105 protein-coding genes, 2 tRNA genes and 1 riboswitch (1 of these 108 running past the window's edge) are annotated in these 115343 nt (G+C 58.4%); of the genes, 61 read left to right on the top strand and 46 right to left on the bottom strand.

Annotation, left to right across the window (positions count from 1 at the left end):
* The 3 genes from ACR0ID_RS13625 to ACR0ID_RS13615 all read right to left on the bottom strand — a co-directional run.
* Nucleotides 1-920 carry the 5' portion of a DMT family transporter gene (locus ACR0ID_RS13625; protein WP_480555150.1) on the bottom strand. It extends 19 nt beyond the left edge of the window, so 920 of the gene's 939 nt are visible here — the first part of the coding sequence; its start codon is at nt 918-920; its stop codon lies off the left edge, out of view.
* Nucleotides 921-1073: 153 nt separating this feature from the next.
* Entirely contained in the window at nt 1074-1487 is a 414-nt protein-coding gene (locus tag ACR0ID_RS13620; RefSeq protein WP_480519544.1) for a group III truncated hemoglobin, read from the bottom strand.
* 48 nt (nt 1488-1535) lie between these two features.
* A complete protein-coding gene (locus ACR0ID_RS13615) occupies nt 1536-4454 on the bottom strand; it encodes an error-prone DNA polymerase (RefSeq protein ID WP_480606171.1) in 2919 nt (972 codons plus the stop codon).
* A gap of 110 nt (nt 4455-4564) precedes the next feature.
* Here ACR0ID_RS13615 and ACR0ID_RS13610 point away from each other — a divergent pair, with 110 nt between their 5' ends.
* On the top strand, nt 4565-5029 hold the full coding sequence (locus ACR0ID_RS13610) for a DUF1203 domain-containing protein (protein WP_480606168.1): 465 nt from the start codon (nt 4565-4567) through the stop codon (nt 5027-5029).
* On the opposite strand, the gene ACR0ID_RS13605 is transcribed toward ACR0ID_RS13610, so the two are convergent.
* Nucleotides 5026-6018 carry an ABC transporter ATP-binding protein gene (locus ACR0ID_RS13605; protein WP_480606205.1) on the bottom strand — a complete coding sequence of 331 codons (993 nt, stop codon included), beginning with the start codon at nt 6016-6018 and terminating at the stop codon, nt 5026-5028. The two genes, ACR0ID_RS13610 and ACR0ID_RS13605, sit on opposite strands and share 4 nt — an antisense overlap.
* Before the next feature lie 87 nt (nt 6019-6105).
* On the opposite strand from ACR0ID_RS13605, the gene ACR0ID_RS13600 reads away from it, so the two are divergent.
* Both ACR0ID_RS13600 and polA read left to right on the top strand, forming a co-directional pair.
* Nucleotides 6106-6285, top strand: a complete 180-nt coding sequence (locus tag ACR0ID_RS13600; RefSeq protein ID WP_480476870.1) for a zinc-finger domain-containing protein — start codon at nt 6106-6108, stop codon at nt 6283-6285.
* A gap of 126 nt (nt 6286-6411) precedes the next feature.
* Nucleotides 6412-9213, top strand: a complete 2802-nt coding sequence (polA, locus tag ACR0ID_RS13595; RefSeq protein WP_480606164.1) for a DNA polymerase I — start codon at nt 6412-6414, stop codon at nt 9211-9213.
* Between the two features lie 43 nt (nt 9214-9256).
* Here polA and ACR0ID_RS13590 read toward each other — a convergent pair whose 3' ends face one another.
* Both ACR0ID_RS13590 and ACR0ID_RS13585 read right to left on the bottom strand, forming a co-directional pair.
* A complete protein-coding gene (locus ACR0ID_RS13590) occupies nt 9257-9487 on the bottom strand; it encodes a DUF2798 domain-containing protein (RefSeq protein ID WP_480474477.1) in 231 nt (76 codons plus the stop codon).
* A 62-nt stretch (nt 9488-9549) separates the two neighbouring features.
* Nucleotides 9550-10305, bottom strand: coding sequence for a hydroxypyruvate isomerase family protein (locus tag ACR0ID_RS13585; RefSeq protein ID WP_480606161.1), 756 nt, complete (start codon nt 10303-10305; stop codon nt 9550-9552).
* A gap of 268 nt (nt 10306-10573) precedes the next feature.
* Between ACR0ID_RS13585 and ACR0ID_RS13580 the strand changes: the two genes are divergently transcribed.
* On the top strand, nt 10574-11428 hold the full coding sequence (locus tag ACR0ID_RS13580) for a DMT family transporter (protein ID WP_480606159.1): 855 nt from the start codon (nt 10574-10576) through the stop codon (nt 11426-11428).
* On the opposite strand, the gene ACR0ID_RS13575 is transcribed toward ACR0ID_RS13580, so the two are convergent.
* Complete coding sequence (locus ACR0ID_RS13575) at nt 11411-11986, bottom strand: DUF1285 domain-containing protein (protein WP_480606156.1); 576 nt, start codon at nt 11984-11986, stop codon at nt 11411-11413. The two genes, ACR0ID_RS13580 and ACR0ID_RS13575, sit on opposite strands and share 18 nt — an antisense overlap.
* Before the next feature lie 64 nt (nt 11987-12050).
* Here ACR0ID_RS13575 and ACR0ID_RS13570 point away from each other — a divergent pair, with 64 nt between their 5' ends.
* From ACR0ID_RS13570 to ACR0ID_RS13555, 4 genes are read left to right on the top strand one after another with little or no spacing between them, the layout of a single operon-like run.
* On the top strand, nt 12051-13058 hold the full coding sequence (locus ACR0ID_RS13570) for an AAA family ATPase (protein WP_480519558.1): 1008 nt from the start codon (nt 12051-12053) through the stop codon (nt 13056-13058).
* Nucleotides 13055-13930 carry a DUF58 domain-containing protein gene (locus ACR0ID_RS13565; RefSeq protein WP_480606153.1) on the top strand — a complete coding sequence of 292 codons (876 nt, stop codon included), beginning with the start codon at nt 13055-13057 and terminating at the stop codon, nt 13928-13930. The genes ACR0ID_RS13570 and ACR0ID_RS13565 overlap by 4 nt, the downstream gene beginning before the upstream one ends.
* The gene (locus tag ACR0ID_RS13560; protein ID WP_480519562.1) at nt 13927-16689 is read left to right on the top strand and encodes a DUF4159 domain-containing protein; all 2763 of its coding nucleotides are present in this window, start codon (nt 13927-13929) and stop codon (nt 16687-16689) included. Before ACR0ID_RS13565 ends, ACR0ID_RS13560 begins: the two co-directional genes overlap by 4 nt.
* The gene (locus tag ACR0ID_RS13555) at nt 16686-18728 is read left to right on the top strand and encodes a hypothetical protein (protein WP_480555140.1); all 2043 of its coding nucleotides are present in this window, start codon (nt 16686-16688) and stop codon (nt 18726-18728) included. Before ACR0ID_RS13560 ends, ACR0ID_RS13555 begins: the two co-directional genes overlap by 4 nt.
* 20 nt (nt 18729-18748) lie before the next feature.
* On the opposite strand, the gene pbpC is transcribed toward ACR0ID_RS13555, so the two are convergent.
* Together pbpC and ACR0ID_RS13545 are read right to left on the bottom strand one after the other, a co-directional pair.
* Nucleotides 18749-20806, bottom strand: coding sequence for a penicillin-binding protein 1C (pbpC, locus tag ACR0ID_RS13550; RefSeq protein ID WP_480606150.1), 2058 nt, complete (start codon nt 20804-20806; stop codon nt 18749-18751).
* Between the two features lie 36 nt (nt 20807-20842).
* Nucleotides 20843-26269 (bottom strand): alpha-2-macroglobulin family protein, encoded by a 5427-nt coding sequence (locus ACR0ID_RS13545; protein WP_480606147.1) that lies wholly within the window; start codon nt 26267-26269, stop codon nt 20843-20845.
* 115 nt (nt 26270-26384) lie between these two features.
* Between ACR0ID_RS13545 and ACR0ID_RS13540 the strand changes: the two genes are divergently transcribed.
* Entirely contained in the window at nt 26385-26672 is a 288-nt protein-coding gene (locus tag ACR0ID_RS13540) for a hypothetical protein (RefSeq protein ID WP_480606144.1), read from the top strand.
* Nucleotides 26659-28683 (top strand): response regulator, encoded by a 2025-nt coding sequence (locus ACR0ID_RS13535; RefSeq protein ID WP_480606142.1) that lies wholly within the window; start codon nt 26659-26661, stop codon nt 28681-28683. The genes ACR0ID_RS13540 and ACR0ID_RS13535 overlap by 14 nt, the downstream gene beginning before the upstream one ends.
* Nucleotides 28684-28691: 8 nt before the next feature.
* Here the strand turns inward: ACR0ID_RS13535 and yaaA are convergent, their stop codons facing one another.
* From yaaA to ACR0ID_RS13520, 3 genes are all read right to left on the bottom strand, one after another.
* A complete protein-coding gene (gene yaaA, locus ACR0ID_RS13530; RefSeq protein WP_480606139.1) occupies nt 28692-29462 on the bottom strand; it encodes a peroxide stress protein YaaA in 771 nt (256 codons plus the stop codon).
* Between the two features lie 32 nt (nt 29463-29494).
* On the bottom strand, nt 29495-31534 hold the full coding sequence (gene recQ, locus ACR0ID_RS13525; protein ID WP_480606136.1) for a DNA helicase RecQ: 2040 nt from the start codon (nt 31532-31534) through the stop codon (nt 29495-29497).
* A 78-nt stretch (nt 31535-31612) separates the two neighbouring features.
* A complete protein-coding gene (locus ACR0ID_RS13520) occupies nt 31613-31900 on the bottom strand; it encodes a YggT family protein (RefSeq protein WP_170382138.1) in 288 nt (95 codons plus the stop codon).
* A 129-nt stretch (nt 31901-32029) separates the two neighbouring features.
* On the opposite strand from ACR0ID_RS13520, the gene ACR0ID_RS13515 reads away from it, so the two are divergent.
* The 4 genes from ACR0ID_RS13515 to ACR0ID_RS13500 all read left to right on the top strand — a co-directional run bounded on the left by ACR0ID_RS13515 (nt 32030) and on the right by ACR0ID_RS13500 (nt 35850).
* The gene (locus ACR0ID_RS13515; RefSeq protein ID WP_480606133.1) at nt 32030-33397 is read left to right on the top strand and encodes an MFS transporter; all 1368 of its coding nucleotides are present in this window, start codon (nt 32030-32032) and stop codon (nt 33395-33397) included.
* Nucleotides 33394-34257 (top strand): penicillin-insensitive murein endopeptidase, encoded by an 864-nt coding sequence (gene mepA, locus ACR0ID_RS13510; protein ID WP_480474498.1) that lies wholly within the window; start codon nt 33394-33396, stop codon nt 34255-34257. Before ACR0ID_RS13515 ends, mepA begins: the two co-directional genes overlap by 4 nt.
* Nucleotides 34230-35114, top strand: coding sequence for an esterase-like activity of phytase family protein (locus ACR0ID_RS13505; protein WP_480606130.1), 885 nt, complete (start codon nt 34230-34232; stop codon nt 35112-35114). The genes mepA and ACR0ID_RS13505 overlap by 28 nt, the downstream gene beginning before the upstream one ends.
* 91 nt (nt 35115-35205) lie before the next feature.
* On the top strand, nt 35206-35850 hold the full coding sequence (locus ACR0ID_RS13500; RefSeq protein WP_480494975.1) for a queuosine precursor transporter: 645 nt from the start codon (nt 35206-35208) through the stop codon (nt 35848-35850).
* 338 nt (nt 35851-36188) lie between these two features.
* Here the strand turns inward: ACR0ID_RS13500 and ACR0ID_RS13495 are convergent, their stop codons facing one another.
* The gene (locus ACR0ID_RS13495) at nt 36189-37055 is read right to left on the bottom strand and encodes a LysR family transcriptional regulator (protein ID WP_480494973.1); all 867 of its coding nucleotides are present in this window, start codon (nt 37053-37055) and stop codon (nt 36189-36191) included.
* Nucleotides 37056-37311: 256 nt separating this feature from the next.
* Here ACR0ID_RS13495 and ACR0ID_RS13490 point away from each other — a divergent pair, with 256 nt between their 5' ends.
* Both ACR0ID_RS13490 and ACR0ID_RS13485 read left to right on the top strand, forming a co-directional pair.
* Complete coding sequence (locus tag ACR0ID_RS13490) at nt 37312-37560, top strand: EF-hand domain-containing protein (RefSeq protein ID WP_480474506.1); 249 nt, start codon at nt 37312-37314, stop codon at nt 37558-37560.
* Nucleotides 37561-37620: 60 nt separating this feature from the next.
* Nucleotides 37621-37944: an SPW repeat domain-containing protein gene (locus ACR0ID_RS13485; RefSeq protein ID WP_480519581.1), complete on the top strand. Its 324-nt coding sequence runs from the start codon at nt 37621-37623 to the stop codon at nt 37942-37944.
* Between the two features lie 49 nt (nt 37945-37993).
* Here ACR0ID_RS13485 and ACR0ID_RS13480 read toward each other — a convergent pair whose 3' ends face one another.
* From ACR0ID_RS13480 to ACR0ID_RS13465, 4 genes are read right to left on the bottom strand one after another with little or no spacing between them, the layout of a single operon-like run.
* Nucleotides 37994-39028, bottom strand: a complete 1035-nt coding sequence (locus tag ACR0ID_RS13480; RefSeq protein WP_480474510.1) for a succinylglutamate desuccinylase/aspartoacylase family protein — start codon at nt 39026-39028, stop codon at nt 37994-37996.
* 5 nt (nt 39029-39033) lie between these two features.
* Nucleotides 39034-39939 carry a 30S ribosomal protein S6--L-glutamate ligase gene (gene rimK / locus ACR0ID_RS13475; protein ID WP_480474512.1) on the bottom strand — a complete coding sequence of 302 codons (906 nt, stop codon included), beginning with the start codon at nt 39937-39939 and terminating at the stop codon, nt 39034-39036.
* Nucleotides 39936-40436: an ATP-dependent zinc protease family protein gene (locus ACR0ID_RS13470; RefSeq protein WP_480474514.1), complete on the bottom strand. Its 501-nt coding sequence runs from the start codon at nt 40434-40436 to the stop codon at nt 39936-39938. The genes rimK and ACR0ID_RS13470 overlap by 4 nt, the downstream gene beginning before the upstream one ends.
* A gap of 5 nt (nt 40437-40441) precedes the next feature.
* The gene (locus tag ACR0ID_RS13465; RefSeq protein ID WP_480474516.1) at nt 40442-40720 is read right to left on the bottom strand and encodes a hypothetical protein; all 279 of its coding nucleotides are present in this window, start codon (nt 40718-40720) and stop codon (nt 40442-40444) included.
* Nucleotides 40721-40816: 96 nt separating this feature from the next.
* On the opposite strand from ACR0ID_RS13465, the gene mgtE reads away from it, so the two are divergent.
* Together mgtE and ACR0ID_RS13455 are read left to right on the top strand one after the other, a co-directional pair.
* Nucleotides 40817-42181: a magnesium transporter gene (mgtE, locus tag ACR0ID_RS13460; RefSeq protein ID WP_480606124.1), complete on the top strand. Its 1365-nt coding sequence runs from the start codon at nt 40817-40819 to the stop codon at nt 42179-42181.
* Nucleotides 42182-42237: 56 nt separating this feature from the next.
* Entirely contained in the window at nt 42238-42687 is a 450-nt protein-coding gene (locus ACR0ID_RS13455) for a CBS domain-containing protein (RefSeq protein ID WP_480606122.1), read from the top strand.
* 40 nt (nt 42688-42727) lie between these two features.
* On the opposite strand, the gene ACR0ID_RS13450 is transcribed toward ACR0ID_RS13455, so the two are convergent.
* A complete protein-coding gene (locus tag ACR0ID_RS13450) occupies nt 42728-43099 on the bottom strand; it encodes a YybH family protein (protein ID WP_480606119.1) in 372 nt (123 codons plus the stop codon).
* 376 nt (nt 43100-43475) lie between these two features.
* Between ACR0ID_RS13450 and arfB the strand changes: the two genes are divergently transcribed.
* From arfB to smpB, 6 genes are all read left to right on the top strand, one after another.
* Nucleotides 43476-43895, top strand: coding sequence for an alternative ribosome rescue aminoacyl-tRNA hydrolase ArfB (arfB, locus tag ACR0ID_RS13445; protein WP_480474524.1), 420 nt, complete (start codon nt 43476-43478; stop codon nt 43893-43895).
* Between the two features lie 60 nt (nt 43896-43955).
* Complete coding sequence (locus ACR0ID_RS13440; protein ID WP_480487861.1) at nt 43956-44702, top strand: SDR family oxidoreductase; 747 nt, start codon at nt 43956-43958, stop codon at nt 44700-44702.
* A gap of 82 nt (nt 44703-44784) precedes the next feature.
* Nucleotides 44785-45801 (top strand): P1 family peptidase, encoded by a 1017-nt coding sequence (locus tag ACR0ID_RS13435; protein ID WP_480606202.1) that lies wholly within the window; start codon nt 44785-44787, stop codon nt 45799-45801.
* 113 nt (nt 45802-45914) lie between these two features.
* The gene (locus ACR0ID_RS13430) at nt 45915-46328 is read left to right on the top strand and encodes a c-type cytochrome (protein ID WP_480606116.1); all 414 of its coding nucleotides are present in this window, start codon (nt 45915-45917) and stop codon (nt 46326-46328) included.
* Nucleotides 46329-46528: 200 nt separating this feature from the next.
* Entirely contained in the window at nt 46529-47071 is a 543-nt protein-coding gene (idi, locus tag ACR0ID_RS13425) for an isopentenyl-diphosphate Delta-isomerase (protein WP_480606113.1), read from the top strand.
* 58 nt (nt 47072-47129) lie between these two features.
* A complete protein-coding gene (gene smpB / locus ACR0ID_RS13420; protein ID WP_267365868.1) occupies nt 47130-47606 on the top strand; it encodes an SsrA-binding protein SmpB in 477 nt (158 codons plus the stop codon).
* Here the strand turns inward: smpB and glpK are convergent.
* The 3 genes from glpK to panB form a co-directional block, all read right to left on the bottom strand.
* Complete coding sequence (gene glpK, locus ACR0ID_RS13415) at nt 47603-49081, bottom strand: glycerol kinase GlpK (protein ID WP_480606111.1); 1479 nt, start codon at nt 49079-49081, stop codon at nt 47603-47605. The two genes, smpB and glpK, sit on opposite strands and share 4 nt — an antisense overlap.
* A 69-nt stretch (nt 49082-49150) precedes the next feature.
* Nucleotides 49151-50002, bottom strand: a complete 852-nt coding sequence (panC, locus tag ACR0ID_RS13410; RefSeq protein ID WP_480519591.1) for a pantoate--beta-alanine ligase — start codon at nt 50000-50002, stop codon at nt 49151-49153.
* A complete protein-coding gene (gene panB / locus ACR0ID_RS13405; protein WP_480519593.1) occupies nt 49999-50838 on the bottom strand; it encodes a 3-methyl-2-oxobutanoate hydroxymethyltransferase in 840 nt (279 codons plus the stop codon). Before panB ends, panC begins: the two co-directional genes overlap by 4 nt.
* A 168-nt stretch (nt 50839-51006) precedes the next feature.
* Here panB and ACR0ID_RS13400 point away from each other — a divergent pair, with 168 nt between their 5' ends.
* The 6 genes from ACR0ID_RS13400 (at nt 51007) to ACR0ID_RS13375 (ending at nt 58914) form a co-directional block, all read left to right on the top strand.
* Complete coding sequence (locus tag ACR0ID_RS13400) at nt 51007-52494, top strand: ABC transporter substrate-binding protein (protein WP_480519595.1); 1488 nt, start codon at nt 51007-51009, stop codon at nt 52492-52494.
* Between the two features lie 168 nt (nt 52495-52662).
* The gene (locus ACR0ID_RS13395) at nt 52663-53622 is read left to right on the top strand and encodes a ligand-gated ion channel (protein ID WP_480606107.1); all 960 of its coding nucleotides are present in this window, start codon (nt 52663-52665) and stop codon (nt 53620-53622) included.
* Nucleotides 53623-53867: 245 nt separating this feature from the next.
* Complete coding sequence (locus ACR0ID_RS13390) at nt 53868-55118, top strand: sarcosine oxidase subunit beta family protein (RefSeq protein ID WP_480606105.1); 1251 nt, start codon at nt 53868-53870, stop codon at nt 55116-55118.
* A gap of 13 nt (nt 55119-55131) precedes the next feature.
* A complete protein-coding gene (locus ACR0ID_RS13385; RefSeq protein WP_480474536.1) occupies nt 55132-55419 on the top strand; it encodes a sarcosine oxidase subunit delta in 288 nt (95 codons plus the stop codon).
* Nucleotides 55416-58361 (top strand): sarcosine oxidase subunit alpha family protein, encoded by a 2946-nt coding sequence (locus ACR0ID_RS13380; RefSeq protein ID WP_480606102.1) that lies wholly within the window; start codon nt 55416-55418, stop codon nt 58359-58361. The genes ACR0ID_RS13385 and ACR0ID_RS13380 overlap by 4 nt, the downstream gene beginning before the upstream one ends.
* A complete protein-coding gene (locus ACR0ID_RS13375; RefSeq protein ID WP_480519603.1) occupies nt 58354-58914 on the top strand; it encodes a sarcosine oxidase subunit gamma in 561 nt (186 codons plus the stop codon). The genes ACR0ID_RS13380 and ACR0ID_RS13375 overlap by 8 nt, the downstream gene beginning before the upstream one ends.
* An 8-nt stretch (nt 58915-58922) precedes the next feature.
* Here ACR0ID_RS13375 and ACR0ID_RS13370 read toward each other — a convergent pair whose 3' ends face one another.
* Nucleotides 58923-59927: a GlxA family transcriptional regulator gene (locus ACR0ID_RS13370; protein WP_480494956.1), complete on the bottom strand. Its 1005-nt coding sequence runs from the start codon at nt 59925-59927 to the stop codon at nt 58923-58925.
* Nucleotides 59928-60190: 263 nt separating this feature from the next.
* On the opposite strand from ACR0ID_RS13370, the gene ACR0ID_RS13365 reads away from it, so the two are divergent.
* The 4 genes from ACR0ID_RS13365 to ACR0ID_RS13350 are packed head-to-tail and all read left to right on the top strand — an operon-like array spanning nt 60191 to nt 65029.
* Complete coding sequence (locus ACR0ID_RS13365; RefSeq protein ID WP_480487848.1) at nt 60191-61138, top strand: ABC transporter permease; 948 nt, start codon at nt 60191-60193, stop codon at nt 61136-61138.
* Nucleotides 61135-61950, top strand: coding sequence for an ABC transporter permease (locus tag ACR0ID_RS13360; RefSeq protein WP_480606098.1), 816 nt, complete (start codon nt 61135-61137; stop codon nt 61948-61950). Before ACR0ID_RS13365 ends, ACR0ID_RS13360 begins: the two co-directional genes overlap by 4 nt.
* A complete protein-coding gene (locus ACR0ID_RS13355) occupies nt 61947-63545 on the top strand; it encodes an ABC transporter ATP-binding protein (protein ID WP_480606095.1) in 1599 nt (532 codons plus the stop codon). Before ACR0ID_RS13360 ends, ACR0ID_RS13355 begins: the two co-directional genes overlap by 4 nt.
* A 32-nt stretch (nt 63546-63577) precedes the next feature.
* Nucleotides 63578-65029, top strand: a complete 1452-nt coding sequence (locus ACR0ID_RS13350; protein ID WP_480474544.1) for an aldehyde dehydrogenase family protein — start codon at nt 63578-63580, stop codon at nt 65027-65029.
* Between the two features lie 444 nt (nt 65030-65473).
* Here the strand turns inward: ACR0ID_RS13350 and ACR0ID_RS13345 are convergent.
* Nucleotides 65474-65549, bottom strand: a tRNA-Lys gene (locus ACR0ID_RS13345).
* A 220-nt stretch (nt 65550-65769) separates the two neighbouring features.
* Here ACR0ID_RS13345 and dapF point away from each other — a divergent pair.
* Together dapF and mtaB are read left to right on the top strand one after the other, a co-directional pair.
* Complete coding sequence (gene dapF, locus ACR0ID_RS13340; protein ID WP_480606092.1) at nt 65770-66603, top strand: diaminopimelate epimerase; 834 nt, start codon at nt 65770-65772, stop codon at nt 66601-66603.
* Nucleotides 66600-67856, top strand: a complete 1257-nt coding sequence (mtaB, locus tag ACR0ID_RS13335; protein WP_480606089.1) for a tRNA (N(6)-L-threonylcarbamoyladenosine(37)-C(2))-methylthiotransferase MtaB — start codon at nt 66600-66602, stop codon at nt 67854-67856. The genes dapF and mtaB overlap by 4 nt, the downstream gene beginning before the upstream one ends.
* Here the strand turns inward: mtaB and ACR0ID_RS13330 are convergent.
* The 6 genes from ACR0ID_RS13330 to petA all read right to left on the bottom strand — a co-directional run bounded on the left by ACR0ID_RS13330 (nt 67838) and on the right by petA (nt 72152).
* On the bottom strand, nt 67838-68383 hold the full coding sequence (locus tag ACR0ID_RS13330) for a helix-turn-helix transcriptional regulator (RefSeq protein ID WP_480519670.1): 546 nt from the start codon (nt 68381-68383) through the stop codon (nt 67838-67840). The genes mtaB and ACR0ID_RS13330 overlap by 19 nt on opposite strands.
* On the bottom strand, nt 68380-68955 hold the full coding sequence (locus ACR0ID_RS13325) for a cytochrome b/b6 domain-containing protein (protein WP_480606087.1): 576 nt from the start codon (nt 68953-68955) through the stop codon (nt 68380-68382). Before ACR0ID_RS13325 ends, ACR0ID_RS13330 begins: the two co-directional genes overlap by 4 nt.
* A 5-nt stretch (nt 68956-68960) precedes the next feature.
* Complete coding sequence (locus ACR0ID_RS13320; protein ID WP_480519674.1) at nt 68961-69212, bottom strand: PepSY domain-containing protein; 252 nt, start codon at nt 69210-69212, stop codon at nt 68961-68963.
* Nucleotides 69213-69411: 199 nt separating this feature from the next.
* Nucleotides 69412-70203, bottom strand: a complete 792-nt coding sequence (locus ACR0ID_RS13315) for a cytochrome c1 (protein WP_480474560.1) — start codon at nt 70201-70203, stop codon at nt 69412-69414.
* 17 nt (nt 70204-70220) lie between these two features.
* Nucleotides 70221-71552: a cytochrome b gene (petB, locus tag ACR0ID_RS13310; protein WP_209506969.1), complete on the bottom strand. Its 1332-nt coding sequence runs from the start codon at nt 71550-71552 to the stop codon at nt 70221-70223.
* Nucleotides 71553-71567: 15 nt separating this feature from the next.
* Entirely contained in the window at nt 71568-72152 is a 585-nt protein-coding gene (gene petA, locus ACR0ID_RS13305; protein WP_267363183.1) for a ubiquinol-cytochrome c reductase iron-sulfur subunit, read from the bottom strand.
* A gap of 460 nt (nt 72153-72612) precedes the next feature.
* On the opposite strand from petA, the gene ACR0ID_RS13300 reads away from it, so the two are divergent.
* Nucleotides 72613-73059, top strand: a complete 447-nt coding sequence (locus ACR0ID_RS13300; protein ID WP_480474561.1) for a c-type cytochrome — start codon at nt 72613-72615, stop codon at nt 73057-73059.
* 19 nt (nt 73060-73078) lie between these two features.
* Here the strand turns inward: ACR0ID_RS13300 and ACR0ID_RS13295 are convergent, their stop codons facing one another.
* Complete coding sequence (locus ACR0ID_RS13295; protein WP_480555087.1) at nt 73079-73690, bottom strand: FMN-binding negative transcriptional regulator; 612 nt, start codon at nt 73688-73690, stop codon at nt 73079-73081.
* A gap of 54 nt (nt 73691-73744) precedes the next feature.
* Nucleotides 73745-73892: riboswitch (FMN riboswitch) on the top strand.
* Nucleotides 73893-74020: 128 nt separating this feature from the next.
* On the opposite strand from ACR0ID_RS13295, the gene ACR0ID_RS13290 reads away from it, so the two are divergent.
* The 5 genes from ACR0ID_RS13290 (at nt 74021) to cobO (ending at nt 77972) form a co-directional block, all read left to right on the top strand.
* Nucleotides 74021-74461: a 6,7-dimethyl-8-ribityllumazine synthase gene (locus tag ACR0ID_RS13290; protein ID WP_480555085.1), complete on the top strand. Its 441-nt coding sequence runs from the start codon at nt 74021-74023 to the stop codon at nt 74459-74461.
* Between the two features lie 127 nt (nt 74462-74588).
* Complete coding sequence (aroC, locus tag ACR0ID_RS13285) at nt 74589-75689, top strand: chorismate synthase (protein WP_480606079.1); 1101 nt, start codon at nt 74589-74591, stop codon at nt 75687-75689.
* A complete protein-coding gene (locus ACR0ID_RS13280; protein ID WP_480606076.1) occupies nt 75673-76335 on the top strand; it encodes an HD domain-containing protein in 663 nt (220 codons plus the stop codon). The genes aroC and ACR0ID_RS13280 overlap by 17 nt, the downstream gene beginning before the upstream one ends.
* A gap of 45 nt (nt 76336-76380) precedes the next feature.
* Entirely contained in the window at nt 76381-77316 is a 936-nt protein-coding gene (locus ACR0ID_RS13275) for a DMT family transporter (protein ID WP_480482758.1), read from the top strand.
* Between the two features lie 56 nt (nt 77317-77372).
* Nucleotides 77373-77972, top strand: a complete 600-nt coding sequence (gene cobO, locus ACR0ID_RS13270) for a cob(I)yrinic acid a,c-diamide adenosyltransferase (RefSeq protein ID WP_480606073.1) — start codon at nt 77373-77375, stop codon at nt 77970-77972.
* A 34-nt stretch (nt 77973-78006) separates the two neighbouring features.
* On the opposite strand, the gene ACR0ID_RS13265 is transcribed toward cobO, so the two are convergent.
* The 4 genes from ACR0ID_RS13265 to ACR0ID_RS13250 all read right to left on the bottom strand — a co-directional run bounded on the left by ACR0ID_RS13265 (nt 78007) and on the right by ACR0ID_RS13250 (nt 80798).
* A complete protein-coding gene (locus tag ACR0ID_RS13265; protein ID WP_480474574.1) occupies nt 78007-78213 on the bottom strand; it encodes a hypothetical protein in 207 nt (68 codons plus the stop codon).
* 173 nt (nt 78214-78386) lie between these two features.
* Nucleotides 78387-78752, bottom strand: coding sequence for an SPW repeat domain-containing protein (locus tag ACR0ID_RS13260; protein ID WP_480606070.1), 366 nt, complete (start codon nt 78750-78752; stop codon nt 78387-78389).
* Nucleotides 78753-78863: 111 nt separating this feature from the next.
* On the bottom strand, nt 78864-79814 hold the full coding sequence (locus ACR0ID_RS13255) for an AraC family transcriptional regulator (protein WP_480606067.1): 951 nt from the start codon (nt 79812-79814) through the stop codon (nt 78864-78866).
* Nucleotides 79815-79931: 117 nt separating this feature from the next.
* Nucleotides 79932-80798, bottom strand: a complete 867-nt coding sequence (locus ACR0ID_RS13250; RefSeq protein ID WP_480474578.1) for a branched-chain amino acid aminotransferase — start codon at nt 80796-80798, stop codon at nt 79932-79934.
* 159 nt (nt 80799-80957) lie between these two features.
* Between ACR0ID_RS13250 and ACR0ID_RS13245 the strand changes: the two genes are divergently transcribed.
* The 6 genes from ACR0ID_RS13245 (at nt 80958) to dxs (ending at nt 86213) form a co-directional block, all read left to right on the top strand.
* Nucleotides 80958-81470 (top strand): MarR family winged helix-turn-helix transcriptional regulator, encoded by a 513-nt coding sequence (locus ACR0ID_RS13245; protein ID WP_480474579.1) that lies wholly within the window; start codon nt 80958-80960, stop codon nt 81468-81470.
* On the top strand, nt 81467-82168 hold the full coding sequence (locus tag ACR0ID_RS13240; RefSeq protein WP_480606064.1) for a response regulator: 702 nt from the start codon (nt 81467-81469) through the stop codon (nt 82166-82168). Before ACR0ID_RS13245 ends, ACR0ID_RS13240 begins: the two co-directional genes overlap by 4 nt.
* A 67-nt stretch (nt 82169-82235) precedes the next feature.
* Nucleotides 82236-83162: a histone deacetylase family protein gene (locus ACR0ID_RS13235; protein WP_480474583.1), complete on the top strand. Its 927-nt coding sequence runs from the start codon at nt 82236-82238 to the stop codon at nt 83160-83162.
* The gene (locus tag ACR0ID_RS13230) at nt 83159-83401 is read left to right on the top strand and encodes an exodeoxyribonuclease VII small subunit (RefSeq protein WP_120634800.1); all 243 of its coding nucleotides are present in this window, start codon (nt 83159-83161) and stop codon (nt 83399-83401) included. The genes ACR0ID_RS13235 and ACR0ID_RS13230 overlap by 4 nt, the downstream gene beginning before the upstream one ends.
* Nucleotides 83402-84268, top strand: coding sequence for a polyprenyl synthetase family protein (locus ACR0ID_RS13225; protein WP_480606061.1), 867 nt, complete (start codon nt 83402-83404; stop codon nt 84266-84268).
* Nucleotides 84269-84284: 16 nt separating this feature from the next.
* Complete coding sequence (gene dxs, locus ACR0ID_RS13220) at nt 84285-86213, top strand: 1-deoxy-D-xylulose-5-phosphate synthase (protein WP_480606059.1); 1929 nt, start codon at nt 84285-84287, stop codon at nt 86211-86213.
* 229 nt (nt 86214-86442) lie between these two features.
* On the opposite strand, the gene ACR0ID_RS13215 is transcribed toward dxs, so the two are convergent.
* Nucleotides 86443-86529: transfer RNA gene (locus ACR0ID_RS13215), tRNA-Leu, on the bottom strand.
* Nucleotides 86530-86730: 201 nt separating this feature from the next.
* On the opposite strand from ACR0ID_RS13215, the gene ACR0ID_RS13210 reads away from it, so the two are divergent.
* Complete coding sequence (locus ACR0ID_RS13210) at nt 86731-87714, top strand: complex I NDUFA9 subunit family protein (RefSeq protein ID WP_480606058.1); 984 nt, start codon at nt 86731-86733, stop codon at nt 87712-87714.
* Here the strand turns inward: ACR0ID_RS13210 and ACR0ID_RS13205 are convergent, their stop codons facing one another.
* On the bottom strand, nt 87715-88518 hold the full coding sequence (locus tag ACR0ID_RS13205) for an undecaprenyl-diphosphate phosphatase (protein WP_480606055.1): 804 nt from the start codon (nt 88516-88518) through the stop codon (nt 87715-87717).
* A 231-nt stretch (nt 88519-88749) separates the two neighbouring features.
* On the opposite strand from ACR0ID_RS13205, the gene ACR0ID_RS13200 reads away from it, so the two are divergent.
* From ACR0ID_RS13200 to ACR0ID_RS13165, 8 genes are all read left to right on the top strand, one after another.
* Nucleotides 88750-90183, top strand: coding sequence for an NAD(P)-dependent oxidoreductase (locus ACR0ID_RS13200; RefSeq protein WP_480519703.1), 1434 nt, complete (start codon nt 88750-88752; stop codon nt 90181-90183).
* A gap of 24 nt (nt 90184-90207) precedes the next feature.
* Nucleotides 90208-90645, top strand: coding sequence for a GFA family protein (locus ACR0ID_RS13195; RefSeq protein ID WP_480474595.1), 438 nt, complete (start codon nt 90208-90210; stop codon nt 90643-90645).
* Nucleotides 90642-95174, top strand: coding sequence for a glutamate synthase large subunit (gene gltB / locus ACR0ID_RS13190; RefSeq protein WP_480606052.1), 4533 nt, complete (start codon nt 90642-90644; stop codon nt 95172-95174). Before ACR0ID_RS13195 ends, gltB begins: the two co-directional genes overlap by 4 nt.
* 181 nt (nt 95175-95355) lie before the next feature.
* Nucleotides 95356-96270, top strand: coding sequence for a Hint domain-containing protein (locus ACR0ID_RS13185; protein WP_480606049.1), 915 nt, complete (start codon nt 95356-95358; stop codon nt 96268-96270).
* A gap of 39 nt (nt 96271-96309) precedes the next feature.
* Complete coding sequence (gene mtgA, locus ACR0ID_RS13180) at nt 96310-97044, top strand: monofunctional biosynthetic peptidoglycan transglycosylase (RefSeq protein ID WP_480474601.1); 735 nt, start codon at nt 96310-96312, stop codon at nt 97042-97044.
* 58 nt (nt 97045-97102) lie between these two features.
* On the top strand, nt 97103-97768 hold the full coding sequence (fzlA, locus tag ACR0ID_RS13175) for an FtsZ-binding protein FzlA (protein WP_480474603.1): 666 nt from the start codon (nt 97103-97105) through the stop codon (nt 97766-97768).
* 76 nt (nt 97769-97844) lie between these two features.
* Nucleotides 97845-98882 (top strand): tRNA epoxyqueuosine(34) reductase QueG, encoded by a 1038-nt coding sequence (gene queG, locus ACR0ID_RS13170; protein WP_480606046.1) that lies wholly within the window; start codon nt 97845-97847, stop codon nt 98880-98882.
* 72 nt (nt 98883-98954) lie between these two features.
* Nucleotides 98955-100958: a hydantoinase/oxoprolinase family protein gene (locus ACR0ID_RS13165; RefSeq protein WP_480606043.1), complete on the top strand. Its 2004-nt coding sequence runs from the start codon at nt 98955-98957 to the stop codon at nt 100956-100958.
* Between the two features lie 39 nt (nt 100959-100997).
* Here the strand turns inward: ACR0ID_RS13165 and msrA are convergent, their stop codons facing one another.
* From msrA to ACR0ID_RS13150, 3 genes are all read right to left on the bottom strand, one after another.
* The gene (msrA, locus tag ACR0ID_RS13160) at nt 100998-101510 is read right to left on the bottom strand and encodes a peptide-methionine (S)-S-oxide reductase MsrA (protein ID WP_480519717.1); all 513 of its coding nucleotides are present in this window, start codon (nt 101508-101510) and stop codon (nt 100998-101000) included.
* Nucleotides 101507-101956 (bottom strand): peptide-methionine (R)-S-oxide reductase MsrB, encoded by a 450-nt coding sequence (gene msrB / locus ACR0ID_RS13155; RefSeq protein WP_480606040.1) that lies wholly within the window; start codon nt 101954-101956, stop codon nt 101507-101509. The genes msrA and msrB overlap by 4 nt, the downstream gene beginning before the upstream one ends.
* Before the next feature lie 125 nt (nt 101957-102081).
* On the bottom strand, nt 102082-102966 hold the full coding sequence (locus ACR0ID_RS13150; protein WP_480606038.1) for a DMT family transporter: 885 nt from the start codon (nt 102964-102966) through the stop codon (nt 102082-102084).
* A gap of 182 nt (nt 102967-103148) precedes the next feature.
* On the opposite strand from ACR0ID_RS13150, the gene ACR0ID_RS13145 reads away from it, so the two are divergent.
* Nucleotides 103149-104345: a BCCT family transporter gene (locus tag ACR0ID_RS13145; protein ID WP_480606199.1), complete on the top strand. Its 1197-nt coding sequence runs from the start codon at nt 103149-103151 to the stop codon at nt 104343-104345.
* An 80-nt stretch (nt 104346-104425) separates the two neighbouring features.
* On the opposite strand, the gene ACR0ID_RS13140 is transcribed toward ACR0ID_RS13145, so the two are convergent.
* The 5 genes from ACR0ID_RS13140 to ACR0ID_RS13120 all read right to left on the bottom strand — a co-directional run bounded on the left by ACR0ID_RS13140 (nt 104426) and on the right by ACR0ID_RS13120 (nt 109793).
* On the bottom strand, nt 104426-104899 hold the full coding sequence (locus tag ACR0ID_RS13140; protein WP_480606035.1) for a GNAT family N-acetyltransferase: 474 nt from the start codon (nt 104897-104899) through the stop codon (nt 104426-104428).
* A 204-nt stretch (nt 104900-105103) separates the two neighbouring features.
* Nucleotides 105104-105391, bottom strand: a complete 288-nt coding sequence (locus tag ACR0ID_RS13135; protein WP_117871130.1) for an HU family DNA-binding protein — start codon at nt 105389-105391, stop codon at nt 105104-105106.
* Nucleotides 105392-105521: 130 nt separating this feature from the next.
* A complete protein-coding gene (locus ACR0ID_RS13130) occupies nt 105522-106985 on the bottom strand; it encodes an AMP nucleosidase (protein ID WP_480606033.1) in 1464 nt (487 codons plus the stop codon).
* Entirely contained in the window at nt 106982-108784 is a 1803-nt protein-coding gene (ade, locus tag ACR0ID_RS13125) for an adenine deaminase (protein WP_480606030.1), read from the bottom strand. The genes ACR0ID_RS13130 and ade overlap by 4 nt, the downstream gene beginning before the upstream one ends.
* 139 nt (nt 108785-108923) lie before the next feature.
* Nucleotides 108924-109793: a LysR family transcriptional regulator gene (locus ACR0ID_RS13120; protein WP_480606027.1), complete on the bottom strand. Its 870-nt coding sequence runs from the start codon at nt 109791-109793 to the stop codon at nt 108924-108926.
* 114 nt (nt 109794-109907) lie between these two features.
* Between ACR0ID_RS13120 and ACR0ID_RS13115 the strand changes: the two genes are divergently transcribed.
* Both ACR0ID_RS13115 and ACR0ID_RS13110 read left to right on the top strand, forming a co-directional pair.
* The gene (locus ACR0ID_RS13115; RefSeq protein ID WP_480606024.1) at nt 109908-110663 is read left to right on the top strand and encodes a class II aldolase and adducin N-terminal domain-containing protein; all 756 of its coding nucleotides are present in this window, start codon (nt 109908-109910) and stop codon (nt 110661-110663) included.
* A 20-nt stretch (nt 110664-110683) separates the two neighbouring features.
* Complete coding sequence (locus ACR0ID_RS13110; RefSeq protein ID WP_480519729.1) at nt 110684-111673, top strand: sterol desaturase family protein; 990 nt, start codon at nt 110684-110686, stop codon at nt 111671-111673.
* 22 nt (nt 111674-111695) lie between these two features.
* Here the strand turns inward: ACR0ID_RS13110 and ACR0ID_RS13105 are convergent, their stop codons facing one another.
* Nucleotides 111696-112328, bottom strand: coding sequence for a class I SAM-dependent DNA methyltransferase (locus tag ACR0ID_RS13105; protein WP_480606196.1), 633 nt, complete (start codon nt 112326-112328; stop codon nt 111696-111698).
* A gap of 87 nt (nt 112329-112415) precedes the next feature.
* On the opposite strand from ACR0ID_RS13105, the gene ACR0ID_RS13100 reads away from it, so the two are divergent.
* The gene (locus ACR0ID_RS13100; RefSeq protein ID WP_480606021.1) at nt 112416-113261 is read left to right on the top strand and encodes an SDR family oxidoreductase; all 846 of its coding nucleotides are present in this window, start codon (nt 112416-112418) and stop codon (nt 113259-113261) included.
* Nucleotides 113262-113266: 5 nt separating this feature from the next.
* On the opposite strand, the gene ACR0ID_RS13095 is transcribed toward ACR0ID_RS13100, so the two are convergent.
* Nucleotides 113267-114886 (bottom strand): GMC family oxidoreductase, encoded by a 1620-nt coding sequence (locus tag ACR0ID_RS13095; RefSeq protein ID WP_480606018.1) that lies wholly within the window; start codon nt 114884-114886, stop codon nt 113267-113269.
* Between the last annotated feature and the right edge of the window lie 457 nt (nt 114887-115343).

Below are 115343 nucleotides of genomic sequence, written 5' to 3'. Positions count from 1 at the left end.
GCCCCTGTGTCTGCCCGGGGTGAACGAACCCGCAGAACCGGGGTATTGGCCGAGGTGGTGTTGGCCCGGCTTTCTCGCCACACAACATAGACGCCGGACGCGATGATGATGCTGGCCCCGACGGCGACCCAGATGTCAGGGCGCTCGTCGAAGAAGATCATGCCAAACAGCGTTGCCCAGATGATCTGGCTGTACTGGCTGGGGGCGACGACACCGGCGGGCGCGGCGCGGTAGGCCAGAATGATCAGGTGTTGCGCGATGACCGAGAACACCCCGACCAGCGCCATCATCGCCAGATGCAGCAGGGAAGGCGGCTGATATACAGCCGGTTGGGCAAGGCTCATCACAACGATGGCCAATAGCATCGGATAGAGGATCAGCACGGCCGAGCGTTCCTCATTCCCGATCTTGCGCACCAGAACCGAGGCGAAGGCGCTGCAGAAGGCGGCCATCAGGGCGGCCATATGGCCCAATGTGATATCCGTTGCACCGGGGCGCAGAACGATCAGGACGCCAATCAGGCCGACGCCAACCGCAGCCCAGCGCTGGGCGCGGACCACTTCCCCCAAAATCGGGATTGACAGCACCGTGACGATCAGCGGGAATGAAAACAGCAGGGAATAGACCTCGGCCAGTGGCAGAACCGAAAACGCGTAAAATGCGCAGGACATGGCCGTAACCATCAGGCCCGAGCGCAGCAATACCAGCCATGGGTGATGCGGCAGAAAGTTCCCCGTCGTTCGGTCGGTCAGGATCGTGACCGCCATTGGAACGAAAGAAAACAGCGTGGCAAAAAAGATGATCTGCATCACTGAATAGGTGCCGCCCAGCACCTTGATCAGCGCATCGTGGCTGGCAAAGACGGCAAATCCCAGAAATGCATAGCCAAGCCCCCCAAGGGTGTTGTTTTGAGCGCTCATCGATCCGGCCTCGGCCTATGTTGGTGTGGTGACGATACATCGTGGCAGCGCAGGCAGGGTTCCTGGCTGTCTTTATTGCTGCTTAACCCTATTCTGAGGGCACGAATAGCCCTTATTTTACCGCTAACATGTCAAAACTACCATGATCTGGGATCATCGCAGGATCGGCGGCGCATCTTTGGGCTGTCGTGCGGATTGAACACCTGCCTTCATGCCGACACCGATGCGGCGGGCCAAGACGACCCATGGGGTGGCCGTTTCCGCGGGCAGGGTCCGGGTGGCGACCTCTTCGAACAGATCCAGCCAATGGGCAAAGAACTCCGGTTTCACATCGGGCCGTTCGATATGGACCCGTTGCGGATTACCGTCATAGCAGCGCTCATACAGGATGGCATTGCGCCAGAAGGCGGCGATCTTGTCCTCATGCGCGGGCCAGTCGGTGACGTGGTTTGCGAATACGGGCCCAAGTACCGCGTCTTGCCGGACACGGGCATAAAAGGCGCGAACTTGCGCGTTGATTTGCTCGGGCGTCGCGGGAAAGCGCGGGGGAAGGATGGGTCTGGTCATGACAGCCTGAATTTCGACTCTGTTTTCGGCAGATAGGGTGTTCCGGCGTTACGGAACAGAGGTGGTTTTGTCGCGCCCATCCGGCGTCAGCAGATGCCGCAGCAGGGCCACCGGGTGCGCCCGCAGGCTGAGGCGGGTGGCGACGTAATCTTCGACCACCTGCTCGCCCAGCGTCATCTGTGGCAGGTAAGCCTCAGGTTCATCCAGCGCCTCGCCCTCCAAGTCCTGCGAGAACAGTGGCAGAGGTTTGGCGGTGGCAATTGCCTTGGCCTGCCAGAGCGCCTCGCGCCGGGTCAGGTCGCAGGCGGCGAAGGCATCAGCCTCGGCCAGCCGTTCGATCACCGACGGCCCAAGGCCTGCGCGGCGCCAGACATCGTCGACCTGGGTGTAGCCGTTGCCGCGTGCGGCGGTCAGCCAGCTGGCGTCTTCCTCGCTCAGGCCCTTGATCTGGCGAAAGCCCAGCCGCAGCGCCAGACCGCCATGGCCATCAGGCTCCATCACATTGTCCCAAAAGCTGGCATTGATGCAGACCGGGCGCACCTGCACCCCATGTTCGCGCGCATCCCGCACAATCTGGGCCGGCGCGTAGAACCCCATCGGCTGCGAGTTCAGCAGGGCGCAGGCGAAGATGCCCGGATGGTGGCATTTGATCCAGGCAGAGGCATAGACCAGCAGCGCAAAACTGGCCGCGTGACTTTCCGGGAAACCGTACGAGCCGAAGCCTTCGATCTGGGAAAAGCAACGTTCCGCGAAATCCTGTTCATACCCGTTGCGTTTCATCCCGCGCAAAAAGAGCGCGCGGAATTCGCTGACATTGCCATGTTTCTTGAAGGTTGCCAGCGACCGCCGCAGCCGATCGGCCTGTTCCGGGGTGAAGCCCGCGCCGACAATGGCGATCTGCATCGCCTGTTCCTGAAACAACGGCACACCCAGCGTTTTGCCCAATACCTCGCCCAGCGCGTCCGAGGGGAAGCAGACCTCCTCCTCGCCATTACGGCGGCGGATATAGGGGTGGACCATGTCGCCCTGAATGGGGCCGGGGCGGATGATGGCAACCTCGATCACCAGATCATAGAAATTACGCGGCCGCATTCGCGGTAGGAAGTTCATCTGTGCACGTGATTCCACCTGAAACACGCCGATGCTGTCCGCCTTGCAGAGCATGTCATAGACCACCGGATCCTCGGGCGGCAGGGTGGCAAGGGTGTAGCTGGTCTGGTGATGCTGGCCGATCAGGTCAAACGCCTTGCGGATGCAGGTGAGCATCCCGAGGCTGAGGACATCGACCTTAAGGATGCCAAGGCTGTCGATGTCATCTTTGTCCCAGCAGATGACAGTGCGGCCCTCCATCGTGGCGTTTTCGATGGGGACAAGCTCATCCAGCCGACCCTCGGTGATGATGAACCCGCCGACATGCTGCGAGAGGTGACGAGGAAAGCCGTCGATCTCATAAACCAGCATTAAAGTCTGTTTCAGGCGCCGATCTTCGGGGTCGAGGCCAATTTCGCGCATCCGTTGTGCCTCAAGCCCCGAGGCCGAGAAAAACCCCCAAAGCTGTGAGGAAAGTGCCGAGATCGTGTCTTCGGTCAGGCCCATGGCGCGGCCAACCTCGCGGATTGCGCGTTTGCCGCGATAATGCACGACAGTGGCGCAAAGGCCTGCGCGTTCGCGGCCATAGCGGTCATAGATGTGCTGGATCACCTCTTCGCGGCGTTCATGTTCGAAATCGACGTCTATGTCTGGCGGTTCATCGCGCGCCTCGGAGACGAAGCGTTCAAACACCATGGTGCCCATCTCGGGGCTGACCTCGGTGATGCCGAGGCAAAAGCAGACGACCGAATTGGCCGCTGACCCGCGCCCCTGGCACAGGATGCTGCGCGAACGGGCGAAATGGACGATATCGCGGACGGTCAGGAAGTAGGGTTCGTATTTCAGCTTGCCGATCAGCGTCAGCTCATGCGCCAGCATTTTTTTCGCCTTTTCGGACGCCCCGGCGGGATAGCGCCATTTCAGCCCCTCATGCGCCAGACGGTGCAGGCGCTGGGTCGGGGTTTCCTGTTCGCTGCCCTCGCTGGGGTATTCATAACGCAGCTCACCCAGCGAGAATTTCAACTCTTCGCTGAGCACATGGGCGCGGGCAACGGCACCTTCATGACCCTTGAAGATGCGTAGCATCTCGGCCTCGGAGCGCAGGCGCTGTTCACCATTGGCCAAAGCGTCCCGGCCCAATGCGTCCACTTTGCGGCGCAGGCGGATGGCGGTCAGCACATCGCCCAGTTTGCGGCGGGTGCCGTGGTGCATCAGCGGTGTCGCGCTGGCGAGCGTGAGGATGCCAAGCTGTTTTGCCTCAATCTCTAATAAAGAGAAATACGAACCATCGGCGCCATCATACCGAGGGTGCATCAACAGATGCATCCGCCCGGCAAAGCGGCGCGTCAGCTGCTGCGCCTGTGTCCGCCACGCGCCCGCGCCGCCTGGAGAGCCCGCCGCCTGTGGCCACAGCAGCAGGTGGAGGCCATCGGAAAATTCGAGCAGGTCAGACAGGTGCAGGATGCAATCGCCTTTCTCGGCGCGCAGGCGACCCCTGGACAGGATGCGGCACAGGTTGGCCCAGCCCTGTCGGTTCAGGGGTAAGGCGGTGACAGTGGGCGCATCGGTGAAGATCAGCCGCGCCGCCGGGATCAGGCGGGGAACCGCGTGGATGGGATAGGAGGGCGGCTTGGGGATATGATCGGGGCAGGGTGGACCGATGGATGTGTTCTGCGCCTCCCACGCCAGCCGTTCGCGGACCTTGCGGGTGATCTCGCGTGCTTGAGCATGGGCGCGGACGATCCCGGCGACCGAGTTGTCATCGGCAATCGCAATGGCAGGCAGACCCAGGGTGACGGCACGCTCCATATACTCCTCGGGGTGCGAGGCCCCGGTGAGGAAGGTAAAATTCGACGTGATCGACAACTCGGCATACATGGCGAGTCCATATTATATTCACGTTTTGTTCTTTTTCGAGTCCTTTGCGCAGGAAACGGGTCGATTGGGTCCGGTCACACGGGCATGGTCAGCAAAAAAGGAGATCCGAGATGTTCAAAATCACCGCTTTGCCCACCAACGATGTACGCGCTCTTCAGGCAGGTGGCCCGGATGCATATGGTTCAACGCCGGAGCGCGCTGTGTCGACGGGTGCAGGTAACCCGTGCCGCCACTGCCTGCGACATATTCCAGAGGGCGATGAGATGCTGATATTGGCGCATCGGCCCTTTTCAGAGACACATCCCTATGCGGAAACCGGCCCGATCTTTTTGTGCGCAACACCGTGTGAACGGTACGAGGAAGACGCGCTGCCCGAAATTCTGACCAACTCGCCCGACTATCTGATCAAGGGCTACGGTGCGGATGACAGGATCGTCTATGGCACCGGGGCGGTCACGCCGACGGACCAGATCGGCGCAAAAGTCAGGGAAATCTTTTCCCGATCCGACGTCGCCTATATTCACGTGCGGTCTGCGCGGAATAACTGCTATCAGGCGCGAATAGACCGCGCCTAAAGCTTGACCCGGTGGATGCCCCGGCGTGGCTGATCCTGATCATCCGCCGGATGATCCTCGGTACGGGACGAGGTCAGGGCAAGGAATACATCTTCAAGATCGGCCTCTTCGGTGCGGACGTCGCGGATGCGGATATTCGCGGCGCGCACCGATTCCAGAACCTGCTCGGCGCTGGTCTGGATGTTTCGGTATTGCAGGACAAGGCTGCCATCATCGCGGAGAGCTGCCTCGACGCCTTCTGACGCAGGCAGATCAATGATCGGGCTGTCGGGCACAATCACCATAGTGCGGCTATCCATGCGGCCCAAAAGGTTGGCGGTGCTGTCCTGCGCGACCTTTTCACCGTGGTTGATAATGGCGATCTCGTCGCACATCTCTTGCGCTTCTTCCAGGTAGTGAGTGGTCAGGATGATGGTCATGCCCTGTTCGTTCAGCTTGCGCACATTGGCCCAGAGCATCTGGCGCAGTTCGATGTCCACACCTGCTGTCGGCTCATCAAGCACAAGGATTTTCGGGTGATGCACCAGTGCCTTGGCCAACAGTAACCGCCGCCGCATTCCACCCGAGAGAGTGCGGGCATAGGCCTCGGCCTTGTCGCTGAGACCGACCAATTCCAGAATCCGATCACTGCGCCGTTCGGATTTCGGAACACCATAGAGACCAGCCTGAACCTCAAGCGCGCCGCGCGGGGTGAAAAACGGGTCGAGGTTCAGCTCTTGCGGCATCACACCAATGGCCGATCGTGACTGGCGTGGATTCTGATCCTGATCGAAGCCCCAGATCGCTACGCGGCCCGCCGATTTCACCACCAGACCAGCCAGGATGTTGATCAGGGTCGATTTTCCTGCACCGTTCGGACCCAGCAGACCAAAAACCGAGCCGCGCGGGACGGTCAGGTCAATGCCCTTCAGCGCATGTTTCTCGGGCTGACCCTTGCCACCGCGATAGGTTTTGCGCAGCCCTTCGATCCTGATTGCCGCGTCATACATGTGGCACTTGCCCCCGGTTTGATCATCGCTCATAAACGCACCTAATACATGCCCGCGAGGCCGACAACCGAAGAAGGATCGCCAGCCGTGACCATCGAAGCGCCGGAAACCAAGATCGTCGAAACCGCCCGTGTTGCCTGTGATGGCGGCGAAGGTGCGTTGGGTCATCCGCGCGTGTGGCTGCAGATCCCCGAAGACACGGGCTGGGTCGAGTGCCCCTATTGCGACTGCAAATATGTTCTGGCCGGGCATCAGACTGACGCCTGAGCCCGTGTTGCCCGGTGCGGGCATTGAGTATTTATGAAAAGATGAAGATTGCGGCCGCGGTGCGGGTGGCTCTATCGTTGCGCCCGTGGCATTAGTGTTTTCGCAAGTGATCAGAGAGGGCGCGAAATGACCACGAATTTCGGAAAAGGGTGTCACCTGCATCTGATCGATGGATCGGCCTTTATTTTCCGGGCCTATCATGCGCTGCCGCCACTGACCCGCAAGTCGGATGGGTTGCCGATTGGGGCTGTTTCGGGCTTTTGCAACATGCTGCAGAAATATGTCGAGGGAAATACGGGGCCAGATGCGCCGACCCATGTGGCGGTGATCTTTGATAAGGGCTCCCATACCTTCCGGAACGATCTTTACGACCTCTACAAAGCCAACCGCGAGGCGATGCCCGAGGACCTGCGCCCACAGATGCCACTGACCCGTGAGGCGACGAAAGCGTTCAACATCGCCTGCAAGGAGATGGAGGGCTATGAGGCTGACGACATCATCGCGACCCTTGCTGTTCAGGCACGCGATGCCGGTGGCCGCGTGACCATCGTGAGTTCCGACAAGGACTTGATGCAGTTGGTCGGTGACGGCGTCGAAATGCTGGATGCGATGAAGAACAAACGCATTGACCGGGATGGCGTGGTCGAGAAGTTCGGGGTCGGACCGGAACGTGTGGTCGATGTTCAGGCGTTGGCTGGTGATAGCGTCGACAATGTTCCTGGCGCGCCGGGGATCGGGGTCAAGACGGCGGCCTTGCTGATCAATGAATTCGGCGACCTGGAAACCCTGCTGGACCGGGCAGATGAGATCAAGCAGCCCAAACGCCGCCAGACCCTGATCGAAATGCGAGACCAGATCGAGCTTTCGAAGAAACTGGTTCAACTGGATGAGAATACTCCGCTGGATTTCACCTTGGATGACCTTGAGGTGAGGGACCCCGATGCAGACACGCTGTTGGCGTTTCTGGCCGAGATGGAGTTCCGCACCCTCACCAAGCGTATCGCTGACAAGCTGGGGGTTGAGGCTCCGGTGATTGCCGACGCCCCTGCGCCAGCGGTGGAAGAGGTCGAGGCCGAGGCGATCCCGTTTGTCAGTTCGAAATACGAATGCGTGCGTGATGCAGCGGCCCTGCAAAAGTGGATTGACCAGGCCTATGAGCGTGGTTGGGTTGCTGTAGACACAGAGACCACGGGCCTGAACGAGATGATTGCCGGTCTGGTGGGTATTTCGCTGTGTGTCGAGGCCGGAGAAGCCTGTTACATCCCGTTGACCCACCGCGATGGATCAGCGGATGATCTGTTTGGGTCGGATGCTTTGGCCGAGGGGCAGATGCCATTGGAAGAAGCCCTGAGGCTTTTGAAACCGATGCTCGAGGATCCGTCGGTCCTCAAGATCGGGCAGAACATGAAGTATGATGCCAAGATCTTCAGGCGGCATGGCATCGACGTGGCACCCCTCGACGATACGATGCTGATGTCCTACGCCATGCATGGCGGTGAGCATGGGCATGGGATGGACACTCTGTCCGAACGTTATCTGAGCCACACACCGATCCCGATCAAACCGCTGCTGGGGTCGGGGAAGTCGGCAATCACCTTCGACAAGGTCGCGATTGACGAGGCCACGGCCTATGCCGCCGAAGATGCGGACATCACCCTGCGTTTGTGGCAGCTGTTCAAACCGCAATTGCATCGGGCGCAGGTGACAACGGTCTATGAGACGCTGGAACGGCCGCTTGTGCCGGTGCTGGCCGAGATGGAGATGCATGGCATCAAGGTCGACCGAGATGTCCTGAGCCGGATGTCCAACGCATTTGCCCAGAAAATGGCCGGGTTAGAGGATGAAATTCACGAGTTGGCCGGGGGAAGATTTAATGTCGGATCACCCGCTCAGCTGGGCGAAATCCTGTTCGACAAGATGGGTCTGGAAGGCGGGAAGAAAGGCAAGACCGGGAAATACTCGACCGGGGCAGATATTCTGGAAGACCTCGCAACCGAACACGAGTTGCCGCGCCGTGTTCTGGACTGGCGGCAGCTGAGCAAGCTGAAATCGACCTATACCGACGCGCTACAGACCCATATCAACCCCGACACAGGCCGGGTGCATACGTCTTATTCGATCACCGGAGCGAACACGGGGCGTCTGGCCTCGACCGATCCGAACCTGCAAAACATTCCGGTGCGGACAGAAGAAGGGCGGCGTATTCGTGAGGCATTCATCGCCGAGCCGGGCAATGTGATGGTCAGCCTCGACTACAGCCAGATCGAGTTGCGGATTCTGGCCCATATCGCTGATATTTCGGCTCTGAAACAGGCGTTTTCGGACGGGCTGGATATTCACGCCATGACTGCGTCCGAAATGTTTGATGTGCCGTTGGGTGAGATGACGCCTGATATCCGCCGTCAGGCAAAGGCAATCAACTTCGGTGTGATCTACGGCATTTCGGGTTTTGGACTGGCCCGGAACCTGCGTATTCCACGGGCCGAGGCGCAGGGCTTTATTGATCGTTATTTCGAACGTTTCCCAGGCATTCGCCGCTATATGGACGACACAGTCGAATTCGCGAAAGAGCACGGCTATGTGCAAACCCTGTTCGGGCGCAAGATCCACACGCCCGAGATCAATGCCAAGGGGCCACATGCCGGGTTCTCGCGCCGCGCGGCGATCAATGCACCAATTCAAGGTACTGCGGCGGATGTGATCCGGCGCGCGATGGTGCGAATGCCGGACGCGATCGCCGGATTGCCTGCCAGGATGCTGTTGCAGGTTCACGACGAGTTGTTGTTCGAGGTGGCCGAAGATGCGGTGGATCAGGTGATCGACGTGGCCCGTGACGTGATGGAGGGCGCCTCGGATCCTGCGGTCAAGCTGGATGTGAAGCTGGTCGTGGATGCCGGGAAGGGGGCGAACTGGGCCGAGGCGCACTAGCGGCGTTGTTCATCAGGTCTCGGCGGGCTGTGCATGCATCGGGTCAGCCCTGCGGCCTTACCATGCGGTTCACCATTCGTTGCACAGACGGGCCAAACAGCAGGATTACGGTGAAGGCGATGGGCCAGCAAAAAGCCCAGGACGCCATCCAGTCGCCAACTGTTCCAGGGTTAAACCCAATCGCTTTGACCGTCGCGATCCCTGTTACAATCAAGGACATGAGGCCGGACATGATCAGGCTGAAAACGGCACGGGCATAGCGGGCTGGTATCATGGCAGGCATCCTAATGGTCACAATGCCGCTGATGTGCGGTATTTGAATGAAAATTACCAGTGTCAGTCCCGCATCCAGTCAAGTGTGTCGCAGGTGCGTTGTGTTGTGGGTGTGTATTCCGCGCTGACCCAGCCGCTATAACCTACCGCGTCCATGGTCGAGAACAAGGCCTTGAAATCCGTTGGTCCACGACCCGGTTCCGTGCGATCCGGGGCTGCGCCAACTTGGGCATGGACCACCTGCGGATGAAAGCGGTCCCAGACAGCCAGCGCGTCGCCATGAATCATATGAGCGTGAAAGCTGTCAAATTGCAGGCCGACATTCGGGCGATCCACCTGGTTGAGCACATCTGCTGCCAGATCGTAGTCGTTCAAAAAATATCCGGGCTGTGAAACCGGGTTGAGCGGTTCGATGGTGAATTTTTGCTGGGGGGCGAAATCGGCGGCCCATTGCAGGTTTTGCACAAAACAATTCAATGCATCCGGCCCTGTGGCGTATCCGGACATGATGTGGATCAGGCCGGGGCGCAGCACCCCGGCATATCGCAGGACACGGCGGATATCCGACTGGAACCGCGATTGACCATCGGGGATCGCTGCGTAACCCGGCGCACCGCCGGTGTAGTTGGGCGGTGGCGCGTTGATCAGCACAAGCTCCAACCCGCTGGCAAGCAAAGCGCGACGGGTTTCCGTCGCGGCGATGTCGTAGGGAAACAAAACCTCGACTGCGGTGAACCCGGCATCTGCCGCCGCCTGAAACCGCTCCAGGTAAGGTATTTCGGTAAACAGAAGCGAAAGGTTGGCGGCAAATTTGGGCATAGGCGGTCAGCGGTTGTGGTTATCCGACCATAACCAAGGGATGATTTTCGGGGAAGGGATCGAAAACGACAGATTGTCGAAAATCGACCAGATCGCCTGCACCGAATCAGCAAGGGTCCGCTCAGCGCGGCGCGTCATTACGGGCGCCGCCTTAACAAAAGGTTCGAATCCAATGGCGATGAGCCCGGAACCCGTACGCGGGGCAACTACCGCTCTGCCCGGCGGTCAAAACTCTGCGTTGTCAGGGAATGGGTTGGCGGTTGCCTCCATGATTACCTGGGCAGCGGGTTTCCCGGCGGCCGAAGTTCTGCTGCAAACCTGGCCCCCTGTTGCATTGCTGACCGCGCGTCTGGTGCTGGCGGTTGCCGTTCTGATTCCGGTCTGGATTCTGCTGGACGGTCCAAGCAGAGTGTTACGCGCCAGATGGGGTCGGGCGATGGTTGTCGGCGGCTTTGGTTTTGGCTTTGCCATGTTTTTGCTGATCGTCGCGCAGAAAATGACTGATCCGGTGACTGTCGCGATCATTGCATCCTGTGCGCCCTTGCTTGCAACAGTACTGGAACTGATGGCAGGAACCCGACGGCTGAAGTGGACCTTTGCGTTGGGTGTTCTGGTGTCGGTTCTGGGTGGATTGATTGCAACCAGCACCGCCGCGCCCGAACAGCTGGGGCTGGGTGCGGTTCTGGCGATCCTTGCAACGGGCCTGTTTTGTTGGGGTAGCATGGCCACCGCGCGCGACTTCCCGGAGCTTAGTCAGATCGGGCGCTGCACGATTACCTTCGTCGGTGGGTTGCTCATGGCCGCGGTGCTGAGTTTTGGGGCGGCCCAGCTGGGCATGGATGTGCTGCCAGCCGCCGCCATTGATGGACAGCAATGGGGGATGCTTGGGATCTATGCCTTGATATCACTGGGGCTCAGCCAGGTGTTGTTCATCTCGGCTGTGGGAAAGCTGGGCGTGGCGCTGGCTTCGTTTCACATCAATATTGCCCCGTTTTACGTGATGCTGATCATGCTGATGCTGGGGGAGGACTGGAACTGGACCCGTGCGCTGGGCGCGGGCGTGGTCGCTTTGGCCGTCGTGCTGGCTCAGGACCGCGCACCGCGGTCAACCAAAATCGGCTGAAGGGATCAGCGGGAAGAACTGCCCGCCTGACCAGACACCAAACCAGCCCTCATGGTGGCTACCAATCTCGACAAGGCGATAGAAGCTTTTGCGATCTACGCGCGCTTCGAGGTTCGTGCGGATCAGTATGTAGGGTGACGGTTCTTCTGTCTCAGGATCGATAACAATCCGGATCGGATGCGCGGGCCCTGCAACAGCGATGTCGTCCACTTGTGTGCGAAAGGTCAGGTTCCGCGTGTGACCTTCGCCGGTTTGCTCGAAATCCACGGCGATAAACGGCGCGTCTTCGACAGTGATTCCCACCTTTTCAACCGGCGTGACCAGATAGTATTTCCCGTCTTCTTTCTTAAGAATTGAGGAAAAAAGCTTCACAAGCTCGAACCGATTGATAGGCGAGCCTAAATAACTCCATGTACCATCTTTTGCGACACGGATGTCCAGATCGCCACAAAACGGGGGATTCCACAGGTGAACGGGCGGTAAACCCCGGGTTTTGGCGGTTTTTACCGATGCGGCTAATCCGTCGGGCGAGGGTTTCACAGGTTTTTGTCCGCTCATTGCTTTTGCCATTTCCTCTCAGCGCGATACACTTAAATCATATTCGTCCACGGAAGGGAAAGTCATGAACGAACCTGCCGACCTCGTAGCCGAGATCGAAGCGCTGGAAAACAAGCTGCAAGAGGCCAAGGCCTCGATCACCCGCCGCTTCATCGGGCAGGAAAGGGTCGTGGACCTGACTCTGGCTGCGCTTTTGTGCGGTGGTCACGCCCTTCTGATCGGTCTGCCGGGCTTGGGTAAGACACGGTTGGTCGAGACACTGTCGACCGTGATGGGCCTGCATGGCAATCGCATTCAGTTTACGCCCGACCTGATGCCCGCTGACATTCTCGGGTCCGAGGTGTTGGATACGGCCGACGATGGCAGCCGCCATTTCCGTTTCATTCCCGGCCCGATCTTCTGTCAGCTGCTGATGGCGGACGAGATCAACCGGGCAAGCCCGCGAACGCAATCCGCGCTGCTGCAAGCGATGCAGGAGCGTACGGTGACAGTAGCCGGTGAGGACCGTTCCCTTGGTGTGCCATTCCATGTTCTGGCCACGCAAAACCCGATCGAACAGGAAGGCACCTATCCCCTCCCCGAAGCGCAGCTGGACCGGTTTCTGGTGCAGATCGATGTAGAATACCCCGACCGCCAGACCGAGCGGGATATTCTGCTGGCCACGACCGGTGTTGAAGAAGACAAAGCGTACCAGATTTTCAGCAAGGAAGAACTGCTGGCAGCGCAGGTCCTGTTGCGTCGGATGCCGGTCGGGGACTCGGTTGTGGAGCTGATCCTTGATCTGGTGCGGGCCTTCCGCCCAGAAGAAGCTGGCGTATCCGAACGGGTTGCCGAAACCGTCGCGTGGGGTCCTGGTCCACGCGCTGCGCAGGCGCTGATGATGACGGTTCGGGCACGTGCGATGTTGCAGGGGCGTCTGGCACCCAATGCCGAGGATGTGCTGGATATGGCGCGCCCGGTGCTTAGCCACCGGATGGCTCTCAACTTTGCGGCACGGGCACGCGGTGACAGTCTGGCTGACCTGATCGACTCGACCGCTGTCGGGTTGATCCGGACCGAGGCGGCGGCGTGAATGCCGCGCTGACCCTTCGCGAAAGATCCGAGGCCGAGGCATCGCGGCTGCCGCCCCTTTTGGCGCGGGCCGAACATCTGGCTGGCACCGTTCTGCTGGGAGACCATGGTCGGCGGCGCTCTGGCATGGGGGATGATTTTTGGCAATACCGCCCTGCGCAGATCGGGGACAGCCGCCGGATGATCGACCACCGTCGTTCGGCGCGTGGAGATCAGCAATATGTGCGGGAACGCGAATGGCAGATCGCGCAATCGGTAATGCTTTGGGTCGATCAGGGGGCGTCGATGCGGTTTGCGTCCGACAAATCGTTGCCGACCAAGGCGGATCGCGCCCGGCTATTGGGGCTGGCAACGTCCATCTTGCTGGTCCGCGGCGGTGAACGTGTGGGCCTGACAGGGACGACCTTGCCACCCCGGCGTGGCAATGCACAGATCATCCGGCTGGCGCAAGCCTGGTCCGAGGATGATCAATCGGATTACGCGCCACCCGAACATCGCGCCATGATCCCGCATGCCCGTGCCGTGTTCATTTCGGATTTTCTTGGTCCAATGGATGAAGTTGAACTGGCCCTGACCAAAGCTGCCGACCGTGGTGTTCGCGGCGTGATCCTTCAGGTGCTGGATCCGGGAGAAGAGACATTTCCCTATCGTGGACGTACGATTTTCGAAAGCGTCGGTGGGTCCGTCCGACACGAAACGCTCAAGGCCGCAGAGCTGCGGGATCGCTATCTGCAACGCCTCGCCCACCGTAAGGATGCGCTGACGCAGCTTTGCCGGGCGACTGGCTGGCAATTGGGCCTGCATCACACGGGCGATAGCGCACAAGCGGCTCTGTTGTGGATATACCGTGCGCTGGACGGGGGAACGCGATGACGGTTCTGGCAGGCATCGGCTTTACCGCTCCATGGGTGCTGCTGGGTCTTCTGACCCTGCCGATCCTGTGGCTGATCCTGCGCGCGGTGCCGCCCGCGCCGATCCGCCGGATGTTCCCGGCGGTGACGCTGCTGCTGGGCCTGAAGGATGACGAAAGCGTTTCGGACCGCACGCCGTGGTGGCTCTTGCTGCTGCGGATGCTGGCAGCTGCGGCGGTGATCATAGGTCTGGCCGGTCCGGTTCTGAACCCGTCGCGGGATGAGATCGGGTCCGGGCCGCTGCTGATGGTGCTGGACGCCAGTTGGGCAGGCGCGACCCGATGGTCGGCCACGCTGGATCAGATCGATGCGCAACTGACCGAGGCCGGTCGCGCAGGGCGCACGGTGGCTATCCTGCGCCTGACCGAACCGGAAACACCCGTTTTTCAGGGGGCCGAGGCTTGGCGGGGACATTTGCCGGGACTGATGCCCAACCCATGGCAGCCGACCGAACCTCAGATCGCACAGGCCATTGCGGCGTTAAATTCGATTGATGGGGGGTTTGACACCCATTGGTTCAGTGACCGGCTGGATTATGTGGATCATGCGGCGCTGGTCTCCAGCTTGCAGGCTCGTGGCGATGTCGTGGTGTATCAGGCGGCGTCCCGGCCCATGGCGATCCTGCCAGCGGCTTATCAGGATGGGCTGATCAAAGTGACAGTGCAGCGCGCAGGCCCCGGCCCCGAGGAACGTGTGACAGTATTGGCACAAGGGCGCGACCCGGCGGGAACCGCCCGAGTGCTGCATTCTGTGGAACTGACCCTTGAAGCCGGGGATTCATCGGCGCAGGTCGATCTGGCGCTGCCATCCGAACTCCGCGCCCGGATCACGCGGTTCGAAATCCAGGGCCAAAGGTCCGCCGGGACCGTGACCTTGACCGATGACAGCCTGCGTCGCCGTGAGGTCGCGCTGATTGCCGGGAGTTTGAACCGCGAAGGTCTGGAGCTGCTGTCACCCCTGCATTATCTGACTCAGGTCCTGAGCCCCACGGCGGATTTCGTCGATGGCGGTCTGACTGAGGTTCTGCCCGCCAATCCGGATGTCATTGTTCTGTCAGATGTGGCCCAGATGTCGGAACCTGAAAAGGCGGACCTGATTGAATGGGTCGAACAGGGCGGTTTGCTGCTGCGCTTTGCCGGCCCGCGTATGGCGGCCAGCGATCTTGGGCGTGACACCGAAGACACCCTGCTGCCTGCGCGGCTGCGCAGCGGTGGGCGATCTGTCGGCGGCGCGATGAGCTGGGGTGAGGCCAAGACCCTGGCACCATTCCCCGAAACCTCGCCTTTCTATGGATTGGACATCCCTGATGACGTGGTCGTTTCCACTCAGGTCATGGCGCAACCAGACCCTAACTTGGCGGATCGTGTGATTGCCTCGCTGTCTGACGGCACGCCTTTGGTGACACGTAAGGCGCTGGGATTGGGGCAGGTGGTGTTGTTCCATGTGACCGCCGATGCAGAATGGTCCAGCCTGCCACTGTCGGGCCTGTTCGTTGAAATGCTGGATCGGCTGGCCGTGGCCTCGGCCGCAAAGTCACGGCAAGAGGCTCAGTTACTGGGAACAACATGGGAGCCGGTACAGATCATGGACGGGTTTGGCACATTGTCAGATGCCGGAACCCTGGCCGGTGTCGACGGGGTTGAGCTGATATCGGGCCAGATCGGGCCGGAACTGCGCCCGGGTCTTTATGAAAGTGGCAAGCAGAAGCTGGCGTTGAACGTCGTCTCGGAAGAAACTCAGCTGCGTCCTGTTGTCTGGCCCGCAAATGTGCCGATCAAAGGGCAGGAGGTCAGCACGGAAATGCCGCTCGGCGGTCTGTTGCTCAGCCTTGCGCTGATTTTGCTGACGATCGATGTTATTGCATCGCTTGCTTTGTCGGGCAGGTTGGGTCTGGCCCGGACGACGGCCTTGGCGCTGGCCGGTTTCCTTCTGGTACCCGAAGGTCACGCACAAACGCCTGAGGACACCGAGTTTGCATTGGCTGCGACCCACGAACTGGTACTGGCGCATGTCCTGACTGGCGATGCGCAAGTAGATGATATTGCGCAAGCCGGGTTGCGGGGGCTTGGTCAAACCCTCCTCTATCGCACATCGGTTGAACCGGCAGACCCCATCGGCGTTGATCTGGAACGGGATGAACTGGCGTTCTTTCCGTTGCTTTATTGGCCGATCTCAGCGAACCAGTCGCAACCTTCGGCCGAGGCCTATGTCAAGCTGAACGCCTATCTGCGGTCCGGAGGGATGATCCTGTTTGACACGCGTGATGCGGATATCGCAGGTTTCGGTGCCTCCAGCCCAAATGGCCGCAAACTGCAACAACTGGCCGGGCCGCTGAATATACCCTCATTAGAGCCGATTCCACGCGATCATGTTCTGACACGCACGTTCTACCTTTTACAGGATTTTCCGGGCCGATATTCAGGCACCGAGGTTTGGGTCGAAGCCGCGCCGCTGGATGCAGAACAGATCGACGGGATGCCCTTCCGCAATCTGAACGACAATGTGACGCCAGTGGTCATTGGCGGCAATGACTGGGCCGGTGCTTGGGCGGTGGATCGCAACGGGCAGGCCCTGTTGCCCGTCGGGCGCGGTTATGCCGGGGAAAGGCAACGCGAGTTGGCCAATCGTTTTGGTGTCAATCTGGTGATGCATGTGCTGACGGGGAACTACAAATCCGATCAGGTTCACGTGCCCGCCCTTCTGGACAGGTTGGGACAATGACAGGAACCGTCATCTTTGATCCGCTGATCCCGTGGGCGATACTGCTTGTCGTGGGTATGATTGCCGTGGCCGGGGTCGCGCTGGCCTTGTGGCGCGGATTGTCGGGATGGGCCTTGCGTGGGTTGGCGGTGCTGGTGATCATCGCTGCGCTGTCCGGCCCGGTCTACCAGATCGAGGATCGTGCACCGCTGACAGATATCGTTCTGATGTTCGAGGATGAAAGCGCCAGCCAGACGCTTTCAGACCGGGTGGTACAAACGGCAATGGCCGCAGAAGATCTGGCCGCCGAGATCGAGGCACGCGACAATACAGAACTGCGACGCATCCGGGTCGGCGATGGTGAAGGCGATGAGGGCACGCAGATCATGGCAGCCCTGAACGAAGCCCTGGCGGAAGAGCCGCGCGCGCGCATCGCCGGTATCCTCGTGGTGTCCGACGGGATTGTGCATGATGTCGATCAGGCCCCGGATCTGCCCGCACCGATGCACCTGCTGCAAACGGGGCGGGAAAGCGACTGGGATCGCAGGCTTATTGTCCGAAACGCCCCTGCTTTCGCCATCATTGGTGAATCGGTGACGTTGACCCTGCGCGTGGAGGACAGCGGAGCAGCCCCTGCAGGTGCAACATCAGCGCCGTTGGAAATTTCGGTGGATGGGGGCGAGCCCGAGCAGTTCAGCATTCCAATCGGTCGCGATGTCGAACTGCCCGTCACTTTGCCCCATGGTGGGCGCAACGTGATCCAGTTTTCTGTCCCTCAGGCTGAAGGCGAGTTGACTGATCGCAACAACACGGCCCTGATCCAGATGAACGGCGTAAGGGACCGCCTGCGTGTGCTGCTGGTCTCGGGTGAACCGCATCCGGGTGGTCGCACGTGGCGTAACTTGTTGAAATCTGACAGTTCTGTTGATCTGGTGCATTTCACTATCCTGCGCCCGCCTGAAAAGCAGGACGGTGTGCCCGTTGACGAGCTGTCGCTGATCGCCTTTCCGACTCGCGAGTTGTTTCTGGAAAAGATCAACGATTTCGACCTGATTATCTTTGACCGCTACAAGCGGCGCGGGATTCTGCCTGCGATCTATCTGGACAATGTCACAAGCTACATCAACGAAGGCGGCGCGGTCCTGGTTGCCGCCGGTCCCGATTTCGCCGGTGCTGACAGCATCTTCCGCTCTCCCTTGGCGCCAGTTCTGCCGGCCCAGCCAACCGCGCGGGTGATCGAGGAACGATATGTGCCGATGGTCAGTGATCTGGGGCATCGTCACCCGGTCACGACCAATCTTGGAGAGTCCGAGGATTGGGGGGCGTGGTTGCGTCAGATCGACGTGAAACACCGCTCGGGCGACGTGCTGATGACCGGGGTCGAGGATCGTCCGCTGCTTGTCCTGAACCGTGTTGGCGAAGGGCGCGTTGCGATGCTTGCGTCCGACCACGCCTGGCTTTGGAGTCGCGGTTTCGAAGGAGGTGGCCCGCAGCTGGAGCTGTTGCGCAGGCTGGCCCATTGGATGATGAAAGAACCGGAACTTGAAGAAGAGGCGTTGTGGGCCGAGGCCAACGGTCAGTCCATGCGCATCATTCGTCAGACGCTTGGGACAGAGGTCGGCCCTGTAACAGTCACCTTGCCGAATGGCGAGACGTTGGAGATTACTTTGAAAGAGGTTTCTCCGGGTCGGTTTGAAGCGCAGTATTACGGCCCTGAGATCGGCCTTTATCGCTTGCAGGAAGGTGACCACATGGCTGTGATCGGCCTTGGCCCTGCTGCACCGAAAGAGTTCGAGCGTACCATCGCGACAGGTGATGTCCTCGAACCGGTGCTGGCCGGGTTGCGGGGCGGTGTGATCCGATTGGAAGATGGGCTGCCATCGATCCGCAACGTGCGCGCAGGACGCCCCGCCGCCGGTCGGGGCTGGATCGGTCTGACCCCACGCAACGCGTATGAAACGCGGGATGTCACGCAGGCCGGGTTGCTGCCACCCTGGCTTGTCTTGCTGCTGGCTGGGGGGTTCCTGCTAGGCGGTTGGCTGCGGGAAGGGCGGCGTTAACGCTGGCCCGTTGCTGTTTTTTAACGGGAACCGGGCGCGCTCTGGTCGATCCGGAACGAGGCCCGGTCGGATTGGCCCTGTGCATCCACCACAACAAGTGAGGTAAACCCGGGTCCGGGATTGGGAATTTCGAATTCTCGCTGCCGTTGCCCGGTCAATACAGGCACGCCGTTAGTCAGAACGGAAAACGGCCCGACACCACCGCGTAGTTTCACTGTCAGAGGGCTACCGAAAGTCTCTAACAGAGCGTTTTCCGGTGGAAACAACAGATCAGGTGCGGTTTGGTCCGTTTCGAAAGCCGCCGCGCGGGGCCGGAAACGTTGCAACGGTTGCGGCAATTGTGCTGCGCCAACCAACAGTGTTGATGGCGGCGGTGGGCGCAGGGGCGTGAGTTCGGGTTTCAACAGACCAAAAGCCTCGGTCAGAAGCGGCGCGGCAACGCCGCCTCCGAATGCGCCGGGAACAGGTGTGCCATCCGCGCGTCCCAGCCAGACCCCGATGACATGCTGCCCGTCAAAGCCAATGGCCCAGGCATCGCGGTGCCCATAAGAGGTTCCCGTTTTGAAGGCCAGCGCCCCTGAAGTGCTGCCCGTGGGTGCTGTGATCCCGGACAAGATATCCGCAATCTGCCATGCTGAGTTTTCGGACAAAACACGAGAGGTGAGCCGTGCATCAGCCAGGGTGTCATGGCGCAGGATCGGGCCTTGCCCACCAGCGGCCAGCGTCACGTAGATCTGTACGAGATCATGCAGGCTCAGCCCGACGCCACCCAAGGATATTGCCAATCCGGGTGTACCACTGCTCAGGCGCGGTTCTGATCCTGCTGTCCGCAGTGCCGCCATTACGCGCGCGGGTCCCAGCTCGTGCGTCAGGCGTACGACAGGGATATTCAGTGACAATTGCAGCGCGTCCCGAACCCTTACATCGCCCCGGAAAACGCCATCGAAGTTTCGCGGGGCGTAGCGCCCGAACATCACCGGGCTGTCGCTGATCAGGGTTTCCGGATGGGCCAGCCCCTGATCGAATGCCAGCCCGTAAACCAGAGGTTTCAGCGTCGATCCGGGCGACCGCACGGCTTGCGTCATATCCACGAAACCTTGTCGCGCATCCCGATACCCGGCAGACCCGACCGAGGCCAAAATCTTGCCGTCGCGATGATCTGCTGCGATCAGGGCTCCGGACACGCGCGGCCCTATGCGCGCCGCGGCCCGAGCGACCAAAGTTTCCAACCGGGCTTGCACCTCTGCATCCAGGGTCAGATCAAATACACCGTTTGCAAGGGTTTGGCCTTTCACGCGGTCGGTCAGATGGGGTGCAAGGCGCGGGAACGGGACCGTTCGATCAGGAATGGTCTCCGTCAGGGCTGCGTGCATCTCAGCCTTGGTCAATACGCCGTGGCGCTCTAACCTGCGCAAAATCCGATCTCGGGCAATTTGGGCTGCCTCGGGTCTGCGATCCGGACGTCGCGCTTCCGGGGATTGCGGCAAAGCGATCAGTAGGGCCGCCTGTGCGGCAGTCAACCGGGTCGCTTCTTTGCCGAACCATGCGCGGGCACCGGCACGGATACCTTCCAGATTGCCGCCATAGGGGGCATGGGTCAGGTAGAGGTTCAGGATCTGTGTCTTGCTCAGCTGCCGCTCCAATGCCAATGCGACCCTAATCTGGCGAAATTTGCCACTCCAGCGTCCGGTCGATCCATCTTCGATCAGCCGCGCGACCTGCATGGTCAGAGTTGAACCGCCTGAAACCGCGCGCCCATTCCAAAGGCTTTGCCCGGCTGCGCGCAGCAATGCGACAGGGTCCACGCCCGCGTGGGTCCAGAAACGCTTGTCTTCGTACCGGAGCAGCATGGCGGTGAAATTGGGATCGACCGCACCGGGTTGCAGCCTCCAGATGCCATCTGCAACCGGAAACACGCGCAGGAGGTCACCGTTACGATCCCGTATCTCGACCGAAGTTTCAGTCAGAACAGGCGGCAGCACTGTGGCGTCGACCCAGCGGTCAACGCCATCCCGCGCCAATGCCGCCAGATAGAGAGCGCCGGCCAACGCAAATAACAGGCGCGGCACCCTAGGCATGAGCGCCGCCCAAACAAGGATATGAACGATGGCCGGTCACTGCACCTCGACCCGTCCCGTCGCCGTTCGTGCGCGGTTCTGGGGGCGATACATATCTTCGACCGAGGCCGCCGGATGGTGGAACACGCCCGGTGTGACGGCACGGGCGACGTAAGCCAGCGTCACGGTCTGGCGCCCCGACAGGTCAACCGCAGCCAGGAACCTGTCCGATCGGAACTCGGTATGCGTGGCATCAGACAGATTCAACCAGTCCAGCGACCGTACATCGCCCGATCGCAGCAGGTTCGGGTTGTCAATCTCGATCCCGGCGGCAAGAGGATCGTCTACCATCAGACGCGCCCCACCGCTTTCAAACGGCGTGACCGTCAGAACCGTGACGAACCGGTCCCCCACGGCAAATCGGCCCGCGTCAATCAGATCGCCGTCCATCGAATAATACTGCCGTTCGATTGCATAGCCGGTGCCACCGGCCCCAGGCGGATCTTCGGGAATTCCGGTCACCGTCAGGGTGATATCGGTTGCCTGACCGTCGGTCGCAGTGATGTTGACCTCTTCCGCCTGCCCGGATTGCAGAACCTGAACAAAGGGGCCGGATACTGACACGCCATTGACCGTCAAACCGGAGCCGTACGGATCAGACACCAGCGCGTGCGCCGCCAGCAGGGACCATGTGGCCTCTTGCGTGGACAGGGGAGTGCGGCCCGTGCTTACCCGTTGGATCAATGCGTTGCGGTCAATCGCCTCGCTGCCCGCATCTACCGCCAGAGTCAGCAGGCCCGCCGCATCCCGCAGGCGGGTGCCGTAATCCGCGCGCCAGTGGTTTTCCTGATCGTTCGGCACCTGTTGCAGCATCCGCGCCGCACGGACGAACATCGCGTCTGCGCGGGTCTGGTCCCCGTACGAGGCCAGCGCGGCGCCCAGTTGCGCTGCAGCCAACGGCGTGTCGAAAGCATCCCCTTTGACATCCGCATAATAGCGCAGATCGCCCATCGCCGCCGCGCCTTCCCGCGCCAGAACCATCAGGGCATAAGCGATATCCTGACCACCTTCGTCAAAATCCGGCGCATAATTGACCCGATTGCGCAGGTTATCCATGGCCTGCGCAAAAGCCTGATCCGGCACCGGGTGTCCCTGCACGCGGGCGCGTGACAGGAAATCGGTCACATAGGCGTCCAGCCAGAAATCACCGCTGCCTGCGCGCCACAGGCCAAAGGCACCGTTTGCAGCCTGACGAGTCAGGATACTTCGGATCGAGTCCGTGATGCGCTGATCCACCTCCGGGCTATTGCCCAGCCCCGAGGCCTGCGCGACAGATGACAGGTAAAGCAGCGGCAGTGCCTTGCTGGTGATCTGCTCGGTGCATCCATAAGGGTAACGGTTCAACTGATCCAGCAGGCCGGGCATATCGAACTTTGCCAGCGCTCCGGCTGACAGGATGGCCTTGGCTGAGCCGGGTTGAAACCCGTCAAAAACATCCTGCGAAAACAGAAAGCTGTCACCCGCACCCAGCGAAAAGCGCCGTGTCCGGGCAATTACGGGATCGTTGGCCCGCACCGGCATCCGCAGGGTTTGCGACAGATCGCGCCCATCTGGCGTGGTGATGGAAACGCTGATCTCTGGATTGCCGATGACATGGGCCGTTACAGGGATGTCGAACACCGCTTTGCCACCATCCTCCAGCAGAAAGCGTGCCGGTACCGGGCTCAGTTCCAGCCCACCGGTGGTGGTCAGGCCAAGCGCCATGTCTCCGGATGCACCATCCGCATGGACAATCTCAAGCCGCATCCGGCTTTGATCGCCGGGGGCCAGAAACCGCGGCAAGCTGGCCGTAACCACCACCGGGTCGCGGACGATCATGTCAGCCTCGGCCTGCCCGACGGCTTTTTGTGACCACGCGACGGCCATCAGGCGGACCGTACCATTGAAGGCGGGCAGAGGGATGTCGACCTCAACCTCGCCACCCACACCGACCTGAACCGGGCCGCTGAACACTGCCATCAGATCTTGCGTCGGTGGCGGGGACTGGCGGCGCATCCCGTTGTCATTGTCGCCGCCAGAGCGAACTGTACCTATCGTTCCGTTCATGCCGTCGATCAACCGCCCGTAAACATCACGCAGGTCCACACCCAGCCGGCGTTGCCCGAAATAGTACTCTTGCGGGTTTGGGCTTTCGAACTCCGTCAGGTTAAGGATGCCCACATCCACAGCGGCAAGGGTTAGCCAGACTGGATCATCGCTTGTAACATTTTCGACCCTAACAAGGGCCTTCTGTGTATGACGGGGTGAGGTAACCTCGGGCACCTCAATGGCAACCGACAGCGTGCGATCCGCAGGATCAATGGCGGCATAGGCGACGCCCATGGCGCGTGCCGGGTTCTGACCGGCCGCAACATCCATTGGTCGGATCACTGTGGCCGTGACATAGGCACCTGCACCCCAATCTTCTGTCACCTCTATCGGGATAACTGTCTCGCCTTCCGGCACGGCAACCATTTGGCGATGGATCAGGCGGTTCGACAGCACCTCGACCTGGGCGATACCTGCCATGCGCGGAACGATGCGCAGTTGTGCGGTTTCCCCGGCCCGATAGCTGTCGCGATCCAGCGACATCTCAAGCCGGTCAGGCGTGGTCGAAGCATCTGCGGCCTGATACCAGCCTGCATGGAAATCGACAGCGGTTTCCGTAAAGGTGCCGTCTACGCGTTGAACCACCAACTCGTAACGGCCCCAGTCCACGGGCTGGGACAACGTCAAAGGGTTAGTGGCGACGTCAACGTCTCCGGTGGCAACGCGAGTGCGTCGGGTTGTCGGTTCCCAATTCCAGTTTCCGTAAAGCTGATACCATTGATACCGCGTTTCGATCTTGTTCAGCGTCCAACGCATGCGCATCGGGCTGGGGGTCAGGTCGGGTGCAAGGCCAATGATCTGAAATGCGGCCTCTGTACCTTCGGGGATTACGTCCTCGAACATGGGTTTGACACCGATCACAGGTTGCGACGGCAGGACAGGAACGCTCAGGCGACGTTCAACAGGGCGGCCCGAGCCATCGGCCAGTCGCGCAATAACCTCGGCTTCAATTGGCTGCCCTTCCGTCTCTAATGCAGGGATTTCAACAGCTATGGATGCTTTGCCGTTTGCGTCTGTGCGCGTGTCACCGAAATAGGTGCTTTTGATCGATGTCTCGGCGTCATAGCGGCCAAAGCGATACCCCTCGTAGCCTGGCACTGTGTCCGCCGGGCGTCCGATAACCTGACCGTCGATGCTCAGGTCGGACCCCGGCGCACCAAACAGATAGCGCGCGTCGATCGAAAGCGGTGGGCTGTCGCCGGTACGCAGGGGCGCGTCCGGCAGGTTCAGCTCAAAATCTATACGTTCCGGCAGGAAGTCTTCTACCAGCACTGTTTGTCGCGCCAGCGCATCGCCTTTGGGATCTGATCTGATCTCGATCCGCCAAGCGCCGCGTGGTGCATCTGCCGCAACAGGCAGACGAAAGATATGCCCCCCGGCGACGCCGCCATCCGAGACGGTTCGGCGGTATTCCACGCCGTCAGGGCGATACAGAATTGCGGTTAGGGGCAGATCCTCGATAGCCTGCGCCTCACCATCGCGCGACAGGGCGGTGAGGTGGATCATCTCTCCGGCCCGGTAAGCGCCGCGATCCGTGGCTAGAAAAACATCGACCGGCCCCGCGGGCGCACGCCCTTCAACACCGCGATCTGACAGGTCAAAAGCAGGATCGGTCAGGGATAGAAAGCTGAAATCGCTGTCCCCGGTCGACGCCATCACCAGTGCGGGCGCGCTGGCCCCCTTGCCGCGCGTCAGACCGGGGTCGAACCGGACATAACCTGATTCATCCGTCCGCGCTTGGGTGATGACCGCATTTGCGCTTGTGACCAGTGAAACCTCGACACCTTCACGGGGAGCCGCGTCGCTCAGCCCGCGCACCGTGACGTGCAGCCCATCGGTGCCAAGCACGCTGCTGATCCCAAGATCGGACAGAACAAACCATTGCGTCGCGCCCGGGTCGTCATAGGGATTGGCCCCCGGAACACGGGCGGTCAGCGCATAGATGCCAGCGGGCTGATCCGCGATCGCTTCTGCCATGGGCAGGCGCGCAGTCATGGTCTGATTCAGTTCGTTGGCCACTTCGGCGGTGCCGGTCCAGATATCCTGGGCAATTTCATCGGAAAATTCTGCTTCCTGCCATTCACTGAGCGGGCGGCCGAAGAAATCCTGCTGAACCGCGCGCAACAGGTTCCGGTCGCTGACCCTCCGCAGGATCAAATCCAGCTCGGTGACGTTGACTGTTTCAACAGGCAAAGCGGCGTCAGCGGATTTCGGCAAAACGTAGCTGCGCCCGGGAAACCGGACCGAAGGCGCCCGGTCGCGCACGTAATGGGCAAGCTCAACATTGCGGTTCAGCGCCTCGCCCGAGGCGGAGGGCAAGCCTTCGCGTAGCGTCAGGCGATAACGCTGACCATGGGCGACACCGTCAACGCAAAGCTGCCTGCCCTCAGCCTGTACCACCAACCCGTCATCATTGCGCTGGACAAACGGGTCATAGTCGACCCCTGCCTTGACCAGCGGTTCCGAAAACTCAACACAGATCCGCGGCGCGGCGGCGTCGCTTTCAACAGAACTGTCGACCACGCGAAACCCGTATTTCCCGATGGCATCATTCAGCGCGGCCAGTACATCCTCGCGTGGTTGGATTTCCTGGGCCAGCCGCAGCACGGGGATCATATCGCGCCCGCGCTCGACCTCTTCCAGGGCGCGGGCCAATGTCATCAGGGCGGCAATCTGCGTGCCGGGAGCGTCCGCGCGCAAATAGCCATTGGTTGCGGCATTCAGCGCACGGTTGTGCAGATCGCGCCCTTCACTCCGGTCCGTAGGGTTTATCGCCAATAACAAGCGCGCGTATTCCACCCATAGATCGGGCGCGTCACTGAGCGATACGGCCACACCAGTCCAAATCATTGCCAGTCGCGGGCTGCCGGCGCTGCGTGCCGCCTCCAGAACAACCTGCAGGTCGTTACCTTGCGCCATATGAACAAAGCCCAGATCGCGCGCCTGATCAACTGCTTGCTTCAGGTCGGCGGCACCAAGTGCGCTTAACGCGTTTGCACGCGCATCAGCCAATGCTTGGGTCTGATCTGGGGTAGTTACTTTCTGCGCAGATACTGCCCCCTGATAGGCCTCTTGCCGGTTTACACCGCTTTTTGGAAAACAGGCATTGGATCGGGTGTTGTAGGTGAACGCGGTGCAAAGCTTATTGGCGGAACAGGCCTGAATGCAGGACTTCAGATCGGTATCGAAAAGGGCGTCCAGATCCGAGCCGTAAAAATCTGCGTCCCGCGTCGTGACATAGCGGAAATCAGGCACTGCATCCTGCGCCTGGGTGGCGCTGGGCAAGACTAAAAGTGAAATGATGTAAGTTATTGAAATAAAAACAAAGCGGCGCATGGTACCCTCCTCTTTGGGCACAGCGTTGCATGGCGTGCGCCTGTTGTGCAACGGCTTAAACAGTTTTTCATCCTCTGCCGGGATGCTGTGCGCAGAGCGTTCTGGAATCAATCAAATGACTCTTGCACATAAATTGGCACAGGAACGGCGCGCGCGTTTGGCAGCTGAACGGATGCTGGCCCTGAAACAGGCCGAGCTTTCGGCAGCCAATCGCAAACTGGGTCAACATGCCATGGCATTGACCAAACGAATTGGCGAAACGCAGGCTGAGGTTGAAACCGTTCGGGATGAAAACGAAAAGGTCAAATCCGACCTCTGCGTGGCCAACGCCAAGATCGAGGTTGCCGAACGCCGCTTGTGGCACTCGCTTCAGACAATTCAGGACGGGTTTGCCTTTTTTTGACGGTGACAACCGGCTGATCGGCGCAAACACCGCGTATCTGAGCGTTTTTGAAGGTCTGGACGAAGTCGCGCCGGGAATATCATACCCGCGTATTCTGCATTTGCTGACGTCAGAAGGTATTGTCGATATCGGGGACGAATCCGCGGAAGACTGGCAGGACAGAATGCTGGCCCGCTGGAGCCGCGCCAACCCGCCTCCAATCGTTATGCAGCTTTGGAACGGTCACTATATCCGCCTGATCGACCAGCGCGGCAGCGGCAATGATATGGTGAGCCTTGCTCTCAACATCACAGCGTCGGTCCGGCATGAAATCGAGCTTAAGGCGGCGCGCGAGCGAGCCGAAGCGACAAACCGGGCCAAGTCGGCCTTTCTGGCCAATATGAGCCATGAAATCCGTACTCCGATGAACGGCATCGTTGGCATGTCCGAATTGCTGGACGAGACAACGCTGGACGAAGAGCAGCGGCTATACGTCAACACGATCCGAAATTCGGGCGAGGCGTTGCTGGTCATCATCAACGACGTGCTGGATTATTCCAAGATTGAGGCGGACAAGCTGGGTCTGCACCCGGAGCAGTTCGATCTTGAACGCTGCATTCTTGAGGTTGCGATGCTGCTACAGCCCAGTGCGCGCGATAAAGGCCTGACATTGCTGGTTGATTACGACTTGTTCTTGCCAACCCTTTTTGTGGGCGATCCTGGTCGGATACGGCAGGTTCTGACCAATCTGGTCGGCAACGCCGTCAAGTTCACCTCCGAAGGGTATGTGCTGGTCCGGGTGACAGGGGTGCCCAATCCGGATGCGCAGATCTGTGATATCCATGTTGCGATCGAAGATACCGGTATTGGCATCGACGCAGAAAAAACCGGCCATATTTTTGGCGAGTTCAATCAAGTCGAAGACGAGCGTAACCGCCAATTTGAAGGCACCGGGCTTGGCCTTGCCATCACCAAGCGGCTGATCACCTTGATGGGTGGCACGGTCTGGGTCGAAAGCGAGCCGGACCAGGGATCCTGTTTCGGTTTTCGCGTGACACTGCCCACGGTAGAAGGCCCGCGACCCGAACCTCCGAACCTGGCGGATTGTTTGAAACATGTCCTGCTGGTCGAAGATCTTGCCGTGAACCGGGCCATTCTTGCCAAACAGCTTGGGCGTCTGGGGGCTGAGGTGACGGTTTGCACGTCGGGGACCGAGGCGCTGTCACAGATGAATGATCAGATTGATCTGGTTCTTTGTGACCACGATCTGCCGGATATGGATGGGCTGGATCTTGCGGTCGCGCTCAGGGATCGCGGGTGGGGTGACATTCCGGTGGTCGTGATGTCTGCAAGCCCCGGTTTGATTCACGCGCATCCTGCCCGTGACCTGATCGACGGTGTCTTGCAGAAACCCATCCCTCGATCCGAGTTGTATGGCAGGCTGATGGCACTCGACGGCAAATCGTTGGAAAGGGGCGCTCTGGATGTGGACAAAACAGTCTCTAAAAAGCAAGATTCTGAATCTGTGCACCCCCGACACATGAGGGTTCTTGCCGCCGAGGACAACCGCACTAACCAATTGATCCTGAAGAAGATGGTCAAGGATCTGAATATCGATCTTCGCTTTGCCTCGAATGGGATTGAAGCGGTTGAGATCTATCAGGAGTTCGAGCCAGATCTGATCTTCATGGATATTTCCATGCCGAAGATGGACGGCAAACAGGCAACAGCGGAAATTCGCAGGCTCGAGGTTTCAACTGGTCACCACGTTCCAATCGTTGCCCTGACGGCCCATGCCATGGCGGGGGATGATCAGGGAATTCTGTCAGCCGGCTTGGACCACTACCTGACCAAACCGCTACACAAGAACCGCATTCACCAGATGATCCTGCAACACCAACCCGATTGCGTCTGCTCGGTCGCAGACACCATGCCCGGCGCCAAAGCCCGGCGTGAGCGTGGCGCAAACCCGGACCCAACCTCGCCTGGCGGACTCTTCAGGCGATTAACACCGGGTTGCAAGTTCAAGTGACCTGGGTTTCAGGCCGCATATGGTCTGACGAAAACGGGCTTATCCGCTTCCGACAGATCAGGGCGGTATTCATAGCCGCCACTGTCGAAATCCAGCAGCGCCTTAGGATCGGTCAGGCGGTGTTGGATGACATACCGCGCCATGGCACCGCGTGCCTTTTTGGCAAAAAAGCTCACAATCTTTGGGGTGCCGCCCCTATCTTCCATGAAGACCGGTGTGATGACACGCAGGTTCAGGGCATTCAAATCCACCGCACCAAAATACTCCTGACTGGCACAATTCACCAGAATGTCGCTGTTAATTTCGGCTCCTTGCGCGTTCAGTGCCTTGCTGAGCTGATCGCACCAGTATTCGTAAAGGTTCTTCCCTCTTCGGGTTTTCAGCTTGCTGCCCATCTCAAGCCGGTAGGGCTGTATCGCGTCGAGTGGCCGCAACACACCATAAAGGCCGGAAAGGATGCGCAAGTGGTCTTGCGCCCATAACAGCTCGTCTTCGTCCAGCGAAGCAGCTTCAAGCCCTTGATATGTGTCGCCAGCAAAAGCAAGCGCAGCCGGGCGTGTGACCTTGGCGTCGGGTGCATCCGAAAAAGCGCGATACCGGTCGCGGTTCAGGCGTGCCAGATCGTCGCTCAGGTCCATCAGTTTCTTCAGATCACCCAGCGTCAGGTTGCGAGCGGTTTTGGACAGCCGGATCGCATCCTCCTGAAAATCGGGCTGCGTTACCCCGACATTCCGCTCTGCCCAGTCCAGCCGTTTGGCCGGGGAAATCACGATCAGCATATCCGCCCTCTTTCTTGCCTGTTCGGGGGTATCTAGCCCGCCTCACGCAGCACGTCCAGAAAAGCGGCGCCAAACCTTTCGTGACGTCGATCACCCAGCACCTGTGCAATTCCACGGGGATCATCGGGGCGCAGTTGCGCAACTTTTGCCAACTGTGAGGCCGAGCAGGTCAGGGGCTTGTCGATCCCGGCTGGACCGCGCGACAGCAAGGACTGAACTTCCATCAAGCGGTCGTAAATCTCACCCTGATCGCGTCCAGCCAGCTTTCGCCGCGCCGGATGAACGCTTCTTGCTTCGCCCGCGATTACTTCAAGGAACGTATCGCCATAGCGTTCCAGCTTTTTGGCGCCAACACCGCCGATCCGGGCCATATCGTCCAGCGTTACAGGGCGCTTTTCAGCCATCTCGATAAGCGTGCGGTCGGGAAAGATCACATAGGCCGGAACACGTGCAGCTTCAGACAGGACACGGCGTTTGGCCTTGAGCGCGGACAGCAGCGGGGCGTCCTCTTCGGAAACCATTGCCTTGACCGCAGGCCGACGTACCGCATTGCGCAACGTATCCTTGCGTAGGTTGATTTGCGCCTCGCCTTTCAGGATCGGTCTGGCCGCCTCGGTCATGCGCAATGCGCCGTGACGGTCGGGGTCGGGGCGGACCAGATCGTGGCCCATCATCTGCCGGAAAATGGCCTGCCATTGCGGGCGCGTCCAATCCTTTCCGATGCCATAAGTGGACAAATCCTCATGGCGGCGGGCGCGGATTTTGTCGGTCTCGTTTCCCAACAGGATATCGATCAAATGGCCTGTACCGAACCGCTCCTCGGTCCGCAGGATCGCGGACAGGGCCATACGTACCGGAGTTGTGCCGTCGAAAACTTCGGGTGGGCTGTCGCACAGATCGCATTTGCCGCAGGGCCCTGTGGTCTCGCCAAAGTAACCCAACAATGTCTGACGACGGCATTTCAATGCCTCGGCCAGACCCAGCAAGGCGTTCAGGCGCGCATGATCGGCCATGCGGCGCTCGGGCGGCGCTAGACCCTCGTCAATTTGTGAACGCCGCAGGCGAATGTCATCGGGGCCGAACAGGGTCAGCGTTTCGGCCGGGCCGCCATCGCGTCCGGCGCGTCCGATTTCCTGATAATAGGCTTCGATCGATTTGGGCAGGTCCGCATGGGCGACCCAACGGATATCGGGTTTGTCGATGCCCATGCCAAAAGCCACTGTGGCGACGACGATCAACCCGTCCTCACGCGCGAAACGGGTTTCGACAATACGGCGATCTTCGGGGTCCATTCCACCGTGATAGTGGCAGGCCGAGTGTCCCTCGGCGCGCAGGGCTTGAGCAATCACCTCGGTTTTGTTTCTGGTGCCGCAATAAACGATGCCGGACTGGCCTTTGCGCGCATCTGCGAAATCAAGGATCTGCTTGCGCGGCCCGTCCTTTGCGGCAAAGGCCAGCTGAATGTTTGGCCGGTCAAATCCGCGCAGAAATTTGCGCGGCTCAATGCCATCGAACAGTTTTTCGACAATCTCATCCTGCGTTTCGGCGTCCGCCGTGGCGGTAAACGCGGCTAGCGGCACTTTCAGGGCGCGCCGCAACTCTCCGATCCGCAGGTAATCAGGGCGAAAGTCATGCCCCCATTGACTGACGCAATGGGCTTCGTCCACAGCGATCAGGCTGACGTTGATCCGACGGAGCATCCCAAGCGCAGATCCGGCAGCCAGACGTTCGGGCGCCATGTAAAGCAGCTTTAGCCGCCCGTCCTCCAGCGCATCCCAGACGGCCTCGGTTTCCTCGGGCGTGTTGCCGGATGTCAGTGCACCGGCCTCGACCCCGGCCTCTTGCAAGCCGCGTACCTGATCGCGCATCAGGGCTATGAGTGGAGATATAACCACCGTCACCCCGTCGCGGAGCAGGGCAGGCAATTGAAAACATAAGGATTTACCACCACCCGTGGGCATGATCGCCATCACGTTTTCACCTGCCTTCACGGCGTCGACAATCTCTGCCTGCCCAGGGCGGAAGGCGTCGAATCCAAAGACATCTCGCAGCAAGGGTGCGGCGTCGAACATATGCGGGGGTGCCCTGTTTTAAGGTTTATCTGCTCTTAAGACAGGACAATCACATACTAAGATTCAGTGAACAAGTGGTCAGTAGAAATAGGGCGCGTTGTTGATGAGGATAATCCGCAAGGCATAGACGCCGATCAGCACCACCAGCGGGGTCAAATCCAACCCGCCCATATTGGGTAGAACGCGGCGGATCGGACCGTAAATAGGCTCTAAAATGCGATTTAACCCGTACCAGATTTGTGCGACCAGTTGTTGGTGCAGGTTGAGCACCTGAAAGTTGATCAGCCAGCTCATGATCACATGGGCCAGAATGATGAACCAGACAATGTCCAGGATCAGCAGCAGGATTTGGATCAGCGACAGCATGGGGTCTCCGTTTTCTTGTTGGTCGAGACCTAAGCACCCTTTCAGCAAAGAGCAAGTAGGCTGAACTCTGCGCTTGCGAATTGCCCCAAAGCCCCGTTTTATGACCGCAACAAGAAAACAGGGGCAGAAATGGCAGAAATATCCAAGCGCAGGCGTATCTGGGGCTGGTGGTTCTTCGATTGGGCCAGTCAGCCCTATCACACCCTTTTGGTAACGTTCGTGTTCGGCCCTTATTTCGCAGGCGTCGCTGCGGAGTATTATCTGGCATCCGGCCTGGACGCAGGGTCTGCAGACGCACAGGCACAGGTGGTCTGGGCCAACTGCATGACCATAGTCGGTTTGATTATTGCCTTCGGTGCGCCGCTGATGGGGGCGATGGCTGATGTGTCGGGTCGGCGCATCCCCTGGATATTCGCCTTTTCCGTGATGTACGCCGTAGGTTCCGGCGCGCTTTGGTACACGATGCCCGACGGCTCGAACATGTGGTTGATGCTGTCTGCCTTCGGTCTGGGTTTCATCGGTGCGGAGTACGCCCTGATCTTCATCAATTCCCAACTGCCCGATCTGGGTGATGACAGCGAAGTGGGCGAAATCTCTGGCTCGGGCTTTGCTTTTGGCTATTTCGGTGGCCTGATCTCGCTGGCAATCATGCTTGCGCTGTTTGTGGAGCAGGCCAACGGCAAAACGCTGATCGGAATGGACCCCTTGTTTGGGCTGGATGCGTCGCAACAGCAGGGCACGCGCTTTGTTGGCCCGTTTACTGCCGGATGGTTCATTCTGTTCATGGTGCCCTACTTCCTTTGGGTCCATGACGGCGAACCGAGAAACAAAAAGGGCAGCGTTGCCGAGGCGCTGCGACTGTTGGCAAAATCAGTGTCTAACTTGCGCCATCGCACCAGTTTGGCCAGTTACCTGGGCTCATCCATGTTCTATCGGGATGCGCTGAACGGGCTTTACAGTTTTGGCGGGGTCTATGCCCGGCTGGTGTTGGAATGGGACCTGATCAAGATCGGTGTTTTCGGCATCGTCAGCGTTCTGGCCGCAGCGGCCTTTTCCTGGGTGGGCGGCAAACTGGATAAGAAATATGGCCCCAAGCCCGTGATTATCGTTGCGATCTGGGTGTTGATCCTTGTCTGCATCACCATCGTCTCAATGGACCGGTCCCAGATATTTGGTATCGCCATGTCCGAAGGGTCAGGCTTGCCGGATGTGGTTTTCTTTGGTTGCGGTATACTGATCGGAGGCATGGGCGGCATTCTACAGTCCTGTAGCCGGTCGATGATGGTCCGGCATACGGACCCGGCAACCCCCGTCGAGAGCTTTGGCCTTTATGGTCTGTCGGGTCGTGCCACCGCCTTTGCTGCGCCACTTCTGATCGGGATCGCCACCACGGTGACCGGTAGCGCTCGTCTGGGGGTGTCACCCATCGTTCTGTTGTTTATTCTGGGTCTATTCCTGATGCGCTGGGTGAGACCTGAAGGGGATCAGAGCAGATGAAAATAAAACGCTTTTTGATCGTTTTGGCTGCGCTTGCTTTTGCAGGCACTGCGGCGGCAGAACCGCTGGCAAAGCAGTTGTTCGGGGCGCAGAAACAAGCTTCCCAGCAAAAACCGGCCGCTTTCGGCAGTTATTCGCGCGGATGTGCTGCGGGGGCAATTCAACTGCCTGAAACGGGGCCTACATGGCAGGCAATGCGCTTGTCGCGCAATCGCAACTGGGGGCATCCGCAGACGATTGACTACGTTCAGGACCTCAGCAGGTTTGCAGCCAGCCAGCCGGGATGGAACGGTCTCTATATAGGGGATATCAGCCAGCCACGCGGCGGGCCGATGACCTCGGGCCATCGCAGTCATCAGTTGGGGCTGGACATCGATGTCTGGATGTTGCCCGGCGATAACATGCGCCTGAGCCGCAAGTCTCGCGAAAACATCTCGTCCATCTCTCTTCGTCGTTCCAATGGCGCTTACGTCAACGGAAACTGGACCAAGCAGCATCATGCGCTGTTGCGCGAAGCGGCAAAAGACAAGCGCGTCGCCCGGATCTTCGTGTTTCCTGGGGCCAAGGTTCAGATGTGCGACGATGAAAAGGGGAACCGCGACTATCTACGTAAGATAAGGCCCTGGTGGGGACATCACTATCATTTCCACGTGCGACTGAACTGTCCCAGAGGGTCAAAGGGCTGCGTGAATCAAGACCCACCCCCCAAGGGCGATGGCTGCGCTGAGGCCCGTCAATGGGTGCACAACATCCTGAACCCGCCGCCACCCGATCCGAATGCGCCGCCGCCGAAGAAACGCCGGGAATACGTTCTGTCCGACTTGCCGCAACAATGCTCCGCCGTTTTGCAATCCAACTGAGTGTAGCGCTGTTTCTTGCCCCGGTGGCCGCCGCGCTGGATGTGAAATCCGCAGCCCACCTGAATAGTTTCGTTTGGCGGCATCCAGCAAGTTGGTTTGGCGGGTTTTCAGCGCTTCACATCTCGGACGATGGACGCCATATGATTGCGCTTAGCGACCGGGCGCGGATCGTGACTGCGCTGATTGAGCGGCGCGAAGGCCAGATCGCGGATATTCACGTTCTTGGTCAATGGCCGGTGCTGTCCAGCAATGGGCACATCATGAAAGGCGGCGTAGGTGACTCCGAAGGGATCGCAGTGACGCCGGATAGCGGGATATTCATCTCGTTCGAAGGGGTGCACCGTGTCGCCTATTACCCTGCGCAGGGCTCCAGCGCGCGCGTATTGCCACGCCCGAATGCGTTCCGGAACCTTGCCGAAAATGGTTCTTTCGAAGCTCTGGCCATTGATGGACGCGGCTGGCTTTACACTTTGCCGGAAAAGAACCGCACCGCTAAGGGGGACATTCCGGTTTACCGTTGGAATGGCGACACATGGTCGACCCCGTTTGTTCTGCCACAGCGTGGCGGCTTTAAACCCGTTGCCGCGGATTTCGGTCCCGATGGGCGGTTTTACGTTTTGGAACGCAAGGTATCCTTGGTCGGTTTCCGATCACGACTGCGGCGATGGGTCGTGGTAAACGAGAAACCAGGCGCCGAGGAAACCCTGTTCGAAACCGGAACGGGCGCGCATGACAACCTCGAAGGATTGTCGGTCTGGCGCGACGGGCAGGGCCTGTTGCGCGCCACGATGATCTCTGATGACAACTTTCTGGCGGTGCAGCGGACCGAACTTGTGGAATACCTGCTGCCCGATTGACAGGGCGCAGGCAAAGGTCTAAAGGCACGGCTTGCCTTGGGACGGTCCCTTGGCCAAGTCGCCGCTACCTTGTCAAAACGGGCATCAAAACATGCAACGTAACTTTATTCCCGGCATTATTGCCATGGCCGCCATTGTTGTGGCCTCGAACATTCTGGTCCAGTTCCTGATCCTTGACGGGCTGCTGACTTGGGGTGCTTTCACCTATCCGCTGGCCTTTCTGGTCACTGACATCATGAACCGCGTCTATGGCGTTGGTCCGGCCCGCAAGGTCGTGTTTGCCGGATTTGTCACCGGTGTCATCTGTTCGCTGATCGGCAGCCAGATCATGTTGCAGGGTGACGGGTTCACCTATGCTGCCGTACCGCTGCGCATCGCCGTTGCATCGGGAACCGCTTTCCTGATCGCGCAACTGACGGATGTTACCGTGTTCAATTCCCTACGCGGTGGTCGCTGGTGGCGTGCGCCGCTGGTGTCGACGCTGGTAGGGTCGGCACTGGATACCGCGATCTTCTTCACGCTTGCCTTTTCGGCTTCGGTCACCTTCTTCGGCGCCAATGCCGACGCTGCAATCAACTGGGCGTGGGAACCTGTTCCTTTCATGCTGTCCGGCCCGATGGCACCGCTTTGGGTGACGCTGGCTTTTGCGGACTGGATGGTGAAGCTTTCACTGGCGCTGATCGCCCTGATCCCGTTCAAGGTGATCGTTGCGCGGCTGACTGCGCAGCCTGTGTAAAAAAACGCTTTGAGAATGGCACAACTTGTGGCACGCTTCTTTTCAACCGCAACAGATAGAAAAGGAGGTGATCCAGTGTCAAGAAAGAGATTGGAGAGAGGTGTCGGAACAACCGGGGGGATCGCCCGTTAGGGCAGCCCTTGGCGGAGCGCTCGCTCCGGCTGGTCGATTGATCTAACCGACCCGACCTCCTGAACTTTCGAAGGGCCGTCCTGCTGGGGCGGCCCTTTTTGTTCCCGTCACCTTCTGGGGGCGGTCAAAATTCACTATGCGCTGGGGCTGGCTGAGTTCGATCCAATGTTAGAACCCGATCGCGGCAAAGGCGTGAATACGTGTTGTCAAAGCTTCGGTGCCTGGCCGCGTGCACTTGATGTCTGGCAAAGCTGCCGAGCGGCCTGACCCGGATATCCTTCTTCCTCGCTTTCATCGAACACGACATAGGCGGCATAAGCGAATCTGGGTGCCGTTTCGACCAGCTTGAGCCACCCGTTGCAAAGTTCCGGTTCGACAACGCGCCTAGGGAAATATCCGGCCGAGGGAACCGACCGAAGATATTGCAGGCCGAGGGTGCCTATGCCCAGCTGAAGGCGCGGCGCATCAAGCCCTGGAAAGTTCAGCATATGATCGGCGCGAAACTCCGGGCCCCAGTCTATCAGGATATAAGCGTTGCCCAGATCAGCGGGGAGGGCTTCCGGGCCGCTGCTGACAAGAACAAACTCGTCCTCGAAAAGCTGTAGCGCGGTCAAGCCAGGTGCGTTTCGCGGCCGGTACATGATGGCAAGATCCAGGTTGCCTTCCTCGATCTCGCGCGTGAGTGTTTCCGACGGGGCCGCTGTCGCCCGGATAGCGACGTCAGGAAGTGCCGCCATCAACTCGGGAAGGGCGTTGATCAGATAGCCGTCCCAAAGGCTTGGTGTTGCGCCGATTTCCAAAGCAGCTGCCATCGAGGCAGGCAGACCGGCATCCAGCTTGGCCTGGGTCCACGTTCGCACCAGAACCTGTGCATGTTTGAGGAAATGCCGCCCGGCAATGGTCAAGGTCGCACCAGACTTGCTGCGTTCAAACACGGGCTGTCCAAGCTGTTGTTCGAGCGTTCGGATTCGCATGCTAACGGTCGATTGCGTAACATGGACCTTGTCCGCTGCATCAAGAAAAGTGCCGGTTTCAACGACCGCAAGGAAGGTTCGGGCGAGTTCAATATCCATCGTTCACCTATTTGAATATTCGATATTATTGGCGATATAAATTCGTTATTCAACGCTATGCGAATGTGCGATATACGCCTTGTAGCGCGAAAGTGCCCCCACCGGATCGGACCGCCAATCAACAGTTTTCATCGCAAAGTGGACAACCCGATCTGCGGAACAGGTGCAATCTGTCTGCCTTAGATAAGCCTCCGACACCCTAGCGCTGCACCAACCCCTTAATGGGTAAACCGCCCATTCCCTGATGGAGAACAAAATGAGTCGAGTTTCTGTTGTTGCTCTGCTCGCGTCATTCCTTGCCCTTCCGGCCGCTGCGTTGCCGGTAGGACTGGACACGGACGGTGATGGTCTGGCTTCGCTGACCGAGCTACAGACAAAGTACCCCGATATTACCAGTGAGAGCTTTGCCGAAATTGACACGGATGCCGATGGTTTCGTCAATGACGAAGAAATGGTCGCCGCGGTCGAGGCCGAGTTGCTTCCTGATCCCAAAGGTGACGAATAAGCCGGGGTTGCCAAGAACATGAGAAACCCCTCTCCACCCTACAGGTGGATGCTTGCCGGGATGGGTATCTGGTTAGTGCTGTCCCCATTTGTACTGTTCAGCCAGAAAACCCTAGCTCACGGTTCGTCTGACCGTGAGTCGCTCGCCTTCATGACGATCGGTATTGGTGTGTTGGTCATGTCAGGCGCTAGCGGCCGGGGCCACCTTCTCGCACGGGTGGCTCCGGTATTGGCGGTTGGGGCAATACTGATCGCCGCGCCGGAGGTGCTGCATTTTACCGGTCATGGTGTGGCAGTGGCAAATGCTTGGCTCACGGGATCTGCGCTGATCGCGCTCGCCGCTTGGGAGGCGCTGGCGAGCAACAGATTGCGTGCAATCCTGTAGGCTGGCGCGGGGCGGGCAACTGCCCCGCGTTTTCTTTTGGCTCCAAAATCTAAATGATCTCGTCCTCATCGAACATCGGATCGCCGTCAAGCTGGCTGGCAATCGTATCGACCCGCATTTCGACATCCGAGCCGGTCGTTTCAGCTATATGAAACAACGCGTCGCCTTCATGAACGACAGGCAGATTTGTACGCCCAACGATGATACCCGTGGTTTCGCAGATGATATCGGTCCTGAGTTCTCCGAACGGGTCGGAAATGCGTCCAAGCAGGTCACCAGCGGCGACGTATTCTCCGGCGGCTTTGAAAGTCCGCAACAGGCCACCGGCGGGCGCGCGCATCCACGAACTTGACCTGACATGGACAGGCTTTTCGCGCACAGCGGCGATGCCACGCTTGGCAACCATTCCCTTTGCGTTCATCACCCGAAGGATGCCTGCAACCCCCGCCCGCGCAGACAGTTCGTCGAAACGCAGACCCTCACCACCTTCGAACAGCAGGATATCCACACCACGCTCTTGCGCGGCCTTGCGCAGTGACCCGTCGCGCAGCTTTGAAATCAGCACAACAGGCGCACCGAACGCATCAGCGTATTTGAGGGTGACATCCGAAGCCGGAGAGACGCGGATCTGCGGCAGATTGGTGCGGTGTATCGCGGCAGAATGAAGATCAATCCCCAGGTCCGACCGCTCGACGATCTCGGTCATGAAAAGATGCGCCAGCCGACCGGCCAGCGACCCTCCTTCGCTGCCGGGGAAGGATCGGTTCAGGTCGCGCCTGTCAGGAAGGTATCGGGAATGTGTCATGAAACCAAAGGCATTCACGATCGGGATAACCAGCAAGGTACCCGCAAGCTTGTCAAGCTGTGGCGCCCGAAGCAGCCGCCGTGCGATCTCCACGCCGATCACCTCATCGCCGTGAACGGCGGCACTGACAAACAGGACCGGTCCGGGGCGGCGGCCGTGAACCACGTGTACTGACATGCTCACTGGGGTATGATCCGACAGCACGCTGACCGGCAAATCCAGAGTGGTTCGTGTACCGGGCGGTACGCGAAAACCCCCGATTTCAAAGGGACCGCGCATCGCCTCTACCCACGGCCTCGTGTCTTCGTGTTGCCTTTGGCCGCATTCTTTTCGAGAAATTCGATGATTTTGCCCGCGACATCGATGCCGGTGGCCTTTTCAACGCCTTCAAGCCCGGGTGAGGAGTTCACTTCCATAACCACGGCACCGTGATTGGCCCGCAGCATATCGACACCACAGACATTCAGGCCCATCGCTTTGGCCGCACGCACGGCTGTCGAGCGTTCCTCGGGCGAGATTCTGATGGGCTTGGCGCTGCCACCCCGATGCAGGTTTGATCTGAACTCGCCCTCGGCCCCTTTTCGTTGCATCGCCGCGATCACCTTTCCACCGACCACAAGCGCACGAATATCCGTGCCGCCTGCTTCCTTGATGAACTCCTGTACCATGATGTTGACCTTGGCACCGCGAAACGCCTCGACCACGGATTTTGCCGACCGGTTTGAATCCGCAAGCACCACGCCGATGCCCTGCGTGCCCTCCAGCAGCTTGACCACCAGCGGAGCGTCCCCTGCCAGTTTGAGAACTTCGTCGGTCTGTTTCGGGTCATGCGCGAAGGTGGTGACCGGCAATCCGATCCCGTCACGTGCCATCAGCTGCATGGACCGCAACTTGTCACGGGATCTGCCAATTGCAACCGACTCGTTGAGCGGAAAGACACCCATGATTTCGAACTGCCGCAACACGGCCAGCCCATAGAATGTGACCGAAGCGCCGATCCGTGGGATCACCGCGTCATAGCGCCCAAGCTTCTTACCGTCGTAATAAACCTCGGGTCGGCGCGACGCGATATTCATGTAACAGCGTAGCGTGTTCACGATATCCAACTGGTGCCCGCGTTGTTCAGCAGCCTCTTTCAGACGCTGGTGGGAATACAGGTTTGGATTCCGGGCAAGCATGACAAGCTTCATTGATGTCGTCCTTCTGCGTCCTTGGATCTTGTCTTGCTTTTCATCTTTTTCGGATCTTTTCGTGCATCCAGAAGATATGAGTGGCCGGGATCGACAAGGATCCCACGCCTGCGAATGGCGGTACGGCCAAGGATCAGATCAAACTCCATCCTCGCGCGATTGGCCAGCGAAACGTCGATTAGCCACCGATGCCGTCCAAGCAGAAGCTGTGTTCTGACGATCAACCGGCGTTCCGGAATGCCACCAGTGTTCTTGATTTCCCGCTCGTCTACAACCCGCGTACGCACCCGGCCCGATGACCGGCGGTTATGGACCGGGATCATGAACTCGACCCATCGTTCGCCATCAACCTCGAACACGGTCTGGTCCACGGCATGCAGGGCTGCGGTTCTGGCACCTGTGTCTATCTTTGCCGGAATATGCTCGATCCCGAAATCAGGCAGGCTGATCCGCTCGCGCCATCCTATGACTTCGGGGTATCCTGTTTGTTTGACCATGGCGACTAAGCCACGCTGTCATCATTGGCGCGCCGGTAATTCACAAACGAATTCGCGCTCATTACAACGTAAAAACTATCCATATCGATTAACACGTACCCAAGTTCAAAAAGCGCGATCGACAGGGCGCGGATATCTGTTTCATACAAACGCCTGCGCCTGGCGATCCGACGCACCAGCTTGTCCGGAATGCGATACCGTCCGCTGACCTTGCCGCCAAACTCCTGATCGTACAAGGCGGCCAGACGTTCGGCTGCGGCTGATATCCAGTCATTTTCCTGCATGCACTTTCTTACAAATCAGAAATTTTATTGTCTATAGGCAAATATTTTCTGTTATATGGGTGAAAGTAAGAAACTTTTACCCCCACAGGTCGGCGGATGAGCGATACGGACTCCTTACCAAGGGAAACAGGGACGCAGCTTCAGCTGGCGTTGGAAAATCGCGACGGGGCGGCGCTGGCAGACCTGCTTGATCCGCTTTCGCTCAGCGATGCCTTGCGGGAATTGCTCAACCTGCCCGTTGACCAGCGAAGCGCCGCGCTCTCGTTGCTGCCGCCGGAACGTGCGGCCGAACTGGTCGAAGAAGCGCCAAACGCGCTGGCGGTCGATCTTGTTGAACGCATGTTTTCCGATCAGGCCGCCGAAATTATCCTTGAGCTGGATTCCGACATTCAGGCGGATGTCATCGGGGAACTTGAAGACGCCGATGCAGAAGCGATCCTTGCCCGGATGAATCCGGAAGATGCGGCGGATGTCCGGCGACTGGTCGAGTATGACGACGATGTCGCCGGTGGTCTGATGGTGGCCGAAGCCTTTACCTTTTCCGATGGTGATACAGTCGGAAAGGTTCTGCGGCGTTTCGCTCATGAAGAGTACGACCTTGAACGTTACCGTGGCCAGCACCCTTACGTTTTGAATTCCGATGGCGTGCCTGTCGGGGTGCTTTCATTACGTAGCCTGCTGTCCACACGGCGAAGCATCAAACTCACCGATATCATGGTGCCCCCTATCACGGTTCCGGCCAGCATGCCGCTGGAAGAACTGGAGGACCTTTTCGATGAGCACCCTTTTCTTGGGTTGCCGGTTGTCGAAACGGACGGGAATCTTGTGGGTGTCGTTTCCCGCTCTGCCGTGAATGAGGCCCTGCTGAAGCGCGCGGAATCGGCAAGCCTGAAACGCCATGGTGTCTTTGGAGACGAACTGCGATCGATGCCTTTGCCGCTCAGGGCGCGGCGGCGGCTTCAATGGCTGTCGGCCAACATAGTGCTCAACGTGATCGCGGCCAGCGTGATTGCCGCCTATGAACAGACCCTTTCTGCCGTGATCGCTCTGGCTGTGTTTCTGCCGATGGTCTCGGATATGAGCGGTTGTTCCGGCAATCAGGCCGTTGCGGTCAGCATGCGCGAGCTGTCGCTTGGTCTGGTCCGGCCCATTGATGCTATGCGGGTCTGGATAAAAGAGGTTTCGGTCGGCATCATCAACGGCTGTGTCCTTGGCCTGCTGATCGGACTCGTTGCCTGGATGTGGAAAGGAAACCCGTTTCTGGGTTTGGTGATTGGCGGCGCGCTGGGTTTGAACACGATCATCGCGGTATCGATCGGTGGCGTTCTGCCTTTGCTGTTAAAGCGCATCGGTCAGGACCCGGCGGTCGCCAGTGGCCCTTTGCTGACAACGATCACGGATATGGCAGGGTTTTTCCTGGTCCTGAGCCTTGCAACAGCGATGATGCCGCTCCTGAATTAGTGTTTTTCATGCGCCCTGATCAACACAGGGGTCGGGCGCTCAACCACGAGGAAGAGATGACGATCTCAAGCATTGTCAAAACGCAGAACCTTAAAAAGCCGCCATTTTGCGACACTGACACAACGGTGTTCGACGCGGCCGTCACCATTGCGTTGCTGGATGTGAACGCGCTGGCGGTTCTCAGCGAAGGGAAGCTGGTCGGGATAATCACGGATCATGACGTGCTGCTGTGCCTGGCAGATTCCGGCTCAGCTTTCTACAAGCAGACAGTGGGTGACTGGATGACGGAAAAACCTGTCACCTGCGCGCTGGGCTCGAAGTTGTCCAATGGTCTTAATCTGATGGCCAAACACAAAATCCGAAATCTTGTCGTAACTCAGAATGGAAAAGCAATTGCCATCGTCAGTAGTAAAGAAATCCTGGCACGGGTGCATGAGGAAGACGAGTTGGAGCTGAATGTGTTGCGTGACATCGCCCGCGGTGCTCAGGGCCAATCAATAGCCTGACACCCCGGTTCCATGTCTGCTCACTCTTCATTCAGGGCCGCTATGGAAAGTCACTGTTAAAGATGGAAATGCTGACTTTCCAGGTGCCATCTGTCTGGCGTTTCAGGGCGTTCACAAACTTCCCTTTCTCCGGCGGGTCAGAATCAGCGATAGCAAAAGACCCGACCTGATAGGCAGTATCGCCATCCACACTGAAATCGATCAACTCATTTGTATGCGTTCCACCGGTGTTTTCTTTCATTCTTTCCCGATAGGCTGCGATGAACGCCTCGCGCCCGCGCAGCAGGGGTTCTCCGGGCGCCAACAACATGACGTCTTCGGTAAAGAACGCAGCGCAGCCAGCAGCATCGCCTCGGTTAAATGCCTGATTGTACGCTTCATCAAAGTCTTCGAGCACGCGCCTCATATCCATGACGATCCCTTTCACAACCAACATTCACGAAAGATCGTTGCAGCCCTTCGCGCATTCGATTCTGCATAAGTAACGCAATATGGCCACAGCGTTGGCGGCACCTGACGTTAAATGAGCTGGGCTTGGAATACCTGACGGCGAACGCAACTGATGCGAACGGACGTCCCAGCCACCGCCAGGATTCTGCATTGCGCGAACTGCCAAAGCAGGCTTGATCGCACATATGCACTGCGCTAGGCACCGAGGATGAGGAGACTTGCTGAAATGCTGTGCCGCTATGGCTTACGCCCGCCCGCCTGTTGCGGGTTTCCGACGGCTCGGGTCAGGATCGCGACTCTTCCTTTTCATTCGCCCAAGTCACCAAGCTGACACTGACATGCTGCGCATCACCGAAGATATTGCTCTGCAAGACTGGGAAATGACCGAAAGCTTTGTACGATCGTCCGGTCCCGGAGGGCAGAATGTCAACAAGGTGTCGACCGCAGTCGAGCTGCGCTTCGAAGCGGTACGCTCACCGTCCTTGCCCGATCCGGTCAAAGCCCGGCTAAAGCGACTGGCCGGGCGACGCTGGACCAAAGATGGCGCAATCATCATTCAATGTGAGGAAACACGCTCGCAGGCCCGCAACCGTGAAATCGCGCGCGCGAGGCTGGCAGAACTGATCGCCCGCGCGCTGGTCAAACCCAAACGGCGGATCGCAACGAAACCGACCTATGGTTCGGTCAAGCGTCGACTTGCCGCGAAAAAGGCGCGTGGCGACGTCAAGGCGCTGCGGGGCAAGGTGTCTGAAGATTGATCTGGCATCTTGCCGGGGCGTTGATAGTCTGGCCCGCAAAGGCTGCAAAAGGGCAACGTCATGAGGCTGGAGGGAAAAACCGCAATCGTCACCGGTGGTGCATCGGGTTTTGGCGCGGGGATCGTGCAGAAATTCCTGGCCGAAGGCGCACGCGTCATGATCGCGGACATCAATGGTGACGCAGCCGCTGATATGGCGGGGCAACTTGGGGCCGGGGTATTGGCGCACCAGGTCGACGTCGGCAATAGGGCTTCAGTTCAAAAGATGGCGGACACGGCACTCGCCGCCTTTGGGGCGCTCGATATTCTGGTAAACAACGCAGGTGTCACCCACTTGCCAACCCCTCTGGAAAATGTCACCGAGGATGATTTCGACCGGGTCTTCAAGGTGAACATGAAGTCCGTCTATCTGACCGCCCGGGCATTTGTTCCCCATATGAAGGCGCGCGGCGCGGGTGCAATTCTGAACGTAGCCTCGACGGCGGGCCTGTCTCCGCGCCCGAATCTGAACTGGTACAACGCGTCCAAAGGGTGGATGATCACGGCAACCAAGACCATGGCGGTCGAACTGGCCCCAACCGGCATACGCGTGAACGCGATCTGCCCAGTGGCGGGCGAAACACCGCTGTTGAAATCTTTCATGGGCGAAGACACGCCCGAGATCCGCGCCAAGTTCCTGGCGACCATCCCACTGGGACGGTTTTCAACACCCGAAGATATGGCCAACGCCGCCTGTTTCCTGTGTTCGGACGAGGCCAGCATGATCACCGGCACCGCGCTCGAGGTCGATGGCGGCCGATGTATCTGATCCGATCTTCATCTGGCCAAAAATATCCCCGCCGGAGGCAGCGCGCGCCCGCGCGCTTCCCCGCACCAATCCCGAGTTCAAGATGATCCCTGGACCAAGAAACCTGATTACCGATGTCCCCGGCCTGGCAGTTGGAAACGCTCAGGACGATGCGCTGAAGTCCGGGACCACGGTCCTCACGGCAGATAAACCGTTCGTTGCGTCGGTCCATGTGATGGGCGGGGCACCTGGTACGCGCGAAACCGATCTGCTTGCGCCTGATAAAACCGTCACAGGGGTGGACGCGCTGGTTCTGTCCGGCGGATCGGCCTTTGGACTGGACGCCTGCTCGGGTGTTTCAGATGCGATGTGGGCTGAAGGGCGCGGGTTTCCCGTCAGTTCAGCGAAGGTTCCGATCATTCCCGGCGCGATCCTGTTTGACCTGCTCAATGGCGGTGCAAAGGATTGGGCGGAAAACCCCTATCGTGCGCTGGGGCGGGCTGCTTATCTGGGCGCTTCAAAAGATTTTGATTTGGGGTCCGTCGGGGCGGGCACCGGGGCGTTGGCCGCAATGCAGAAGGGCGGGCTTGGCTCTGCCTCGTCCATTCTGCCTGATGGAGTCACGGTCGGGGCCCTCGTTGCGGCGAACCCGCTGGGCAGTGTCACAACACCGGGTGACCGGCATTTCTGGGCAGCCCCCTTCGAAGTTGGCGATGAATTTGGCGGGCTGGGCCCCGATATGTCGCCGGATCAAAGCCGGATCCGCCGCAGCCGCAAGGCGTTGGCCATGAGTCCAGCGGAACCCGAACAGACAAACACGACCATCGCCATTGTCGCCACCGATGCCGTTCTGACCAAACCACAATGCCAGCGCCTTGCAGTAGCGGCGCATGACGGAATCGCGCGGGCCATCCTGCCTGCCCATACCCCCAACGACGGCGATTTGGTCTTTGCCCTCAGCACAGCAGCACGTCCGTTGCAGTCAGAGGCCGATCTCACTCTGATCGGGCACGCGGCCTCGCTGTGCCTGTCCCGGGCCATTGCGCGGGCGGTCTATCTGGCGACCCCGGCGGAAGGAGACCTGTTGCCCTGCTGGACCACTGTACATGACTTAAGTTAAGGACACACCATGTGTCGCAGTGGCACTGTAGATGCGCGCGGCAATCCGCGCGTTGACACTTTTATGCGCCGGGGGTCCATTCGGTGCAGCCAATTTGTATCGGAGCACAAGCTATGAATCGTATCCTCACTATCGCAATCGCTGGCCTGCTGGCGCTGCCCGCTCATGCCGAAGGCGATGCCGAAGCCGGTGAGAAAGCTTTCAACAAATGCAAGTCCTGCCACATGATCGCTGATCCGGCCGGAGAAGTCATCGTCAAAGGCGGAAAAACTGGCCCCAACCTCTATGGCGTCGCTGGCCGCACTGCCGGAACCTACGAAGACTTCAAATATGGCGACAGCATCGTCGCAGCCGGTGAGAAGGGTTTGGTCTGGGGTGAGGCGTCCTTTGTGGAATACACGCAGGACCCTAAGGGCTTCCTGCAATCTTATCTGGACGACACTGCTGCCAAGTCGAAAATGACCTTCAAGCTGAAAAGTGGCAGTGAAGACGTCTTTGCCTATATCGTCAGTGTATCAGGCGAATAAACGCTAACATTGTGCACCCACGCACAAGGACCAAAGGCCGCAGCCCCTGCGGCCTTTGGTGCGATTGATACCAGTGTAGAACAGCGCCACTTTGGTATCTGACGGCAAACCGCAGAGTGTGCCGCAACGCCAAGCCGACCCGGCAATAGCTAAACCCAACATCAGCGCCCGTCAGGCGGATTGGCAGCAGGAGAGGACAGATGGGCATTATGATCCCGGCTTGGGTTGATGGTGAATTGACCCCGGTAGACAAACTTGAAGCTCACGAAAAGGGCCTCAAGCACAAGGCCGTGTCGGTGTTTGTCGTAAGGGGCACCGAGATTTTGTTGCAGCGCCGGGCGCTGGGCAAGTACCACACGCCCGGCCTGTGGGCGAACACTTGCTGCACGCATCCCGACTGGGACGAAAGCTCGTCAACCTGCGCCGTGCGCCGCTTGAATGAAGAGCTGGGGATCACAGGTCTTTACCCTGAATACCGTCACCGTTTGGAATACCACGCCGATGTTGGGAACGGCATGGTGGAAAACGAAGTGGTCGACGTTTTTCTGGCCCATGTGCGCGGACCGCTGAAAATAGCGCCTAATCCGGACGAAGTCATGGATATCCGCTGGATCGACTACCATGACCTGTTGGCCGAAGTGGCCCGCCACCCGGACCGGTTTACACCGTGGCTCAAGATCTACCTGCACAACCATGCGGACACGATTTTCGGCCCGGACCTGATCATTTCAGCCAAATCCTGACGCACTCCGAAAATCCCTGCCTTGCAAGGGCGGCCCAAGCCGCCTAAATCAACGCGTCATGGCCAAGCAGAAGACAGACCCGAATTACAAGGTAATCGCCGAAAACCGGCGCGCCCGCTTCGATTACGCAATCGAAGAGGACATTGAATGTGGCATCATCCTGCAAGGGTCCGAGGTCAAATCCCTGCGCGCGGGCGGCTCGAACATCGCCGAAAGCTATGCCACGGTCGATGACGGAGAGCTCTGGCTGGTCAACAGTTATATCGCGCCGTATGAGCAGGCCAAGATGTTCAAGCACGAAGAACGTCGCCGCCGCAAACTGCTGGTGTCCCGCAAGCAGATGTCGAACCTGTGGAACGCGACGCAGCGCAAGGGCATGACACTGGTGCCGCTGGTTCTGTATTTCAACCACAGAGGACTGGCCAAGGTCAAAATCGGCATCGCCAAGGGTAAGAAAACCCACGACAAGCGCGAAACTCAGGCCAAGCGTGACTGGTCAAGGCAGAAGCAGCGCTTGTTGAAAGATCACAGCTAGAACGCCATCGCCGCCTGAACCGCCCGTTGCCAGCGATCATAGGCCGCGTCGCGTTCGGCTTGTTCTTGCGTGGGCTCGAACCGGCGGTCCAGCGCCCATGTTTGGGCAAAACCGGCCTGATCCGGGTATATCCCGGCTTTCATACCTGCCAGCCATGCGGCGCCAAGGGCGGTCGTTTCCTGCATAACCGGGCGATCCACCGGGGCACCCAGACAATCTGAAAGACCTTGCATTGTCCAGTCAGATGCACTCATCCCGCCATCGACGCGCAGGATGACATCCGCCTCGGCCCCCCAGTCGCCCTGCATGGCGTGCCACAGGTCGCGGGTCTGAAAGGCGATGCTTTCCAGCGTGGCGCGGGCAATCTCGGCCCGGCCGGAATTGCGCGTCAGACCGAACATCGCACCGCGGCAATCCGGCTTCCAGTAAGGAGCCCCAAGACCCGTGAAGGCTGGCACCAGGATCACATGCTGGTTCGGGTCGGCCTGCGCCGCCAGATCGCCGCTTTGCGGGGCCGAATCGATGATCTGCAACGCATCACGCAGCCATTGCACGGCGGCCCCGGCGATAAAGATCGACCCTTCCAGCGCATAGGTGCGCTGACCGTCCAATTGGTAAGCGATTGTCGTCAGAAGACGGTTTTTCGATTCAACCGGCTGCGCACCTGTGTTCAGCAGTGCGAAACAGCCCGTGCCATAGGTTGATTTCATCATACCGGGCTGGAAACAGGCCTGACCGATGGTGGCTGCCTGCTGATCGCCTGCCACACCCAGAATGGGGATGTTCCCACCAAGCAAGGTGGTTGCGCCGAAATCCGAGGCGCAATCCTGCACGTTCGGCAACATATGAACGGGTACATCCAGCAACTCGCAAATCTCAGCACTCCAGGCGCCTTTGTGAATGTCGAACAGCAGGGTGCGGGCGGCGTTGGTGGCGTCAGTGGTATGGACACGACCTTCGGTCAGACGCCAGATCAGGAAACTGTCGATGGTGCCGAACAGCAACTCTCCGGCCTCAGCCCGCGCGCGTGCGCCTGAAACGGTGTCCAGCAGCCATTTGACCTTGGTGCCCGAGAAATAAGGGTCCAGCAGAAGGCCGGTTTGGGCGGTGACGTCATCCTCACACCCGGCTTGCTTGTAGCGGGCGCAGATTTCTGCGGTGCGGCGGTCCTGCCAGACAATCGCGTTATGGATGGCCTTGCCGGTCTGCTTGTCCCAGACCACGGTGGTTTCACGCTGGTTGGTGATGCCGATGCCGGTGATCTGGTCAGCCGAAACACCGACGCTTTTCATTACCTCGCGACACACATGCAGAACGCTGGACCAGATATCCTCGGGGTCGTGTTCAACCCAACCTTCTTGCGGGAAATGCTGGGGGAACTCCTGCTGAGCGGTGCCAACACGGTTCATCTGCCCGTCGAACAGGATCGCGCGCGAGGACGTGGTGCCCTGATCAATTGCTAAAATATAGGTCATGTCCGCTCTCCCCCGGTGTCATTTTGCGCGACTTTAGCGCAAACAACGGCGCCGGGGCCAGAGCAGAAATCAGACCGGATCGACGGGAATATTGTCGATCAGGCGGACGCCATCGGCCCAGGCCGTGACGAACAAGCGCGCGGGTTTGCAGGCATTGGGCAGGCTTTCCAGCGTCTCGGCGCAGCGCAGATCGATATATTCCACCTCGGTAAAACCAGCGTCCAATAATGCGGCTTTTGCGTCTTGCGCCAGCACCGTGAATTCCTTGCCAGCGGCAAGCTTATCCGCCACCCGCCGCATGACCTCGTTCATGCGGGACGCGACCTTTACGCCCTCGGGCGACAACAGCAGATTGCGCGACGACATCGCCAACCCCGAAGGCTCGCGCACGGTTGGGCAGCCAACAACCTCGATGGGAATGTCCAGATCGCGGGCCATGCGGCGCACCACCAGCAGCTGCTGGTAGTCTTTTTCCCCGAAATAGGCTCGATCCGCCTGCGTTTGCAGGAACAGCTTGGCCACTACAGTTGCCACGCCTTCGAAATGGCCGGGGCGGAAAGGGCCTTCCATCATGTCGGTCAAACCGGCCACGGATACCGTGGTGGAAAAGCCGTCGGGATAGATTTCCTGAAGGTCCGGCACATAGATCGCATCCACGCCATAAGGGGCCAGCTTTTGCGCGTCTTCATGTTCCGTGCGGGGATAGTTCGCCAGATCTTCGGGGTTGTTGAACTGCTTGGGGTTCACAAAGATCGTCACGATCACCCGGTCACAGTTTTCCTTTGCGGCCTGCGCCAGCGACAAATGCCCTTCGTGCAGTGCGCCCATTGTCGGTACAACGCCGATAACGTCACCTGCGCGGTGCCATTCTGTCGTCTTGGTTCGCAGTTCCGCCAGCGAGCGCAGGATCGGCGCGGTCACGTCTTTGGTCCTTTCGCCGGAGCCTGATCAGCAAAGACATGTTCGTCCGCCGGAAATGTCCGCGCACGCACTTCGGCCGCGTATTCTGCGATGGCGGCTTCGGCCAACGGGCCAAGCTCGGCATAGCGTTTGACGAATTTGGGTTTGAAGGCGGTGAAAAAGCCGACCATGTCATCGACGACCAGAATCTGACCGTCACAACCGGCGGACGCTCCGATTCCGATGGTGGGGATGGCAACCTGTTCGGTGATCCTGTCGGCCAGACCTTGCGGCACTTTCTCAAGCACCACGGAAAACGCGCCAGCCTCGGTCACGGCGCGGGCGTCTGCCATGACGGTTTCGGCCTGTTCGTCACGCCCCTGCACCTTGTAGCCGCCCAGTGTGTTGATCGATTGCGGCGTCAGACCGATATGGGCCATCACCGGGATGCCGCGCCTGACCAGAAAGCGGATGGTTTCGGCCATCTCGACACCGCCTTCCAGCTTGGCTGCCCCCGCACCTGTTTCCGCCATCAGCCGCGCCGCGTTGCGAAACGCTTGTGCCGGGCTTTCCTCATAGCTGCCAAACGGCATGTCGATAACCATCATCGCCGTGCTCAGCCCGCGTGCGACGGCCTGACCGTGCAGGATCATCATCTCCATCGTGACACCAAGGGTGGATTCCAGCCCGTGCAAAACCATCCCGACGCTGTCCCCCACAAGAACAAAGTCACAATGCGTGTCCATCAGGCGCGCCATAGGCGTCGTGTATGCGGTCAGCGAGACCAGAGGCACGCCGCCTTTTCGGGCTCGAATATCTTCGGCGTTCGGGGCCTTTTTGCGGGCGGTGGCGCTCATGGTTGGCTCCTGCAGTGCATATGTTGCAGTGCGGCATAGCAGATCAGCCGGGGCCAAAGAAACCCCGGTTGCGCGAACATTCCCTTGATTGACCTCAGGTTTAAAGGAACACTGCCGATAAAACGGCCCGGAAAACATGGGCGCAGATTTTCAGTTGGGAGAGTTCACATGACAAAACACGTGCTTCGGACATTCGCGTCGACCGTGGCGATCGGCGCCAGCCTGTTGGCAACGCAGGTTTTGGCCAAATCCGACATCACCATCGCCATGCAGCTGGAGCCCCCGCATCTAGATCCGACCAGCGCAGCAGCTCAGGCCATCGATTCGGTTGTCTACACCAACATTTTCGAAGGTCTGACCCGTTTCATGGGCGACGGTTCGGTCGTGCCCGGCCTTGCGGAAAGCTGGGAGATTTCCGAAGACGGCAAAACTTATACCTTCAAACTGCGCGATGGCGTGACCTTCCATGACGGCACGACCATGGATGCCGAGGATGTCAAATTCAGCCTTGACCGGGCCACGGCCGAGGACAGCGCCAACGCGCAGAAAGCATTGTTTGCAGGGATCGAAAGCGTCGAGGCCGTGGATCCGCTGACAGTCAGGATCACCCTGGCCGATCCGAACGGTAACTTCCTGTTCAATCTTGCCTGGGGTGACGCGGTGATCGTCGCGCCTGAAAGCATCGAGACCATCAAGACAAGCCCGGTTGGTACCGGCGCTTACACCTTTGGTGACTGGGTTCAGGGCGACAGCATAACACTTAACCGCAACCCCAATTATTGGGGCGATCAACCCGCTTTAGAGACTGCGACGTTCAAATTCATCTCAGACCCGACAGCCGCTTTTGCGGCCATGATGGCCGAAGATGTGGACGTGTTCGACAACTTCCCGGCACCGGAAAACCTGCCCCAGTTTGAAGCTGACCCGCGGTTTCAGGTTCTGGTTGGATCGACCGAGGGTGAAACGATCCTGTCCACCAACAACAAACAGCCGCCATTCAATGATATTCGTGTCCGGCAGGCGTTGGCCCATGCAATTGACCGGCAGGCCATAATCGACGGCGCCATGTTCGGATACGGCACCCCGATCGGGACACACTTCGCGCCACACAACCCCGCTTATGTCGATCTGACGGGCCAGTCTTCTTACGATCCCGAAAAGGCCAGGACTTTGCTGGCAGAGGCGGGATTTGAAAACGGGTTCGAGACAACTCTGCACTTGCCACCGCCATCTTATGCGCGCCGGGGCGGTGAAATTATCGCCGCACAGCTGGCCGAGGTCGGCATCACGGCTGAAATCATCAATGTGGAATGGGCCCAGTGGCTGGAATCGGTGTTCAAAGGCAAAGAGTTTGGCCTGACCATCGTCAGCCACACCGAACCGATGGATATCGGCATCTATGCGCGGCCCGACTATTACTTCCAGTATGACAGCATCGACTTTCAGACGCTGATGGAGACGCTGAATACCACCACCGACCCCGAGGCACGGACCCGTCTTCTGGGTGAGGCACAGCGCCTCATCTCGAACGATTATGTCAACGGGTACCTGTTCCAGCTGGCCAAGCTGGGCGTCGCCAAGGCAGGTGTTCAGGGCCTGTGGGAGAACGCTCCAACTGCGGCTATCGACCTGACTGCCATTTCCTGGTCGGAATGACACCAGTTGGCTGGGCCTGTTTGACGGGCCCAGCCTCACCATTGCGAAATGCGTTTCTTAACGATCATGAATAGCTTTGTTGCCGGAATCCTTCTTTTTCTTTTCGCGTCTGTCCTTCCCGGCGCAGGTTTTGCGCAGGGCTTGTTCCAAGGGCAGCAGGACACGCTTGTGGGAACCCCGGACAACCCGCTGCAAGTCGGGGTTGGTATCAAGATCGACCAGATTACCGGCGTCGATCAGCAGTCCGAAAACTATGGTGCCGTGGTTGTACTGCGGTTCGAATGGACAGACCCGGAACTGGCGTTTGATGCAGCAAGCCTTGGTCGTGATTTTCGGGTTTTTGAACCGCCCGCTTTCGTGAAATACGCCGCTGAGCTGGATGTGGTAACCCCGGCTTTTGTTATCCACAACCAACAGTCCAATCGATGGATTCATGAATCCGCAGTTGCCGTGCGTCATGATGGTCACGTGACTTTTGTCGAAAAATCCTCGCTAACCTTGCAGGCTCCGCATTTCAACTTTCGCAAATACCCGTTCGATACGCAGGAATTTCACTTCGAAGTCGTATCGGTGTTTCCGTCGCAATTCGTTCTCTATCACGCGCTTGATGAATACTCCGGTCTGGGTGACATGCTGGGCGAAGAGGAATGGATACTTGGCAATGCCAGGGCTCTGACGTCAACGACGACCGGTTTGTCGGGCAACGAAAGCGACCGGGTCGAACTTGTCTTCGAAGGCACCCGGCACCTGACATATTACACCATCCGCATTTTCCTGCCGATGCTGGTGCTGATCACGGTGGGATGGGCGCTTTTCTTTCTGGATGAATACCGAAAACGGATCGAGATCGCAGGCGGCAACCTGTTGGTCTTTGTGGCCTTCAACTGGGCCATTTCCGCTGACTTGCCCAAGCTTGGCTATCTGACGTTTCTGGATTTCATTCTGCAATGCATGTTCCTGATGACAGGAACGATTATCGTCTTCAGCGTGATGTTGCGTAAATTGAAAGTTTCCGGTCGGGAAGAGACGGCCAGAAAGCTCGACAATTACGCGATCAAATGGATTTACCCGTTGGGATATGCCGCCATCATCGGCTATGCCGTCGTTGTCTTTCTGATGACGTCTTAGGCGCCGAATCCCACATCTATGTGGTTCTGAAATCGCGTGTATAGCTTTGGCTACCGGCTGTTCTGACCCTTGTCGGCGCAGCAGGACGGCGTGGCGGACACCGCGCACTGCCAACAACAGTAAAAATCGCAAGATTAAGCAGGCCCTGCTGATTGTCGTGGTGTCTGATTCAACACAACAGATGTCGGATTCAAGAGTATCCAAATTCGGTTATTTCGCGGATTCTGAAAAAAAAGGTCCGATTCATGCGATACTCTGGTTTCAAGGTCATCAAAGAGGCTCTTACCGGGCACAAAGGGTGGACACCGGCCTGGCGCGAGCCAGAGCCCAAGCCACATTACGACATCGTCGTCATCGGCGGTGGCGGTCATGGCCTATCTACGGCGCATTACCTGTCCAAGGTATTTCGCCTCCGCAATGTGGCGGTGATTGAAAAAGGTTGGATTGGTGGCGGCAATGTCGGGCGCAATACAACCATCATCCGCTCCAATTACCTGCTGGACGGCAACGAACCTTTCTACGAGTTCTCGCTGAAACTGTGGGAAGGTCTTGAGCAGGACGTAAACTACAACGCGATGGTCAGCCAGCGCGGGATCATCAACCTGATCCACACAGACGCCCAGCGCGACGCCTTTACGCGACGTGGCAACGCCATGATCCTGAATGGCGCGGATGCCGAGTTGCTGGATGCCGAACAGGTGCGCAAGGAATACCCGTTCCTGAACTTCAACGATGCCCGGTTCCCGATCAAGGGCGGGCTTGCCCAGCGGCGCGGCGGCACGGTTCGGCACGACGCGGTGGCCTGGGGATATGCCCGGTCGGCAGACAGCCACGGTGTCGATATCATCCAAAACTGCGAAGTGACCGGTTTCCGTATCGAAAACGGAAAATGTCTGGGCGTTGAAACTTCGAAAGGGTTCATTGGCGCAGGCAAGGTTGGCTGTGCCGTGGCCGGGAATTCGGGACGTGTCATGGGCATGGCGGGTATGCGGCTGCCAATCGAAAGCCATGTCCTGCAAGCCTTCGTTTCAGAAGGTCTTAAGCCGGTTCTGCCCGGCGTGATCACCTTTGGCGCGGGACATTTCTATGTCAGCCAGTCCGATAAGGGCGGGCTGGTCTTTGGCGGCGATATCGACGGGTACAATTCGTACGCACAACGCGGCAACCTGCCGGTGGTCGAAGATGTCTGCGAGGGCGGCATGGCCCTGATGCCGATGATCGGTCGCGCGCGTCTTCTGCGGATGTGGGGCGGGATCATGGATATGTCCATGGATGGATCGCCCATCATCGACCGGACCGGCATCGATGGCCTCTATTTCAATGGCGGCTGGTGTTACGGCGGGTTCAAGGCAACTCCGGCGTCGGGGTATTGCTTTGCGCATCTGCTGGCAAAGGATGAACCGCACCCGACAGCCACCGCCTATCGGTTCGACCGGTTCCGCACGGGCCGCATGATCGACGAAAAAGGTATGGGCAACCAGCCCAACCTGCACTGAGGGGAGCAGCACCATGATCATCCATCATCCCTTGCTGGGCCCGCGCGACAGTTCCGAATTCGTCTATCTGGGAGACGCTTCGTTGATCAACAGGCCCGATTGGCTGGCCGAAGACGCGGCCGAAGCGTTTTATGACTACGCCTATCTGCGCGACAATCCAGCCGGCGAACACCGCGAGTTGTGGTTCCACGAGGGGGGCGACCGATCTTGGCTGGTTGTTACTCGCAACACCGCGACACATGAGATTTCCAAAGTGGAACTGGCCCGTGACGTGGCCCGGGCACAGGGGCGTTCCAAATGACTCAAGACAATAGGCTGAGTGGCGGTCAGATCGACCGCACCAAAACCCTGAATTTCAAATTCGATAATCGCAGTTACCATGCACATCCGGGCGATACGCTGGCCTCGGCCCTTCTGGCCAATGGCGTGCGCCTGATGGGCCGGTCGTTCAAATACCATCGCCCGCGTGGCGTGCTGACTGCAGGTTCGGAAGAACCCAACGCCATTGTCGAGCTGCGCACGGGCAGCCGTCAGGAACCCAACACCCGCGCCACGACCGTTGAGATGTTCGAGGGGCTTGAGGCCCATTCCCAAAACCGATGGCCCAGCCTGAGATTTGACGCTCTGGCAATCAACGACAGGTTTTCGAACTTTCTGACGGCGGGGTTCTACTACAAAACCTTCATGTGGCCTGCCGCGTTCTGGGAAAAGCTGTACGAGCCGATGATCCGCCGCGCTGCGGGACTTGGGTCGTTGTCGATGCAGGAAGACCCCGATGAGTATGACAAGGGGTTTCGACATTGCGATCAGCTGATTATCGGCGCGGGTCCAGCCGGGCTGATGGCGGCACTGACGGCGGGCCGGGCCGGTTCCGAGATCATTCTTGCGGATGAGGATTTCGCACTTGGCGGGCGGCTCAACAGCGAAACCTTTTCGCTGAACGACAGCGATGCGACCGATTGGGTTAAGCAGAGTGTCGCTGAACTGTCTGCAATGCCCAACGTCCGCCTGATGCCGCGCACGACCGTGATCGGTGCCTTTGATCACGGCATTTATGGCGCAGTTGAGCGGACGGGCGATCATCTTGCTTCTCTGCCTTCCGGTAAACCGCGCCAGATCCTCTGGCGCATCTACGCCAAACGCGCCTTGTTATGCGCTGGCGCGACCGAGCGGCCCATCGCGTTTGAAAACAACGACAGGCCCGGCATCATGCTGGCAAGTGCGTTGCGCAGCTATGCAAATCGGTTTGCAACCACGGCGGCGCAACGTGTCGCCATCTTTACGAACAATAATGACGGTCACCGCACCGCTGCGGACCTGCACGCAAAAGGTGTCAGGATTGCTGCCGTCGTCGACGTCCGTGACGACGCTCCGACCAGCCATGACTATGAAGTTCTGCGTGGTGCGCAGGTCAGGGACACCGAAGGCCGACTGGGGCTGACCTTTGTCGAGGTCGAGCTGGCAGACGGGTCGTCGCGCACGCTGGACTGCGGGGCGCTTGGCGTCTCGGGTGGCTGGAACCCCAACGTGCATTTGACCTGCCATCAACGGGGGCGTCCCGCGTGGAACGAAGATCTGGCGGCTTTCGTGCCCGGCGCGGACTTGCCGCCTGGGCTGTCCGTCGCAGGGGCGGCGAATGGTGTGATGTCCACCCATGGCGCCCTGCAATCCGGGGCAGAAGGCGCGGCGCAGGCGCTGGGCCTGAAAGGTCCGCTGCCCGATCTGCCTAAGGCCGAGGATACCCCGATCTCGCAGACACCGTTCTGGTATGTTCAGGGTTGCAGCCGCGCGTGGCTGGATCAGCAGAATGACGTGACCGTCAAGGATGTGAAGCTCAGCCATCAGGAAGGGTTCCGCTCGGTCGAGCATTTGAAACGCTATACCACGTTGGGCATGGCCACCGATCAGGGCAAGACATCGAACATGGGCGGGCTTGCGATCATGGCCGAGCTTGCGGGTAAGTCCATTCCGGAAACCGGCACAACGATCTTCCGCCCGCCCTATACGCCCGTTCCGATTGCAACCTTTGCTGGCCGGGTGAAAGGCAAGGAGTTTCATCCAACCCGCCTGACCCCGTCACATTACTGGGCCAAGGAACGCGGCGCGGTGTTTGTCGAGGTCGGCAATTGGCTGCGTGCACAGTGGTTCCCGCTGCCCGGTGAAACCCATTGGCGGGAATCCGTGGACCGTGAAGTGCGCCAGACCCGCGCCTCGGTCGGGGTGTGCGACTGCACCACGCTTGGAAAGATTGATGTTCAGGGTGCGGATGCGGCGGATTTCCTGAATAGGCTATATTGCAACGGATTTGCCAAACTGGCCGTCGGCAAAACTCGCTATGGGCTGATGTTGCGCGAGGATGGAATTGCGATGGATGACGGTACCGCCGCGCGTCTGGCCGAGGATCATTTCGTGGTCACCACCACAACCGCCAATGCGGTCAAGGTCTACCAGCATATGGAATTTGTCCGGCAATGCCTGTTCCCGGACATGGATGTACAACTGATCTCGACCACCGAAGCCTGGGCACAATATGCGGTAGCCGGGCCCAATTCGCGCAAACTTCTACAAAAGATCGTGGATCCCGAGTTCGACATCTCGAATGAAGGCTTCCCGTTCATGGCTTGCGGCAACATCACCTTATGCGGCGGGTTGCGCGCGCGGTTGTTCCGTATTTCCTTCTCGGGCGAATTGGCCTTTGAAATCGCGGTGCCATCGCGATACGGCGACGCGCTGATGCGGCGTTTGATGCAGGAAGGTGAAGAGTTCGATGTCGTACCCTACGGCACCGAAGCGCTGGGCGTCATGCGGATCGAAAAGGGTCACGCCGCAGGCAACGAGTTGAACGGAACCACCACCGCCCTGAACCTTGGAATGGGTCGGATGGTATCCAAGAAGAAAGACAGCATCGGCTCAGTCCTGTCCGAGCGTGAAGGGCTGAACGAACCAGATGCTTTGATGATGGTTGGCATCAAGCCTGTGAACGCTGGCGACAAGGTAACCGCCGGAGGGCATCTGATGAATGCCACGGGTCCCGTGGATGCTGCCCATGATCAGGGCTATGTCACATCGGCAGCATATTCGCCGTCGCTGGACAGCCATATCGGCCTTGGCTTTTTGAGAAACGGCATCACACGTCAGGGCGAAAAGATGCGCCTTGTGTCGCCAGTGACCGATCTCACGGTCGAGGTTGAAATCGTCTCGGCCCATTTCGTCGACCCCGAGGGAGAACGGCTCCGTGCATGATCTTGAAGCAATAACCGCGCTGGGTGAAACCGAACCCAAGATCGACAGGGTCGGAAGCGTGACCTGTACCGAAACTCCGGGTGTGGCGCTGGCCTCGGTCGCCGCTCGGCTGGGTCGGGAAAACAAGACCCGAAACGTCGTATCCCAATTGATCGGAGTGGAAACGCCTGGCGTTGGTAAGTTTACCGGCGGGCCGATCGTAGCCTTCTGGACCGGGCCTGATCAATGGATGATAGAAGCGCCCTTTGAGACGCATGAAGATCTGGCGCATCTGGTGAAAGAAAGCACTGGGGATAACGCATCGGTTTCCGAACAGACAGACGCATGGGTCAGGTTTGATCTGGACGGAGAGGGCGTGTTGGCAGTGCTGGAATTGCTAAGCAGTCTGGATTGCCGAAAAATGGCGGTCGGTGCCGCATCCCGCACGTCAATCCATCACCTGGGATGTTTCGTCCTGTGCCGTGCTTCTGGTTCGTTCAGTGTCTACGGGCCAAGATCGTCTGCCGGGTCACTGCATCATGCGATTGTGGCCGCAATGAAATCGGCGCTTTGAAGGCAAGGTCAGCTTGAGGGCAGCGGGGCGTTGTCTTCGACCCGAAACCGGTTGATCCGTCGCCGGTCCTCGCTGGGGCTTAAACCAAAGGCGGACCGATAGTGTGTCACCAAAGGCGTGACCGAGCTGTATCCGATGGCCGCAGCGATGTCGGCAATAGGGTCCTTGGTATAGACAACCATCTGACGGGCCGCCTTCATCCGCATGGACCGGAAATAATGGCTGGGGCTTTGCCCCGTGGCCTGTTTGAAGGCGCGCTCGACCTGGCGGGAGGTGACGCCCGTTTGATCCGCTATGTCCGCGATCGAGATCGGATTGCCGATACGGCTTGCGAACAGGTCGACACATCGCGCCACAAGCGGCGGCAGCTTTTCACCCGTGGCAGGTTTGCTTGCACTGGGCACCTGTTGCTGAACACCCTCCCCTCTCATCATCGGATGCTGGAACCAGCAGGCCACCTCATGTGCGACTTCGCCGCCCAACCGGTCCTGAATCAGATGCAGGGCCAGATCAAACGCGGCCGCCGCGCCGGCCGCAGTATACCGCGTGGCATCCGACACGATCACTTCGCGCCGCGCATCTATCTGGGGAAACTCGGCCAGAAATGCAGCCTCGTAACACCAGTGCACCGATACCGGATGGCCGGTCATGACCCCCGAGCGCACGAGCGGGAAAACGCCGCCGCTGATACCGCCCAGAATTGTCCCGTGTCGTGACAAGGCCCGCAACGCACCATTCCCCTGGGTCGGGTTTCTGAAGTCCGAGGTCGGACTGCTGAGCAGGAACAGAATATCAATCGGCTGGCAGTCTGAGAGGTTGCGTTCAGCCTCAAAACGCACATGAGCGCTGGAGCTGACCTTTCCCCCGTTTTCCGCCACAAGAGACCAGCGAAATGCCTCTTGCCCGGCGATCTCATTTGCAGCGCGCAGCGGTTCGATGACCGAGGTCAGGCAAGCCATCGGAAAGCCATCGAACAGCAGAAACCCGATCTCAATTCTATTTTCTGTCAGCATGAGCGCTACACTATCAGTAAATCCTGGTTCGGCCCGGATTGCTCCTTGGCCGCTCTGGCCTGCGGAAACGGTTCCAACAAGTGTAGCAAAACACGGAACGTGCGAAATCGAAAAAACACGCAACAAACATGGCGAAAATCGGGGTCAGGGGCCTCATTCGGATTGACAGGCTGAAAGGGACAAAGGTTTCGCAGGTCCATTTGTAGGTCTGGCGATGCCGTAGATGCTGGACCCGTGACGGCTGAGACCCTAACGTGGCCTCAATGCTTCGCTATACCCTTAAACGACTGATCTCATTGCTTGCCAGCCTTGCCGTCGCCTCGGTGGTTATCTTCGCCGTGATCGAGGTCGCACCGGGGGACCCGGCCTCGTTCATGCTGGGTGTCAACGCGCAGGAGGATACGTTGGCCGCGCTGCGGGCTGAACTGGGTCTGGATGGATCAAGGGTACAGCGGTATTTTAACTGGGTCGGGGGGATGGTGGCCGGGGATTTCGGCACCTCGTACACCTACCGCACACCGGTGTCGCAGATGATTGCGGACCGGCTGTGGGTATCGTTGCCTTTGGCGCTATATGCGCTCACGCTGTCCACACTGATCGCCTTTCCCGCCGGGATCTATGCCGCCGCGCGTCGGGGCAAGCCCGGGGATCTGGCGGTGATGGGGGCGACACAGCTTGGTATCGCTGTGCCCAATTTCTGGTTCGCGATGATGCTGGTGCTGATCTTCGCCATTAACCTGCGCTGGTTCAATGCCGGTGGGTTTGTTGGCTGGGGCGAGGGCCTTTGGGCGGGGCTGCGTTCGCTGACTTTGCCCGCCATTGCGTTAGCCCTTCCTCAGGCCGCGATCCTGGCCCGCGTCATGCGATCCGCGCTGCTGGATATTCTGGGCGAGGATTTTATGCGCACCGCGCGGGCTAAGGGATTGTCGCGTCGTCAGGCTCTGTGGCGGCATGGGGTGCGAAACGCGCTGATCCCCGTGCTGACGATCATCGGCTTGCAGTTTTCCTTCCTGCTGGCCGGGTCGATCATCATCGAACAGGTGTTCTACCTGCCGGGCCTCGGGCGGTTGGTGTTTCAGGCCATTTCGGCCCGCGATCTGATCGTGGTTGAATCGGTGGTGATGCTGCTGGTCTTTGCGGTGATCACCGTGAATTTTCTGGTGGATCTGGCCTATGCAGCCGTTGACCCAAGGCTAAGGAGCCGGTCATGAGCCGCAACCTGATTCTGGGCGCGGCGCTGTCGTCGCTGGTGGTGCTGGCGGCGCTGGCCTCGTTTGTCTGGACACCCTACGACTATGCCGCGCTGGATATCCCCAACAAACTTCAGACGCCCGATGCACGGCACTGGTTCGGGACGGATCACTTCGGCCGCGACATGCTCTCGATGATCATGGTCGGTGCACGCACGTCGATTGCGGTGGCTCTGGTGGCTGTGGGGATCGGCATGGCGCTGGGCGTACCCCTTGGCCTGACAGCCGCCGCGCGCAAAGGATCGTGGTTGGATGAGGTGATCATGCGTGGCAACGATCTGGTCTTTGCCTTTCCCTCACTGGTCATCGCCATCCTGATAACGGCTGTGTTCGGTGCCGGTGCCATCAACGCGATCATTGCGATCGGTATTTTCAACATCCCCGTCTTCGCCCGCATCACCCGCGGGGCCGCATTGTCGCTGTGGGAGCGCGAGTTCATACTTGCCGCCCGTGTGTCGGGCAAAGGCGCAGCACGGATTTCAGCCGAACATATCCTGCCCAATGTTGCCAACCTGCTGATCGTTCAGGGTACCATCCAATTTTCATTGGGCATACTGGCCGAGGCGGGTCTGTCCTATGTCGGTTTGGGTGCGCAGCCGCCGACACCCAGTTGGGGCCGTATGCTTGCGGACGCGCAGACAATGGTCAGTTTTGCCCCGCATTTGGCTCTGATTCCGGGCATGGCCATCATTGTCACCGTGCTGGGTTTGAACCTGCTGGGTGATGGTCTGCGCGACTGGTTGGATCCAAGGATCAGGGTGGCGCGGGCATGACGTTGCTGCAAGTCGAAAACCTGTCCCTATCGATCCACGGGGTGCCGATCCTGAAACGGGTGAACCTGTCTATCGATCCAGGCCAGATCGTGGCGGTGACAGGTGAAAGTGGTTCGGGCAAATCCATGACAGCACTGGCTGTGATGCAGCTTCTGCCAAACGGGGCAACGGCAGACGGCGCGATCCGACTGGACGGCACTAACCTGCTGACCCAATCCGAGGCCGAGATGTGCGCCTTGCGTGGCGCGTCTATCGGGATGGTGTTTCAGGAACCGATGACGGCACTCAACCCGGTGAAAACCATTGGCGATCAGGTGATGGAGACCATCCTGATCCACAAGGCAATGCCTCCTGCTCAGGCTCGGACCCGTGCCACAGAGGTTTTGACCCGGGTTGGCCTGCCGCCCGACAGGTTCCCTCTGTCGCGGTATCCGCATGAGCTGTCGGGCGGGCAGCGTCAGCGTGTGGTCATTGCAATGGCCATCGCATTGCGCCCTAGGCTTTTGATCGCGGATGAGCCGACGACGGCACTGGATGTCACAACGCAGGCGCAAATCCTTGATCTGCTGAAAGGGCTGGTTCGCGAATATGATATGGGCTTGCTGATGATCACCCATGATCTGGCTGTGGTCTCGGACATGGCCGAACAGATTGTCATCATGCGTCACGGCGAGGTCGTCGAAAGTGGCGCGACCCGAAACCTGTTTCGAGATATGCAGCACCCCTATACCCGCATGTTGTTCGAAGCTTCGGGTCATCAGGTCACCCTGCCTGAACCTACACAGCAACGCCCGCTTCTGGAGGTTTGGCAGGTCGTCCGGGATTACCGCCTTCCCCGCAAAGGTCTGCTGGAACCGCCGCGTCACCACCGCGCGGTGGATGGTGTCAGCTTTACCCTCAACCGAGGGGAGCGTTTGGGGCTGGTGGGCGAGTCCGGTTGCGGAAAATCGACCCTAACACGGGCTATTCTGGGATTGGAAGAGATCCAATCCGGTCAGATCCTGCTGGACAGTCAGCCGGTTTTCACCGGCCACAGGCCCAACCTTGCGGTGCGTCGCAAGATGCAGGTCGTGTTTCAGGATCCCTATGGCAGCTTCAACCCCCGCCACCGTGTCGCGCGCCTGATTACCGAACCCTTTCACCTGTTGGAAACGCCACCAAAGGGTTCCGAACGCCAGGACCGGATCGCAGAGATGCTGACGGCAGTGGGCCTCGGCCCCGATGATGCGGGCAAATACATTCACGAGTTCTCGGGCGGGCAACGCCAGCGGATCGCCATTGCCCGCGCTCTGATCATTCGGCCGGAACTGATCCTGTTCGATGAGGCGGTCTCAGCCCTCGACGTTTCGGTGCGCGCCCAAATCCTCGATCTGCTTGCCGAACTCTGCGATGCTTATGATCTGACTTACCTGTTCATCAGCCACGATCTGAGTGTGGTGCGTACCATCACCGATCATGTTCTGGTGATGCAATCCGGACGAATTGTCGAACAAGGCAAGACCAAACAGGTATTCTCGGACCCGCAGCATCCCTACACGCAAACCTTGATCGCCGCCGCGCCCCAATTGCCTGAAATCGGGAAGTTGTCGGCGTAAAACCCTTTGTTAGAGCCTGAATGGAGGCCAAAATGACCCAACCACTCTGGTTTGACCCCACCCTTTGCATGATCGGTGGAAACTGGACGCCTACGGCATCGGGCGAAACATTGCCGTTGACCAACCCGTCAGACGGGACCGAGATCTGCCGGATCGCGCGCGGCTCGGGCGCGGATATTGACGCGGCGGTCTCCGCCGCCAGATCTGCGTTAAAGGGCGACTGGGGGCGCAAGGCGGCCTTGGAGCGTGGTCGCATCTTGACCCGGCTGGGACAATTGGTGTTGGAGCGCGTGGACGATCTGGCGCGGCTTGAGGCGATGGATGTGGGTAAGCCCCTGACGCAGGCTCGCGCCGATGCCATTGCGCTGGCGCGCTATTGTGAATTCTACGGCGGTGCAGCGGATAAGGTGATGGGTGAGACCATCCCCTATCTCGATGGCTATACCGTCTATACCCTGCGCGAACCCCATGGGGTGACGGGCCACATCGTGCCGTGGAACTATCCGATGCAGATTATTGGGCGTTCGGTCGGGGCGGCGTTGGCCATGGGCAACGCCTGTGTTCTGAAACCGGCAGAGGAGGCCTGCCTGACCGCGCTGGCCTTTGCCCATCTCGCACAGCAAGCGGGTCTGCCAGCAGGTGCACTGAATGTTGTGCCCGGTCTGGGGGCCGAGGCCGGAGCCGCACTGTCCGGGCATCCGGGGGTCAACCATATCTCGTTCACTGGTTCGGTCGCCACGGGGGGCCTGGTGCAACAGGCTGCGGGGCGAAACGTTGTGCCTGTGACGCTGGAGCTGGGCGGAAAATCCCCGCAGTTGGTGTTTGACGATGCCGATCTGGATGCCGCTCTGCCATTTCTGGTGAATGCGGGCATTCAAAACGCGGGGCAGACCTGCTCGGCCTCCTCCCGCATTCTGGTACAGCGCGGTGTCTATGATCAGGTCAAATCCCGCATGACCGCGGCCTATGAACAGCTTAGCGTTGGGCCCGCGATGCAGGATCTTCGCGTTGGGCCGCTGATTTCCGAGCGGCAAAAGCATATCGTAAACAGCTTTCTGGACAAAGGCGCCGATCTGACCATTGCGGCAGAAGGGACGATCACACAGGATGCGCCAGAAACCGGGGCATATGTCCGGCCCACCTTGTTCGCGGATGTGCCACCGGATCACCCGCTCGCCCGCGATGAAATCTTCGGCCCGGTCCAGGTTCTGATCCCCTTTGACACCGAGGAACAGGCTCTAATCATTGCCAACAGCACAGACTACGGCCTTGTCGCCAGCGTCTGGACACGCGACGGTGCGCGGCAGATGCGGTTGGCGAAAGGGCTGCACGCGGGTCAAGTCTTCCTCAACAACTATGGGGCAGGTGGCGGCGTTGAACTGCCTTTTGGCGGCGTGGGCAAATCCGGCCACGGCCGCGAGAAAGGCTTTGAGGCGCTTTATGGCTTTTCACAACTCAAGACAGTGGCCGCCTATCACGGGTAACAAGCGCCCGACCTGTCAGATCATCGTTTCTTTGGCGCATGCGCGCCCCGGATTTGTTGATGAATTCGCAAGGTGTGGAACCGCTGAAGGTGGCGAGACTACGCGTAAGTTTGTAACCCGCGGTGAAATCACCAAAGCGCGGGTGACCCAGCACGAGGACAGCAATTTTGAGAAACGGTTTCGCACGGTCTGAAGGCATAGGAGATGAATCTGTAAACGGAAATCCTACCAACGAGGTACCCCCACCCCCAACACTGGATGGATCTGGTTCGCTCTGAGCATTCCAAGGAGGATTGCGCGGCCCCAACCGACACCGGAGAAAGCGGTAAGCAAAGTGATACTGGCCCGTCGCATCGGCGTCGCACGTGATTAGTTCGAAAAACCGGACGTACTTATCCGCAAAGCAATGGCATGCGCATCGCAATATATTTTTTTGTTAAAAAGTGGTGAGCCGTGCAGGATTCGAACCTGCGACCCACTGATTAAAAGTCAGTTGCTCTACCAACTGAGCTAACGGCCCACTCTTTTGTTGGATCTTCTCGATCCGTGGCGCTCTTTACGGCAATTTCCCAACCGGGTTCAAGCCCTTATTTTGCGCCTCGTTTCGCTGAAACAACCTGTGTTTCCAGCGAAACGATAGGCGGCCTAATTAGGCAGGTGGCGCAGGGGGGTCAACCCCTTTTTTCACGATTCTACGCGACAGGGTGGATTCATGTTCCGACCGACGTTATATCGCCGCCATGCAACAGAAACGCGATATCAGTTTGCCATTTGTTAAGATGCACGGGTTGGGCAATGACTTCGTCATTGTTGATGCGCGTGCGCGGGATGCTCTGATTACCCCGGCACTGGCCCGAGGAATCGGACATCGGCATTTTGGTGTGGGATTCGATCAGCTGGCCGTAATCGAAAACGGTGCGGCTGACGCGCATCTGGTGTTCTACAATTCGGATGGATCAACTTCGGCGGCGTGTGGCAACGCCACAAGATGCATCGCGCGAATGTTGATGGATGAGACGGGCAAAACCCAACTGTCGTTGACAACCGAACGTGGAACGCTTGTTGCGCAGGACGCAGGTGATGGGCTGACCTCGGTCAATATGGGTCTTCCTCAGTTGGAATGGCACGAAATTCCGTTGGCTGAAGAGATGGACACGCTGGAACTGCCAATCGAGGGCGCCCCGACAGCGACAGGTATGGGCAATCCGCACTGCACGTTCTTTGTTGAAAACGCCGCGGCGATTCCGCTGGCCGAGTTCGGCGCCCGCTATGAACACCATCCTTTGTTTCCCGAGCGCACCAATGTGCAGGTGGCTCAGGTCGTGGGTCCGGATCATATCCGCATGCGGGTGTGGGAACGTGGCGTGGGCATCACCCTTGCATCAGGGTCGTCATCCTGTGCAACTGCTGTGGCTGCGGCGCGGCGAGGGTTGGCGGGGCGAAAGGTGCAGATTGATCTTGATGGCGGAACCCTTTGGGTTGACTGGCGCGAGGATGGCGTCTGGATGACCGGGCCAACCTGCCACGTCTTCTCGGGCACGTTGTCGCCCGAGTTTCTAGGGACACTGGGATGAACCCGCCCAAATTCGCTACATTGGGTTGCCGCCTGAACGCCTATGAAACCGAGGCGATGAAAGAGCTGTCGCAACAAGCCGGACTGACGGATGCCGTGGTGATAAACACCTGTGCCGTCACGGCTGAGGCTGTGCGCAAGGCACGGCAGGAGATCCGGAAACTTCGACGTGAAAATCCGAACGCCCGGCTGATTGTTACCGGGTGCGCTGCCCAGACAGAACCCGACACCTTCGCGCAGATGGCCGAGGTCGATGCGGTGATCGGCAACACGGAAAAGATGCGGCCAGAAACCTGGAAAGGCATGGCCGCAGACTTTATCGGCGAGACCGAGGCCGTTCAGGTCGATGACATCATGTCTGTCACCGAAACGGCCGGGCACCTGATCGACGGGTTCGGCACACGCTCACGCGCCTATGTGCAGGTCCAGAACGGGTGTGACCATCGCTGCACCTTCTGCATCATTCCCTATGGCCGGGGCAATTCGCGCAGCGTGCCTGCCGGTGTTGTGGTGGATCAGATCAAGCGGCTGGTGGATCGGGGCTATCATGAGGTGGTGCTAACCGGCGTTGACCTGACCTCATGGGGGGCCGATCTGCCTGCGCAGCCGAAACCGGGCGATCTGGTGATGCGTATTCTAAAACTGGTGCCGGACTTGGCTCGCCTGAGGATCAGTTCGATCGACTCGATCGAAGTGGACGAGAATCTGATGCAGGCCATAGCAACCGAACCACGCCTGATGCCGCATCTACACCTGTCGCTTCAGCATGGCGACGACCTGATCCTGAAGCGCATGAAACGTCGCCACCTGCGCGACGATGCCATTCGGTTTACCGAAGAGGCCCGAAAACTTCGCCCCGACATGACCTTTGGTGCCGACATCATCGCAGGTTTCCCGACCGAGACCGAACAGCATTTCGAGAACTCGCTGAAGCTGGTTACCGATTGCGAACTGACCTGGCTGCATGTCTTCCCATATTCGAAACGCGAAGGCACTCCAGCAGCCCGCATCCCGCAGCAGGTGAACGGGAATGTAATTAAGGATCGCGCCGCCCGTCTGCGTGCGGCTGGGGACGTTCAGGTCAGGAAACACCTGTCAGAACAGATCGGCAAAACCCATCGGATCCTGATGGAGAACCCGCATATGGGGCGGACCGAACAATTCACCGAAGTTACGTTCAATGCACCTCAGCCCGAAGGTCAGATCGTAACCGCCCGAGCCATCGGGGCGAATGATCACAGTTTGGTTGTCTGAAGGTCTGCAGCCTCACCATCTGCGGCAAACAATTCTTCCATGAATACGCTTATCAGTTGCGCACGCCCATCAACCCCGGCTTTGGCATAGATCGAGGCGGTCTGCGCGCGCACGGTTCCTACGGCCCGCCCCCGGATGCGCGCGATGTTTTCGTTATCCAGCCCTTTCAGAACCAAAAGACCCACGTCTCGCTCGGCAGCGGTGAGCCCCCAACGGTCGAAAAACGTGTTGATGACCACGCTCATTTCACCCTGCGCGGCCTGTAGGCCAAGCTTGGTCTGTTCCACCCTTGCCAGCAGGCGTCGAAGTTCAATCATGAAAAAAACAATTCCGGCAAGCAGAACAAATGCGACAAAAGCCTCAAGACTTACATGAGAAGGTCCCTCGCCTTCCTTCAAATCCAGGGCGACGTCGCCAAGGTAAAACACCACGCAAAGTACCTGAACAACGATCATTATCGACATAAGTACAGCCCGGTGAGCGTCTGCATCGCCGGGCCGCCAATAGCTTCTGATCCATTTGATCATTTGATTGACCAGTCCTCAGGTATATTCTTCCGCCCTGTTATCATAGCCTTTGCCAAAGCGACACCTGTTCGCCACTGATCGATGACAACCCCGGCAACATGCAGCAGAACAGATAGCATCAGCCAGTTGAAGGCCAGTTCGTGCAGGTCTTCGACCCATTCGACGCCAAAGAATCGAACTGTTCCCATCATGATTCCTGTCACACACAAAGCCAGCAGCGTCGCCCAGAGGTTATAGACCATAAGGGCCCCCAGAGGGTTGTGTGAAAGGTGCACGCTTTGATCACCCCGCCCCATGTCCCGCAGGTGATTAAGGGCCGCACGGGGGCTGAAAGGAAAGGCGGTGAACCTGGCAAAAGCCGGACCCGTTAACCCCCAAAGCAACCGCAACAAGACCAAAGCCAGGACAACATAGCCCACATACTCGTGGAACGCGCCCTCGGGATTGGAAATCGCCCCATTGATCAGAACGCACAGGGCTACGATCCAGTGAACCAGCCGGACCAGTGGATCCCAAACCTGAACTTCGTGGGCGCCTGTGCGCCCACGATGCATCAATTCTGTTTCAGACATTCCGGTTACTGGTCCTCAATCTTGACGACTTTGCCGCTTGCGGGGTCGACATAAACCTCGGCCAATTGACCATCCTTGACGACATAGGCTTCGATCTTGCCATCTTCCGTCTCGATTTTGCGGACATCGAATCCCATGCCCGTCAGCGTTTGCCGAATTTCGGCCTCGGATTTTCCAAGTTCCGCATTGGGTGCAAGATCCAGCGCCAATACCGGCGTTGCAAATAGAATTGAGGCAAAAAGAATAGGAAGTTTCATTGTCGTGACTCCGTGTTTCAGACAAACGGCAATTGATCAGCCGTTGTGGCTGATGTGCGCCTGTGAAGCTGTCCAATCCATTGACCCGGCGCTTATTTCGACCAAATAAGCGCGCGCTGATGGCGACTTGGCAAAAGAAAACCCCCGCAACCTGACGGCGCGGGGGCTGATTTAGTAAAATCCGGTAGGACGGATCGGATCAATCTTCCTTGCGGAGTTTGCCCTTGTGCGGCGCCCATAGACGCTTGTTGACCAGGTACAGCAGCACCGACAGAACGGTCAGGAAGATCACACCGACAAAGCCTGCGTTCTTGCGGTCTGTCAGCTTTGGCTCGGCTGCCCACATCAGGAATGCGGCAACGTCCTCGGCCATATGCTCGACCGTGTTCGAGTGCCCGTCTGCGAACTCGACCTGCTCGTCAGCCAGCGGAGGCGCCATCGAAATCCAGCCGCCGGGGAAGGCAGTGTTTTCATAGAGCACCGCACCCGCCTCTTCTTTTTCGTGGCCGGTGTAGCCATGCAGCAAAGACGCGATGTATTCCGGTCCACCCATGCCTTTGACCAGCTGGTTGATGCCCAGGCCATAAGGCCCATGGAATCCGGCACGGGCCTTGGCCATCAGGCTCAGGTCAGGTGCGCCGACGCCGGTATTGGCCGGGAAGTGGTCGGTGGGGATCGCCGGACGGAAATCGTCCAGCTCGGGGTCGAAGACTTCGAAGTTGCCAGCCGCGTATGCGATGACTTCTTCTTCCGAGTAACCCAGCGCTTTCAGATCGCGCAGCGGCACATATTGCAGACCGTGGCAAGCCGCGCAGACCTCGGTATAGATCTGCAGGCCACGTTGCAGCTGATGCTGGTCCCAGGTGCCGAACGGGCCTTCGAACGAGAAGGCGAAATCTTCGATATGCTGCTCACCACCACCTGCTGCAATGGAAGCAGCAGGGGTCAGGGCCAGAGCAAACGCGGCGCCGATTGCAAGTTTCTTGAACATGTTTCCGGTCCCTCTTCTTACTCGGCCGGCGTGGCGTCGGCGTCAGCCTTGCCATAATGCGCGTTGAAGTCTTCTTCGATGGTCTCGGGCTGGGCCAGAGGTTTTTCGATCACGCCGAGGATCGGCAGGATCACGAAGAAATAGGCGAACCAGTAGGCCGATGCGATCAGCGAGAAGGTCGCATAGGGTTCTTCCGCAGGCATCGCACCCAGCCACATCAGGGCAAAGAAGTCGATAATCAGCAGGTAGAACCACCATTTCAACATCGGACGGTACTTGCCCGAACGCACGCTCGACGTGTCCAGCCAAGGCGCCAGCGCCATGGCCAGGATCGCACCAAACATCGCCAGAACACCAAAGAACTTGGCGTCAACGATGCCACCGGTGATGAAGCTCGCGAACTGTACAACCCAGACCTCACCGGTAAAGGCACGCAGGATCGCGTAGAACGGCAGGAAGTACCATTCAGGCACGATGTGAGCAGGCGTAACCAGCGGGTTGGCTTCGATATAGTTGTCCGGGTGACCCAGATAGTTCGGCATGAAACCGACAACAGCCCAGAACACGACCAGGATCACGGCCAGCGCGAACAGGTCCTTGATCACGAAATACGGCCAGAACGGCAGCGTGTCTTTCTTCGCCTCGTCTTTCGAGCCGCGACGCACTTCAACACCTGTGGGGTTGTTGTTGCCGGTAGTGTGGAACGCCCAGATGTGCACCACGACCAGAGCCGCGATGATGAACGGCAGCAAATAGTGCAGCGAGAAGAAGCGGTTCAGCGTGGCGTTGTCCACCGCAGGTCCGCCCAGCAGCCAGGTCTGGATGGCATCGCCCACAAACGGAATGGCGCCAAACAGGCCGGTGATCACAGTCGCACCCCAGAAAGACATCTGACCCCATGGCAGAACATAGCCCATAAAGGCCGTGCCCATCATCATCAGGTAGATCAGCATACCGACGATCCACGTGATCTCGCGCGGGGCTTTGTATGAGCCATAGAACAAGCCGCGGAAGATGTGGATGTAGACCGCAACAAAGAACAGCGATGCGCCGTTCATGTGCAGGTAACGGATGAAGTAACCGCCATTTACGTTACGCATGATGTGTTCGATGCTGGCAAACGCCAGATCAACATGCGGCGTATAGTGCATCACCAGAATGATACCGGTGACAATTTGCAGCGCCAGGCAGAACGCCAGAACGATGCCCCAGATCCACCACCAGTTCAGGTTCTTGGGGGTTGGGATCATGAGGGTGTCATACAGCAGGCCAACAATAGGCAGGCGGCTGTTCAGCCATTTCTCGCCGTTTGTCTTCGGCTCGTAATGATCGTGGGGAATTCCGGACATAAGTTTGGGTCTCCCTTAGCCGAGTTTGATTGTGCCGTTGTCCACCCACTCTGCGGGCGGAATGGGCAAGTTCTCAGGCGCGGGGCCTTTGCGGATACGACCGGCAAGGTCGTAGTGTGAACCGTGGCAGGGGCAGAACCAGCCACCAAAGTCGCCTGCATCACCCAGAGGCACACAACCGAGGTGGGTACAAACACCCATCTGGACGACCCATGCACCCGGCGCTTCGCCTTCCGGCGACGGCATCACCCGGTTTGCGTCGGTCGCAGGGGCATCGGCGCTCAGGTTAAAGTTGCGGGCCAGCGGATCGGGCAGCGCATCAACACCTTCGGCGTCCTGTTTCTGAGCTTCCTGAATCTCTGCACCGGTGCGGTGACGGACAAAGACGGGTTTTCCCAACCATTTGACGGTCAGCTGCGTACCCGGCTCAACACCGCTCACATCCACACGGATCGAGGACAGCGCCTGAACGTCTGCCGATGGGTTCATTTGGTTGATCAGGGGCCATACGGCTGCACCCGTTGCAACGACACCTGCGCCGCCAGCGACGTAGTACAGGAAATCTCTGCGGGTGCCTTCGTGGTCTTCTGCGTGGGACACGAGGTTATCTCCGATTGTCTGGCGCCCGCGGACGGGCAAATAGCTCGCGCACCGCACGAATGCGGTGTCTTAACCGCGCTTACTATCGGGGAGAATAGTGTTCGTCCAGCGTTCATAAACGCGCAATACGCCGCATGTGTCGTTTCCAGCAGCTGCGGACGGTGTTTTTTGGTGAATCTCGCGTGCGACTTTGTCGGCAACTTCGATTCATGCGCCATTGATTCGCTTACCCACCCTGTCTTCCGTCACCTGGATCAGGTATCTGGAGCCTGTCTCGTGGACCACTGATTTGCGCCCCAAAGTACATAATCAAGACCTCGGAACGGGGATTGTTTTCAGCAAAAACATACTCGCTAAATAGATGATTTAAATTATAAATTGCACGCGCCCCACCTGTTGCACTTTCCGCGCGAATAAAGGACAGCGCAAAAGGCGTGCGAACTCCCGCAAGGAGACCCCAATGTCAAAGATCGTTCTGGCCGCTGCCTTGTGCACAATGGCCCTTCCCACTCAGACTCTTGCCGCGGGCGATCCCGCAAAAGGTGAGGCGATATATAACCGTTGTTCTTCGTGTCATGCGATCATCAAGGATGGTGAAGTTCTGGTCAAAGGTGGAATCACCGGCCCGAATCTGTACGGCGTCATCGGTCGCGTGGCCGGGTCCGAAAACGATTATCGCTATGGAAGCGAGCGCCTGCCGATCGGCATGTTCACGGACGACATGATCCGTGCCGGCGAAGAAGGTCTGGTCTGGACCGAGGAAAACATCGTTGCCTATGCGCAGGATCCTATCGGCTTCATCAAGGAATTTCTGGATGACGAAACTGCCCGTCCGAACATGAGCGTCAAACTCAAGAGCGGTGCGGACGATATTGCCGCTTATCTGGCGACTTTCAGCCCCCAGTAAACCCGGCGCCTGGTGCTGGCTACGCCTTGTGCATCAAGGCGGCCAGCCGGGCGATTTCACTGCCAAAGCCAGTGGATACCTGATCAGCAGCAGCATTTCGCGCACCTTCGGGTTTGTTCTGACCAAGCTTCCAGGTGCCCTGAATATCTTCAACGCGCATGCGGCACGGTACGATCATGCGCATCATCTTGTTCAGCGCGTCAGAGGACATTTTTCCCGTGACCCATGGGGCCTTGGGCAGCAGCCGCTTTTCGTAGAACGCCGATTGGCGGTCAAGCACGTCACGTAACTCGTCCTGCGGGCGCAGCTCAAGTTTTCCGATCAGGTGCACGGCGACATAATTCCAAGTCGGAACCTGATCTTCGACACCGTACCAATCCGGCGAAATATATGCATCCGGCCCCTGCACCGCGATCTTTGCGTGCTGCGGCTCGCGCAGCGCTCGTACAATGGGGTTCGAGCGCACAAGATGCAGGTCAGCCAGTGAACCGTCTTCGGACAGCAGAAACGGGACGTGGCTTAATAGCGGGGCCTCTTCGGCAGAGAGTGCCAGAACGCCGAACGCCCGGTCGCGGGCGAATTCAACATGCCGGGCTCGATCCTCGGCGCGAAAAGCGGGGTTAGGGTGCATGAATGTCCTCCTGTCAATTCTCTTGCAGCGTCGGACAGTTCTTGGCAAGGTCCGCCTCGTTCTCAGGGCGGGGCGGAATTCCCCACCGGCGGTATGCAGGCCACGGCCCGCAAGCCCGCGAGCGGCCCCGGCTTTCGGGGTGTCAGCAGATCTGGTGAGATACCAGAGCCGACGGTTACAGTCCGGATGAAAGAGAACGTGCAAGCCGCGCCGGTGAACCGGCGCGCCTGCTCGTGATCGCCTTGGGTGACGTGTCATGCCGGGCTGGCAGCGAAATGGGATCTGGTTCTCGCGACTGCCGGCAGGCCACCAAACTGAAAGGAGATCATGATGACACACACCCGCTATGCTTTTGTCAAAGCCAACTGGCATTCCGATATTGTTGACCGCGCGCTCGACGGCTTCCTCGAACTCGTCCCCTCGGAACAAGTCGATGTCTATGACGTTCCCGGCGCGTTCGAGATGCCCCTGCTGGCCCGTGATCTGGCCCGGACCGGGCGCTATGCCGCCGTCGCCTGCGCTGCCTTTGTCGTTGATGGCGGCATCTACAGGCACGACTTCGTTGCGCAGGCCGTGGTCGATGGTCTGATGCGCGCCGGGCTTGATACAGGGGTTCCTGTCCTGTCGGTCTCGCTGACCCCGCACCAATATCAGGAAACCAAACATCACAATTCGATCTATCGCGACCATTTCGTACAAAAAGGGCGCGAAGCGGCTCAGGCCGCGCTGATGATCTCGGAAATCCGTGCGAAAATCGCGCAGGCCGCCTGATCTTCATCTTTTCGAAAATACTCAAAAATGCGCCGCCCGACGGGCGGCGTTCAAACCATCAACGGCCAAATCCGCTTGAGGCCGGGGGCCTTGCCCGCTAATCACGATCCGCAAAGGAGCACGCCCCATGTCGATGAACAGCTTTGGCCATCTTTTCCGCGTCACCACCTGGGGTGAAAGCCATGGGCCCGCCTTGGGCGCCACTGTCGACGGTTGCCCGCCGGGCGTTGCGATTGACGAGGCGATGATCCAGCACTGGCTGGACAAGCGCAAACCGGGGCAAAACAAGTTCACAACGCAGCGGCGCGAACCGGATCAGGTCAAGATCCTTTCTGGCGTGTTCGAAGGCCAAACTACAGGCACGCCCGTGCAACTGATGATCGAAAACACCGATCAGCGCTCGAAAGATTACGGCGACATCATGGACAAGTTCCGTCCGGGCCATGCCGATATCACCTACTGGCAGAAATACGGCATCCGCGATTATCGCGGGGGTGGGCGCAGTTCAGCCCGGGAAACCGCGTCGCGTGTGGCCGCGGGTGGACTGGCGCGCGAGGCCATCAAACAGATTGCGCCCAATGTGCAGATCACCGGCTACATGACCCAGATCGGTCCGCACAAGATCGACCACTCCAAATTCGACTGGGCGCAGATTGAACAGAACCCGTTCTGGACGCCTGATGAACAGGCGGCCGGGGATTGGGCCATCTATCTGGATGATCTGCGCAAATCCGGCAACTCGGTCGGTGCCGTGGTCGAGGTTGTGGCACGCGGTGTCCCGGCAGGGCTTGGGGCGCCGATATACGCCAAGTTGGACACTGATCTTGCGGCCGCGATGATGTCGATCAACGCTGTCAAAGGCGTCGAGATCGGCGAAGGCATGGCTGCCGCCGAACTGACTGGTGAAGCCAATGCCGACGAAATCTTCATGGGTCAGGATGGCCCGCAATACAGTTCAAACCACGCAGGCGGGATTCTGGGCGGCATCTCGACCGGGCAGGACATTGTCGTGCGCTTTGCGGTCAAGCCGACCTCTTCGATCCTGACCACCCGCAAGACCATTACAAAATCCGGTGAAGAGACCGAGATCATCACAAAGGGCCGTCATGACCCCTGTGTTGGCATCCGCGCTGTCCCTGTCGGTGAGGCGATGATGGCCTGTGTTATCCTAGATCACTTGCTGCTGCACCGTGGTCAGATCGGAGAAAACCGTGGACGGATCGGCTGATCTGCGCGCGCGTTTGCGTGCTGTTGTCGCGCAACGCATGGAAACTGATCCGGCCCATGACCTGGCCCATCTGGATCGTGTTTGGACCAATGCTCAGGCCATTGCAGGCGCTCAGGCGGACATCCCCGTCCTGTTGGCAGCCTGTTATCTTCATGATCTGGTCAACCTACCCAAGAATGACCCGAAACGACAGTTTGCCTCACGTCAGTCAGCGACTGAATCAGGGCCTATTCTGGCAAAACTGGGCTTTTCCGACGATCAGGTTCAGGCCGCGCAACATGCGATCGCGGCCCATAGCTTCTCGGCCAACATCCCACCCGAAACGCTGGAGGCCCGGATTCTGCGGGATGCGGATCGCCTTGACGCCTTGGGTGCCATCGGGATTGCGCGCACATTTTCTGTATCGGGTGCTTTGGGGCGTGTTCTCTATGATCCGGCTGATCCATTCGCAGAGGCGCGCCCGCTGGACGATCTGCGGTATTCGATTGATCACTGGAAGGTCAAACTGCTGACCCTGCCGGACGACATGCTGACGGATGCAGGCAAGCAGATCGCGCAAGCAAGGGCGGGCCGAATGTTTCAGTTCCTTGAGGCTTTTGCAGCGGAAATCGGCGCATCGATACCGAACTCGTGGACCATCACCTGATCCACCCCGTTGATCTTTTTTCTGCAAAGGCGCAGGGTCGCGCCGATGACAAAACCCTTAACATCGCATCGACCTTTGCTGGCTGTAGCGCTGAAGCTTGGCGCGCTGTTCCTGTTCACGTCGATGTCAGCCTTAGTCAAAGCCTTATCTGACGAATTCCCACCGGGCCAATTGGTGTTCTTCCGGTCCCTGTTTGCTATTCCGGTCATCATTCTGTGGCTGACCGCGCGCCGAGAGCTGGCGCAAGGCTTTGTCGTCAAGAAACCCATGGGGCATTTCTGGCGCGGGGTTCTGGGGACCAGCGCCATGGGGCTGACATTCACCGGCCTTAGCCTGCTGCCGCTGCCCGAAGTCACCGCAATCGGTTACGCCACGCCGATCTTCACCCTGATTTTGGCCGCCGTGATGCTGGGTGAGCGCATCCGCATGATTCGCATCGGTGCCGTGGCACTTGGGTTGCTTGGCGTGATGATCATGATCTGGCCCCGGCTTGGCAGCACTCAGATGGAAACGGCTGCAACCATCGGAGCGCTATGCGTACTGGGCGCGACCTTTGCCCGGGCCTTTGTGCAGATCCACATCCGCCAACTGGTCAAGGTCGATCACCCTGCCGCAATCGTGTTCTATTTCTCGCTGACAGCGACGCTGCTTTCGGCGCTGACAGCGATCTGGGGATGGACAATGCCTACACTGAATCAGGCTCTAATACTGATCACCATGGGGCTGATTGGCGGAGTTGCACAGATCTTGGTCACGTCCTCGTATCGGTTTGGACAGGCATCGATGCTGGCACCTTATGACTATGCAACAATGCTTTTTGCGATTGTGATCGGTTATTTCGCGTTTGATGAATTGCCCACCGTTGCGATCCTGATCGGGGCCGCATTGGTGATCGCAGGCAATGTTGTTGTGATCTGGCGCGAACACCAGCTGGGGCTTGAGCGTGGCAAGGCGCGTTCTGTCACGGACCCCAAAGCGTGACTTTACCTTTTGCATTCTTTCCCTAGGTTGGGCCGGACAATCAAAGAGGTTCCCCAATGAGCGACGCGCAGGATCACAAGGAAAAGATGCAAAAGGTGCAGGCCCAGCACCGCAAGAAAGTGTCCGAGGCCGTCGACCCCGAACGCGGCCTTGTTCTGATCAATACCGGCAAGGGCAAAGGCAAGTCATCTGCGGCCTTTGGCGTGGTCATCCGCGCGCTTGGTTGGGGTCAGAAGGTCGCCGTGGTGCAGTTCATCAAGGGCAAGTGGAAAACCGGCGAGCGCCGTTTCTTCGAAGAACGTGATCTGGTCACCTGGCACACGATGGGTGAGGGGTTTACCTGGGACACACAGGATCGTGAGCGCGACATTGCAGCCGCCAACGCCGCCTTCGACAAGGCTTGCGCCCTTATGGCAAGTGGCGAATACGATCTGGTGGTTCTGGACGAGATCAACATCGCACTTCGCTATGGATATCTCTCGGTCGAGCAGGTGATAGACGGGCTGAACGCGCGTTCGGACAAGACGAGTGTGTTCCTGACAGGCCGCGACGCACCGCTGGCGCTGCGTGATTATGCAGATCTGGTCACCGAGATGACCGAAGAAAAGCATCCGTTCCAGGCGGGAATCAAGGCCCAGCGCGGGGTGGATTTCTGAACCTTGCAATAGCGCAGCCCGTATTGCTGCGCAGTTATCCTCTGCCGCTTAGCACAGTTTCAAAGATATATCGCAACGACTTGCGTTGACGGACGGTGCCTTGTGCCCGGGCTTCTTCTGCGGTTGCGGTGTCCCGGTTCTGGCGATCAGCATAGGCACAATAGTCGCCTTCGCAACAGTTGCACCCGCACGCAACTAGCGCATCATGTCGGGCCATGATTTCGTCAAGCGTGTCTGTCATCTGTGACCTCACCCCGCACTGGGATAAATCTGATGAATTCAGTCAGCTTTTTCAAGTAAATTCACCCGACCGGTCGATACACTTCTCTGCTCTGAGCCGCCGATTTCTAAAACAGGCAGCTCAGCTTTTTTTGGCAGTATTTGGACAAAGTTGCCAATGCAGAGGCACAGCGCTCAGGCAGCGACTTCCTGCTCGGGCGCGCTGAGCGAGATGACGAGAACCACGGCCGCACCGTTCAGCCAGTAGAACGCCGCATCCAATCCTGAAAACCCCAGTACACTAGGTGCAAACAGAAAGGTGATGCCGACAACAAGGTCCACGGCCAAGTGAAATTTGTAGGGTAGAACGCGCCAAATTCCCAAATGATGGTCGGTCAGAACCGTCAGGACAAAGGCGGCGACGCCAGTGACAACCGAAAGCCACAGCGCCAGCGGGTTGGACTGACCCAATCCCAGCAGGAATGGCAGTGTCATCAGGGCAATGGCAACCGGGTAGTCCAGATACGCGTGGACAGTGCGGGTAACGAAACGCAGGGACATAAGATTTTCCTCTTTTCAATCAGTGATGAAAGAAAGATAGAAAGCCTGACCCGAACGCTGAATTCTTGATCGTTTCAAAAATCTTGCAGATCGTACAGAATATTCGGCGTTTTAGTGCATGGACCTATATGCGGCTGGTGACAAGCCGACCTGCTTCTTGAAAACGCGGGAAAACGCGGCCTCAGAGGCATATCCAACTTCGGCTGCTGCATCTGCGACGTTCCATCGTGCCTCTGTAAGGCCATGGCACGCAATCTGCATGCGCCAGTCGGTGAGGTATTGCATCGGCGTCGTGCCCATCTTCTGGGCAAACAACTGAGAAAAGGCCGTGCGCGACATGCCGGATTCACGCGCCAGTGTCGCAACACTCCAGTCTTGCGCTGGCGCTTGGTGGAACGCCGTCAATGCGCGTGAGATGCGTGTATCCGCAAAGCCCGCAAGGGCGGTGTCCTGAGGGCTTTGCCGTTCCAGGTAGGTTCGGATCGCCTGCGCAAACAGAACTTCGGACAGCTTCAGGGCAATCAGATCGCCGCCAATACGGGCCCCGGACACTTCGGATCCAATCATGCGCAGGGTCGATTCCATCCACGATCCGGCCTCTTCGCCATAATTCTCGATCAGGATGTAGGGCGGCAGGCGGTCGATCAGCATATGCCCGGTGCCTTTTCGTCCTGCTGGGCCGGTGAATGAAAAATGACCGCAGATCAGTTGTGTGTCCCGGTCCTCGTCTGCACCGCCATAGACAAGAACGCCATCGCCCTTGTAGCCGGCAATCTCAAGAACCTTTTCCAGAGGAAGCGCATCCAGTGGCCTGACCTCGGCACACAACAACGCATGTGGCGCCCCATGAGGGATCAGGATCAGGTCCCCCTGCCGCAACCGCAACGTTTCCCCGGTGGATGAGACATGGACCTTGAGCTCACCCCGTTGAACAAAATGAAACCGCGCGACGTTTTCGAATTCCGGCACCTGAATACCAAATGGTGGTGTGAACGACGTGCGGAAGTAGAACGTGCCACGCAGGGACAAGCGGGTGAGAATATCGCTGAGTAGATCCAACATGTGTTGAAAATACGGGAACTGATCCGATCGTCCAGATCACGGAACGCTTTGCACGACAATTTGCACGATCTGCAACAAAAACCCCGCCGAAGCGGGGTTTTGCAAGTTATCAAGTTATTATGAGCGGACCAGCTTTTCGTAATCTTCTGCGATTTCGCGGGTCAGGTCGCCGACTTCGAAAGTGTAATCGCCGATTTGCCCGACCGGAGTGACCTCGGCCGCGGTTCCGGTCAGCCAGCACTGTTCGAAATCAGCCATTTCTTCGGGCTTGATGCGCCGCTCATGCACAGTGATGCCTTTATCCTTCAGCATCTGAATGACGGTTTGGCGGGTGATACCGTTCAGGAAGCAATCCGCCAGCGGGGTGTGAACCTCTCCATCCTTGACAAAGAACACGTTGGCACCTGTTGCTTCGGCCACATAACCACGCCAGTCCATGAACAGCGCGTCCGAGCATCCCTTGGCTTCGGCCTTGTGCTTGGAAATGGTGCAGATCATGTAAAGGCCCGCAGCCTTGGCGTGAACTGGGATGGTTTCCGGGCTGGGGCGTTTCCATTCGGCGATGTCCAGTTTTGCGCCCTGCATCTTGGCGTCGCCATAGTAGGCACCCCAAGGCCAGACCGCGACGGCCATCCGTACCGGGTTGCGGGCCGACGCCACGCCCATGTCTTCGCCAGACCCGCGCCAGACCAATGCGCGGACATAGGCATCCTGAAGGCCACTGGCTTTCAGGGTCTCTTCCTTGGCTGCTTCAATCTGATCGACAGAATAAGGCATCGGCATGTCCAGTGCCTCGGCGCTGGCGATAAGACGTTCGGAATGTTCGCGGCTTTTGAAGATCTTGCCGCTATAAGCGCGTTCCCCCTCGAACACGGATGAGGCATAGTGCATCGCGTGGGTCAGAATATGCACATTGGCATCGCGCCAGGGCACCAGCTTGCCATCCATCCAGATGACACCGTCACGATCATCATACCCTGCCATGCGAAACCTCCTGAACCGGGTTAAATTTCCGATTGTTGCGCTACTTAGGTCCGATGCGGACACAATGTTGCGCAAAAACTGCGATTCGATACCTCTCTGCCCTTGGAATGTCAATAACGCTGACATAAAGTCGAACCCGAGTAACGAATGAGGCATGATATGTCCGAAATCCGCCCGGCCCCGCGATATGGGGGCGAAAGCCTATTGTTTTTGACGGATGAACAATTGCGGCAGGGGATCGAGGCCATGTTCTTCGCCTATCGCGGCTTTACCGCGGATCCCGATCGTATCCTGTCCGAAATGGCCTATGGCCGCGCCCATCACCGCGCGATCCATTTTATCAATCGCGCCCCGGGCACCACGGTGAACAACTTGCTGGCGATCCTCGGGGTTACAAAACAGTCTCTGAACAGGGTCCTTCGGACGTTGATCGAGGATGGTCTGGTGGAAAGCCGGGTCGGAACCGTGGACAAACGCGAACGACATCTATTTCTGACGGAAAAGGGCGAAACGTTGGAGGCCACGTTGTCAGATGCGCAACGAACAAGAATGCGCGCGGCCTTCAAGGATGCCGGTCCCGAGGCCGTGGCCGGGTTTCGCAAAGTGCTTGAAGCAATGATGGATGCTGATATGCGTCATGCCTATACGAAATTGCGGGATACGACTTCATGAGCGAAATAGATGCACATTTGCTGATTGTTGATGATGACGAACGCATTCGCGATCTACTCAAGAAATTCCTGATGCGAAACGGGTTTCTGGTGACGGCGGCACGGGATGCGGCCCATGCGCGGCGGGTTCTGTCGGGATTGGATTTCGACATGATCGTCATGGATGTGATGATGCCCGGCGAAGATGGTGTCAGCCTGACCAGATCGCTGCGTGACACCCATACGACGCCGATCCTGTTACTAACCGCCAAGGGCGAGACCGAGCATCGGATTGCAGGGCTTGAAGCCGGGGCGGATGATTATCTCGCCAAACCTTTCGAGCCGAAAGAGCTGCTACTGCGGATCAATGCGATTCTGCGCCGGATGCCGGAAACCCCGGCCGAGGAAACAGCGGCGAAGATCCTGCATCTCGGCCCCATCCGGTATGACATTGAACGCGGTGAAATGTGGCAGGGCGAAAGGCCAGTCCGCCTGACCGCGACCGAAAGCCAGCTGATGAAAATCTTTTCGGCCCAACTTGGTGAGCCAATCAGCCGCGCAAAACTGGTGGAAGATCTGGGCCGGGATAAAGGACAGGCACAGGAACGTGCGGTGGACGTGCAGATCACCCGCCTGCGCCGGAAGATCGAACAGGACCCGAAACAGCCCCGGTATCTGCAGACAGTCCGGGGCGCGGGCTATATGCTGGCGCCCGATTGAATGAGCCGCTGTGCGGCGATTTAAGCCTTCGGCGAGGATATTTTAGCCAGATGAAGATGGGATCCCGATGAAAACCGCCCTTTTGACACATGCCGATTGCCTTGGACATGTCACACCGCAAGGTCATCCGGAACAGGTGGCGCGGCTGGAGCATATCCTGCACGCGCTTGAAGGACTTGACCTGAAGCGCGTGACCGCTCCACTGGCGGCAGACGATGATTTGCTGCGTGTTCATCCCGAAAGCCATATCCGAGACATCAGATCGTCACGCCCTACTGACGGGTTTGCGCAAATCGACGGGGACACCTTCATGTCACCGGGTTCCGTGGATGCGGCCTATCGTGCGGCTGGTGCGGCGGTACGGGCCGTTGATCTGGTTTTGGGCGGTGAGGCGCCGAACGCCTTTTGTGCCATTCGCCCACCGGGGCACCACGCCGAAGCCGAGAAAGCTATGGGGTTCTGCCTGTTTGGCAATGCGGCGCTGGCTGCGAAACATGCGCTGGATTACCACGGGCTGAAGCGGGTCGCAGTGGTCGATTTCGACGTTCATCATGGCAACGGCACGCAGGACCTGCTGTGGGATGAAGATCGGGCCCTGGTAATCACGAGCCAGCAGATGCCGTTATGGCCAGGATCGGGCCGCCCGGACGAGACAGGCGCTTACGATAACGTTCTGAACATCCCGCTTGCCCCGGGCACCGGCGGGGCTGAGATGCGATCCGCCTATGAAACGCAGGCCTTTCCACGCTTGCGGGCGTTCCGGCCGGAACTGATCATCATCTCGGCCGGGTTCGATGCGCATCAGGACGACCCTCTGGCCAACCTGAACTGGTCGACCGGCGATTTTGCTTGGATCACGGCAGAGCTGTGCGGGATAGCCGATGAGGTGTGTCAGGGCCGTATCGTCTCGACTCTGGAGGGCGGGTATGATCTGAACGCACTGGCCGAGGCGGCACGCGCCCATGTGGAAGAACTGATGAAGGCAGCACGATGACCGATACCCCAGTTGAACAGATGACATTCGAGCAGGCCATGAAAGAGCTTGAGGCCGTGGTTGGCCAGCTTGAGCGCGGCGACGTGGCGCTGGATCAGTCGATTGCGCTGTATGAACGCGGGGCCGCTTTGAAAAAGCGTTGCGAGGACGAGTTGAAGCGGGCCGAGGAAAAAGTGGCCGCGATCACTCTGGACGCGAATGGCCAACCGACCGGGACAACACCTGTCGAAGGTCAGTAAATGTTTCAGGAAAGACTGGCGCAGGACGCGGCGTGTCTTCAGGATCATTTTGACCTGACAATGGGCGCGCTGGCCGATCTGGATGTGACACGGGCAATGGCCTATGCCACCCGTGGCGGTAAACGGCTGCGCGGCTTTCTGGTTCTGGAAAGTGCGCGCCTGCACCAAATCAACGAGTCCCGCGCGATCTGGCCCGCGACCGCAATCGAGGCCCTTCACGCCTATTCTCTAGTTCACGACGATCTGCCTTGTATGGATGACGACGATCTTCGGCGCGGACGCCCCACGGTTCATGTGAAATGGGACGAAGGCACGGCCGTACTTGCCGGGGACGCGCTGCAGACACTGGCCTTTGAACTGTGCACCCGGCCCGAGGTTGGAGATGCAGACGTTCGCGTTGATCTGGCACTGACACTGGCCAGGGCAAGCGGTGCGCGAGGTATGGTTTTGGGGCAGGCGCTTGATATCGCAGCAGAAACCGCTTCTGAGCCTCTGACATTGAATGCGATAACACGGCTTCAGGGCGGCAAAACGGGCGCTTTGATCGAATGGTCCGCCTGTGCGGGTGCGCGTCTGGCAAAAGCGGATCCAGAGCCCTTGCGCCAATATGCCCGGGCCCTTGGTCTTGCTTTTCAGATTGCAGACGACATCCTTGATGTTGAAGGTGATGCGTCAAAGGCAGGCAAACGTCTTCAGAAAGATGCGGATGCGGGAAAGGCCACTTTCGTATCTCTTCTGGGTTTGGATGCTGCCAGAACCCGTGCCAGTGAACTTGTTGATCAGGCCTGTGCCGCACTGGACGGGTATGGCCCGACGGCAGAAACCTTGAAGGAAGCCGCTCGCTTCGTTATTGCCCGGGACAGCTAAGCCAGGAACGCGCCAAATGTCTGACCGCCCCAAAACGCCTCTGCTGGACCTTGTGAACCGCCCCGCCGATCTCAAGCGGTTCTCGGACGCGCAGCTGCATCAGGTTGCGCAGGAATTGCGGGCCGAGACGATTTCGGCGGTTTCCGTAACCGGGGGGCATCTGGGCGCGGGTCTGGGCGTTGTGGAGCTGACGACCGCGCTGCACGCAGTTTTCGAAACACCGCGCGACAAGATCATCTGGGATGTAGGCCATCAGTGCTATCCGCATAAAATCCTGACCGAACGGCGCGACCGCATTCGCACGTTGCGTATGAAAGACGGCCTGAGCGGTTTCACCAAGCGCAGCGAAAGCCCCTATGACCCGTTTGGCGCCGCGCATTCCAGTACGTCCATCAGCGCCGCTTTGGGTTTTGCCGTTGCGCGTGATCTGGGCGGTGTGACTCCGGAAGGGTTGGGCGACGCCATTGCCGTGATCGGTGATGGATCGATGTCGGCAGGTATGGCCTTTGAGGCGATGAATAACGCAGGTCACTTGAAAAAACGCCTGATCGTCATTCTGAATGACAATGAGATGAGCATCGCCCCCCCGGTAGGTGCCTTGTCCAGCTATCTGTCCCGAATGTACGCCGAGGCGCCGTTCCACGATCTGAAAGCCGCCGCCAAGGGCGCTGTTTCACTGTTGCCCGAACCGTTCCGCGAAGGGGCCAAGCGCGCCAAGGAAATGCTCAAGGGTATGGCCGTCGGCGGAACCCTGTTCGAAGAGCTCGGGTTTTCCTATCTCGGGCCCATTGATGGGCATGACCTGGATCAGCTGCTGCCGGTTCTGCGCACCGTCAAGGCGCGGGCAACCGGGCCGATCCTGATCCACGTCTTGACCAAGAAGGGCAAAGGGTACGCACCAGCCGAACAGGCCCGCGACAAAGGCCACGCGACTGCCAAATTCGATGTGGTCACGGGTGAGCAGAAAAAGGCTCCGTCAAACGCGCCTTCTTACACGTCTGTCTTTGGCAAGGCTCTGGTGGATGCGGCCACGCACGATGACAAGATCGTCGCAGTGACTGCCGCGATGCCAGATGGCACCGGGTTGGGCCTGTTTGCCGAACGGTACCCGTCGCGCTGTTTCGATGTGGCGATTGCCGAGCAGCACGGCGTGACCTTCTCAGCGGCGTTGGCGGCAGGAGGGATGAAGCCATTCTGCGCCATGTATTCGACCTTTTTGCAGCGGGGTTACGACCAGGTTGTGCATGACGTCGCAATTCAGCGCTTGCCCGTTCGGTTTGCCATTGATCGCGCAGGTTTGGTGGGCGCTGACGGTGCCACCCATGCCGGGTCGTTCGATATTGCCTATTTGGCCAATCTACCGGGCATGGTCGTCATGGCCGCTGCGGATGAGGCGGAATTGATGCACATGGTGGCAACCGCTGTTGCGCATGATGAAGGGCCGATTGCCTTCCGCTATCCGCGCGGCGAAGGTGTCGGAGTGGACCTGCCCGAACGTGGTGAGGTACTGGAGATCGGCAAAGGCCGCATGATCCGAAAAGGCGCGCGCGTCGCACTTTTGTCTTTTGGCACGCGGCTGGCTGAAGTTCAGAAAGCAGCCGAGTCTCTGACCGCCAAAGGCATCAACCCAACCATCGCCGACGCCCGCTTTGCCAAGCCGCTGGATCGGGACCTTATCCTAGATCTGGCTGCGGATCATGAGGCGTTGATCACCATCGAAGAAGGCGCTGTTGGCGGATTTGGCAGCCATGTAGCACAGCTTCTGGCGGATGAGGGTGTTTTTGACCGGGGCTTGAAATACCGCTCGATGGTCTTGCCCGACATCTTCATTGATCAGGCCAGCCCTGCGGATATGTATGCCGTTGCGGGTATGAATGCAGAGCAGATCGAAGCCAGGGTGCTGGATGTTCTGGGCGTAACCTCGATCAGTGAAAAGCGCGCGTAATACCGGCGCTGCCTTACCCTTCTTTGGCTTTGCCGCTTACCAAAAGCAGGAGGGGATAGGCGACCCAGAACCAAGCGGGTGTACATAGCGCCACGAGGACCCTTTATTGCGGTTTATCTTGTCATGACAGAATCGCCGCTGTTTCAAAGATGATTTGAAGCGATAAGACACTGATTCAGACATCACCAGCTCATTAGGCGGCTGCTTCCATATTTTCTTTGGGAAGAAATGGTGCCCAGGAGAGGACTCGAACCTCCACGTCCATACGGACACTAGCACCTGAAGCTAGCGCGTCTACCAATTCCGCCACCTGGGCAGGTGTCGTGGAGCGGCGTTTAAGCTGACTGGCGCGGGGCGTCAACCGGATTCTGAATGAATTTTGAAAGTTTTTTAAGTTCGGTTTTCGAACTGAAGTTTTGGCCTTATTATTTCATGACCGGCGCGGCGAATTAGTGCCTTGTTTGGTTGGCCTGCGGGCGTTAGTTCTAGGGCGCAATTTCTCAGCAGGAGCCCTCTCATGTCGAAACTGGTGACGATTTATGGCGGATCGGGATTTGTCGGTCGCTACATCGCGCGGCGCATGGCGAGAGAGGGGTGGCGTGTGCGGGTGGCTGTACGACGCCCGAACGAAGCCATGTTCGTGAAACCCTACGGCGCCGTGGGACAGGTTGAGCCTGTGCTGTGCAATATCCGCGATGACGCCTCGGTCGCGCTGGCAATGCAGAGCGCCGATGTCGTGGTGAACTGTGTGGGTGTGCTTAATGAACTGGGCAAGAACGCGTTTGATGCCGTTCAGACCGAAGGGGCCGAGCGGATTGCGCGCTTGGCCGCACAGCAGGGCATTGGTCGAATGGTGCATATCTCGGCTATAGGTGCAGATGCAAACGCGGCCAGCGATTATGCCCGGACCAAAGCGCTGGGCGAGGCGGGTGTGCTGAAGCACATGCCGGATGTAGTGATCCTTCGCCCATCTGTGATCTTCGGTACCGAGGATCAGTTCTTTAACCGATTTGCCGGGATGACTCGCATGGGTCCGTTCCTGCCGGTGGTTGGTGCTGAGACCAAATTCCAACCCGTCTACGTGGACGACGTGTCCCAGGCAGCGGTCAAAGGTATTCTGGGGCAGGCTGAGCCGGGCGTGTACGAGCTTGGCGGGCCGGAAGTGAAAACCTTCCGCGCCCTGATGCAACAGATGCTTGAAGTGATCCACCGGCGGCGCATCATTGTCGGTCTGCCGTTCTTTGCTGCCCGGATTATGGCGGGCGTGCTGGATATTGCGAAATTCGTCAGCTTCCAGCTGTTCCCGAACAACATTCTGACCCGCGACCAGGTCAGGAATCTGCGTCATGACAACGTGGTATCTGACGGGGCCAAGTCCTTTGCGGATCTTGGCATTGCGCCGACCACTCTGGAATCGGTGCTGCCGGAATATCTTTGGAAATTCCGCCCATCGGGGCAGTATGACGACATTCAGAACTCGGCGAAAAACCTGCGTATCTGATCAGCTGTAGGCCATGAACAACAATGCCGCGCCCAGTATGACGCGGTAGATCACATAGGGCGTGAAGCTGACACTGCGCAGCAGTCGCATCATAAGGCTAAGCGCCAGAAGTGCCGAGACAAAAGCAAATGCCGCGGCAATGGCCCCGTCCCGTGCCAGTTGCGCATCAGCGTCGCGTATCACATCCAGTGCCAGCAGTGTGCCTGAGGCCAGAATGGTTGGGATTGACATAAGCATGGCAATCCGTGCGCCGTCTGCTCGGGTATAGCCCAGTTGACGTGCTCCTGTAATGGTGATCCCGGATCGCGATGTTCCGGGGATCAGCGCAAGAACCTGCCACAGCCCCATGATGAAAGCATCGCGCACACCCCAATCAGACGCCCCTTTCGTCTGTGGGCCTTTCTGGTCAATCCAATAAAGCAGCAGGCCAAAGCCCAGCATTGTCCATCCGATTACAGCGATCGAACGCATGGCCTCGCTTAACCCGGTCAGATGCAGGATCAGACCTGCAATCACGGTTGGAATTGTTGCAATGATGAGGCCCAGAGCCAAACGGGCCTGCGGCGTATCTGTCCGGCCGTTCAAGGCGCGCGGCAACCCGGCAAGGGCCTGCTTCACATCCGTCCAGAAATACAGAACGACCGCTCCGAGGGTTCCGACGTGCACCGCGATGTCTATGGCTTGACCCTGATCCTGAAGGCCTGACAAATTCGGCAGCAGGATCAGGTGACCCGAAGACGAAATGGGCAAAAACTCAGTTATTCCCTGAATGATTGCCACGAGAATCAGGTGGAAAAGACTCATCTGCCCTGCCGTGCTGTCGCCACGATTTTCTTGTGGTGTATGGCTATAAGGGCAGTGGAGAAAAGGAAAGTCTTCATATAGGTCCGGATCGTACCTAAAATTCCCTCCATAATTTGCCGATTTCGAGTGGAAGGGTGAAAAATTCTCATAATAGGTCAGTATATATGACTTTTCATCCGTTTGCGCATCGCATAAAGAAACCGAACCAAGCCAATTCATGGAGTCTAACCCGTGGCCAAGCAACCGATGCTGAAATTTGTGCAGATCGACCGCGTCATGCCGGAAAAGCGTGCCGCCAATGACCGCAGAGAAGACTTTAACGAGATCTATGCAGAATTCGCTGCCGAGAAAGCAGCAGAACAGGCCAGCCGTTGCAGTCAATGCGGTGTGCCTTACTGCCAATCGCACTGCCCGCTGCATAACAACATTCCCGACTGGTTGCGGCTGACTGCAACCGGACGATTGGAAGAAGCTTACGAAACCAGCCAGGCGACAAACACCTTCCCCGAGATTTGCGGCCGCATCTGCCCGCAGGACCGTTTGTGCGAAGGAAATTGCGTGATCGAACAATCCGGTCATGGAACAGTTACCATCGGAACGATCGAAAAGTACATTACCGACACGGCGTGGGAAAAAGGCTGGGTCAAGCCAGTGGTCCCTGCGGCAGAGCGCCGTGAAAGCGTCGGCATCATCGGTGGCGGGCCGGGCGGTCTTGCCGCGGCAGACATGCTGCGTCGGGCCGGTATTCAGGTCACGGTCTATGACCGCTACGACCGTGCGGGTGGGTTGCTGATGTATGGCATTCCGGGCTTCAAGCTTGAAAAAGAAGTCGTCCAGCGGCGCAACGACCTGTTGGCTGACGGCGGTGTCGAGTTCGTTTTGAACTGCGACGTGGACGCTGCCAAATTCGCGGAAATTCACGCCAAGCATGACGCGGTCATCATCGCGACGGGCGTTTACAAGTCGCGGGATCTGTCCATGCCGGGCAGTGGTCTTGCCGGGATCGAGAAGGCAATCGATTTCCTGACCGCATCAAACCGTAAAAGCTTTGGTGATGCTGTTGAGGATTTCGACAACGGACGGCTGAATGCCGAGGGCAAGAAGGTTGTCGTGATCGGTGGTGGTGACACCGCGATGGATTGTGTGCGCACATCGATCCGCCAGGGCGCGACGTCAGTCAAATGCCTGTACCGTCGTGACCGGGCTAACATGCCGGGTTCGCAGCGCGAGACACAGAATGCCGAGGAAGAAGGCGTGGTATTCGAATGGCTCAGTGCACCCAAGGGGTTCACGGGCGACGACAAGGTTTCCGGCGTGATGGTGCAGAAAATGCGCCTGGGGCAACCCGATGCATCTGGTCGCCAGGCCCCCGAAGTGATCGAAGGCGCGGATTATGTCGAGGACGCCGATCTGGTGATCAAGGCGCTGGGTTTTGAGCCCGAAGACCTGCCAACGCTGTTCGGGCAGCCCGACTTGCCCGTCACCCGATGGGGAACGGTCCGGGCAGCATTCCAGACCGGGGAAACCGAAATGGAAGGTGTGTACGCAATTGGCGACATCGTGCGCGGTGCTTCGCTGGTTGTATGGGCGATCCGTGACGGGCGCGACTGCGCCGACGCGATCATCGACCGGTTTAATGCCAAGACTGCCGTCGCAGCGGAATAACCCCAGCTTTCAGGAGGGTTCGAAATGTCGGAACTTCAAGGCCAATGCATGTGTGGTGCGGTCACTGTAACTGCTACACCGGCGCGGGATGCGCTGGGGGCGTGTCACTGTGACCAATGCCGTCGGTGGACCAGTTCGATGCTGGTGACGTTTCAGGCGAAAGAAGGCTATGCCGCGCTAGGCCCGGTCAAGACATTTACCTCGTCCGACTGGGCAGAACGTGCCTTTTGCGACGAATGCGGATCCTCGCTCTGGTACCGGATCACGCTACCGGGTGAGATGCACGGACAGACACAAATGGCGGCTGGCCTGTTTGAAAATGCAACAGGCAACCCGCTGAAACTTGAACTTTATATCGACAAAAAGCCCGAGGGATACGCGTTCGCAGGCGAACGTCGGCAAATGACCAAAGCCGAGGTCGAAGCCATGTATTCCCTCTCTGACGAAGGAGACAGCCAATGACCAAATATGATGCCGATTGGGTGCGGGCAGAAGAAGCAAAACGCAAGTGGATGGCCGAAAATGGTCTCTACTCCGAGGCAGAAGAGCATTCTTCGTGCGGTGTGGGCCTTGTTGTGTCCGTTGATGGCAAACGGTCTCGCAAGGTGGTGGATGCCGGGATTGATGCCCTGAAAGCGATCTGGCATCGCGGAGCCGTGGACGCGGATGGCAAGACCGGCGACGGCGCGGGCATCCATGTGCAGATTCCAGTTCCCTTCTTCTATGATCAGATCCGCCGCACAGGCCACGAACCCAAGCTGAATGAACTGATTGCAGTTGGTCAGGTCTTCCTGCCCCGCACCGATTTTGGCGCACAGGAGCGGTGCCGGACCATCGTCGAAAGCGAAGTTCTGCGTATGGGGTATTACATCTATGGCTGGCGACACGTGCCTGTCGATGTGACTTGCCTGGGGGAAAAGGCCAACGCGACCCGCCCCGAGATTGAGCAGATCCTGATCTCGAACTCCAAGGGTGTGGACGAAGAAACTTTTGAGCGCGAACTCTATGTCATCCGTCGCCGCATCGAAAAAGCGGCCTTGGCGTCGGGCATTTCGGGCCTTTATCTTGCGTCGCTGTCCTGCCGGTCGATCATCTACAAGGGCATGATGCTGGCTGAACAGGTCGCTGTATTCTATCCCGATCTGATGGATGACCGCTTTGAATCGGCGTTTGCGATTTACCACCAGCGGTATTCCACGAACACCTTCCCGCAATGGTGGCTGGCACAACCATTCCGCATGCTGGCCCATAACGGCGAGATCAACACCCTCAAGGGCAACGTCAACTGGATGAAAAGCCATGAAATCCGGATGGCTAGCGGAACTTTTGGTGACTATGCCGAAGACATCAAGCCGATCATCGCTGGTGGTTCGTCAGATTCCGCCGCATTAGACTCGGTTTTCGAGGTGTTGGTGCGTGCGGGGCGGTCGGCCCCGATGGCGAAAACCATGCTGGTTCCGGAAAGCTGGTCCAAGCAGGCGGTCGAGCTGCCGCAAGCGTGGTGCGACATGTATTCCTACTGCAACTCGGTGATGGAGCCATGGGATGGTCCGGCCGCGCTGGCGATGACCGATGGACGCTGGGTTTGCGCTGGTCTGGACCGGAACGGGCTGCGCCCCATGCGGTACGTCGTGACTGGCGATGGCCTTGTCATCGCAGGGTCGGAGGCCGGAATGGTGCCGATCAACGAAGCCACCGTGACCGAAAAAGGCGCATTGGGGCCGGGTCAGATGCTGGCGGTCGACATGAAAAAAGGCAAGCTGTACCGGGACACCCAAATCAAGAACAAACTGGCCAGCGCGCTTCCATTCGGCGAATGGGTTGGCAAGATAAACGACCTGGACGAAACGCTTGCGGGTGTGACCGAAGCTCCGATCTTTGCGGGTGGCGAGTTGCGCAAGCGCCAGATTGCTGCGGGATACTCGGTAGAAGAGTTGGAGCAAATCCTTGCTCCGATGGCGGAGGATGGCAAGGAAGCCTTGGCATCCATGGGTGATGATACGCCCTCGGCTGTTTTGTCAAAACAATACCGCCCGCTGAGCCATTTTTTCCGTCAGAACTTCAGCCAGGTGACCAACCCGCCGATCGACAGCCTGCGTGAATACCGCGTGATGTCGCTGAAAACCCGGTTTGCCAACCTCAAGAACGTGCTGGACGAAGACAGCAGCCAGACCGAGATCGTGGTTCTGGAAAGCCCCTTTGTCGGCAACGCGCAATGGGACAAACTGGTTGAGAACTTTGATGCGCCGCTGGCGGAAATCGACTGTAGCTTCGAGGCTGGTCAAGGCGCATTGAGCGAAGCTTTGGCCCGTATCAGAGCCGAATCCGAAGAGGCGGTGCGATCTGGTGCCGGGCATATTGTCCTGTCTGATATGCGGTCGGGCGAGGATCGGATTGCGATACCAATGATTCTCGCGACCAGCGCTGTGCATTCCCATTTGACGCGTCAGGGTTTGCGGACCTTCTGTTCGTTGAACGTTCGTTCGGCCGAATGTGTGGACCCGCATTACTTTGCCGTTCTGATCGGATGTGGTGCGACTGTGGTGAACGCCTACCTGGCCGAAGATTCTTTGGCCGACCGCATCGACCGCGGTTTGCTGGACGGAACCCTGACAGAAAACGTCGCGCGCTATCGCGAGGCGATCGATCAGGGCCTGTTGAAGATCATGGCCAAGATGGGCATCTCGGTCATTTCGTCCTATCGCGGTGGTCTGAACTTTGAGGCCGTCGGCCTCAGCCGTGCCATGGTGGCCGAGTATTTCCCCGGTATGACCAGCCGGATTTCCGGTATCGGTATCAAAGGTATTCAGGCCAAGGCCGAAGAAATCCATGCCAAGGGTTGGAACAGCGGTCTGGATGTGCTGCCCATCGGTGGTTTCTACAAGGCGCGTAAGTCAGGTGAGACCCACGCGTGGGAAGCGACCTCGATGCACATGATGCAGATGGCCTGCAACAAGGCTTCGTATGAGCTGTGGAAACAGTATTCGGCCAAGATGCAGTCGAACCCGCCAATTCATTTGCGCGATCTGATGGATTTCAAACCGTTGGGCAAGCCGGTGCCGATCGAAGAGGTGGAATCGATCACCTCGATCCGCAAACGCTTTGTCACGCCAGGTATGTCGCTGGGTGCATTGTCGCCCGAAGCGCATAAAACACTGAACGTGGCGATGAACCGGATCGGTGCGAAATCCGACAGTGGCGAAGGTGGCGAAGATCCGGCACATTTCGTGCCTGAACCCAATGGCGACAACCCTTCGGCCAAGATCAAACAGGTGGCTTCGGGCCGGTTTGGCGTGACTGCGGAATACCTCAACCAGTGTGAAGAGCTTGAGATCAAGGTCGCTCAGGGTGCAAAACCCGGCGAAGGTGGTCAGTTGCCAGGTATGAAGGTCACCGACCTGATCGCGCGCCTGCGCCATTCGACCAAGGGCGTGACGCTGATCTCGCCGCCGCCGCACCACGATATCTATTCGATCGAGGATCTGGCGCAGCTGATCTACGATCTGAAGCAGATCAACCCGCGCTGCAAGGTGACGGTCAAGCTGGTAGCGTCCTCGGGCGTTGGCACGATTGCTGCCGGTGTAGCCAAAGCGAAAGCGGATATTATCCTTATTTCGGGTCACAATGGCGGTACAGGCGCGTCGCCTGCGACCTCGATCAAATATGCCGGTTTGCCGTGGGAGATGGGCCTGACCGAGGCGCATCAGGTTCTTGCGATGAACAACCTGCGGGATCGCGTCACCCTGCGGACCGACGGTGGTCTGCGTACCGGTCGCGACATTGTCATGGCCGCGATGATGGGGGCCGAGGAATACGGCATCGGTACCGCCGCGCTGATCGCCATGGGCTGTATCATGGTGCGTCAGTGTCAGTCGAACACTTGTCCGGTGGGCGTGTGTACGCAGGATGAATCCCTGCGCGCCAAGTTCACCGGCAATGCGGATAAAGTGGTGAACCTGATCACTTTCTATGCCCAGGAAGTGCGAGAGTTGCTGGCCAGCCTCGGTGCGCGCTCGGTTGACGAGATCATCGGCCGAGCCGACCTGTTGGCTCAGGTCAGCCGGGGATCGGCGAATCTGGACGATCTGGACCTCAATCCGCTGCTGATCACTGTCGATGGGGCACATAACATCGTCTACAACCGCGACAAAGAGCGCAACGCGGTGCCGGATACGCTGGACGCCGAAATCGTTCGTGATGCGGCCCGGTTCCTGAAGGATGGTGAAAAGATGCAGCTGTCTTATGCCGTGCAGAACACGCACCGGACCGTTGGAACCCGTGTGTCCAGCCATATTGTGCAGAATTTCGGGATGCGGAATACCTTTCAGGACGACCATCTGCATGTGAAGTTGCAAGGCTCTGCCGGGCAATCGCTGGGAGCTTTTGCGGCCCCGGGTCTGAAGCTGGAAGTGTCGGGCGATGCCAATGACTATGTCGGTAAGGGCCTGTCCGGGGGTATGATCGTCGTGCGCCCGCCGCAAGTCAGCCCGCTGAAAGCAGATGACAATACGATCATTGGTAACACGGTTCTCTATGGGGCCACTGATGGGTATCTGTTTGCCGCCGGTCGCGCCGGTGAACGGTTCGCGGTGCGGAACTCTGGCGCCAAGGTTGTTGTCGAGGGGTGCGGTTCCAACGGGTGTGAATACATGACCGGCGGTGTCGCCGTTATCCTTGGAACGATCGGAGCCAACTTTGGTGCGGGCATGACAGGCGGAATGGCCTATCTGTATGATCCCGAAGGCAAGGCCGAGGCGCTGATGAACAGGGAAACGCTGGTCACTTGCCCGGTCACTGTGGACCACTGGGAAGAGCAGTTAAAAACGCTTATCATGCGTCACGCTTCTGAATCACAAAGCCGCAAGGCTGCTGATATTCTTCAGCATTGGGATGTGGAAAAAGGCAACTTCCTGCAGGTTTGCCCGAAGGAAATGCTGAACAAACTTAGCCACCCACTGAGTGTTGAAGCCAAAGCAGTTCCGGCGGAATAAGCCGAAACTTTTTACCTCGCGAAACCCCGCGTGTCATTTGCACCACGCGGGGTTCGTATATTAACGACGTTTCAGTGCAGATCTTGCCCGTTTATCCGAAAATCGCCAATCTTTCTTCACACTCAGGCGATAATCATGGGCCAATCTAGGCACCAGATGATAAGTAGACAGGGGCAACCGGATGCCAACACCGTATCAGGATCAGTTTTATACTTTCGATCCAGCAAACCCGCCGCCTGCGGGAACGGCTGTCGCGGTTAGCAGTTTCACTTTGATCGATGCAGATGATGACAACGAAATTGATGCACCGAGTGGTGATACAGTCAATGGCCAAGACGTTACGAATTCCTGGCCAGGAGACACTGTTACCATCAACGTCGCGGGCGTCGGGAATGTAACCTATACCGGCACCACGTTTTATCTGGCTGATGGATCTCGGGTTTTTACACCGACAGACGGCCAGGTCTTGCAGCCGGGAACATTTGTTTCAGCCACCTTTGTCAACACACAGGGGCCGCTGAATGTCGGCAATTTGGGCCCGCCCTGTTTTACGCGGGGCACCATGATAATGACCCCGGATGGGGAACGCGCGGTGGAAGATCTTAAGGTCGGTGATCTGGTCACGACCGTGGATCATGGCCCTCGGCCTTTGATCTGGGTTGGGCGTACAGTGGTAGCCGCCGAAGGAAAGCTGGCCCCGATCCGGTTTGAGGCCGGAGTGTTCGACCTGGATCGTCCGCTGCTTGTTTCGCCTCAGCATAGGATGCTGATTGAAGACTGGCGAGCCTCGTATCTGTCCGGGCACGCTGAAGCGCTGATTCCGGCACATGCTCTGGTCAATGGAAAAACGGTGACCCGGCTGGAAGGCGGTGAGGTAGAGTATTTCCACCTTTTGTTCAAGCAGCACGAGATCGTCATCGCCAATGGCGCCAAAAGCGAAAGCTATTATCCGGGGCATGCGTTGTCGGCCTCGGACCGCGAAACGCAGAGCGAGGTCCTGCATCTGTTCCCTGAACTGGCAGGTCATGATCCGATGTCGGTAGAAACCGCACGCCCGGTTGTTCACCCGCGCGAAGCGCGCGCCTTCGCAATTTAGGCCGTTTCAAACCCGGACCGCGCGTCGTATAGCTGAAGTATGGCGAAGAAAGCAGCCCGCAAATCAAGCGGTAAGAAAAACAAGGCATCCAGCAGGAAATCACCAACGGTGCGTCAGATACGCCGTTGGCTGACTCGTGCGGTTGCGGCAATTGCAGGAGCTTTGCTTGCGATAATCCTGTTGTATTCGGTTGTGAACCCACCTGTAACCCATACGATCTGGTCAGAATGGCGCCGATTGGGAAAGGTTGAGCGTGAATGGGTACCGATCGAGGACATGGCCCCGATCATGGCGCGATCGGTTGTGGCAGCAGAGGATGCGAATTTCTGCCTGCATTGGGGATTTGATGTAGAGGCCATTCGAGATGCGCTTGAGGATGGCGGAAATCGCGGTGCCTCGACCATTACACAGCAAGTGGTAAAGAACGTATTCCTTTGGCAGGGGCGCAGTTGGATACGCAAGGCGCTGGAAACTTCGATCACACCTGTGGTCGAGATTTTCTGGAGCAAGCGGCGCATCCTTGAGGTCTATCTGAACGTTGCCGAAACCGGGAATGGCGTTTTTGGGGTCGAGGCTGCCGCGCAACAGTATTTCAACACCAGCGCATCGAAACTGACCCCAGTTCAGGCAGCGCGGATTGCCGCCATTCTGCCGTCACCGCGCAACAGGTCAGTCACAGATCCGACGGCGCGTACGCGCAGACGGGCGGCATCTATTCTGGATGGGGCGGCCACCATCCGCGCAGATGGTCGCGCAGATTGTTTCGAGGATTGAAACCCGTCGCCTGCCAAGGCTAAATCTGTCGGGTACTCACTGGTTCGATTGGAAGCCCATGGCGCGTTTGTTTCATGTTCCCCTCTCTCCGTATTGCCGCAAGGTTCGGCTGTCTTTGGCGGAAAAGAAGATCGAGGTTGAGCTTGTCGAAGAGCGATACTGGGAGCAGGATCCCGACTTTTTGCGCCGAAACCCTGCGGGTAAAGTACCAGTATTGCGTCTGGACGGACAAATGATGTCGGAAAGCGCGGCGATCTGCGAATATATTGAGGAAACCCGCCCCGAACCATCATTAATGCCAAAAAGTCCCGAAGCCCGATACGAAGTACGGCGCCTTGTCGGCTGGTTTGACGACAAATTCCATCATGAGGTGACGTCGAAGCTGCTGTACGAACGGGTGAACAAAAAAGTGACGGGTCAGGGCTATCCTGACAGCAAGAACGTCAAACAGGGTGCCAAAGCGATCAAGTACCATCTGGATTATATGGCATGGCTGTTGGATCACCGCCGGTGGTTGGCCGGTGATCAGATGACACTGGCTGATTTCGCGGCAGCGGCGCACCTGTCGTCGCTGGACTATATCTCGGATGTGGATTGGAACCGCAGTCAGGTGGTCAAGGACTGGTATGCAAAAATCAAATCGCGCCCTGCTTTTCGCTCTATTCTGGCGGATCAGGTGCCGGGTTTCCGGCCGCCGCCCCATTACGCGGATCTGGATTTCTGATAGGGTGTGCCAGGGGGGCTGTCTGACCCCCCCATCGCGCATCTGCGCGATTCCCCCCGAGGATATTTTTGGCCAGATGAAGAGCGGATCAGATTTGAAGGAAAAGCTGGTACAGCAGGCCCTTGAAGAGGGGTTTGTTGCGTGCCGTGTCTGCCGCCCCTGGGATGTTCCAAAAGTTCCCGAGCGTTTGGCAGCGTTCCTGGACGCAGGGTATCATGGGCAGATGGGATGGATGGCCGAGCGGACGCATTGGCGCGGTGATCCTGCGGCCCTTTGGCCCGAGGCGCGATCAGTGATCATGCTGGCCGAGAGTTACACGCCGGAACATGATCCTACAGACGTCTTGAAGCAACGCGCCCACGGGGCGATTTCTGTCTATGCGCAGAACAAAGACTATCATGATCTGGTCAAAAAGCGACTGAAGCGCCTGGCGCGGTGGCTGATTGCCGAGGCGGGCGGCGAGGTTAAGGTGTTTGTTGACACTGCACCCGTGCCGGAGAAAGCCTTGGGGCAGGCCGCCGGGTTGGGCTGGCAGGGGAAACACACGAATCTGGTCAGCAGGGAGTGGGGTAATTGGGCCTTTATAGGGTCTGTTTTTTCAACTTTGGATATACCCGAGGATCCCGCTGAGATTGATCGCTGCGGGTCTTGTCGGGCCTGTTTGGACAGCTGCCCCACGGACGCCTTTCCGGGCCCGTATCAGTTGGACGCACGGCGGTGCATTTCCTATCTGACAATCGAGCATAAAGGCCCTGTGAAGCCTGAGCTTCGCAGAAAGCTGGGCAATCGAATCTACGGCTGTGACGATTGCCTTGCGGCTTGCCCGTGGAACAAGTTTGCGGTTGCCGCAAGCGACCTGCGCTATGCAGCGCGCGAAGATCTGGCGGCGCCTGCGCTGGAAGAGCTGGTGGCGCTTGATGATACTTCGTTCCGAGCGAAATTCTCGGGCTCACCCATCAAACGGATCGGGCGCGACCGGTTTGTGCGCAACGTGCTTTATGCCATTGGAAACTCGGGGCAGTCGAAACTGAGGGCCGCGGCCCAAAGTTTGACAGATGACCCAGATGAAACCGTGGCCGACGCAGCGCGCTGGGCGGTGGAACAACTTTCATAATTGCCGCAAACAGGCTGGACGTGTCGGCCCTAATCGCTACACCAATCTGCAGCGAACAGTAAGGAGAACCCGATGGCGTTGGCTTTGGGGGTGGATACGGGTGGAACCTATACCGATGCGGTACTGATCCGGGATGAAAAAGAGGTAATAGCCTCGGCGAAGTCCCTGACCACACGCGCGGATCTGGCAATTGGTGTGGGCAAGGCGATTTCTGCCGTTTTGGAGCAGGCAAAAGTTGCGCCGGATCAGATTTCGATGGCGTCTTTGTCCACAACATTGGCGACTAATGCCTTGGTCGAAGGGCAGGGCGGGCGCGTTGCGTTGATCTATATCGGATTCAAAGACAGCGACCTTGAAAAGCACGGTTTGAAGGACGCGTTAAAAGGGGACCCGGCCCTGGTTATGTCTGGTGGGCATTCCCATTCTGGCAGCGAAGCTGCACCATTGGATGTTGCCGCGCTGGAGCAGTTTTTAGACACTCACAAGGGGATTTCAGGCTTTGCCATAGCCGCTCAGTTTGCCACCCGTAATCCCGCGCATGAACTTGAAGCCGCGCGAATCGTTTCGGAAAGAACCGGGGCTCCGGTAACATGTTCGCATCACTTGTCGGCAAAGCTGAATGGGCCGAAACGCGCCGTGACGGCAGTGTTGAACGCGCGGCTGATCGGGATGATCGACCGTTTGATCGGGCGGGCGCAGGACCGGCTGCGCGAGCTGGGGATTATGGCCCCGATGATGGTTGTTCGCGGTGATGGGGCGTTGATGAGTGCTGAACAGGCGCGTGAACGCCCCATTGAAACGATCCTGAGCGGACCTGCCGCGTCAATTGTCGGCGCGCGCTGGTTGACTGGCGCAGAGAATGCGTTGGTGTCGGATATTGGCGGTACGACAACTGACGTGGCGTTGATCCGTGACGGTAAGCCCGCGATCGACACGGCAGGGGCACAGGTGGGCGGGTTCCGCACAATGGTCGAGGCAGTTGCGATGCGCACCCATGGCCTTGGAGGTGACAGTCAGGTGCATGTCGTGACCGAGGGGTTGCAGGGTGGTGTTTTTCTGGGGCCGCGCCGCGTTCTTCCGGTGTCCCTGATCGCCTCGGAAGCGCCCGAGATCGTTCATGCCGTTCTGGACGAGCAATTGCGGGCCACGACGGTGGGTGAGCACGATACGCGCTTTGCCCGACGCGTGCCGGGAATACGTGACGACGGTATAGATGTGCGCGAAGAAGCCCTGTTGGAGCGGTTGGGAGATCAGGTTCTGCCGATTGGTTCCTTGCTTAGGTCCCGAATGGAGAGCGGCGCATTGACCCGGTTGGTGGATCGCGGGATCGTTCAGATCTCGGGCGTGACGCCGTCGGATGCCAGCCATGTACTGGGGCGGGTGGATGCCTGGGATGCTGAAGCCGCCCGTAAGGCACTAGAACTGGTTGCGCGCAAACGGGTCGGGTCCGGGGATATGTTGGCAAGTTCCGCCGAGGCGCTGGCGCAAATGATCGTGGACCAGTTGACGGAACAGACCAGTTTGATCTTGTTAGAGGCTGCTTTTGATGAGGAACCGAACAGTTTCGGGCTGCCGCCACAGGAGTTGGCGCGGCATGTCCTGACACAGCGCGGATTGGCGCGGCATCGCGGTTTGTTGTCGCTGACCGCAGCTCTAAACGTTGATGTTGTGGGGCTTGGGGCATCAGCCCCCAGCTATTACCCGACGGTTGGTGAACGGCTGCACTGCCGGATGATCCTGCCGGAACATGCGGGCGTAGCCAATGCGATTGGCGCCGTAGTGGGACGGTTGACCTTACGGCGATCGGGCACGGTGACAAGCCCTGCCGAAGGGCGGTATCGTGTACATCTCAAGGGCGGGCCCAAGGATTTTTCCGCATCAGAAGACGCGTTGGCTTTGCTGGAAAATGTTCTGAGGTCGGAAGCTGAAGGTGCGGTGCGCGAAGCCGGTGCAGAAGATATCCGCGTGATCGTGGATCGCGACATCAAAACCGCGCGGGTCGAGGCCAATGATGTGTTTGTCGAGGCAATGATCACGGTCGAGGCAAGCGGGCGACCGCGGGTTGCGGCGGGCTAGCCCCTCTGACTTGTACAGAGGGGCCGGGCAGGTGGTGCATTATTCTGCGGCGCTGGCACGTTTGGGAAGAACCCAGTCCTGGCGCGGGAAGTGGCAGGTATATCCGTTCGGGATGCGCTCAAGATAATCCTGATGCTCGGGTTCGGCCTCCCAGAAATCGCCGACGGGTTCGACTTCGGTTACGACTTTTCCCGGCCACAAGCCGCTGGCATTCACATCTGCGATAGTATCCAGCGCGGTTGCTCTTTGGGCTTCATCGACGTGGTAAATCGCGGAACGATAGCTCATGCCTCGGTCGTTGCCTTGCCGGTTCACCGTGGTCGGGTCGTGAATCTGGAAGAAAAATTCCAGCAGGTCGCGGTAACTGATCTGCGACGGGTCAAACCAGATCTCGATCCCTTCGGCGTGGGTGCCATGGTTGCGATAGGTTGCGTTGGGCACATCGCCTCCGGTGTAGCCCACCCGGGTTCGCAAGACGCCCGGCAGCTTGCGGATCAGGTCCTGCATACCCCAAAAGCAGCCTCCGGCCAGTACAGCACGTTGTTCAGTCATTGGAGTTCCTCCACGTGGATCAGGAATTCGGCGTAACCTTCAGCCTCCATCTCATCCCGATGGATGAACCTGAGCGAGGCCGAGTTGATGCAATACCGCAGGCCACCATGTTCTCGCGGGCCGTCGGGGAAGACATGCCCCAGATGGCTGTCGCCGTGTTTCGAGCGAACCTCGGTCCGGATCATACCATACGTCGTATCGCGAAACTCCTCCACATGCTCATGGAGGATCGGCTTGGTGAAGCTGGGCCAGCCACATCCGGATTCGTATTTGTGGGTCGAAGCAAACAGCGGCTCGCCTGACACGATGTCCACGTAGATGCCCGGTTCCTTGTTCCCTAAATACTTGCCTGTCCCCGGTCGTTCGGTGCCGTTGCGTTGGGTGACATGAAATTCTTCGGGCGAAAGCGCCGCGATAACCGTGGGGTCTTTGGTGTAGCGTGTCATGGATCCTCCGGCTGATTTGACGTTTGAGCCATTATCTGGGGGCTGCAGGGTAGAAAGCAAAGCGATATTTCAAACAGCTCTCACAGTCGTGCAGTCGGTCAGACGCAAACATTTGGGTCCTTGCTTTAGGCCGAAGCCGTTTTGCCAGAAGGTTGGCGTGACAGCTGAACAGCAAGAATACCCAGCGTCGTGACGGTAACGCCAATTGCGTCCATCGCGCCCAGTTTTTCGCCCAATAATATGGCCGCAATCGTGACACCAAATACCGGGTTCAAAAAGTGGAACGTGGCTGCGCGGATCGCGCCGATGCGATCCAGAAGAAGGAACCAGATCAGCGTGGCCAGCAGCCCAGGAAACAGGGTTGTGTAAGTGAACGCCAATGCCAGTGGCAGCGTCGGGTGGATGTAAATGGTCTCAAAGATCGGAGCGGCCACGAACAACGTGGCGGAACCTACAAGCATCTGCAGGCCCACGACCATCATGAAATTGCCGCCTGAGGTTGCGCCGCGAACCGCGAGGGTGGCAAAGGTCAGCGCCAAAGCTCCGATGCCGCATAGCGCGACGCCGAACATGTCGACACCAGAGCTGATCCGGCTGCTCATGATCAAGGCGACGCCGGTGAATCCGGCAAACAACCCCAAAACTCCGAGAGGGCGCAGTTTCTCGCCAAAAATAAGCCACCCTGCCAGTGCCACCAGCAAGGGCATTGTGGACGCAATAATCGCCGCAACCGAAGCCTCGACCGTTTGCATCGCGTAAAAATTCAGACCCAAATACAGGGCATTTTGGCAAATTCCGAACAGGATCGTTGCGCGCCATTGGTTCCGGGTCAGGTGCCAGCTTTGCCCCATCGCCCGGGCAATCAGAACCCCCAGAACCCCTGAGATCAAAAACCGCAGAGCCAGTGAAAACAAAGGAGAGGCGTCTGCCACGATGATCCGCGCCGAGGTAAAGGCGGACGACCAGATCAGGGCAAATGTCAGCCCCATGGCAATGGCGCGCAGATCCATGGAGACCCCCTGTCACTTTGCGCGGACTGTCCCCGATTTTGTGATCGGTCGCAAGCGCTGCGCGTCATAAAAGACGCATATGTGATGACAGGAAAGTCGCCCTTATGTTTTCGTTGATTGACTGACCAATTAAAGCTATCAGCTCCGGGATCTGACATATCAAGGGAGGGTTGTCGGTGCTTCTGGAATACATTCTATCTTTTGGCGTCCTACTGGCGTTGGGCCTGGTCGCGTTCTTCGTCGTGAAATGGTGGAACCTGCGCTGCGTTGGCGTGACACCTGTTCACCTTTTCACATTCATCGCGATCCTGTTTACGTCCGGTCTGGATGTTGGCCTGATCATGTTCCCGTTGACAGAATTTGGTGGGTATGCCGAAGATCCGGCATATGCCTTTGCTAATCCACTGGCGATCGAATTCGGTTTCTGGGGTTTTCTGATCTGGGCGTTTTACTTCCTGACAGCCTTCTATTTCTGCGTGATCGAACCGCGCGTGAACTTCTTTGAGATCCCGCTGGTCAAACTGATCAACAACGTGGTCATTATTGGCACCTGCGCCTTTACCGCCAGCCTGTTCCTGATCTACCTGCCTGGCTACCTGCCAGAGGTCGGAGATGGCGAATCTGTCGTTACCACCTTCTACGTCATCGTGTTTGTGGTCATATTGGCGGCGGCATACTCGTCGACCGACCTGAAATATGTGCGGATCCTGTCGGTGGGCTCGACCTTCCTGTTCATGGCCCTGATCCTGGGAATGTGGGCGGCCGCTGGTATGGGAATGACCGGGTTTGTCGAAACCGGCAGTAACATTGGCGCCTATTTCACCAATATGCACAAATTTGTCTTGCCGCTGACTGACTACCATGCCTTCTACCTGTTCTGGTGGTTTGCGTGGTCAATCATGATTGGCCAGTTTACTTCGCGCTTTGTGGGCGGGTTGAAGACCTGGCAGTTGCTGGCGGCGTTGCTGATCTTCCCGTCGATCCCGCTGGGGATCTGGTTCACCGTTCTCTACTACTATCAACTGAACGGTATCAGCACCGCAGGGATCACCAATATCGCGATGGTAATCGTGGGCGTGACCTTTGTGATCAACTCGCTGGACTCTCTGATTAGGCTCTATACGGACAACCTGAACATGACCGCCGAGCGGTTTGGCAAGGCGACCTATGTCGCCGGCAACGTCGCGCTGCTGTTTGTCCTGACCCTGCTGTTCCAGAGCCAGTGGTTGCAAATCCAGTGGATCGGAGCCGTCGTAGTCGGTCTCTACCTGGCGTGCGTGGTCTATATCCTTGTCACCAAGCGAAAAGAGGTGATGAGTATCGACGCCATGCCGGAAGATCGTGATCTGGACTTCCACAAGGTTGAGACGATTCACTGATTGTTTCTAACCTACCAAAACAAAAGCGGGCCTCGACATCGGGGCCCGCAGCCGTGTTTTGGCGCTGCCCGGTTCGCGCCTCATTCCGTGTCGAGACGATATTTGAGGAAGCTGTGGCCAGAGTAGTCTACTTGCCCAACAAAATACGCGCCGAGTTTAGTCATTGCGCGCAGTTTCGTGCGTGAAGGCGGCAGCAAGAATGTCACGAACAGAATACGATTGTCCTGCTTTGCGAATGCGATGGCCTGACGCGCTATTTTGGCACCCAGTCCAAATGCACTGGGCTTCAGGACCAGCCCGAAATCCCACTCTTCACCTTCTTTTTGAAAACCGCCCCATCCCACATATTGTCCGCGGTGCAGAATTGCCCAATGACCAAGGCCGTCCCGCGCCCAACACGACTCTTTCGCGTGAATGAAACCGGCGACTGTTTCCTCATCCCAATCCTGCGTCAGGAGAGGCATGTGTTCGGCAAGAATTGGATTTCTCATATGCGCCAGTATCTCAGGCGCTGAGACGAGGGGCAGTCGCGTGAAGGTAATATCCTGTTCCATAGAACTGGGATTTAGCGGGCCGAGCAGGAAATCAAAGGGTTGTCCGAAAAAAACGTGCCAAGGACATCCAGTGCTGAATTGTAGCCTTTAGTCACAACCTAATGCCTTATGACTTAGTTACGCGGGCCGTAGGATGTGAAGTTCAGGCACAAAAAAAGGGGCCGCGTAACCGCCACCCCTTTACATGGTTCCAAGCGCTTTGGATCAGCCGTTCACGCTGTCTTTCAGTGCTTTCGCGATGGTCATTTTCACAACCTTGTCGGCTTCTTTGGTGAAGGTCTCACCGGTTGCCGGGTTGCGGACTTGACGCTCGGGGCGTTCGCGGCAGTAGATTTTGCCGACGCCGGGCAGGGTTACTGCACCACCTGCGGAAACTTCACGCGTGATCAGGCCGGTGATGGCCTCAAGCGCAGAGTTCGCGGATTTCTTATCGGTTCCCATTTCCTCAGCGAGAGCAGCAACCAGCTGAGTCTTTGTCATAGGTTTTGCCATTTCTTGGTCTCCTTAACGTGCCCGATCTATAGGGCCTCACCGCGTAACTGTAACGGGATATTGTGGCCAAACACAACGAATAGTAGCGCAGAAACCCCTAAAAATATGGGGAAAACGTTGCTTTTTTGCGTCAGAGGAAGGCAGTTTCGTCGAAGGAACGCAATTTCCGGCTGTGCAAACGCTCTAACGGCATGCCACGCAGGTGCTCCATGGCGCGTATCCCGATCATCAAATGACGGCTGACCTGGGTGGTATAAAAGGACGACGCCATGCCCGGCAGCTTCAGTTCGCCGTGCAGGGGTTTGTCCGAAACGCACAACAATGTGCCGTAAGGAACGCGGAAGCGATAGCCGTTCGCGGCGATGGTGGCGCTTTCCATATCCAGCGCGATGGCCCGCGACTGGCTGAGGCGCTGAACCGGCCCGGATTGATCGCGCAGTTCCCAGTTGCGATTGTCGACCGATGCAACTGTTCCCGTCCGCATGATCCGCTTCAGTTCATACCCTTCCAGCTCGGTCACCTCGGCCACGGCGCGTTCCAGCGCGACCTGAACTTCGGCCAGGGGCGGGATGGGCACCCAGACCGGCAGGTCATCATCCAGAACCTTGTCATCACGTAGATATGCATGGGCCAGAACGAAATCGCCCAATGCCTGCGTGTTGCGCAATCCGGCGCAATGGCCAACCATCAACCACGCGTGCGGGCGCAGAACCGCGATATGGTCGGTCGCAGTTTTCGCATTCGAGGGGCCGACACCGATGTTCACCAAAGTAAGACCCGAACCATCTTCACGCTTCAGATGATAGGTTGGCATTTGCGGCAGTTTCAGCGGTTGCTCGATTTCTGCGTCCGGCTCCGTGATCTCAACATTCCCGGTCGAGACAAAGCTGGTATACCCGCTGCTGGGATCAGCCAACTGCTCACGGGCGTAGTTTTCGAATTCCGAAACATAGAACTGATAGTTCGTGAACAGAACGTGGTTCTGAAAATGCCGGGCATCTGTCGCTGTGTAATGTGCCAGTCGCGCAAGTGAATAATCGACGCGCTGGGCAGTAAACAATGACAAGGGCCCGACGGCGTCTTCATGATCGTGCACGCCGTTAACGATGTCGTCATTCGTGGTGGTCAGATCCGGCACGTCAAACACATCGCGCAGGGTGAAAGCAGCCGCCCCCTGATGCGGCACAACCAGACCTGACGTATTCGCCACGGCAAAATGCACCGGAATAGGTGTGTCCGACGCTGCAATCGTCACCGGTTGGTCGTGATTCTTGATCAACAGGGCAATCTGCTGGGTCAGGTAGGACCGGAATAAATCCGGGCGCGTTACGGTTGTAGCGTGAACACCGGGTTCCGCCACATGCCCAAAACTCAGGCGGCTGTCGACTTGAGCATAGGTCGACGTCATTATGCGAATCTCGGGGTAATAGGCCCTGTATCTGGCGGTTGGTGCTCCATTTTGCAGTACCTTCGAGAAGCTGTCGCACAGAAATTCTGTTGCTTGAGTGTAAAGCTCCTCCAGTCGCGCAACTGCGGCTGCGGGATCGGTGAACTGTTCTGGCGAAAGGGCCTCAGGTGTCAGGAGTGTCGTCATGCCAAGTGTTCCAGAAGATCAATTTTTTTGAATGTGCGCACGTCAACCAGCCCGAGATCAGAGATCCTGAGTTCCGGTATGACGACCAACGCCAGCAGCGAATGTTGCATATATGCGTTGTTCAGATTGCAGCCACATTCCTGCATGGCTTGAACCATCCTGTCCGCCTTGGCCGCAACTTCAGCGGCCGGGCTGTCGGACATCAGACCGGCAATGGGAAGTTCGACCATCGCCAGTTCCTGGCCGTCCCGGAAGATCGTGATGCCGCCACCCACCTCGGCCAGTCGATTCGCGGCCAGCGCCATCTGTTCACGGTCCGTGCCGACGACGATCATGTGGTGACTGTCATGTGCCACGGTCGAGGCCATGGCCATTTTTCCCTGATATCCAAACCCCGAGACAAAGGCATTGGTGACGCCCCCTGTCGCCCGGTGTCGTTCGACCAGTGAGATCTGACATACGTCACCCTCACCTTCAACAAGCCCGCCGATAATCGGCAATTCGGCTTTCAGCGCTTTAGTGGGGGCCTGGTTTTCTACCACGCCAATGACGTTGCCCCTTACCTTGTTTGCGCCCTTCGGCGCCGTGATCTCAAAATCGGTCGAGGTCAGCGCATGCTTCAGATGAACCGTGCGACGTGCCTTGTCGGGCCAGTTTAGATGGGGGCAATCAACCTTGATCACCCCGTTTTCCGCGACAACCTGCCCGCGCGCTATGACCAGTTCGACCGGCAATTCGGTCAGGTCAGAGCTGAGGATGATATCCGCCCGTCGTCCCGGCGTGACCGATCCAATCTCGCGTTCCAGACCGAAATGCGTGGCGGTGTTGATCGTCGCCATCTGCACGGCAACAAGCGGGTCACAGCCGCAGGCAATGGCGTGGCGCACGACGCGATTCATATGCCCTTCATTGACCAGCGTTGCAGAGTGGCAGTCATCCGTGCACAGGATGAAATTGCGCGCATCCAGGCCTTTCTCGGTTACTGCGGTAATCTGGCTTTCAACGTCATACCAGGCCGAGCCCAACCGCATCATCGAACGCATTCCCTGTCTGACCCGTGCGATGGCATCCGCTTCGCAGGTGCCTTCGTGGTCATCGGCAGGTCCGCCAGCCACGTAAGCCGCAAAATCAGGCCCTAAATCAGGGGATGCGTAATGCCCGCCAACAATCTTTCCTGCCCGCTGCGTGGCCGCAATCTCGGCCAGCATCTTGGGATCGCCGTGAATCACGCCGGGGAAGTTCATCATTTCACCCAAGCCGATGATCCCGGGCCAGTTCATCGCTTCGGCGACGTCTTCGGGGGTGATTTCATAGCCTGTCGTCTCTAACCCCGGTGCAGACGGCGCGCAGGAGGGCATCTGAGTGAAGATGTTGACCGGCTGCATCATTGCTTCGTCATGCATCATGCGCACACCATCCAGCCCCAACACATTGGCGATCTCGTGCGGGTCGGTGAACATACTGGTTGTGCCATGAGGGATCACCGCGCGAGCAAACTCGGCGGGGGTCAGCATCCCCGATTCGATGTGCATATGCGCGTCGCATAAGCCGGGCAGGATATAGCGGCCTTTCGCGTCGATAACCTGTGTCTCTGGTCCGGTACAATGCGAGGCGTCTGGACCGACAAATGCAATCCGGCCTGCGGCGATTGCAACAGAATGGTTCGGCAGCAGTTCGCGGCTGTGCACATTTACCCAAGTCCCACCCGTTATTACCGTATCTGCTGCCTCACGTCCGGCAGCAACTGCGATCAATCTGGGGGCGACATCGGGCCAAGTTGGGAAGGGTGTGTTTTCCATGGCTCAACTTTCACGAATGCGCGCGCGGGTGCAACCCCGGTTCTTCACTACTGCCGACGGATCACAATCCTGCAAATCTGCCCAACCCGGCCATCGAAAGCTGACATAGGCGCCGACAGCGCCCAGGAACCCGTCGAGTTTACGTTTCGGACCCGAATTCTCGCCGTATCCAGTTCGCAAAGATGACGGCCCCGGGCGTATCCTCAGCCTGAGGGGAGAGCAGCAGATAATACGCCTCGGGCATCGGGGCGCGATGCTCAAATGGTGCGATCAGCCGCCCCTGATCGATCAGGTGACCCGCGATGGTGTCATGGGCCAGGCACAGGCCACCTCCGGCCATCGCGGCTGACAAACAAACCAGATAGGTTGTCGCGTAGGTAATAGAAGGATTCTGCCAATTCAGACCCTGATCTTCCGCCCATGTCGCCCAGTTGGTCAAAAGGTTGGAACAGTCGAACAGGGGTTTTTCCTGAAGGTCTTGCAGACACACCTGATATCCCGGCGCGCAGACGGGATAGTAATATTCAGAGCGCAGCATCTCTGTCCGGGTCGTATCCGAGGGTCGAAGGGAAAACCTGATTTCGACCGCTGCGCCTTCGGCCATCTCGCGCGGTTCCCACAGTTCGGTGAAGATGTTCAGCTGAACATCCGGGTGTTCAGTCCGAAATAACGGCAGGCGCGGGGCCAGCCAGTTCACGGCGAAACTGATGTTGCACTGAACCTGTACCGCGTTCTGTTGCGCGCCAGTAACCGCCTGAGTGCCCCGTATCAGCGTCCGAAACGCTTCGCGCACTACCGGCAAATAGGTGATCCCGGCCTCTGTCAGCTCAAGCGCCTTCGGGCGTCGCAGGAACAATGGCTGACCCAGATGACCTTCCAGCGATTTGATCTGCTGACTGACCGCACTTTGCGACATGTTCAGATCCCGCGCCGCGTCGGTGAATGACAGTTGGCGGGCTGCGGCTTCGAATGTGCGCAGCCAGCCCAGCGGGGGAAGCCTGTTTTGCATCGACATAACTCCGGCATAAGTTCAGCTAATGGGATAGTTGCGTTTTTTTCGTTGGTCAAATTGCCGGACCAAATGCAGGCTTTGGTCATTCGCAGTTGTCAAAGGACTCCACACATGAGCCTCACTAGCCTTCGCCCCAATATCGATCATTGGTCAGAACGTGTGGACATGGCCGCGACCTTTCGCTGGACAGCCCGGCTGAATATGCATGAAGCCGTTGCCAACCATTTCAGCCTTGCTGTGAACAAAGACGGGACGCAGTTCCTGATGAACCCCAATCAGGCGCATTTCTCGCGTATTCGCGCGTCTGATCTGTTGTTGTTGGACGCCAACGATCCGGATGTGATGTCACAGCCCGGTGCCCCTGATCCCACGGCCTGGGGCCTGCACGGCTCGATCCATCGCCACTGCCCGCACGCGCGTTGCGTCATGCATGTGCATTCGATTTTCGCAACGGTTCTGGCCTCACTTGCCGACAGTACGCTTCCGCCAATCGATCAGAACACCGCGACCTTCTACAACCGCTACGTGGTTGACGAAGAATTTGGCGGGTTGGCCTTTGAAAGCGAAGGCGAGCGGTGCGCCGGGATGCTGGCTGATCCGAAAATGAAGGTCATGATCATGGGCAACCACGGGGTTCTGATCACCGGTAGCGACCCTGCAGATACTTTTAACAGGCTCTATTATTTCGAGCGCGCTGCCGAAACTTACATCCGGGCGCTGCAAACAGGTCTGCCCCTGCGGGTGCTGTCGGATGAGATTGCCGAGAAAACAGCGCAGGAACTGGACGACTACCCCGATCAGGCCGAAGCGCATCTGCGAGAGATCAAGGCAATACTCGATGCAGAAGGCTCGGATTACGCAACCTGATGCAAGACAGAGTGACCGACATGCGAGATACCGCTCAGGACCCTGAAGCCGCCCGCTGGCATTACCACCCCGACGGGCCAGTAGGCCTCAATCCGCTGTTCAGTTGGCCGCCGTGCCCATCCGCCGTGCTGAAATGGTACGGCGGAGCGTGGTTGCAAATCACCGCCCTGACCCTGTGCATGACTTTGGCCGTCATCGCCTATGCGTTCTTTTTCCCTGAGTTAGAGACGATGAAGAGCTTTGCACCCGGCTGGATGTTCAGGATTTGGTTGCTGAACATGGTGCCGCAAACTCTGATAGCAGGAAGCCTGCACTGGTGGCTGTACATGCGCAAAGGGCAGGGGATGTACAAAAAGTTCGATCGAAGAGACCTGACGCGGGACAACGGAACATTCACATTCCGCAATCAGGTCTGGGATAATATTTGGTGGACGCTGGGCAGCGCCATGACGGTGGCGACCATTTACCAGTGGGTCATCTTTTGGGCGATGGCAAATGGCTGGGTTCCTACGATTACCTGGGCCAGCGCGCCGGTGTGGTTTGTGGTTTGGATGCTGTTCATTCCCATGTGGTCCGGCCTGCATTTTTACTGGGTGCACCGGCTGGAACATCATCCCAGGCTTTATAAACATGTGCACGCGGTCCATCACCGCAATGTCAATACCGGGCCGTGGTCAGGGATTTCGAATCACTGGTATGAAAACATGCTGTATTTCACGACGTATTTCATCCACCTGATCGTGCCATCCCATCCGCTGCATGTGTTGTTTCACAGCTCGTTCCAGCAGGTCAGCCCGATACTGTCCCATTCTGGGTTCGAGAAGATAAAGGCCGGTGAGACCGAAGCCGCGCGGGCGGGCGACTTTTTTCACCAGCTCCACCACCGGTATTTCGAGTGCAACTACGGCACATCCGAAATTCCTTTCGACAAGTGGTTTGGCACCTATCACGATGGCTCGGCCGAGGCGACGACACGCACGCGCGCTTACAAAAAGCAGATGTATACTTGACGAGGCTGGACCTGTCCGGGGCCTAAACCCGTTCGAACAATGCAATGAAGGCCGTGTCATCCTTGTTTGGACCCGCGGCAAGATCACCGTAGATGCGAACCTCGGGCAGGGTCAGGTTGCGAATCTGATCCTGTTCCAGTTCGTGCAGCTTGCCCTTGAAGCCCATCTTTTCGAAATGGTGGGCGTTTATTGACAGGGCGAACGTCGCGCCTGACCGTGCGACGCGAAGCAGGGCGGGTAATACTTCGGGACCCAGATGGCCATGCGTGAACGTGCCAGATGACACGATGCCGGAGTAGCTGTCAGGCGGAACCGGGATGCCATGGGTCAGGTCAGCCTCGATCGCGTCCCGGTAGATATCCTTGCGCATAGCCTGTCCCAGCATTTCCGAACTGATATCCGTGGCATCAATCGGCCCAACGCCAAGCCCAGACAACACCGCGCCGCATAGGCCCGTTCCCGCACCGACATCCAGAACCGGCCCCTGACCGCCCGCGCCCACAAACGCCCGTGCGGTATGGATATGAAGCTGATAATCCTCACGCGCGGCAAAGCTGTCGTCATAATCCCCGGCCCATTCCGCATAAAGGCGTTTGTTTTCGTCCGGAGAGCTCAGCGCGTAGGCAGAATGCAGGTCTGGTTTCTTTTTGCTCATATCCACAGAAAGGCGCATCAGAAGATTCGATTCAAGTGCGTCCATGCGGCGCTTGCATCCCGATGCGCTGAAGCCCATCAACGGGGCATGACCAAGACACTCTTCTCATTTGGCCACGGCTATTCTGCGCAGGCCCTTTCCCGAATTCTTGCCCCGAAAGGCTGGCAGGTTTTTGGCACCACACGAGATGGCGAAGGCGCAGATGCGATACGTGCCTCTGGCGCGGACCCGCTGATCTGGCCCGGTGAGGTCCCAAATCTGGATGGGGTGACGCATTTGCTGATCTCGACGGCACCGGGCGAGGCGGGCGATCCGGTACTGGCGGCGCTGGGCGATGAGATCCGAAAACGGGCAAGTCAGTTCACATGGGTGGGCTATTTATCGACAACGGCTGTTTATGGCGATCATCAGGGCGGCTGGGTTGACGAAGACACCCCGCCAACACCGACCGCCAAGCGTGGAAAGTGGCGCATGCTGGCTGAAGAGCAATGGGCGGCTGTGCCGGGCCTGCCTGTTCACATCTTCCGTCTGGCAGGGATATACGGCCCAGGTCGTGGGCCGTTCTCCAAGCTCACACGCGGTGGGCTGCGGCGCATCATCAAGCCGGGGCAAGTGTTTTCGCGTATCCACGTGGATGACATTGCGCAGGTTCTGCAAGCCTCGATGACAAGGCCGAATCCGGGCAGTGTTTACAACGTATGCGACGATGAACCTGTCCCGCCACAGGATGTCATCGGGTATGCCGCCGAATTGCAGGGGCTTCCTCTGCCCCCGGCGGTTTCATTTGACAAGGCTGACCTGACACCGATGGCGCGCAGTTTTTATAACGAGAACAAACGCGTCCGAAACGACCGGATCAAGGATGAGTTGGGTGTCGAATTGATCTATCCAAACTACCGGGTGGGGTTGGAGGCGCTGATGAAGGACCGGTAGGTTCTTTACTGCGCGGCTGCTTTAATCATATCCGAGGCTTTTTCCGCGATCATTATTGTTGGCGCGTTTGTGTTTCCCGATACCAGCGTTGGCATCACCGACGCATCAACCACACGCAGCCCCTCGATCCCCCGCACCCGTAGTTCAGGATCCACAACCGCCAGATCGTCGGTGCCCATCTTACAGGTGCCAGCCGGGTGATAGATCGTGTCGGCACGGGCGCGGATATGCCCCTCCCAATCGGCGTCGGATTTCGCCGTATCGGTTCCGAACATCTCTTTGTGCCGATATTTGGCCAAAGCCGGCGCTTGCAGGATGTCTCGCGTCATTCGCGCGCCTTTGATCATGGTGTCCAGATCTCGTGCATCTGAAAGAAACCCCGGATCGATGACAGGCATTGCCATTGGGTCCGCGCTGCTCAGGCCAACGGTTCCCCGACTTTCCGGGCGAAGCTTGCAGATATGACAGCTGTACCCGTAACCGTAATGCAGCTTGCGGGCGTGATCATCGACCATTGCGATGGTGAAATGCAGCTGGATATCCGGGCGTTCCAATTCGGGTGAGGTCTTCAGAAACGCCGCCCCTTCGGCAAACGGTGTGGCCGCCATTGACACACCGGTCTTGCGCCACTGACGGATGTGCTTCAGCAGTCGCACCGCTGCTGTCGCGCCGATCCCAAAGTTGTTCGTGTCTTTGGTTCGGTAGGTCAGCGTAAAGTCGAGGTGGTCCTGCAAATTCTGCCCCACACCCGGCAGTTCATGCAGAACAGCGATCCCGTGCGTTTCAAGATCAGCGCTTGCTCCAATCCCTGAGACTTGCAGCAGTTGAGGTGTTTTTAATGCTCCCGCGCACAGGAGAATCTCGCGCGTGGCGGTAACGGTGGTGTCTGCCTTTTTGCCTTTGACCCTGAAAACAACGCCAGTTGCGCGCTTACCCTGAAAGACCAGCCTTTTCGCATAGGCATGTGTAATGACCGTCAGGTTCGGGCGGTTGGCAATCGGGAACAGGTAACCCGCAGCCGCTGAGCACCGCTCTCCATTCTTTGAAGGGTCATGATACTGCGTTACCTGGTACACCCCGACACCTTCGTTATCGCCTCGGTTGAAATCTTCAGTGTGGCGATGTTGGAGTTGCTGCGCGGCTTCAATGAACGCGCGGGTGATCGGGCGAGGTTCTTTTTGCTGTGACACCTGTAACGGGCCTTTGTCACCATGCCAGCTGTCTGCACCAAGCTCATTGTTCTCGGACCGTTTGAAATACGGCAATACGCTGTCCCAATCCCAGCCGTCGCAGCCCAGATCGGCCCACCCATCATAATCCTGCCGCTGACCTCTGACATAAAGCATCGCGTTGATCGCGCTCGAACCACCCAGTGCTTTACCGCGGGGTTGATACCCCCGGCGTCCGTTCAACCCGAGTTGCGGTATGGTTTCAAAAGCCCAGTTGTTGATCTTGGGGCGTCCCGGAAGGGTTGCCACGACAGCTGCCGGCACCCTGACAGTCAGGCCCTTTCCGTTCCCGCCTGCTTCGAGCAGGCAAACGCGTGAAGCCGGGTTCTCGCTGAGGCGGTTTGCAAGAACGGATCCTGCCGACCCGCCGCCCACGATGATATAGTCGAACTGCATGCTGGCTTCCCTACTATCAGAACCATTGATGCGCTGGTCCGCTGTTCGTCATCCGAGCCAGGCTTCCCTGAGACTGCGTCAATTGAGTGAAAAAACAATTGTGACTTGAAGTCAGTTTCCAAGTGTTCTTCGACATTCAGCGAAACGGTACGCCCGCGTCGATCGAAAGACTCAAGACGGATATCAATGTCGTCGTTTGCTGTCGGGGCCGACGATTCCAGCCAAAGCGCAGATTTCACCCACTTCTTCTGATGAGCCTGCACCTTAAGTGGCTGGCGGAAATCGCAAAATAAACGTTTAAGTATTTGAGTTATAATAATTAATTTAGAATTTAGTGAGAAAAGCAAAGTTTTTTCAAAATGGGGGTTGCGGGTAGGGATTCTAATCCGTAAATACCCCTTCACCGGCGCAGCTGAGGTTGGCCTGACGGACTGGAAAGACGGTTGAGACGCACCGG

Source organism: Ruegeria sp. AL2, from assembly GCF_056540845.1.
Note: the sequence above shows the minus strand (reverse complement) of the source record. Positions and strands in the feature narration are given on the sequence as shown.

Coding starts and splice junctions, on each gene's coding strand:
- ACR0ID_RS13620 (WP_480519544.1), bottom strand. CDS start 1,487: ATGACCAGACCCATCCTTCCCCCGCGCTTTCCCGCGACGCCCGAGCAA.
- ACR0ID_RS13615 (WP_480606171.1), bottom strand. CDS start 4,454: ATGTATGCCGAGTTGTCGATCACGTCGAATTTTACCTTCCTCACCGGG.
- ACR0ID_RS13610 (WP_480606168.1), top strand. CDS start 4,565: ATGTTCAAAATCACCGCTTTGCCCACCAACGATGTACGCGCTCTTCAG.
- ACR0ID_RS13605 (WP_480606205.1), bottom strand. CDS start 6,018: ATGTATGACGCGGCAATCAGGATCGAAGGGCTGCGCAAAACCTATCGC.
- polA (WP_480606164.1), top strand. CDS start 6,412: ATGACCACGAATTTCGGAAAAGGGTGTCACCTGCATCTGATCGATGGA.
- ACR0ID_RS13590 (WP_480474477.1), bottom strand. CDS start 9,487: ATGATACCAGCCCGCTATGCCCGTGCCGTTTTCAGCCTGATCATGTCC.
- ACR0ID_RS13585 (WP_480606161.1), bottom strand. CDS start 10,305: ATGCCCAAATTTGCCGCCAACCTTTCGCTTCTGTTTACCGAAATACCT.
- ACR0ID_RS13580 (WP_480606159.1), top strand. CDS start 10,574: ATGATTACCTGGGCAGCGGGTTTCCCGGCGGCCGAAGTTCTGCTGCAA.
- ACR0ID_RS13575 (WP_480606156.1), bottom strand. CDS start 11,986: ATGAGCGGACAAAAACCTGTGAAACCCTCGCCCGACGGATTAGCCGCA.
- ACR0ID_RS13570 (WP_480519558.1), top strand. CDS start 12,051: ATGAACGAACCTGCCGACCTCGTAGCCGAGATCGAAGCGCTGGAAAAC.
- ACR0ID_RS13560 (WP_480519562.1), top strand. CDS start 13,927: ATGACGGTTCTGGCAGGCATCGGCTTTACCGCTCCATGGGTGCTGCTG.
- ACR0ID_RS13555 (WP_480555140.1), top strand. CDS start 16,686: ATGACAGGAACCGTCATCTTTGATCCGCTGATCCCGTGGGCGATACTG.
- pbpC (WP_480606150.1), bottom strand. CDS start 20,806: ATGCCTAGGGTGCCGCGCCTGTTATTTGCGTTGGCCGGCGCTCTCTAT.
- ACR0ID_RS13545 (WP_480606147.1), bottom strand. CDS start 26,269: ATGCGCCGCTTTGTTTTTATTTCAATAACTTACATCATTTCACTTTTA.
- ACR0ID_RS13540 (WP_480606144.1), top strand. CDS start 26,385: ATGACTCTTGCACATAAATTGGCACAGGAACGGCGCGCGCGTTTGGCA.
- yaaA (WP_480606139.1), bottom strand. CDS start 29,462: ATGCTGATCGTGATTTCCCCGGCCAAACGGCTGGACTGGGCAGAGCGG.
- recQ (WP_480606136.1), bottom strand. CDS start 31,534: ATGTTCGACGCCGCACCCTTGCTGCGAGATGTCTTTGGATTCGACGCC.
- ACR0ID_RS13520 (WP_170382138.1), bottom strand. CDS start 31,900: ATGCTGTCGCTGATCCAAATCCTGCTGCTGATCCTGGACATTGTCTGG.
- ACR0ID_RS13515 (WP_480606133.1), top strand. CDS start 32,030: ATGGCAGAAATATCCAAGCGCAGGCGTATCTGGGGCTGGTGGTTCTTC.
- mepA (WP_480474498.1), top strand. CDS start 33,394: ATGAAAATAAAACGCTTTTTGATCGTTTTGGCTGCGCTTGCTTTTGCA.
- ACR0ID_RS13505 (WP_480606130.1), top strand. CDS start 34,230: ATGCTCCGCCGTTTTGCAATCCAACTGAGTGTAGCGCTGTTTCTTGCC.
- ACR0ID_RS13500 (WP_480494975.1), top strand. CDS start 35,206: ATGCAACGTAACTTTATTCCCGGCATTATTGCCATGGCCGCCATTGTT.
- ACR0ID_RS13495 (WP_480494973.1), bottom strand. CDS start 37,055: ATGGATATTGAACTCGCCCGAACCTTCCTTGCGGTCGTTGAAACCGGC.
- ACR0ID_RS13490 (WP_480474506.1), top strand. CDS start 37,312: ATGAGTCGAGTTTCTGTTGTTGCTCTGCTCGCGTCATTCCTTGCCCTT.
- ACR0ID_RS13485 (WP_480519581.1), top strand. CDS start 37,621: ATGGGTATCTGGTTAGTGCTGTCCCCATTTGTACTGTTCAGCCAGAAA.
- ACR0ID_RS13480 (WP_480474510.1), bottom strand. CDS start 39,028: ATGCGCGGTCCCTTTGAAATCGGGGGTTTTCGCGTACCGCCCGGTACA.
- rimK (WP_480474512.1), bottom strand. CDS start 39,939: ATGAAGCTTGTCATGCTTGCCCGGAATCCAAACCTGTATTCCCACCAG.
- ACR0ID_RS13470 (WP_480474514.1), bottom strand. CDS start 40,436: ATGGTCAAACAAACAGGATACCCCGAAGTCATAGGATGGCGCGAGCGG.
- ACR0ID_RS13465 (WP_480474516.1), bottom strand. CDS start 40,720: ATGCAGGAAAATGACTGGATATCAGCCGCAGCCGAACGTCTGGCCGCC.
- mgtE (WP_480606124.1), top strand. CDS start 40,817: ATGAGCGATACGGACTCCTTACCAAGGGAAACAGGGACGCAGCTTCAG.
- ACR0ID_RS13455 (WP_480606122.1), top strand. CDS start 42,238: ATGACGATCTCAAGCATTGTCAAAACGCAGAACCTTAAAAAGCCGCCA.
- ACR0ID_RS13450 (WP_480606119.1), bottom strand. CDS start 43,099: ATGGATATGAGGCGCGTGCTCGAAGACTTTGATGAAGCGTACAATCAG.
- arfB (WP_480474524.1), top strand. CDS start 43,476: ATGCTGCGCATCACCGAAGATATTGCTCTGCAAGACTGGGAAATGACC.
- ACR0ID_RS13440 (WP_480487861.1), top strand. CDS start 43,956: ATGAGGCTGGAGGGAAAAACCGCAATCGTCACCGGTGGTGCATCGGGT.
- ACR0ID_RS13435 (WP_480606202.1), top strand. CDS start 44,785: ATGATCCCTGGACCAAGAAACCTGATTACCGATGTCCCCGGCCTGGCA.
- ACR0ID_RS13430 (WP_480606116.1), top strand. CDS start 45,915: ATGAATCGTATCCTCACTATCGCAATCGCTGGCCTGCTGGCGCTGCCC.
- idi (WP_480606113.1), top strand. CDS start 46,529: ATGGGCATTATGATCCCGGCTTGGGTTGATGGTGAATTGACCCCGGTA.
- smpB (WP_267365868.1), top strand. CDS start 47,130: ATGGCCAAGCAGAAGACAGACCCGAATTACAAGGTAATCGCCGAAAAC.
- glpK (WP_480606111.1), bottom strand. CDS start 49,081: ATGACCTATATTTTAGCAATTGATCAGGGCACCACGTCCTCGCGCGCG.
- panB (WP_480519593.1), bottom strand. CDS start 50,838: ATGAGCGCCACCGCCCGCAAAAAGGCCCCGAACGCCGAAGATATTCGA.
- ACR0ID_RS13400 (WP_480519595.1), top strand. CDS start 51,007: ATGACAAAACACGTGCTTCGGACATTCGCGTCGACCGTGGCGATCGGC.
- ACR0ID_RS13390 (WP_480606105.1), top strand. CDS start 53,868: ATGCGATACTCTGGTTTCAAGGTCATCAAAGAGGCTCTTACCGGGCAC.
- ACR0ID_RS13385 (WP_480474536.1), top strand. CDS start 55,132: ATGATCATCCATCATCCCTTGCTGGGCCCGCGCGACAGTTCCGAATTC.
- ACR0ID_RS13380 (WP_480606102.1), top strand. CDS start 55,416: ATGACTCAAGACAATAGGCTGAGTGGCGGTCAGATCGACCGCACCAAA.
- ACR0ID_RS13370 (WP_480494956.1), bottom strand. CDS start 59,927: ATGCTGACAGAAAATAGAATTGAGATCGGGTTTCTGCTGTTCGATGGC.
- ACR0ID_RS13365 (WP_480487848.1), top strand. CDS start 60,191: ATGCTTCGCTATACCCTTAAACGACTGATCTCATTGCTTGCCAGCCTT.
- ACR0ID_RS13360 (WP_480606098.1), top strand. CDS start 61,135: ATGAGCCGCAACCTGATTCTGGGCGCGGCGCTGTCGTCGCTGGTGGTG.
- ACR0ID_RS13355 (WP_480606095.1), top strand. CDS start 61,947: ATGACGTTGCTGCAAGTCGAAAACCTGTCCCTATCGATCCACGGGGTG.
- ACR0ID_RS13350 (WP_480474544.1), top strand. CDS start 63,578: ATGACCCAACCACTCTGGTTTGACCCCACCCTTTGCATGATCGGTGGA.
- dapF (WP_480606092.1), top strand. CDS start 65,770: ATGCAACAGAAACGCGATATCAGTTTGCCATTTGTTAAGATGCACGGG.
- mtaB (WP_480606089.1), top strand. CDS start 66,600: ATGAACCCGCCCAAATTCGCTACATTGGGTTGCCGCCTGAACGCCTAT.
- ACR0ID_RS13330 (WP_480519670.1), bottom strand. CDS start 68,383: ATGATCAAATGGATCAGAAGCTATTGGCGGCCCGGCGATGCAGACGCT.
- ACR0ID_RS13325 (WP_480606087.1), bottom strand. CDS start 68,955: ATGTCTGAAACAGAATTGATGCATCGTGGGCGCACAGGCGCCCACGAA.
- ACR0ID_RS13320 (WP_480519674.1), bottom strand. CDS start 69,212: ATGAAACTTCCTATTCTTTTTGCCTCAATTCTATTTGCAACGCCGGTA.
- ACR0ID_RS13315 (WP_480474560.1), bottom strand. CDS start 70,203: ATGTTCAAGAAACTTGCAATCGGCGCCGCGTTTGCTCTGGCCCTGACC.
- petB (WP_209506969.1), bottom strand. CDS start 71,552: ATGTCCGGAATTCCCCACGATCATTACGAGCCGAAGACAAACGGCGAG.
- ACR0ID_RS13300 (WP_480474561.1), top strand. CDS start 72,613: ATGTCAAAGATCGTTCTGGCCGCTGCCTTGTGCACAATGGCCCTTCCC.
- ACR0ID_RS13295 (WP_480555087.1), bottom strand. CDS start 73,690: ATGCACCCTAACCCCGCTTTTCGCGCCGAGGATCGAGCCCGGCATGTT.
- ACR0ID_RS13290 (WP_480555085.1), top strand. CDS start 74,021: ATGACACACACCCGCTATGCTTTTGTCAAAGCCAACTGGCATTCCGAT.
- aroC (WP_480606079.1), top strand. CDS start 74,589: ATGTCGATGAACAGCTTTGGCCATCTTTTCCGCGTCACCACCTGGGGT.
- ACR0ID_RS13275 (WP_480482758.1), top strand. CDS start 76,381: ATGACAAAACCCTTAACATCGCATCGACCTTTGCTGGCTGTAGCGCTG.
- cobO (WP_480606073.1), top strand. CDS start 77,373: ATGAGCGACGCGCAGGATCACAAGGAAAAGATGCAAAAGGTGCAGGCC.
- ACR0ID_RS13265 (WP_480474574.1), bottom strand. CDS start 78,213: ATGACAGACACGCTTGACGAAATCATGGCCCGACATGATGCGCTAGTT.
- ACR0ID_RS13260 (WP_480606070.1), bottom strand. CDS start 78,752: ATGTCCCTGCGTTTCGTTACCCGCACTGTCCACGCGTATCTGGACTAC.
- ACR0ID_RS13255 (WP_480606067.1), bottom strand. CDS start 79,814: ATGTTGGATCTACTCAGCGATATTCTCACCCGCTTGTCCCTGCGTGGC.
- ACR0ID_RS13250 (WP_480474578.1), bottom strand. CDS start 80,798: ATGGCAGGGTATGATGATCGTGACGGTGTCATCTGGATGGATGGCAAG.
- ACR0ID_RS13245 (WP_480474579.1), top strand. CDS start 80,958: ATGTCCGAAATCCGCCCGGCCCCGCGATATGGGGGCGAAAGCCTATTG.
- ACR0ID_RS13240 (WP_480606064.1), top strand. CDS start 81,467: ATGAGCGAAATAGATGCACATTTGCTGATTGTTGATGATGACGAACGC.
- ACR0ID_RS13235 (WP_480474583.1), top strand. CDS start 82,236: ATGAAAACCGCCCTTTTGACACATGCCGATTGCCTTGGACATGTCACA.
- ACR0ID_RS13230 (WP_120634800.1), top strand. CDS start 83,159: ATGACCGATACCCCAGTTGAACAGATGACATTCGAGCAGGCCATGAAA.
- ACR0ID_RS13225 (WP_480606061.1), top strand. CDS start 83,402: ATGTTTCAGGAAAGACTGGCGCAGGACGCGGCGTGTCTTCAGGATCAT.
- dxs (WP_480606059.1), top strand. CDS start 84,285: ATGTCTGACCGCCCCAAAACGCCTCTGCTGGACCTTGTGAACCGCCCC.
- ACR0ID_RS13210 (WP_480606058.1), top strand. CDS start 86,731: ATGTCGAAACTGGTGACGATTTATGGCGGATCGGGATTTGTCGGTCGC.
- ACR0ID_RS13205 (WP_480606055.1), bottom strand. CDS start 88,518: ATGAGTCTTTTCCACCTGATTCTCGTGGCAATCATTCAGGGAATAACT.
- ACR0ID_RS13195 (WP_480474595.1), top strand. CDS start 90,208: ATGTCGGAACTTCAAGGCCAATGCATGTGTGGTGCGGTCACTGTAACT.
- gltB (WP_480606052.1), top strand. CDS start 90,642: ATGACCAAATATGATGCCGATTGGGTGCGGGCAGAAGAAGCAAAACGC.
- ACR0ID_RS13185 (WP_480606049.1), top strand. CDS start 95,356: ATGCCAACACCGTATCAGGATCAGTTTTATACTTTCGATCCAGCAAAC.
- mtgA (WP_480474601.1), top strand. CDS start 96,310: ATGGCGAAGAAAGCAGCCCGCAAATCAAGCGGTAAGAAAAACAAGGCA.
- fzlA (WP_480474603.1), top strand. CDS start 97,103: ATGGCGCGTTTGTTTCATGTTCCCCTCTCTCCGTATTGCCGCAAGGTT.
- queG (WP_480606046.1), top strand. CDS start 97,845: ATGAAGAGCGGATCAGATTTGAAGGAAAAGCTGGTACAGCAGGCCCTT.
- ACR0ID_RS13165 (WP_480606043.1), top strand. CDS start 98,955: ATGGCGTTGGCTTTGGGGGTGGATACGGGTGGAACCTATACCGATGCG.
- msrA (WP_480519717.1), bottom strand. CDS start 101,510: ATGACTGAACAACGTGCTGTACTGGCCGGAGGCTGCTTTTGGGGTATG.
- msrB (WP_480606040.1), bottom strand. CDS start 101,956: ATGACACGCTACACCAAAGACCCCACGGTTATCGCGGCGCTTTCGCCC.
- ACR0ID_RS13150 (WP_480606038.1), bottom strand. CDS start 102,966: ATGGATCTGCGCGCCATTGCCATGGGGCTGACATTTGCCCTGATCTGG.
- ACR0ID_RS13140 (WP_480606035.1), bottom strand. CDS start 104,899: ATGGAACAGGATATTACCTTCACGCGACTGCCCCTCGTCTCAGCGCCT.
- ACR0ID_RS13135 (WP_117871130.1), bottom strand. CDS start 105,391: ATGGCAAAACCTATGACAAAGACTCAGCTGGTTGCTGCTCTCGCTGAG.
- ACR0ID_RS13130 (WP_480606033.1), bottom strand. CDS start 106,985: ATGACGACACTCCTGACACCTGAGGCCCTTTCGCCAGAACAGTTCACC.
- ade (WP_480606030.1), bottom strand. CDS start 108,784: ATGGAAAACACACCCTTCCCAACTTGGCCCGATGTCGCCCCCAGATTG.
- ACR0ID_RS13120 (WP_480606027.1), bottom strand. CDS start 109,793: ATGCAAAACAGGCTTCCCCCGCTGGGCTGGCTGCGCACATTCGAAGCC.
- ACR0ID_RS13115 (WP_480606024.1), top strand. CDS start 109,908: ATGAGCCTCACTAGCCTTCGCCCCAATATCGATCATTGGTCAGAACGT.
- ACR0ID_RS13110 (WP_480519729.1), top strand. CDS start 110,684: ATGCGAGATACCGCTCAGGACCCTGAAGCCGCCCGCTGGCATTACCAC.
- ACR0ID_RS13105 (WP_480606196.1), bottom strand. CDS start 112,328: ATGAGCAAAAAGAAACCAGACCTGCATTCTGCCTACGCGCTGAGCTCT.
- ACR0ID_RS13100 (WP_480606021.1), top strand. CDS start 112,416: ATGACCAAGACACTCTTCTCATTTGGCCACGGCTATTCTGCGCAGGCC.
- ACR0ID_RS13095 (WP_480606018.1), bottom strand. CDS start 114,886: ATGCAGTTCGACTATATCATCGTGGGCGGCGGGTCGGCAGGATCCGTT.